The 113442-nt window shown below is 70.2% G+C and carries 95 protein-coding genes, 11 tRNA genes and 1 other RNA gene (2 of these 107 only partly in view); 44 read left to right on the top strand and 63 right to left on the bottom strand.

What is annotated here, in order from left to right; all coding sequences use genetic code 11:
- The 16 genes from K8640_RS32535 to K8640_RS32460 all read right to left on the bottom strand — a co-directional run.
- Positions 1 to 731 carry the 5' portion of a winged helix DNA-binding domain-containing protein gene (locus K8640_RS32535; protein ID WP_223750613.1) on the bottom strand. The gene continues 556 nt to the left of window position 1, outside the view, so only the first 731 of its 1287 coding nucleotides appear in the window; the start codon lies at positions 729 to 731; the stop codon falls past the left edge of the window.
- 110 nt (positions 732 to 841) lie between these two features.
- Positions 842 to 2269 (bottom strand): DUF2914 domain-containing protein, encoded by a 1428-nt coding sequence (locus tag K8640_RS32530; protein ID WP_223750612.1) that lies wholly within the window; start codon positions 2267 to 2269, stop codon positions 842 to 844.
- Positions 2270 to 2348: 79 nt separating this feature from the next.
- On the bottom strand, positions 2349 to 2669 hold the full coding sequence (gene grxD / locus K8640_RS32525) for a Grx4 family monothiol glutaredoxin (RefSeq protein ID WP_223750611.1): 321 nt from the start codon (positions 2667 to 2669) through the stop codon (positions 2349 to 2351).
- Positions 2670 to 2680: 11 nt separating this feature from the next.
- Positions 2681 to 2938 (bottom strand): BolA family protein, encoded by a 258-nt coding sequence (locus tag K8640_RS32520; RefSeq protein ID WP_141326072.1) that lies wholly within the window; start codon positions 2936 to 2938, stop codon positions 2681 to 2683.
- On the bottom strand, positions 2938 to 3483 hold the full coding sequence (locus K8640_RS32515; protein WP_223750610.1) for a YqgE/AlgH family protein: 546 nt from the start codon (positions 3481 to 3483) through the stop codon (positions 2938 to 2940). The genes K8640_RS32520 and K8640_RS32515 overlap by 1 nt, the downstream gene beginning before the upstream one ends.
- A gap of 77 nt (positions 3484 to 3560) precedes the next feature.
- Positions 3561 to 4022 (bottom strand): response regulator, encoded by a 462-nt coding sequence (locus K8640_RS32510; RefSeq protein ID WP_046712197.1) that lies wholly within the window; start codon positions 4020 to 4022, stop codon positions 3561 to 3563.
- Between the two features lie 93 nt (positions 4023 to 4115).
- On the bottom strand, positions 4116 to 4928 hold the full coding sequence (locus tag K8640_RS32505; protein ID WP_223750609.1) for an ABC transporter permease subunit: 813 nt from the start codon (positions 4926 to 4928) through the stop codon (positions 4116 to 4118).
- A 118-nt stretch (positions 4929 to 5046) separates the two neighbouring features.
- Positions 5047 to 5931 carry an ABC transporter permease subunit gene (locus K8640_RS32500; RefSeq protein ID WP_223750608.1) on the bottom strand — a complete coding sequence of 295 codons (885 nt, stop codon included), beginning with the start codon at positions 5929 to 5931 and terminating at the stop codon, positions 5047 to 5049.
- Positions 5928 to 7514, bottom strand: coding sequence for a peptide ABC transporter substrate-binding protein (locus K8640_RS32495; protein ID WP_223750645.1), 1587 nt, complete (start codon positions 7512 to 7514; stop codon positions 5928 to 5930). Before K8640_RS32495 ends, K8640_RS32500 begins: the two co-directional genes overlap by 4 nt.
- Positions 7515 to 7795: 281 nt before the next feature.
- Positions 7796 to 10252 carry an endopeptidase La gene (lon, locus tag K8640_RS32490; protein WP_223750607.1) on the bottom strand — a complete coding sequence of 819 codons (2457 nt, stop codon included), beginning with the start codon at positions 10250 to 10252 and terminating at the stop codon, positions 7796 to 7798.
- A gap of 198 nt (positions 10253 to 10450) precedes the next feature.
- On the bottom strand, positions 10451 to 12520 hold the full coding sequence (locus K8640_RS32485) for a prolyl oligopeptidase family protein (RefSeq protein ID WP_223750606.1): 2070 nt from the start codon (positions 12518 to 12520) through the stop codon (positions 10451 to 10453).
- Between the two features lie 291 nt (positions 12521 to 12811).
- Complete coding sequence (clpX, locus tag K8640_RS32480; RefSeq protein WP_046712193.1) at positions 12812 to 14095, bottom strand: ATP-dependent Clp protease ATP-binding subunit ClpX; 1284 nt, start codon at positions 14093 to 14095, stop codon at positions 12812 to 12814.
- Between the two features lie 213 nt (positions 14096 to 14308).
- Complete coding sequence (clpP, locus tag K8640_RS32475) at positions 14309 to 14929, bottom strand: ATP-dependent Clp endopeptidase proteolytic subunit ClpP (RefSeq protein ID WP_046712192.1); 621 nt, start codon at positions 14927 to 14929, stop codon at positions 14309 to 14311.
- A 53-nt stretch (positions 14930 to 14982) separates the two neighbouring features.
- On the bottom strand, positions 14983 to 16260 hold the full coding sequence (gene tig / locus K8640_RS32470) for a trigger factor (protein ID WP_223750605.1): 1278 nt from the start codon (positions 16258 to 16260) through the stop codon (positions 14983 to 14985).
- Positions 16261 to 16361: 101 nt separating this feature from the next.
- Positions 16362 to 16443 (bottom strand) — tRNA-Leu (locus K8640_RS32465).
- Positions 16444 to 16559: 116 nt separating this feature from the next.
- Positions 16560 to 16632 (bottom strand) — tRNA-Lys (locus K8640_RS32460).
- Between the two features lie 381 nt (positions 16633 to 17013).
- On the opposite strand from K8640_RS32460, the gene bet reads away from it, so the two are divergent.
- Positions 17014 to 18108, top strand: a complete 1095-nt coding sequence (bet, locus tag K8640_RS32455) for a phage recombination protein Bet (protein WP_370640423.1) — start codon at positions 17014 to 17016, stop codon at positions 18106 to 18108.
- A 111-nt stretch (positions 18109 to 18219) separates the two neighbouring features.
- Here the strand turns inward: bet and K8640_RS32450 are convergent.
- The 13 genes from K8640_RS32450 to K8640_RS32390 all read right to left on the bottom strand — a co-directional run bounded on the left by K8640_RS32450 (position 18220) and on the right by K8640_RS32390 (position 25850).
- A tRNA-Arg gene (locus tag K8640_RS32450) sits at positions 18220 to 18293 on the bottom strand.
- Between the two features lie 25 nt (positions 18294 to 18318).
- Positions 18319 to 18392: transfer RNA gene (locus K8640_RS32445), tRNA-His, on the bottom strand.
- A gap of 86 nt (positions 18393 to 18478) precedes the next feature.
- Positions 18479 to 18555 (bottom strand) — tRNA-Arg (locus K8640_RS32440).
- 39 nt (positions 18556 to 18594) lie between these two features.
- A tRNA-Pro gene (locus tag K8640_RS32435) sits at positions 18595 to 18668 on the bottom strand.
- Between the two features lie 70 nt (positions 18669 to 18738).
- Positions 18739 to 19344 (bottom strand): XTP/dITP diphosphatase, encoded by a 606-nt coding sequence (locus tag K8640_RS32430; protein WP_223750604.1) that lies wholly within the window; start codon positions 19342 to 19344, stop codon positions 18739 to 18741.
- Complete coding sequence (gene rph / locus K8640_RS32425; protein ID WP_074957947.1) at positions 19341 to 20054, bottom strand: ribonuclease PH; 714 nt, start codon at positions 20052 to 20054, stop codon at positions 19341 to 19343. Before rph ends, K8640_RS32430 begins: the two co-directional genes overlap by 4 nt.
- A gap of 87 nt (positions 20055 to 20141) precedes the next feature.
- The gene (locus K8640_RS32420; protein ID WP_223750603.1) at positions 20142 to 20951 is read right to left on the bottom strand and encodes an N-acetylmuramoyl-L-alanine amidase; all 810 of its coding nucleotides are present in this window, start codon (positions 20949 to 20951) and stop codon (positions 20142 to 20144) included.
- Between the two features lie 61 nt (positions 20952 to 21012).
- Positions 21013 to 22053: a selenide, water dikinase SelD gene (gene selD / locus K8640_RS32415; RefSeq protein ID WP_255316201.1), complete on the bottom strand. Its 1041-nt coding sequence runs from the start codon at positions 22051 to 22053 to the stop codon at positions 21013 to 21015.
- A 78-nt stretch (positions 22054 to 22131) separates the two neighbouring features.
- Positions 22132 to 23067, bottom strand: a complete 936-nt coding sequence (locus tag K8640_RS32410; RefSeq protein ID WP_141326091.1) for a DUF4388 domain-containing protein — start codon at positions 23065 to 23067, stop codon at positions 22132 to 22134.
- A gap of 5 nt (positions 23068 to 23072) precedes the next feature.
- Positions 23073 to 23795, bottom strand: coding sequence for a lipopolysaccharide assembly protein LapB (locus tag K8640_RS32405; RefSeq protein WP_046712186.1), 723 nt, complete (start codon positions 23793 to 23795; stop codon positions 23073 to 23075).
- Positions 23796 to 23837: 42 nt separating this feature from the next.
- Positions 23838 to 24542, bottom strand: a complete 705-nt coding sequence (locus K8640_RS32400) for a hypothetical protein (protein WP_223750602.1) — start codon at positions 24540 to 24542, stop codon at positions 23838 to 23840.
- A gap of 17 nt (positions 24543 to 24559) precedes the next feature.
- Positions 24560 to 25336 carry an outer membrane protein assembly factor BamD gene (locus tag K8640_RS32395; RefSeq protein WP_223750601.1) on the bottom strand — a complete coding sequence of 259 codons (777 nt, stop codon included), beginning with the start codon at positions 25334 to 25336 and terminating at the stop codon, positions 24560 to 24562.
- 10 nt (positions 25337 to 25346) lie between these two features.
- On the bottom strand, positions 25347 to 25850 hold the full coding sequence (locus tag K8640_RS32390) for a regulatory protein RecX (protein WP_223750600.1): 504 nt from the start codon (positions 25848 to 25850) through the stop codon (positions 25347 to 25349).
- A gap of 34 nt (positions 25851 to 25884) precedes the next feature.
- Here K8640_RS32390 and K8640_RS32385 point away from each other — a divergent pair, with 34 nt between their 5' ends.
- Positions 25885 to 26622, top strand: coding sequence for a hypothetical protein (locus K8640_RS32385; protein ID WP_223750599.1), 738 nt, complete (start codon positions 25885 to 25887; stop codon positions 26620 to 26622).
- A gap of 506 nt (positions 26623 to 27128) precedes the next feature.
- Here K8640_RS32385 and K8640_RS32380 read toward each other — a convergent pair.
- The 4 genes from K8640_RS32380 to K8640_RS32365 all read right to left on the bottom strand — a co-directional run bounded on the left by K8640_RS32380 (position 27129) and on the right by K8640_RS32365 (position 31765).
- Positions 27129 to 28511, bottom strand: coding sequence for a type IV pilus twitching motility protein PilT (locus K8640_RS32380; RefSeq protein WP_223750598.1), 1383 nt, complete (start codon positions 28509 to 28511; stop codon positions 27129 to 27131).
- Positions 28512 to 28645: 134 nt separating this feature from the next.
- Positions 28646 to 29047: a 30S ribosomal protein S9 gene (gene rpsI, locus K8640_RS32375; protein WP_046712181.1), complete on the bottom strand. Its 402-nt coding sequence runs from the start codon at positions 29045 to 29047 to the stop codon at positions 28646 to 28648.
- Between the two features lie 14 nt (positions 29048 to 29061).
- Entirely contained in the window at positions 29062 to 29508 is a 447-nt protein-coding gene (gene rplM / locus K8640_RS32370) for a 50S ribosomal protein L13 (protein ID WP_141326090.1), read from the bottom strand.
- 181 nt (positions 29509 to 29689) lie between these two features.
- The gene (locus tag K8640_RS32365; RefSeq protein WP_223750597.1) at positions 29690 to 31765 is read right to left on the bottom strand and encodes an ATP-dependent helicase; all 2076 of its coding nucleotides are present in this window, start codon (positions 31763 to 31765) and stop codon (positions 29690 to 29692) included.
- A gap of 34 nt (positions 31766 to 31799) precedes the next feature.
- Here K8640_RS32365 and K8640_RS32360 point away from each other — a divergent pair, with 34 nt between their 5' ends.
- Positions 31800 to 32363: a hypothetical protein gene (locus K8640_RS32360; RefSeq protein WP_370640422.1), complete on the top strand. Its 564-nt coding sequence runs from the start codon at positions 31800 to 31802 to the stop codon at positions 32361 to 32363.
- Positions 32364 to 32392: 29 nt separating this feature from the next.
- Complete coding sequence (locus K8640_RS32355; protein WP_194869545.1) at positions 32393 to 32890, top strand: caib/baif family protein; 498 nt, start codon at positions 32393 to 32395, stop codon at positions 32888 to 32890.
- Positions 32891 to 32921: 31 nt separating this feature from the next.
- Here K8640_RS32355 and K8640_RS32350 read toward each other — a convergent pair whose 3' ends face one another.
- Together K8640_RS32350 and K8640_RS32345 are read right to left on the bottom strand one after the other, a co-directional pair.
- Positions 32922 to 34109 (bottom strand): class I SAM-dependent rRNA methyltransferase, encoded by a 1188-nt coding sequence (locus K8640_RS32350; RefSeq protein WP_223750596.1) that lies wholly within the window; start codon positions 34107 to 34109, stop codon positions 32922 to 32924.
- Between the two features lie 5 nt (positions 34110 to 34114).
- Positions 34115 to 35332, bottom strand: coding sequence for a metallopeptidase family protein (locus K8640_RS32345; protein ID WP_255653639.1), 1218 nt, complete (start codon positions 35330 to 35332; stop codon positions 34115 to 34117).
- Positions 35333 to 35767: 435 nt separating this feature from the next.
- On the opposite strand from K8640_RS32345, the gene K8640_RS32340 reads away from it, so the two are divergent.
- The gene (locus K8640_RS32340; RefSeq protein WP_223750594.1) at positions 35768 to 36355 is read left to right on the top strand and encodes a nucleoside triphosphate pyrophosphatase; all 588 of its coding nucleotides are present in this window, start codon (positions 35768 to 35770) and stop codon (positions 36353 to 36355) included.
- A gap of 2 nt (positions 36356 to 36357) precedes the next feature.
- On the opposite strand, the gene K8640_RS32335 is transcribed toward K8640_RS32340, so the two are convergent.
- On the bottom strand, positions 36358 to 37320 hold the full coding sequence (locus K8640_RS32335) for a hypothetical protein (RefSeq protein WP_223750593.1): 963 nt from the start codon (positions 37318 to 37320) through the stop codon (positions 36358 to 36360).
- A 12-nt stretch (positions 37321 to 37332) separates the two neighbouring features.
- Positions 37333 to 38409 (bottom strand): zinc ribbon domain-containing protein, encoded by a 1077-nt coding sequence (locus K8640_RS32330; protein WP_223750592.1) that lies wholly within the window; start codon positions 38407 to 38409, stop codon positions 37333 to 37335.
- Between the two features lie 406 nt (positions 38410 to 38815).
- Here K8640_RS32330 and K8640_RS32325 point away from each other — a divergent pair, with 406 nt between their 5' ends.
- Positions 38816 to 39058, top strand: coding sequence for a hypothetical protein (locus tag K8640_RS32325; protein ID WP_141333144.1), 243 nt, complete (start codon positions 38816 to 38818; stop codon positions 39056 to 39058).
- A gap of 80 nt (positions 39059 to 39138) precedes the next feature.
- Here the strand turns inward: K8640_RS32325 and K8640_RS32320 are convergent, their stop codons facing one another.
- Both K8640_RS32320 and K8640_RS32315 read right to left on the bottom strand, forming a co-directional pair.
- Positions 39139 to 39393, bottom strand: coding sequence for a hypothetical protein (locus K8640_RS32320; RefSeq protein ID WP_223750591.1), 255 nt, complete (start codon positions 39391 to 39393; stop codon positions 39139 to 39141).
- A gap of 219 nt (positions 39394 to 39612) precedes the next feature.
- Positions 39613 to 41124: a hypothetical protein gene (locus K8640_RS32315; protein WP_223750590.1), complete on the bottom strand. Its 1512-nt coding sequence runs from the start codon at positions 41122 to 41124 to the stop codon at positions 39613 to 39615.
- Positions 41125 to 41244: 120 nt separating this feature from the next.
- Here K8640_RS32315 and K8640_RS32310 point away from each other — a divergent pair, with 120 nt between their 5' ends.
- Entirely contained in the window at positions 41245 to 42042 is a 798-nt protein-coding gene (locus tag K8640_RS32310) for a TatD family hydrolase (RefSeq protein WP_223750589.1), read from the top strand.
- Positions 42043 to 42070: 28 nt separating this feature from the next.
- Positions 42071 to 42970, top strand: a complete 900-nt coding sequence (locus K8640_RS32305; protein ID WP_223750588.1) for a ThiF family adenylyltransferase — start codon at positions 42071 to 42073, stop codon at positions 42968 to 42970.
- Positions 42971 to 42974: 4 nt separating this feature from the next.
- Here K8640_RS32305 and K8640_RS32300 read toward each other — a convergent pair whose 3' ends face one another.
- The gene (locus K8640_RS32300) at positions 42975 to 43961 is read right to left on the bottom strand and encodes a PD-(D/E)XK nuclease family protein (RefSeq protein WP_223750587.1); all 987 of its coding nucleotides are present in this window, start codon (positions 43959 to 43961) and stop codon (positions 42975 to 42977) included.
- A gap of 142 nt (positions 43962 to 44103) precedes the next feature.
- Here K8640_RS32300 and K8640_RS32295 point away from each other — a divergent pair, with 142 nt between their 5' ends.
- The 3 genes from K8640_RS32295 (at position 44104) to K8640_RS32285 (ending at position 46828) form a co-directional block, all read left to right on the top strand.
- Entirely contained in the window at positions 44104 to 44895 is a 792-nt protein-coding gene (locus tag K8640_RS32295; protein WP_255653638.1) for an SDR family oxidoreductase, read from the top strand.
- Between the two features lie 350 nt (positions 44896 to 45245).
- Positions 45246 to 46454, top strand: a complete 1209-nt coding sequence (gene mutY / locus K8640_RS32290; RefSeq protein WP_223750585.1) for an A/G-specific adenine glycosylase — start codon at positions 45246 to 45248, stop codon at positions 46452 to 46454.
- A 155-nt stretch (positions 46455 to 46609) separates the two neighbouring features.
- Positions 46610 to 46828 carry a DUF2934 domain-containing protein gene (locus K8640_RS32285; RefSeq protein ID WP_223750584.1) on the top strand — a complete coding sequence of 73 codons (219 nt, stop codon included), beginning with the start codon at positions 46610 to 46612 and terminating at the stop codon, positions 46826 to 46828.
- A gap of 39 nt (positions 46829 to 46867) precedes the next feature.
- Here the strand turns inward: K8640_RS32285 and K8640_RS32280 are convergent, their stop codons facing one another.
- From K8640_RS32280 to K8640_RS32270, 3 genes are all read right to left on the bottom strand, one after another.
- The gene (locus tag K8640_RS32280) at positions 46868 to 47959 is read right to left on the bottom strand and encodes a hypothetical protein (protein WP_223750583.1); all 1092 of its coding nucleotides are present in this window, start codon (positions 47957 to 47959) and stop codon (positions 46868 to 46870) included.
- Between the two features lie 92 nt (positions 47960 to 48051).
- Positions 48052 to 51567, bottom strand: coding sequence for a methionine synthase (gene metH / locus K8640_RS32275; protein ID WP_223750582.1), 3516 nt, complete (start codon positions 51565 to 51567; stop codon positions 48052 to 48054).
- Positions 51564 to 52460 carry a metalloregulator ArsR/SmtB family transcription factor gene (locus tag K8640_RS32270; protein WP_141331342.1) on the bottom strand — a complete coding sequence of 299 codons (897 nt, stop codon included), beginning with the start codon at positions 52458 to 52460 and terminating at the stop codon, positions 51564 to 51566. Before K8640_RS32270 ends, metH begins: the two co-directional genes overlap by 4 nt.
- A 93-nt stretch (positions 52461 to 52553) precedes the next feature.
- On the opposite strand from K8640_RS32270, the gene K8640_RS32265 reads away from it, so the two are divergent.
- Complete coding sequence (locus K8640_RS32265) at positions 52554 to 53432, top strand: patatin-like phospholipase family protein (protein ID WP_082165584.1); 879 nt, start codon at positions 52554 to 52556, stop codon at positions 53430 to 53432.
- Positions 53433 to 53510: 78 nt separating this feature from the next.
- Here the strand turns inward: K8640_RS32265 and K8640_RS32260 are convergent, their stop codons facing one another.
- On the bottom strand, positions 53511 to 54887 hold the full coding sequence (locus K8640_RS32260; protein WP_223750581.1) for a sigma 54-interacting transcriptional regulator: 1377 nt from the start codon (positions 54885 to 54887) through the stop codon (positions 53511 to 53513).
- A 209-nt stretch (positions 54888 to 55096) separates the two neighbouring features.
- Between K8640_RS32260 and K8640_RS43315 the strand changes: the two genes are divergently transcribed.
- Complete coding sequence (locus K8640_RS43315; RefSeq protein WP_223750580.1) at positions 55097 to 56350, top strand: ADYC domain-containing protein; 1254 nt, start codon at positions 55097 to 55099, stop codon at positions 56348 to 56350.
- A 193-nt stretch (positions 56351 to 56543) separates the two neighbouring features.
- Here the strand turns inward: K8640_RS43315 and K8640_RS32250 are convergent, their stop codons facing one another.
- Complete coding sequence (locus K8640_RS32250; RefSeq protein WP_223750579.1) at positions 56544 to 59756, bottom strand: protein kinase domain-containing protein; 3213 nt, start codon at positions 59754 to 59756, stop codon at positions 56544 to 56546.
- A 246-nt stretch (positions 59757 to 60002) separates the two neighbouring features.
- On the opposite strand from K8640_RS32250, the gene K8640_RS32245 reads away from it, so the two are divergent.
- The gene (locus K8640_RS32245) at positions 60003 to 60602 is read left to right on the top strand and encodes a hypothetical protein (RefSeq protein ID WP_223750578.1); all 600 of its coding nucleotides are present in this window, start codon (positions 60003 to 60005) and stop codon (positions 60600 to 60602) included.
- 62 nt (positions 60603 to 60664) lie between these two features.
- Here the strand turns inward: K8640_RS32245 and K8640_RS32240 are convergent, their stop codons facing one another.
- The 3 genes from K8640_RS32240 to K8640_RS32230 form a co-directional block, all read right to left on the bottom strand.
- Complete coding sequence (locus K8640_RS32240) at positions 60665 to 61108, bottom strand: CoA-binding protein (RefSeq protein ID WP_141331334.1); 444 nt, start codon at positions 61106 to 61108, stop codon at positions 60665 to 60667.
- Positions 61105 to 62004 carry a hypothetical protein gene (locus K8640_RS32235; protein WP_223750577.1) on the bottom strand — a complete coding sequence of 300 codons (900 nt, stop codon included), beginning with the start codon at positions 62002 to 62004 and terminating at the stop codon, positions 61105 to 61107. The genes K8640_RS32240 and K8640_RS32235 overlap by 4 nt, the downstream gene beginning before the upstream one ends.
- Positions 62005 to 62069: 65 nt before the next feature.
- A complete protein-coding gene (locus K8640_RS32230; protein WP_223750576.1) occupies positions 62070 to 62387 on the bottom strand; it encodes a DUF2795 domain-containing protein in 318 nt (105 codons plus the stop codon).
- 194 nt (positions 62388 to 62581) lie between these two features.
- Here K8640_RS32230 and K8640_RS32225 point away from each other — a divergent pair, with 194 nt between their 5' ends.
- Genes K8640_RS32225 through K8640_RS32210 form a run of 4 tightly spaced genes read left to right on the top strand, consistent with a single transcriptional unit; the run spans position 62582 to position 65958 of the window.
- Positions 62582 to 64159 carry a YiiX/YebB-like N1pC/P60 family cysteine hydrolase gene (locus tag K8640_RS32225; protein ID WP_223750575.1) on the top strand — a complete coding sequence of 526 codons (1578 nt, stop codon included), beginning with the start codon at positions 62582 to 62584 and terminating at the stop codon, positions 64157 to 64159.
- Positions 64160 to 64166: 7 nt separating this feature from the next.
- Positions 64167 to 64442 carry a hypothetical protein gene (locus K8640_RS32220; protein WP_046712155.1) on the top strand — a complete coding sequence of 92 codons (276 nt, stop codon included), beginning with the start codon at positions 64167 to 64169 and terminating at the stop codon, positions 64440 to 64442.
- Positions 64443 to 64502: 60 nt separating this feature from the next.
- Positions 64503 to 65351 (top strand): SirB1 family protein, encoded by an 849-nt coding sequence (locus tag K8640_RS32215; RefSeq protein WP_223750574.1) that lies wholly within the window; start codon positions 64503 to 64505, stop codon positions 65349 to 65351.
- Positions 65352 to 65397: 46 nt separating this feature from the next.
- Positions 65398 to 65958: an NUDIX hydrolase gene (locus K8640_RS32210; protein ID WP_223750573.1), complete on the top strand. Its 561-nt coding sequence runs from the start codon at positions 65398 to 65400 to the stop codon at positions 65956 to 65958.
- Positions 65959 to 65961: 3 nt separating this feature from the next.
- Here K8640_RS32210 and K8640_RS32205 read toward each other — a convergent pair whose 3' ends face one another.
- The 4 genes from K8640_RS32205 to trxB all read right to left on the bottom strand — a co-directional run bounded on the left by K8640_RS32205 (position 65962) and on the right by trxB (position 69466).
- A complete protein-coding gene (locus K8640_RS32205) occupies positions 65962 to 66219 on the bottom strand; it encodes a hypothetical protein (RefSeq protein WP_223750572.1) in 258 nt (85 codons plus the stop codon).
- A gap of 487 nt (positions 66220 to 66706) precedes the next feature.
- On the bottom strand, positions 66707 to 67195 hold the full coding sequence (moaC, locus tag K8640_RS32200) for a cyclic pyranopterin monophosphate synthase MoaC (protein ID WP_223750571.1): 489 nt from the start codon (positions 67193 to 67195) through the stop codon (positions 66707 to 66709).
- Positions 67192 to 68376, bottom strand: coding sequence for a PLP-dependent aspartate aminotransferase family protein (locus tag K8640_RS32195; RefSeq protein WP_223750570.1), 1185 nt, complete (start codon positions 68374 to 68376; stop codon positions 67192 to 67194). The genes moaC and K8640_RS32195 overlap by 4 nt, the downstream gene beginning before the upstream one ends.
- A 124-nt stretch (positions 68377 to 68500) precedes the next feature.
- Positions 68501 to 69466 carry a thioredoxin-disulfide reductase gene (gene trxB / locus K8640_RS32190; RefSeq protein WP_141328451.1) on the bottom strand — a complete coding sequence of 322 codons (966 nt, stop codon included), beginning with the start codon at positions 69464 to 69466 and terminating at the stop codon, positions 68501 to 68503.
- A gap of 79 nt (positions 69467 to 69545) precedes the next feature.
- On the opposite strand from trxB, the gene K8640_RS32185 reads away from it, so the two are divergent.
- The 4 genes from K8640_RS32185 to K8640_RS32170 all read left to right on the top strand — a co-directional run bounded on the left by K8640_RS32185 (position 69546) and on the right by K8640_RS32170 (position 73331).
- The gene (locus K8640_RS32185; protein WP_223750569.1) at positions 69546 to 70004 is read left to right on the top strand and encodes a cyclic nucleotide-binding domain-containing protein; all 459 of its coding nucleotides are present in this window, start codon (positions 69546 to 69548) and stop codon (positions 70002 to 70004) included.
- 183 nt (positions 70005 to 70187) lie between these two features.
- Positions 70188 to 70955, top strand: a complete 768-nt coding sequence (gene radC / locus K8640_RS32180; RefSeq protein WP_223750568.1) for a DNA repair protein RadC — start codon at positions 70188 to 70190, stop codon at positions 70953 to 70955.
- Positions 70955 to 71200, top strand: a complete 246-nt coding sequence (locus K8640_RS32175; protein ID WP_046712148.1) for a hypothetical protein — start codon at positions 70955 to 70957, stop codon at positions 71198 to 71200. Before radC ends, K8640_RS32175 begins: the two co-directional genes overlap by 1 nt.
- A 40-nt stretch (positions 71201 to 71240) precedes the next feature.
- Positions 71241 to 73331, top strand: a complete 2091-nt coding sequence (locus K8640_RS32170; protein ID WP_223750567.1) for an ATP-dependent DNA helicase RecQ — start codon at positions 71241 to 71243, stop codon at positions 73329 to 73331.
- A 16-nt stretch (positions 73332 to 73347) separates the two neighbouring features.
- On the opposite strand, the gene K8640_RS32165 is transcribed toward K8640_RS32170, so the two are convergent.
- On the bottom strand, positions 73348 to 73668 hold the full coding sequence (locus K8640_RS32165) for a hypothetical protein (RefSeq protein ID WP_223750643.1): 321 nt from the start codon (positions 73666 to 73668) through the stop codon (positions 73348 to 73350).
- 52 nt (positions 73669 to 73720) lie between these two features.
- Positions 73721 to 77491: a tetratricopeptide repeat protein gene (locus K8640_RS32160; protein WP_223750566.1), complete on the bottom strand. Its 3771-nt coding sequence runs from the start codon at positions 77489 to 77491 to the stop codon at positions 73721 to 73723.
- Between the two features lie 92 nt (positions 77492 to 77583).
- On the opposite strand from K8640_RS32160, the gene K8640_RS32155 reads away from it, so the two are divergent.
- On the top strand, positions 77584 to 78000 hold the full coding sequence (locus K8640_RS32155; RefSeq protein WP_223750565.1) for a hypothetical protein: 417 nt from the start codon (positions 77584 to 77586) through the stop codon (positions 77998 to 78000).
- 416 nt (positions 78001 to 78416) lie between these two features.
- Here K8640_RS32155 and K8640_RS32150 read toward each other — a convergent pair whose 3' ends face one another.
- Together K8640_RS32150 and K8640_RS32145 are read right to left on the bottom strand one after the other, a co-directional pair.
- Positions 78417 to 79340 (bottom strand): SDR family oxidoreductase, encoded by a 924-nt coding sequence (locus K8640_RS32150; RefSeq protein ID WP_223750564.1) that lies wholly within the window; start codon positions 79338 to 79340, stop codon positions 78417 to 78419.
- Between the two features lie 40 nt (positions 79341 to 79380).
- The gene (locus tag K8640_RS32145; RefSeq protein ID WP_141328441.1) at positions 79381 to 80235 is read right to left on the bottom strand and encodes a lysophospholipid acyltransferase family protein; all 855 of its coding nucleotides are present in this window, start codon (positions 80233 to 80235) and stop codon (positions 79381 to 79383) included.
- A 351-nt stretch (positions 80236 to 80586) separates the two neighbouring features.
- On the opposite strand from K8640_RS32145, the gene K8640_RS32140 reads away from it, so the two are divergent.
- Positions 80587 to 81291 carry a triacylglycerol lipase gene (locus K8640_RS32140; RefSeq protein ID WP_223750563.1) on the top strand — a complete coding sequence of 235 codons (705 nt, stop codon included), beginning with the start codon at positions 80587 to 80589 and terminating at the stop codon, positions 81289 to 81291.
- Between the two features lie 3 nt (positions 81292 to 81294).
- Here the strand turns inward: K8640_RS32140 and K8640_RS32135 are convergent, their stop codons facing one another.
- From K8640_RS32135 to K8640_RS32125, 3 genes are all read right to left on the bottom strand, one after another.
- The gene (locus tag K8640_RS32135; RefSeq protein ID WP_223750562.1) at positions 81295 to 82236 is read right to left on the bottom strand and encodes a polysaccharide deacetylase family protein; all 942 of its coding nucleotides are present in this window, start codon (positions 82234 to 82236) and stop codon (positions 81295 to 81297) included.
- Positions 82237 to 82256: 20 nt separating this feature from the next.
- Complete coding sequence (locus tag K8640_RS32130) at positions 82257 to 82967, bottom strand: glycosyltransferase family 2 protein (protein WP_141328445.1); 711 nt, start codon at positions 82965 to 82967, stop codon at positions 82257 to 82259.
- A 90-nt stretch (positions 82968 to 83057) separates the two neighbouring features.
- Complete coding sequence (locus K8640_RS32125; protein WP_223750561.1) at positions 83058 to 84371, bottom strand: NAD(P)/FAD-dependent oxidoreductase; 1314 nt, start codon at positions 84369 to 84371, stop codon at positions 83058 to 83060.
- Positions 84372 to 84573: 202 nt separating this feature from the next.
- Between K8640_RS32125 and K8640_RS32120 the strand changes: the two genes are divergently transcribed.
- The 9 genes from K8640_RS32120 to ffs all read left to right on the top strand — a co-directional run bounded on the left by K8640_RS32120 (position 84574) and on the right by ffs (position 91839).
- On the top strand, positions 84574 to 89178 hold the full coding sequence (locus K8640_RS32120; protein WP_223750560.1) for a tetratricopeptide repeat protein: 4605 nt from the start codon (positions 84574 to 84576) through the stop codon (positions 89176 to 89178).
- Positions 89179 to 89314: 136 nt separating this feature from the next.
- Positions 89315 to 90595 carry a serine--tRNA ligase gene (gene serS, locus K8640_RS32115; RefSeq protein ID WP_223750642.1) on the top strand — a complete coding sequence of 427 codons (1281 nt, stop codon included), beginning with the start codon at positions 89315 to 89317 and terminating at the stop codon, positions 90593 to 90595.
- Positions 90596 to 90709: 114 nt separating this feature from the next.
- Positions 90710 to 90796 (top strand) — tRNA-Ser (locus K8640_RS32110).
- Positions 90797 to 90838: 42 nt separating this feature from the next.
- Positions 90839 to 90928, top strand: a tRNA-Ser gene (locus K8640_RS32105).
- 30 nt (positions 90929 to 90958) lie between these two features.
- Positions 90959 to 91032: transfer RNA gene (locus K8640_RS32100), tRNA-Arg, on the top strand.
- Positions 91033 to 91055: 23 nt separating this feature from the next.
- Positions 91056 to 91523, top strand: coding sequence for a tRNA adenosine(34) deaminase TadA (tadA, locus tag K8640_RS32095; protein ID WP_223750559.1), 468 nt, complete (start codon positions 91056 to 91058; stop codon positions 91521 to 91523).
- A 6-nt stretch (positions 91524 to 91529) separates the two neighbouring features.
- Positions 91530 to 91616, top strand: a tRNA-Ser gene (locus tag K8640_RS32090).
- Between the two features lie 13 nt (positions 91617 to 91629).
- Positions 91630 to 91716: transfer RNA gene (locus tag K8640_RS32085), tRNA-Ser, on the top strand.
- 30 nt (positions 91717 to 91746) lie between these two features.
- Positions 91747 to 91839: signal recognition particle sRNA small type (gene ffs / locus K8640_RS32080), an RNA gene on the top strand.
- Between the two features lie 97 nt (positions 91840 to 91936).
- Here ffs and K8640_RS32075 read toward each other — a convergent pair.
- Entirely contained in the window at positions 91937 to 93388 is a 1452-nt protein-coding gene (locus K8640_RS32075; RefSeq protein ID WP_223750558.1) for a glycosyltransferase family 39 protein, read from the bottom strand.
- 109 nt (positions 93389 to 93497) lie between these two features.
- Between K8640_RS32075 and K8640_RS32070 the strand changes: the two genes are divergently transcribed.
- From K8640_RS32070 to recR, 5 genes are all read left to right on the top strand, one after another.
- Positions 93498 to 95036: an NAD(P)/FAD-dependent oxidoreductase gene (locus tag K8640_RS32070; protein WP_223750557.1), complete on the top strand. Its 1539-nt coding sequence runs from the start codon at positions 93498 to 93500 to the stop codon at positions 95034 to 95036.
- Positions 95037 to 95091: 55 nt separating this feature from the next.
- Positions 95092 to 96297, top strand: a complete 1206-nt coding sequence (gene dnaX, locus K8640_RS32065; protein WP_141333166.1) for a DNA polymerase III subunit gamma/tau — start codon at positions 95092 to 95094, stop codon at positions 96295 to 96297.
- A gap of 892 nt (positions 96298 to 97189) precedes the next feature.
- The gene (locus K8640_RS32060) at positions 97190 to 98185 is read left to right on the top strand and encodes a DNA polymerase III subunit gamma/tau (protein ID WP_223750556.1); all 996 of its coding nucleotides are present in this window, start codon (positions 97190 to 97192) and stop codon (positions 98183 to 98185) included.
- A 60-nt stretch (positions 98186 to 98245) separates the two neighbouring features.
- The gene (locus tag K8640_RS32055; protein WP_046712137.1) at positions 98246 to 98563 is read left to right on the top strand and encodes a YbaB/EbfC family nucleoid-associated protein; all 318 of its coding nucleotides are present in this window, start codon (positions 98246 to 98248) and stop codon (positions 98561 to 98563) included.
- Between the two features lie 6 nt (positions 98564 to 98569).
- Positions 98570 to 99163, top strand: a complete 594-nt coding sequence (recR, locus tag K8640_RS32050; protein ID WP_046712136.1) for a recombination mediator RecR — start codon at positions 98570 to 98572, stop codon at positions 99161 to 99163.
- 43 nt (positions 99164 to 99206) lie between these two features.
- On the opposite strand, the gene K8640_RS32045 is transcribed toward recR, so the two are convergent.
- From K8640_RS32045 to K8640_RS32035, 3 genes are read right to left on the bottom strand one after another with little or no spacing between them, the layout of a single operon-like run.
- On the bottom strand, positions 99207 to 101093 hold the full coding sequence (locus K8640_RS32045; protein ID WP_223750555.1) for a protein kinase domain-containing protein: 1887 nt from the start codon (positions 101091 to 101093) through the stop codon (positions 99207 to 99209).
- A gap of 2 nt (positions 101094 to 101095) precedes the next feature.
- Positions 101096 to 103072: a FecR family protein gene (locus K8640_RS32040; RefSeq protein WP_223750554.1), complete on the bottom strand. Its 1977-nt coding sequence runs from the start codon at positions 103070 to 103072 to the stop codon at positions 101096 to 101098.
- Positions 103069 to 104574 carry a carboxypeptidase regulatory-like domain-containing protein gene (locus K8640_RS32035; protein WP_223750641.1) on the bottom strand — a complete coding sequence of 502 codons (1506 nt, stop codon included), beginning with the start codon at positions 104572 to 104574 and terminating at the stop codon, positions 103069 to 103071. The genes K8640_RS32040 and K8640_RS32035 overlap by 4 nt, the downstream gene beginning before the upstream one ends.
- Before the next feature lie 351 nt (positions 104575 to 104925).
- Here K8640_RS32035 and mglB point away from each other — a divergent pair, with 351 nt between their 5' ends.
- The 6 genes from mglB to K8640_RS32005 form a co-directional block, all read left to right on the top strand.
- Positions 104926 to 105405 carry a gliding-motility regulator GTPase-activating protein MglB gene (gene mglB / locus K8640_RS32030; protein ID WP_002637270.1) on the top strand — a complete coding sequence of 160 codons (480 nt, stop codon included), beginning with the start codon at positions 104926 to 104928 and terminating at the stop codon, positions 105403 to 105405.
- A gap of 11 nt (positions 105406 to 105416) precedes the next feature.
- A complete protein-coding gene (gene mglA / locus K8640_RS32025) occupies positions 105417 to 106004 on the top strand; it encodes a gliding-motility regulator Ras-like GTPase MglA (protein WP_046712132.1) in 588 nt (195 codons plus the stop codon).
- Positions 106005 to 106119: 115 nt separating this feature from the next.
- Positions 106120 to 106848 carry a dihydrolipoamide acetyltransferase gene (locus K8640_RS32020; protein ID WP_324289058.1) on the top strand — a complete coding sequence of 243 codons (729 nt, stop codon included), beginning with the start codon at positions 106120 to 106122 and terminating at the stop codon, positions 106846 to 106848.
- 16 nt (positions 106849 to 106864) lie between these two features.
- On the top strand, positions 106865 to 109276 hold the full coding sequence (locus tag K8640_RS32015) for a tetratricopeptide repeat protein (RefSeq protein WP_223750552.1): 2412 nt from the start codon (positions 106865 to 106867) through the stop codon (positions 109274 to 109276).
- The gene (locus K8640_RS32010; protein ID WP_223750551.1) at positions 109276 to 112662 is read left to right on the top strand and encodes a tetratricopeptide repeat protein; all 3387 of its coding nucleotides are present in this window, start codon (positions 109276 to 109278) and stop codon (positions 112660 to 112662) included. Before K8640_RS32015 ends, K8640_RS32010 begins: the two co-directional genes overlap by 1 nt.
- On the top strand, positions 112659 to 113442 hold the 5' portion of the coding sequence (locus K8640_RS32005; protein ID WP_223750550.1) for a tetratricopeptide repeat protein. 698 nt of this gene lie beyond the right edge of the window; only the first 784 of its 1482 coding nucleotides appear in the window; the start codon lies at positions 112659 to 112661; its stop codon lies beyond the right edge, outside the window. The genes K8640_RS32010 and K8640_RS32005 overlap by 4 nt, the downstream gene beginning before the upstream one ends.

Here is a 113442-nt window from a genome sequence, read left to right as displayed (position 1 = left end):
GGAGTGAACGTCACCTCTCCGCCCACGCCCCAGGTGCCGAACGGAGGCACCGTGACGAGCGACTCGGCGACCCGCACCACGAACGCCAGCGACTGCGCATCCCGCTCCGGCCAGCGAGCCTGGAGACGCCGCCCCAGTTCCACCGAGCTCAGGGGCTCACGCGAGAGGAGCCGACGTCCCTCGGCGAGCAGCGCATCCATGTCCAGCCCCGCGAGCTCTCGCGGATACGCGCTGTGATTGAACATCCGGTCCAACACGGGCTGGAGCGCGGGGCGCAGCGACTGGTAGTCCCGCGCGGTGACCAGGTGCTGCGTGGAGCGCAGCAGCGTCGCCCGAACCACTTCCCGTTGCTCGTAGCGTCGGGTGAGGTCCTCGAGCTGGAAGTCCTCCATCCGCGTCCACAGGCCCAGATACGGCGCGTTGCCAGCCTGGGCCTGGAGCCCCACCAGGTGCTCGAGAACATGGGGCACGGACTCACGGGTCCGTCGCAGCAGGAACTGGCGCGCGAGCAGCGCCCGGTTCAGCTCACGCTTCGTCAATACGGGCGTCAGCGCCGCCTTCGCACCGCTCCGCGTCGCGGAGGAGGAACGCTTGCGAGGTGTCGTCACGGCGGCCTCCTGGGCCCCCCGAAGCACCGAGCCCCGCCGGGGACGCGCCCCGTCTCCCTTCGAGCGTTGCGCGTCCACGGGCACGAAGGGAAACGGCAGGAACATCAGGGGAATGGGAATCATGGGGCGTGGGTCCTCGCGAGTCCGGGACAGCTCGACGGCTTCGTGAGACGCACCATGACGACCGGGCGTGACAGCTATATGTCAGGTATGTAGGCCCCCGGACACACGCCTCAAGGCGTCGGAGCGGGAGCCACCTGAGGAGGCACCTCGTCGGCCGGAGCCGGGGCCGCCCCGGGCACCGTCCCACCCGAGGGCGCGGCCGGCGTCTTCCGCGTCTTCTCCCACTCCTCGGTGGACAGCGGGAGGACCTCTTTCAGCGTGGAGTACTTCACCTCCAGCTCACGCGGGTCCGTGCGCGTGTCCGCCCCCGCGGAGAAGGACAGGCGATTGATTTCGTGCCCGTCCTCCGTCTCCAGCACCACCCGCCAGTTGCCGGGCTTCAGGTTGGAGGTCGTCGCATAGTAGCGATAGCCGCCATCCGTCCCGTTGCTGCTGACGTTGGCGACGAAGCCGCTGCCGTTCGTCGTCCACCCCTTCTCCGGGTGGTCGTAGTACCAGCGCACGCGCACCTTGTAGGGCGCGAAGTTCTTCGGCGCGAAGATGCGGAAGAAGTAATACGGCTTGTCGCCGGGGCGGATGACGAAGTCCGGACCGAACCACGTCCACGGCTTGTACCAGACCGAGTCATCCACCGAGGTCAGCTGGTACACGCCCGGGCTGACGCGCTTCACGTCGTGGAAGATGCCCGAGTACTGCACCGCCAGCGGGATGGGCGGGATGATGCCCACCAGGTAGCAGGCCAGCAGCGCCGCCTGCACCCCGAAGCCCGGCACCGCCACGTTGCGCACCAGGTACTGCATGTCCGGACGCCAGCGCGCCATCAGCCGCATCAGCCCGTACATGCTCGCGCAGCCCAGCGTCACCGACAGCAGGAAGACCCAGAAGCCGATGCGCCCGATGAGCACGGGCAGCAGGCACGCGAAGTACATCGTCACGCACAGGCTCAGCAGCGAGACGCGCACCACCGGGCCCATCTTGCGGAACAGCGGCAGCTCGTTGGCCACCAGCAGCGCGAACATGCCGACGACGAAGAGGTAGGGCGTGAAGCCCGACGTGCTCTTGAACAAGAGCAGCATGAAGACGCTGAGCAGGCTGCCGAAGAAGAAGTGGATGGCGTCCTCGCGCCAGCGCCACACCTTCTCCAACAGCTTCGGCGGCTCCGTGCCCTCCGGGTAGCGCTGCTCGAGCAGGAGCAGCGTCGCCAGGATGACCAGGTACCCGAAGCTCTGCACCAGCGTCAGCTTGTCGTCGATGCGGCTGAGCGAGACGATGTCGTAGAGGAAGCCGCCGAAGAAGAACGCGGCCATCTCCCACTTCTCGTGCCGCGTGCGGAACGCCTGCACCTTCTCCATCAGCGTGGGCGTCTTCGCCGTGGCCACCAGGTCATCGGGGTCCACCGCGACGGGCACGACGACACCCGGGGCGGCCTCCGTCACGACGACGTTCGCGGGGACGACGGCCTCCGGCGTCGGGGCACCCGACGGCTCGGAGGTCTCTTCGTTCTTCTGGGAGGTGTTGGGCGGAGTAGCGGTGACCACGGTGTTTCCTCGCGGTAGCGGCCGCCCATTCTAGCCGCTTCGAGGGGAGCGGGTCTCCCCTCCCCCCGAGGCCCCCGGCTCAGGCCGGGGACTTGCCCGCGACCAGGTCCGCCAGCTCGCCGCTCTCGGCCAGGCCCGACAGGATGTCGACGCCGCCGACGAACTGCCCCTTGATGAAGATCTGCGGAATGGTGGGCCAGTTCGTGTAGTCCTTGATGCCCTGGCGCACCTCCGGGTCCGCCAGCACGTCCACCGTGAAGACCTCACCGTGGGGCTGCAGCAGCTGCAGCGCCCGCGCGGAGAAGCCGCACTGGGGGAACAGGGCGTTGCCCTTCATGAAGAGGACGATGGGGTGCGACTGGGTGATCTGGTCGAACCGGGCCTTGAGGTCGGGGTTCATGGGGTGTCTCCTTAGCGGTTCCCGAGCTTCTTCCACTGCTCGGGTGAATAGGTCTTGAGCGCGAGCGCGTGCAGCTCGCCCGACTTGAGCCACTGCTGGAGCGGCGCATACACGAGCTGGTGCTGCTGCACCATCATCTTGCCAGCGAAGTCCGGGCTGACGACGCGGGCCTCGAAGTGGTCCCCCGTCCCGGTGGTGTCATGCACCTCCACCTCGGAGCCCGGCAGGGCCTCCAGGATGCGGCTGCGGACGAATTCTGCGTCGAGCATCAGTTCATTCCCCTTCCCATCACCAGCATGGCCGGGTCCACGCCCATGCCACGCAACGTGGTCTCCCACAACTTGCCGGGCTCCAGGCCCAGCACCGCCTCGCTCGAGGCCTCCGTGAAGAGCCACGAGCCGGCGGCGATCTCACTCTCCAACTGCTTGGGTCCCCAGCCCGCATACCCCAGGCAGAAGCGCAGCCGGGGCGCGCTTCGCTCCAGGAGCGGCCCCAGCGCGTCCAGCGTCACGCTGAGGAACAGGCCCGGCAGGACGGAGTGCTTCTCCAGCACCCCGCCATCGTCGTGCAGCACGAAGCCACGCTGGGGCTCCACCGGCCCCCCCAGGTACACGGGGTGGGTGGAGCGGTCCTCGTGGATGTCGAGCTTCTGACCGCGGGCCAGCTCGCCCAGCGTCAAGGGCGCGCCCCGGTTGACGACGAGCCCCATGGAGCCGGACTCACCGTGTTCGATCATCAAGACGACCGAGCGGTAGAAGTTCGGGTCCCCGAGCTGAGGCATGGCCAGCAGGAAGCCGGGAGCGAGGTTCTTCACGAGACGAGCATCAACCGTTCGAGCGAGCGGTGCAACCGGCAACCGCCCTGGGAAGACGGGTGCCGGGCGCCCCTCGCTCAGTGCCAGCTGGTGTGCTTCGACTGGAGCGCCTCGGACAGGCGCTCGGGGTTGAGCGGCTTGCCGATGAACAGGTCCGCGCCCAGGCCCTTGCACTTGCGCGCCATGGCGGAGTCGCTCATCGCGCTCACGCCGATGAGCACGGCCTGGGGGAAGCGCTCGCGGAGCCGTGACATCAGCGTGGCGCCGCTGCGGCCAGGGAGGAACACGTCGACGATGGCCGCGTCCATGCGCTTGTTGCGCACGGCGAACTCCGCCTCCTCGGCGCTGCCCACGGGCAGGGGCTCGTAGCCCCAGCCGGCCAGCATCTCCACGAGGATTTCGCGGTGGGACGGGTCGTCCTCCACGACGAGCACCGCGCTGCGCACGGGCTCCACCTTCAGCTCGTCACTGCGCTCGGTGCGCTCCTTCGCGTCGGGGCCGAGCACGGGGATCAACTCTTCAGTGGTGGGCAGGGACATGAGGGCACCGGTTGGGCAAAAGGTTTCCGTGTGATGGGAACCCACATGTCCTCGGTGGGAATTCCAAGCGGACACGCCCACGGCGCCTGCTCTTCAGGAGGCCTTGCGAGGGCCCGCCGAGAGCGCCTGGGAGGCGAGCGACGCGCCGAGCACCAGCATCACCAACAGCGCCCAGGCGGGGAGCACCACGCGCGCGCCGCCCTCGTAGATGAGGGCGGCGTAGCTGGTGCCCAGGTAGCGGCCCAGGGACATCGGCTCCATGCGAGCGATGCCGAAGAAGCTGACGGTGGATTCGGTGAGGATGGCGGTGGGCAGGCGGCTCAGGAACACGGCGAGCGCGAAGGGCCGGAGCGCGGGCCACAGGTGGACACGCAGGACATGAGCGCCGCCACCACCGAGCGCGCGCGCCGCGGCGACGTACTCCTGTCCCTCCAGCGTGGCCAGCCGGTTGCGGAACATCCGCGCGGGCCCGGCCCACCCCACCAGCGCGAGCGACATGACCATCAATCCGAAGGGCCCCAGTCCACCGCCGAGCCCCGCGTCCGCGAGCGACTGGCCGGCGAGCTGGAGCACCATCACCACGAGCACATCGGGCAGCGCGAAGACCGCGTCCACGCCGCGCAGGAGGACCTGTTCCCACGCGCCGCCGAGAAGCCGCGCCACCGCGGCGACGACGAGGCCGATGAGCGTGGAGAGCCCTCCGGCGCACAGGCCCACGGCCAGGGAGACCCAGAGGCCGCCGAAGGCCAGCTCGCACACGGTGCGGTCCGGACGCGTCGGGTCCACGCCCAGAGGACACGTGTTCGCGAGCACGTCCGGGAACAGCCGTCCGGCGACGAGGCTGAGGACGCCGAGCCCGACGAGGAGCACGAGTCCGACGCGGGCGCGCGCGGGGATGCGGTTCATGCGCGGGCCTCACGAGAGAACCTGTCGCCAGACAGACGAAGCACGCCCGTCAGGTCGCACGGCGCGAAATCACAAAGGGCGGGACCGTGCGAGGTGAGCTGAGTCGCGAGCCTCGGGCTCATGCGCGGGCCTCACGAGAACGCGGGTCCACGACGTAGCGGGCCACCTCCACCACGAGGCTCACGACGACGAGCAGCGAGGCGAAGGTGGTGGTCGCCACGACGACGACGGCGACCTGCTTGTTGAGCACGGCGAGCACGTAGAGCTGTCCGAAGTAAGGCAGGCCCAACACGCGCTCCGCCGCGAACGAGCCGGCGAGCAGCGCCGTGGCCACGGGCCCCACGGCATCGAGCAGCGAGGGCAGCACATTGGGGAGCACATGACGGCGCAGCACCGTGCCCGGCGACAGGCCCTTGCCCAGCGCGGTGCGCACATAGTCGCGCGACAGCTCCGTCTCCAGCGAGTCCCCCACCAGCGTGCCCAGGAAGATGCCCGGCCAGATGGACGTGACGAGCGCCGCGCACAGCTCCGGCAGCATGTGCCCGCGCTCGACCACCGCGGGCGCGAGCAACAGCGCGGGGATGAACACGGGGGTACCGAAGGCCAGCGCCGGCACGACGTCACCCAGGGCGGACCACCGACCTCGTCGCCAACGGGTGCGAATGAGCGCGAAGCTCAGCGCCCATGTCAGGGCCAGGGGAAGCGCGAGCATCCCCACGCCGACGCTGCCCGACAGCTTGCGCGCCAGCTCGTCGCCCGTGATGCCCTGTGCGCTCGTGCCAAGTCGCTCGCCGCGCCACAGCTTCTCCCAAGGGCGCAGGAAGCCGAGCGGCTCACCGAGGCCAAGGTCCCGGCGATACGACGCCATCAACTCCGGAGACGCCTGCCGCTTCGCATCGCTCTCCGCGGTGAGCGGCAACATGGCCATGAGGAAGTACGAGGCCACCGCGACCACGGGCACCAACACGAGCTGCCGCGCGAGCTTCTGGAGCACGGCCATCATCGCGCCACCTCGGTCTGCTCCGGAGTGGGCGCGGTCCTGCGCAGCGTGCGCAGGGCCAGGAAGTTGAACGGGTCCACATCCAGGCCACGCAGCGTGTCACGCGCCCGAAAGTAGCGGTCCGGGTGGTACAGCGGCGCAATCACCGCCTGCTCCCCCACCAGCACCTCCTGCGCCTGCACATACATCGTCCGCGCACGCGCCTCGTCCGCCTCGCCGTCCCCGGCCTCCAGCAGTCGCTCGAAGCGCGCCATGGGCTCGCCACCGCCCTGCGTCTCCCAGCCCGTCTGGTGATTGCCCGAGCGCTCGAAGAGCGTGAAGAACGTGTTCGGGTGCGCGTAGTCCCCGCCCAACCGCCGCAGGTACAAGTCATACGCGCGAGGCCCCTTGGCCGTGCGCCGCGAAATCTCCGCCGTGAAGTCGGACCTCGCCTCCAGCTCCACCTTCACGCCCACCCGAGCCAGCTGCGCCGCCACGCGCTCGGCGATGGCCACCTCCGGCACGAAGTTGTCCCCCGAGCGGTACACCAGCCTCAACGGCCGCTCCAACCCGGCCACCGGCGCCAGCTCCGCCTTCGCGCGCTCGGGCTCGTAGTGCGGCAGCCGCAACGCCTCCTCGGCCGACGCAGCCCCCGGCAGCTCCGGAGGCAGCAACACATGCGAGGGCCGCGCGGCCGGCAGCAACCCGACCATCAACGCCTCGCGGTCCAACGCCCGTGACAGCGCACGCCGGACCTCCGGCCTGTCCAACGGCGCGCGCTCCGTGTTGAACGCCAGGTAGTACGTCGACAACAGCGGTTCGCGCTGCAGGTCCTCGGGCCGCTTCACCCGCAGCGCCGCCGCGCTGTCCACGAAGACGAAGTCCACCCGGCCCCGCTCATACAGCGCCGGTCCAATCTCCGACTTCATCAACGTGATGACGGGCACGGGCACCTCGCCCGGAGCCATGGGCGGAGGGAACGCCGAGCGCGGGTTGTAGACCAACCGCACCCGCTCCCCTGCCCTGTCCCAGCTCTCCACCCGATAAGGCCCCAAGGCCAGCGGCCGACCGTCACGAGGCCTGTCGAAGTAATCACGGACCTCCTCATCCGAGCGCCCGTCCAGGTCCGCGGAGGGCGCCGGGTAGAAGATGTAGACGTTCGCGATGCGCGCCAGGAAGTAGCTGCGCGGATGCGCCAGCGTCACCCGGAGCGTCCGAGCGTCCACCGCCTCCACGCCCACGCGCTCCAGCGCCGCGCGGATGTCCGCCTCGGGCGCCATGCGGTCCTGCAGCGCCAGCACCTCCGACGCGCCCTCCAGGTCCGCCATCTCCCCGCGCTCACGTCCGCGCAGCGCGCGCCGCCACCCCACCACGAAGTCCCGCGCCACGAGCGGCGAGCCATCCGACCACCGCACATCTCCACGCAGGTGGAAGACGTAGACCTCACGCCCCTGCTCGTCGCGAGAGCGCTCCCACCGCTCCGCCAACCCCGGCCGCACCGAGTGGTCCGCGCCCAGCAGCGTCAGCCCCTTCTGCGTCGCGAGCATCACCGGGTAGTTCGCCCAGCTCTCGGGGTCCGAATGGCTCCAATCCAGCGTGGTGGGCATCGCGGGCACCACCACCTTGACGCCCGACTCCGGCTGGAAGCCGCACGGCCCGCAGGCCCCGGTCACCCAGGCCAGCAACAGACACCACCAGGCGAGTCGAGCGCGAGGAGCCACCGGGCCACGTTGTACCCCGAAGCCAGGGACGCCCGGCAACAGAAGCCAGACGCCCCGTCTGCCCGCTGGAAAAGAGAGAAGCCAGGAGCCCGGCGACCTCGTGGGTCGACGGACGTCCTGGCTTCGAGCACTTCAAGGAGGACCGAAGTCCTCTCCTGTCAGAGCCGTTACGCCGGAGCCGAGGCCGGAGCCGACGGGGCCTCGGCCGCCGTGGGGCTCTTGAGCCCATCCGTGCTCGGCTTGCCGCGGCCGAACTCCTCGGGCTTCTCCAGCACCAGCGCCTCGCGCAGCACGTCGTCCACGAACTCCACCGGGACGATGCGCAGCTGCTTGCGAATCTTCAGCGGGATGTCCTTCAGGTCCTTCTTGTTCGCCTTCGGGATGAGGACCGTCTTGATGCCCGCGCGGTGCGCGGCCAGCGTCTTCTCCTTCAGGCCGCCGATGGGCAGCACCCGCCCACGCAGCGTGATTTCACCCGTCATCGCCACATCCCGACGGATGAGGACGCGCGTGAGCGCGCTCACCAGCGCCGTGCAGATGGTGACGCCCGCGGAGGGGCCATCCTTGGGAATCGCGCCCTCGGGCAGGTGCACGTGGATGTCGTAGTTCTCGAACACCTTGCGGTCGATGCCGAAGCGGTCCGCCCGGCTGCGCACGTACGACATGGCCGCCTGCGCGGACTCCTGCATCACCTCGCCCAGCTTGCCGGTGATGATGAGCTTGCCCTTGCCCGGCATCACGGTGGCCTCGGTGGTGAGGATCTCTCCTCCCAGCTCCGTCCACGCCAGACCCGTGACGATGCCCACCTGGTCCTCGCGCTCCGCCACGCCGTAGCGGTAGCGCGGCGTGCCCAGGAACTTCATCGCCGTCTTGCGGTCCACCTCGATGTCCCGCTTGCCGTTCTTCAGCACGTCGCGGGCAATCTTGCGGAACACGCCGCCAATCTCACGCTCGAGCGAACGAACGCCGGACTCGCGCGTGTAGCGGTGGATGATGGTCCGCAGCGCCTCGTGGCTGAAGTCCACCTTCACGTCCGTCAGCCCGTTGGCCTCCTGCTCCTTCGGGATGAGGTAGCGCCGGGCGATGGAGAGCTTCTCCGGCTCGGTGTACCCCGCGATGCGAATCACCTCCATGCGGTCCTGCAGCGGACCGGGGATGTTGTGCATCGTGTTCGCGGTGCAGATGAACATCACCTTGGACAAATCGTAGTCGAGGTCCAGGTAGTGGTCGTTGAAGTTGTGGTTCTGCTCGGGGTCCAGCACCTCCAGCAGCGCCGCGCTCGGGTCGCCTCGGAAGTCCGTGGACATCTTGTCGATTTCGTCGAGCAGGAAGACCGGGTTGTTGCTGCCCGCCTTCTTCAGCGACTGGATGAGCTTGCCCGGCATCGCGCCGATGTACGTGCGCCGGTGGCCGCGAATCTCCGCCTCGTCACGCACGCCGCCCAGGGACAGGCGCACGAACTTGCGGCCCGTGGCCCGCGCAATCGAACGCGCCAGCGACGTCTTGCCCACGCCCGGAGGTCCCACGAAGCACAGCACGGGGCCCTTGAGCTTCTTCACCAGCTGCTGCACGGCCAGGTACTCGAGGATGCGCTCCTTCGGCTTCTTCAAGCCGTAGTGGTCCTCGTTGAGCACCGTCTCCGCTTCCGTCACGTCCAGCCGGTCCTGGGTCTCGTCGTACCAGGGCAGGCTGATGATCCAGTCGATGTAGTTGCGGACGACCGTGGCCTCGGCGCTCATCGGGCTCATCATCCGGAGCTTCTTGAGCTCCTTCTTGACCTTGAGCGTGGCCTCCTTGCTCATCCGCTTGTTCTTCAGCTTCTCTTCAATCTCCTGGATCTCGTTCTTGAACTCGTCGCGCTCACCCAGCTCCTTCTGAATGGCCTGCATCTGCTCATTCAGGTAGTACTCCTTCTGGGTCTTCTCCATCTGCTTCTTGACGCGGGTGCGGATCTTCTTCTCCACCTGGAGAATCTCGATCTCCCCCTGCATCAGCTCGTAGAGCTTCTCCAGCCGCTTCGCGGGAGACTCGGTCTCGAGCAGCGCCTGCTTGTCGTTCAGCTTCAGCGACAGGTGCGCGACGATGGTGTCCGCGAGCCGCGCCGGGTCATCGATGCTGGCCACCTGCATCAGCATCTCGGGTGGAATCCGCTTGTTGAGCTTGACGAAGGCCTCGAACACGGAGTGCACGGAGCGCACGAGCGCCTCCAGCTCCACGCTCTTCTCCGTCTGCTCCTCCACCTCCTCCACCTCCACCATGAAGAAGGCGTCGTTCGGGTGGAACTTCTTCACCTTCGCGCGCTTCACCCCTTCCACCAGCACCTTCACGGTGCCGTCCGGCAGGGGCAGCAGCTGGATGACGTGCCCCATGGTGCCGAAGTGGAAGATGTCGTCGGGAGAGGGGTCGTTCGTCTTGGCCTTCTTCTGGGCGGCCAGCAGGATGACGGCCTTGTCGTCCGGCCCCTTGTGAGCCATCGCGTCCTTCAACGCGGCGATGGACTTCTCCCGGCCGACGAACAGCGGAACCACCATGTGCGGGAACACGATGATGTCCCGAAGGGGCAAGAGCGGGACGGTGAGTCCCCGCTTCTGGGCTTCCTTCTTGTCGTCACGTCCGAAGAACATGTATCCGCCACCTGCTGGCCTACCGGGAGGGTAGGCCCCTGAAGAGTTGCCCGGTTGCTCGTCCGGCGAGCGCACACCCGGGGTGAAGCACGTCTATAACACGTCGGTTTCAGGCGCCGTTCCCCGCCTCAAGATTGGGGAACCACCTGCTGCCATCAAGGGAACACCCGAAGCTTCCTCGGACGTCCCCTCCCTGTGTCAGCGACCCTGCGCTGCCTCCCCACCCTGTAGCCCACCAACCTCCAACGCCTCGAAAAGGAACGCATACAGGTCCGCGCTGGATTCAATGCTCTTGGCCACCTGGTCCGCGCCACTGTGTCCTGCGTTCATTTCGATGCGCAGCAGCGCCTTGGCCTGGTTGCCCGCCGCCTGCTGCACCGCGGCCACGAACTTGCGAGCGTGCATCGGGTCCACCCGGTCATCGTGGTCCGCGGACATCATGAGCAGCGCCGGGTAGGCCACGCCCGGCTTGACGTGGTGGTAGGGCGAGTAGGCGTGCAGCACCTGGAAGTCCTCGGGCTTCTCCGCCGTCCCGTACTCGGGAATCCACGTCCGGCCGCTCCCGAAGAGGTGGTAGCGCACCATGTCCAGCAGGGGCACCTGGCACACCACCGCCCCGTACAGCTCCGGGCGCTGAGTCATGGCCGCCCCCACCAGGAGCCCGCCGTTGCTGCCGCCCTGGATGGCCAGCTTCTTGGGCTGGGTGTACTTCTCCCGGACCAGGTACTCGGCGGCGGCGTGGAAGTCGTCGAAGACGTTCTGCTTCTTCGCCATGCGGCCCGCCTCGTGCCACTCGGCGCCGTACTCGCCCCCACCCCGCAGGTTGGCCACCGCGTAGACGCCGCCGGCGTCCAGCCAGGGCAGGATGCTGCCGCGGAAGGTGGCCTCCATGTTCACGTTGAAGCCGCCGTACCCGTAGAGCAGCGTGGGCGCGGTGCCGTCGCGCTTCAGGCCCTTCTTGTGCACCAGGAACATGGGCACGCGGGTGCCGTCCTTGGAGGGGTAGAAGACCTGGTCCACCGTGTAGGCCGCCGGGTCCATGGGCACTTCCACCTGCGCCCACAGCGAGGACTCCCCCGTCTTCACGGACGTCTTGTAGACGCGCCGGGGCGTGGTGAAGGACGTGAAGACGAAGTACGCCTCGTCCTGGTCCTCCAGGCCCGTCAGGTTGGAGGCCGCGCCCACGCCGGGCAGCGCCACCTCGCGCACGGGCTTGCCCTGCAGGGTGGCCACGCGCACCAGCGTCGTCGCGTCCTTCATGTACTCCAGCGCCAGGTGCTCGCCGACGATGTTCACCGTCTGGAGCGCGGCCACCGGGTCCTGCGGAACGATTTCCTTCCACTGCGCGCGCGCGGGCTTCGCCGGGTCCACCTCGAAGACGCGCTGGCGCGGGGCGCCCTCGTCCGTGGTGACGTAGAAGCGGCCCTTCCACGCCTGCACGTTGTACTTGGCGCCCTTGCCCTTCACGAGCAGGCGGAAGTCCTTCTCCCCCGGCCGCTTCCAGTAGATGTCGTTTTCGATCCAGCCCCGCAGGATGGAGACGAACAGGAACTGGCCGTCCCGGCTCAGGTCCCCCTGCAGGAAGGTGGACGGGTCTCCGGTGCGCGGGTGGATCTCCGCGTCCTTGGAGGGCGCGTCGCCCAGCTTGTGGAAGCGCAAGCTGGTGTAGCCCGGGCGCGCGTCCACGGGGATGGAGGGGTCGGTGGGCAGCCACTCGTAATAGAAGCCCTTGCCGTCCGGCGTCCACTTGGGCTGCGCGTACTTGGCGCCCTCGATGACGTCCACCTTGGACCACTCACCCGAGTCCACGTCCACCACGTGCAGCACGGCCTCGTCGGCCGCGTTGGGCTTCTGCGCGAAGACCAGCTTCTTGCCGTCCCACGACGGCGACCACGTGCCCAGGGACACCGAGCCGTCCTGGCTCCAGCCGTTCGGGTCCAGGAGCACCTTCTCCTGCCCCTTCTCGCCGTCGCGCCAGTAGAGGACCGCCTTCTCCTTGTCCTTGTGCGTGCGCACGTAGAAGTAGCGGCCCGCGCGGCGCGCCGGCATGGAGATGGAGTCCACGTAGAACAGCTCGCGGAAGCGCTTCGCCAGCGCGTCACGCACGGGCGACTTCGCCAGCGCCTCGCGCGTCAGCACGTCCTGCGCCTTCATCCACGCCTGGACCTCGGGCGCCTTCTCATCCTCCAGCCAGCGGTAGGCGTCCGGCACCTGCACCCCGTGCAGCGTGTCCACCACCGCGTCCACCCGAGTCGCCGGGTAAGCCATGCGCGCGTGTTCCTCCTGGGCCGGCGCCTCCACGGGCACCTCCCGTTTCGCCGGCGTCGAGCCAGCACAGGCAACGAGCATCAACAAGGCAGGCACGGGGAGCTGTCTCATGGAGCCAGCACATACAGAAACGCCCCCGCCCGTCCCACAAAAACCGTGGGCGACAGGCCGGCGCCACCCCGCCAGCCCTGAACGCAAGGAGCGCGTCGGAGCCGTTGCAGGGCCCTTGACGCGCTCCGTCACATCCCAGGGGCCGCCCACACCGGAGGGCGGCCCGTCAGAGTCCGCGACTTACGCGGATTCCTTCTTCGGCTCGGCGGGCTCCTTCTCCGCCGCGGCGTGGAGCACGACGGGCTCGCTCTTCTTGAGGATGACCTCCTCGGAGATGAGCACCTCGCGGACCGTCTTGCGGGACGGGATTTCGTACATCACGTCCAGCATGGCCGACTCGAGGATGGAGCGCAGGCCGCGGGCGCCCGCCTTGCGGCGGATGGCCTCGCTGGCGATGGCCTTGAGCGCGCCGTCGGTGAACTTCAGCGCCACGCCGTCCAGCTCGAAGAGCTTCTTGTACTGCTTGGTGAGCGCGTTCTTCGGCTGGTTGAGGATGTTGATGAGCGCGGGCTCATCCAGCTCCTCCAGCGCGGTGATGATGGGCAGGCGGCCGATGAACTCCGGAATCATGCCGAACTTGAGCAGGTCCTCCGGCTCCACGTGCTTGAGCAGCTCCGACAGGTTGCGCTGCTTCTTCGACTGGATGTCCGCGCCGAAGCCCAGGCTGCGCCCGCCCAGGCGCCGCTCGATGACCTGATCCAGGCCGCCGAACGCGCCGCCGCAGATGAACAGGATGTTGGTGGTGTCCACCTGCAGGAACTCCTGCTGCGGGTGCTTGCGGCCCCCCTTGGGCGGAACGTTGGCCACCGTACCTTCGATGATCTTCAACAGCGCCTGCTGGACGCCCTCGCCGCTGACGTCGCGGGTGATGGAGGGGTTCTCCGACTTGCGGGCGATCTTGTCGATTTCGTCGATGTAGACGATGCCGCGCTGGGCCCGCTCGATGTCGTGGTCGGCGGCCTGCAGCAGGTTGACGATGATGTTCTCCACGTCCTCGCCCACGTAGCCGGCCTCGGTGAGGCACGTGGCGTCCGCGATGGTGAAGGGGACGTTGAGGATGCGCGCCAGCGTCTGGGCCAGCAGCGTCTTGCCGCTGCCCGTCGGACCGAGCAGGAGGATGTTGCTCTTCTGGAGCTCCACGTCCTCGAGCGCGACCTTGGACTCGATGCGCTTGTAGTGGTTGTGCACGGCCACCGACAGCGTCTTCTTCGCGCGCTCCTGGCCGATGACGTACTCGTCGAGCACGGCCTTGATTTCGGAGGGCCGCGGGATGCGCAGCTTGGTGTCCTTGGTCTCCTCGCGGTCGATCTCCTCCGCGATGATGTCGTTGCACAGCCCGATGCACTCGTCGCAGATGTAGACCGTCGGCCCCGCGATGAGCTTCTTCACCTCCTTCTGCGACTTGCCGCAGAAGGAGCAGCAGAGGGTCTGGTTGTCTCGCTTCTCCACGTTCTTGCCCGCCATGAAATCCCTCGCTGCGCCTGTAAAGCCGCCCGCCCCGAGCGCCACCCGCCTCGGCTCCAGGCCAATCTAGTCAGCCCCCATCAGGGACGTCCACGCGCCTTCCCTGTACTTAACAGGGGGAGTGGGTCGGCGCAGAAAGCAGAAAGCCGGAGGCGCGGGGGCGAATTCCCGCGGCTCCGGCCACCGGCCGAGGCGTCGAGCCCCGGCAAACGTCTACTTCTTCTCGTCCTTGCCCAGGCCCACCACCTTGCGGGGGTTCTGGATTTCATCCACGATTCCGTAGGCCTTCGCCTCCGTGGCGCCCATGAAGTAGTCGCGGTCGGTGTCCTTCTCCACGCGCTCGATGGACTGCCCGGTGTGCTTGACGATGAGCTCGTTGAGCTTCGCCTTCATCCGCAGGATTTCGCGGGCCTGGATCTCGATGTCCGTCGCCTGGCCCCGCACCCCACCCAGCGGCTGGTGGATCATGATGCGGCTGGACGGCAGGGCGTAGCGCTTGCCCTTCGTCCCGGCGAGCAGCAGCACGGCCCCCATCGACGCCGCCTGCCCCACGCAGATGGTGGAGACCGGCGGCTTGACGTACTGCATCGTGTCGTAGATGGCCATGCCCGCCGTGACGGAGCCGCCCGGCGAGTTGATGTAGATGTTGATGTCCTTGTCCGGGTCCTCGGACTCGAGGAACAGCAGCTGGGCGACGATGACGTTGGCCACGTCATCGTCGATCTCCGTGCCCAGCATGATGATGCGGTCCTTCAGGAGCCGGCTGTAGATGTCGTACGAGCGCTCACCGCGGTGCGTCTGCTCGATGACGTAGGGAACGGGCATGAAGGGCATGGCGACCTCGGGAGAAGACTCGAAGGGACGGCTCGACGAAGACGAACCTCAGGTCAGGAATACTTCGCCCGGCCCTTCAGGAATTCAATCGTCTTTTCCTCGCGCAGTCGCAGAGACAACCCGAGCCGCTCGTCCGCGCCCTTGAAGTAGCGCTTCACGGCCTCCACGGGCTGGCCCGCCTCCACCGCGAGCTGCTCGATGCGCGCGTCCACGTCCGCGTCGCTCGCCTGGATGCCCTCCTTGAGGGCGATGGACTCCAGCAGCAGCGTCCCCTTCACCTCCTGGGTCGCCTTCTCGCGCATCTCCTCGCGCAGGCGGTTGAAGTCCAGGTTCAGACGGCTGGGGTCCACGCCCGAGCGCTGCAGTTGCTGCAGGGCGCCGCGGAGCATGGAGTCCATGGCGCGCTCCACCATGGCGCGGGGGACCTCGAAGGGGTTGCGCTCCACGAGGCCCTTCATCACCGCCTCGCGGTCGTCGTTGTCCGCTTGCGAACGGCGCGCGCGCTCCATGTCGGCGCGCAGCTTGCCGCGCAGCTCCTCGAGCGTCTGCGCGATGCCCGTCTCCTTCGCCAGGTCGTCGTTGAGCTCGGGGGAGATCTCCTTCTTGAGCTCCTTGAGGGTGACGTGGAAGCGGCCCGTCTTCCCCCGCACCTCCTCCACCCGGTAGTCGGCGGGGAAGGCGTAGTCGATGTCCTTGGACTCGCCCACCTTCACGCCCTCGAGCGCGGCGATCTTCGACTCGACCAGCTCACCGGGCTGCACCTGGACGGTGATGCCCTCGGCCTTGCTGCCGGCGAACGGCTGGCCGTCCACGGTGGCGTCGTAGTCCACCGTCGCGTAGTCACCGGAGGCCGCCGAGTCGCGGTCCGTCACGGGCTCCAGCCGGCTCAGCGACTGGCGCATGCGGCCGAGCTGCTCGTCGATCTGCTCGTCGGTGACGGCGGTGTCCGCCTTGGTCAGCGGCAGCTCCGCGTACTCCTTCGCCTCGACCTTGGGCTTGACCTCCACCCGGGCCTCGAAGCTGAAGGGAGCGTTGGCCTTGAGACCCTGGTTGGTCACCTGCGGGCTCGCCACCACCTCCACGTTGTGCTCGCGCACCGCGTCCAGGTAGGCCGTCTGCACCACGCGCTGGATGACCTCGTCCTCGACCTGGTCCTTGAAGCGCTGCTCGAGGATGCGGCGGGGGACCTTGCCCTGTCGGAAGCCCGGCAACCGCACCTGCTGGCCAAGCCTGGAGTAAGCGCGGTTCAGCTCTTCCGCCACCCGGGCGGACTCGACCTCGATGGAGAGCTTCTTCTCGATGGGAGAGAGCTCTTCGACCTGGACCTTCATACGGGCCTCGCTCGCCGCCTTCTCGGACAGTCGTCCCGAGCGGCGCCGGTTAAGTGGGACGTGCGCCTTTAGGGGATAGGCACGAACGGGTCAACGCGAAATGGGCGAGGAGGGACTCGAACCCTCACACCTTGCGGTACCAGATCCTAAGTCTGGTGCGTCTACCAGTTTCGCCACCCGCCCGGATGCGCCGCGTGCCTTGTGCCGTACATACCGCGAAACGTCCGCCGCGCGTCACCCGACGGATGCGTGCTGCGGAAAAACAAACGGGGTCTCTCCATCGCTGGAGAGACCCCGTATGAGAGCGGAGGGAATCGAACCCACAACCTATGGATTAAGAGTCCATTGCTCTGCCAATTGAGCTACGCTCCCGGCACTGCGCTTGGCCCGTCGGCTGCGTGACGTCCAAGTGGCGGCGGTAATTACAGAAGGCCGCCCGCGCTGTCAAAAGTATTTTCGTCTCCCCTGCATTCCCCACGCACGGCATCTCCCACGAGGACGCGCAGTCCGGGATGGGACGCCACGCCGCCCGCTGGACGGGCTGGCGCCGGGGACGGCCGGATTCCGAATGAAACAGAGCCACGGGCCCACTGTTGAACGTGGCCACGGCGACCCGTGTGTCCGGAGTGCTCGGAGACACGGGGCTCGCACGCGCCCCCATTCCGGGACTCTGAGCACGTGAACCGCCGAGGCACAGGCGGGCGGACGGAGGTCGTCCGCCCTTTTCGCGCAGGACGTATGCAGGAGACGACAGTGACGGAAGCCAACATCCCCCCCAAGGTGGAAGACACCGGCTCGGCGCTCGGCGGCTGGAGCCGGGAGCGCATGGAGTTGATTCGGCGCACCATCTGCCCCCGGGGCATCAGCGAGGACGAGTTCGCCCTCTTCATCGAGCAGTGCAAGCGCAGCGGGTTGGATCCGCTGCTCAAGGAAGCCTTCTGCGTCGCGCGGAGGCAGAACATCGGCAACCGGGAGCGCCCCAACTGGGTGACGAAGTACGAGTTCCAGCCCTCCGAGGCCGGGATGCTCGCCCGCGCGGAGCGCTTCCCGGACTTCAAGGGCATCCAGGCGAGCGCCGTGTTCGCCGAGGACGACATCGTGGTGGACCAGGGTCGAGGCGAGGTGGTGCACCGCTTCAACCCGGCCAAGCGCAAGGGCGCGCTGGTGGGCGCCTGGTCGCGGGTGGTGCGCGACGGGAAGCTGCCCGTGGTGGTGTGGCTGGACTTCAGCGGCTACGTCCAGCAGACGCCGCTGTGGGCCAAGATTCCCACGACGATGATCGAGAAGTGCGCCCGGGTGGCGGCCCTGCGCAAGGCGTACCCGGAGGCCTTCGGCGGACTGTACGTCCGGGAGGAGATGCCGGCGGAGGACTTCGATTCGGCCTCGGCCCACCCCGAGCCTGTCCCCGCGGGCGGCGCCTACGAGGTGCTGGGCGCCAGGACGGGACCGGTGAAGGCGTCCTTCCCCACCCCGCTGGCCACCGCGCCCACGAAGGAGGAGAAGGCGGTCCCCGCGAAGCTGGACGTGGATCTCCCGCTGGCCCCGCTCCCCGCGAAGGAAGTGGAGGCGACGAAGGAGGACGTGCAGCCCACCGTGGCGCCCACGCGTCCGAAGGCGAGCGCCGTGCTGGTGGCGTTCGGTCCGTACAAGGGCAAGACGGCCTCGGAGCTCTCGGACGAGGAGCTCAGCGAGACCATCGAGCTGGCGAACGAGAAGCTGATGGAGCAACCCCGCGCGCGCTGGGCCAAGGCGATGCGGGAGAACCTGCTCGCGCTGGAGGCGGAGACGGAGCTGCGCTGCCGCGTCCCGTCCACGGCGGACAAGAGCAACGGTGCGTCCCACGCCTGATGCGCTGAAGTGAGGACTGCCTCCGTCGGACGTCTTCCGGCGGGGGCCCTCTTCGCGGCGCCACTCGGGACTCCCACGAAGGAGTCGGGGCCTGCCTAAAGAGGAGAGGAGCGCGCTCGGAGGGACTTGAACCCCCAACCCCCGGGTTCGAAGCCCGGTGCTCTATCCAGTTGAGCTACGAGCGCAACCTACGAACAGGGGAAGAAGGTGGGCGGCCAACCGGGGTCGAACCGGCAACCTCTGGAGTCACAGTCCAGCGCTCTAACCAGTTGAGCTATGGCCGCCGTTACCGCTACGGCGTTTGAAGCGGGGGCTTCCCTACCGTGGAAAGCCGGGCCAGTTCAAGGCCCAAATGTGACGACAGCCAGGTTGGCGCCCCAAGCAGGACTCGAACCTGCGACCCCCGACTTAGAAGGTCGGTGCTCTATCCAGCTGAGCTATTGGAGCTGGGCCGGGCTACCTGCATCCACTCCCTACTTGAAAAAATCGGGGCGAGAGGATTCGAACCTCCGACCCCCTGCGCCCAAGGCAGGTGCGCTACCAGGCTGCGCTACGCCCCGAAAAGTAGAGTCCGGCATTGTTGAACCATCGCGGACGGACGCGCAAGGCCCACGTGCCTGACCTCGCCATTCACGCACGCGCGGCGAGCGAGAGCAGCTTCGGCTTCATCTTCCGGAAGGCCGCGCCCCGGTGGGAGATGCCGGACTTCTCCTCGGCGGTGAGCTCCGCGAGCGACCGGCCACTGTCCAGAAGGATGAAGACCGGGTCGTACCCGAAGCCGTGCTCACCTTTCGGCGCGTGGCCGATCCGCCCCTCACACCGCCCCTCCTCCACGTGCGTGCGCCCATCCGGCCACGCCAGCGCCAGCGCGCAGCGGAACGACGCCGTGCGCTTCTCGTCGGGCACGCCGCGCAGCTCCGAGAGGAGCTTCTCGTAGCGGGCCTTGTCGTCGCCGGGCGCGTAGCGGGCGGACAGCACCCCGGGCTGGCCGTCGAGCGCGTCCACGCACAGCCCCGAGTCATCCGCGAGCGCCGGCAGGCCCGTGGCCCGCGCGTACTCCACCGCCTTCTTCACCGCGTTGGCCTCGAAGGTGTCGCCGTCCTCCTCCGGCTCCGGCACCGGCGGCAGGTCCGCGAGCGACACCACCTCCACCGAGTCCCCCACCAGCTGGCGCAGCTCGCGCAGCTTCCCCTTGTTGGTGGTGGCGAAGAGCAGCTTCGGCGAGGGCGTGCTCATTCGAGCGCCTTGGCCTGCGCGGCCACGAGCTGATGGATGGCGGCAAGTCCCCCGTCGAGCATCGCGTCCAGCGTCTTGCGGTCGAACAGCTGGTGCTCGGCGGTGCCCTGCACCTCCACCATGCGCCCATCTCCCGTGGCCACGATGTTGAGGTCCACGTCCGCCTTGGAGTCCTCCTCGTAGTCCAGGTCCACGCGCACCTCCCCGTTGACCACGCCCACGGACACCGCGGCCATGGGGGTCAGCTTGGGCTGCTTGGTGAGCGTGCCCTGCTTCTGCAGCGAGCGCAGCGCGAGCACCACCGCCACGTACGCGCCCGTAATCGACGCCGTGCGCGTGCCGCCGTCCGCCTGGAGCACGTCACAATCCAGCGTGAGGGTGCGCGGGCCCAGCGTGGACAGGTCCACCGCCGCGCGCAGGGAGCGGCCGATGAGGCGCTGGATCTCCATGGTGCGGCCGGTCTGCTTGCCCTTGGCCGCCTCGCGCTGGTTTCGCGTGTGCGTGGCGCGCGGGAGCATGCCGTACTCGGCCGTCACCCAGCCGGTCCCCTTCCCCATCAGGTGCGGGGGCACGCGCTCCTCGGTGGAGCAGGTGATGAGCACCTTGGTGTTGCCGAACTCCACCTGCACGGAGCCTTCCGCGTAGCGGGACACTCCGGGGGTGAGGATGACGGGGCGAAGGTCCAGTGCACCACGTTGGAAGGAACGCACGGCGAGCTCCTGGGTAGGGAATGAGCGCGTCCCTTCTCTACCAGAGCCACGTGGCCCGCGTGTCGTCCGAGTCGGCCCGGTGTCCACTCAGGGCGTCTGCGAGCCCGCCACCTGGGCCGGCCGGGCCGCGTCCCTGCGCCGCGTGTCCTTCAGGAAGGCGAGCACGCCCTCGCTGATGGCCTCGGCCAGCTTCTCCTGGTAGTCCGCCCGCCCCAGCTTCAGGCCCTCCTCGGGATGGGAGATGTAGCCCACCTCCACGAGCACCGCCGGGCACTCCACGCCGGAGAGCACGAAGAAGGGCGCCTGCTGCACGCCCCGGTCCGCCGCCCGCGTGCGCGCCACGAGCCGGGGGTGGATGGCGTAGGCCAGCCGGGACGAGTCCGAGTGCGCCTCCGTGCGCACCAGGTCATCGAGGATGAGCGCCAGCGTCGAGTCGCCGCGCGCCGCCCGCGACATGGGCGCCTCCGAGTTCTCCCGGTCCGCCACCGCGAGCGCCGCTTCACCGGAGGCGCTGGCCGACAGGAAGTACGTCTCCACGCCCTCGGTGCGTGCCCTCATGCGGGGCGTGGGCATGGAGTTCGCGTGGATGGAGATGAAGAGGTCGGCGCCGTGGTCGTTCGTCATCTCCACGCGCTCGGTGAGGCTCACCAGCGCGTCGCGCTCGCGCGTCAGGTACACCTCGCCGCCGGCCGCCTCCAGCCTGGAGCGCAGGCGGTGGGCAATCTGCAGCGCCACCTCCTTCTCGCGCAGCGCGCCGGGCCCCTTGGCGCCTTCCTTCACGCCGCCGTGGCCCGGGTCGATGACGATGCGCGCGGGGCGCTCGCCGGCTCCCGCCGTGACGGGAACCCAGCAGATGCATGCGAGGAGGAGCAGCAGGGAGCGGGAGGACGACTTCATGCCGGAGGGGGATGCTAGCGGAGCCCCACCCCGGGCGCGAAATCCCCGCCCGGCGCCCGGTTCAGCCGATGACGTCGATGCCCGGACGGCCCGCGCGGACCTCGCCCAGCAGCGCCGCGTCCACCCCGGCCCTGTCCAGGGCCCTGAGCGCCTTGACCGCGTCCTTCGCCGGCACGCAGGCCAACAGTCCGCCATTGGTCTGCGCGTCCGCGAGCACCCACTGGATGGCCTCGGGGAGCCCCTTGGGGAAGCGGACCTTCTTCTGCACGTGCTCCAGGTTCGACTTCGTCCCGCCCGGCACCACGCCCGCCTCGGCCAGCGAGGGCACCTCGGCGATGAGCGGCACGCGCTCCAAATCCAGCGCCGCGCGCGTCTTCGCGGCCGTCATCATCTCCAGCAGGTGGCCCAACAGGCCGTAGCCCGTCACGTCCGTCAGGGCGTTCACCTTGAACCGGCCCGAGGCGAAGACCTCGCCCGCGGCGCGGTTGAGCGTGGTCATCACGCCGATGACGTTCTTCTGCAGTTGCTTGGAGGCCACGCCCCGCTTGATGGCGGTGGTGGCGATGCCCGTGCCCAGGGGCTTGGTGAGCAGCAGCAGGTCCCCCGGCTTCGCGCCCGCGTTGGTGAGCACCTTCTTGGGGTGCACCACGCCGGTGACGGCCAGGCCGTACTTCGGCTCGGGGTCTCGGATGCTGTGGCCGCCGAGGATGGGGATGCCCGCCTCCTCCACCTTGGACTGGCCGCCCTCGAGGATGCGCGCCAGCACGGACTTGGGCAGCTCGTCCGGGAAGCCGACGAGGTTGAGCGCGAACAGCGGCTTCGCCCCCATGGCCCAGATGTCCGACATCGCGTTCGCCGCGGCGATGGCGCCGAACTGGAACGGGTCGTCCACCACGGGCGGGAAGAAGTCCACCGTCTCCACCACGGCGAGGCCGGGCGAGAGGCGGTAGACGGCCGCGTCGTCATTCGTGTTGAAGCCCACCAGCGCCTGCGGGGGGCGGGAGGACTTGAGCCCTCCCAAGAGCTGGGCCAGGTCCCCGGCCCGCAGCTTCGCCGCGCAACCCGCGCAGTGACTCAGCTCGGTGAGGCGCAGGCGCTTCACCGACTTCGCGTCCGCCACGGCGACATCCCTTCAGATGGAGCCCGCCCTCCCACGAGGAGAGCGGGCTTCGTGTGCGACCTAGATGATGCGGACGTACTCGCGCTTGAGCAGGTGCACCAGGCCCTCGGCGGTGACGACGTCATCCGCGTCCGCCCGGTCCAGCACCCCCGCCAGCGTGCCCTGGTTGAGCACCAGCTGGAGCACGTCCAGCAGCTCCGGCGTCAGCTCCTTGAGCGGCGGCACCAGCGGCACCGACAGCTGGAGCATGGCCTCCGGGGGCGGCAGGCTCGGCTGCAGCCGCTTGAGCTCGTCGAGCTGACGGAGCGCGTCCATCAGCAGCGCCTCGGTGGACGAGTCCAGCTCCACCATGAACTCCTGGCTGTCCGCCGGCCGCAGCTCGAAGTCACCCGACTCCCAGGTGATGATGCGGTTGAAGCTCTTCTGCGGCCCCAGGTTGTGGTTCTCGTTGATGACCGCGTAGTACACGCGGCCCTGGCGCAGGTAGATCTTCCCCTCTTGCGTGCTGTTGACCACCAGCACGCCGTTCTTCTTGGAGGTGTGGAAGAGCTGGAGCAGGTCCGGCAGGGGGATTTCTTCAATCTTCCCCGTCATGGAGCTGCCCTTGGTGGTGGTCCGCGCGGCCTGGGCGGCGGCGGCCTCCTCCAGCTTCAGCTTGGCCGTGCTCTCGTCCACGTTGGCGCCGTCGGCGCCCTGGTGCACGAGCTTGAGGATGGAGGTGCCGATGAGGATGCGGTCCCCCTCCTTGAGCCCCGCCTGCTTCACCTTCTCGCCGTTGACGAAGGTGCCGTTGGTGGAGCCCAGGTCCTCGATGGTGATCTTCCCGTTGGAGAAGCTGATCTTCGCGTGCTTGCGCGAGACCATGTCCTCCACGAGCACCATGTCCAGCTCGCTGGAGCGGCCGATGACGATCTGCTTCTCCGCCTTCAGGGGGAACTCTCCGCCCTGGTACTTCCCGGAGATGAACTTCAGGGCATAGGTCTTCGAGATATCCATGGTCATCAACCCGCCTGCTCCACCTTGCCGGGGTCCTTCACCAGGTTGAGGTACATCTGCGCGCTCTTGTTGTCGGGGCTGCGCGCCAGCACGTCCTCCCACACCTGCACCGCCTCCGCCCTGCGCCCGGCGGAATACAGCGCCACCCCGTACTGGATACGGCCGGGGATGTAGGACGGGTTCTGCGCGATGACCTGTTCGTACTCGGCGATGGCCGCCGCGTTGTCCCCCGCGTCACGCAGGGCATTGCCCAGCTTCAGGCGGATGTCCACGAACTGCGGGCACAGGCCGAGCGCGCGCCGGTACTCCTCGATGGCGCGCTGCCATGCGCCACTGGAGGCGAATACGTCGCCAATCTCGCCGTACATGTTGGCGATCTTCTTCTCGACGTAGGGGTCCAGCTCCCCGGGGCCCGTCTTCTGCCGGGACAAGGCGGCCTGGTAGACCTCCTTCGCCTCGGCGTACTTGCCCATGTCGTTGTAGATGACCGCGAGATTGAGCGCCGCTTCGGTGTACGCCGGATTCAGGTTCAGCGCGGACTCGAACGCCCGCTGGGCCCGGGCGAACTGGCCCTGGTCGTGGTAGATGATGCCGAGCATGTTGAACACGTCCGCGAACGTCGGATTCTGCTCGACGATCTTCGCGAGGTACTGCTCGGCCTGGGCGTACTGCTTCTTCTCGAAGTAGCCGCGCCCGAGGGTCAGTAGCTGCTTGAGGGGCTCTTCCATGACTCCGGCCCGTCCTCGGGCCCTGCCTCCGACGCGGCTAGCCTACATGAGCCCGGGCGAAAACAAGAATTCATCACCGTGAAGCGTGAGCGACAGCGACCGTTGGCCCCGGGTGTCCACCGGCCTCGACGGGAGGGAGCCCTGCAACCGCCAGTGCTCCGTCACGACTGCTTGCTCCCGCTCCAACCGGATGTACCACGCCTCCGCCCGATACAAGCGCCCTCGCAACATCTTCAGTTCATCCCACTCGGCGCCCCCCACTCCGGGATTCCCCGGAACAGAGAGCCGAGCCAGGCCTTCCGCGTCCGCGGCCTCCAGCGCGCGGCGCCGCGCCTCCAGTGCGGTGACGACGGCCACCAGTCGGGGGGAGGTGTTCTTCTCCGGCACCCAATCGCCCCCGCGTCGCACGAAGGGCACCTTCTCCACGCCCGCGGTGCCCACGCGGGTGGGGCCCAGGGTGCCGTTGAAGTCGAGCGTGGCGTGGGCCTCGGCGCGCTGGCCTCCGGGCTCCACCGTCACGGTGATGCGGGCGAAGTGGAGCTCCTGGGAGACCAGGGGCGCGTCCGCGAGGGGGATGGGCAGGGAAAACCCATAGGCCTCGGTGTGCTTCAGGGCGGTGATGATCTCCGCCTCGGGGCCCGCGGCGAAGCCCAGGAGCCGGGGGATGAGCACCGCGCAGGCGGCGAGCACCGCCAGTCCGGCGATGACCAGGCCCCCCAGCCGGCTCCACTCCTCGGTGGACCTCACGCGGCCTGCCGGGGACCTCACGTGCCCAGCATCTGCTGGGCCTTCTGGGCGGCGGGCGTCCCCGGCAGGCGGCGCAGCACCTGGCGCAGGGTCTCCTCGGCGCGCTTGGGGTCGTTGAGCTTCACGTAGGCCTCGTGCAGGTCGAAGAGGGCCTCCTCCTCGTACGGCGTGCCGGGGTACTTCGTGAGCAGCGACTCCAGGCGCTGGGCCACCGCCTTCCAGCGCTCGCGCTTCGTGTAGAAGCGGGCCACGTACAGCTCGTGCTCGGCCAGGCGCTTGCGCGCGTCGTCCGCGTGCCGCCTGGCCTCGGGGACGTACTGAGAATCCGGGTACTGGCGGAGGAACTCCTCCATGGTGGAGAGCGCGGCGCGAATCTCGCCCTGGTCCTTCTCCTTGGAGGGCGGCAGCGCGAAGAAGTCGGACGGGTAGTCCTCCACGTGGGTGAGCGCCGAGCGGAACGCGGCGTAGTCGACCTTGGCGTGCGTGGGGTGGAGCTTGATGAAGGCCTGGTACTGGTCCCGGGCCTCGGCGAAGGCCTCGCGGGCGAAGTCCAGGTCGGCCAGGCGCAGCTCCGCCTCGCGGGCGGCCTCCTGGTACGGGTACTTGACCCGGACGTACTCGAAGTACTTCTGGGACTTGAAGAAGTCCTTGTTCTCGAGCGCCTCGCTGCCGAGCCGGAGGTTCTCCTCCGCGTCAGCGGCGTAGTCGGGGTCTCCCCCCTGGGAGCCGGAGAGGGTGGAGCAACCCGAGGCGAACAAGAGGACGACGGTCAGGAAGGCGACGACGGAACGCATCGGCGGCACGCTATTCGTCCGGCCCCGAGGGGTCCAGTGAAGGTTCGCCGAGCAGTTGCTGGATGACGTCCTCGGAGAATCCCCGCCCGGACAACAGCCGCGCGGCGCGGGCCCAGGCCTTCTCGTCGAGCGGCCGGGCCGCCAGCCCCCGCTTCTCCAGGACGGCGCGCGCGGCGGCCGTGGCGTCGAAGTCCACCGCGTCCGTGGCGGACGCCAGCGCGCCCTGGGCCGCGTCCTCGGACAGGCCGTGGGCTTGCAGCTTCTGGAGGACGGAGGCGGGGCCCTTGCCCGAGCGCAGGAGGGAGGCGGCGCGCGCTTCTCCGAAGCGGGTGTCGTCCAGGTAGCCCCAGCCCTGGAGGCGGGCGAGCGCGGCGTCGCGGACGCAGGGGGCGAAGCCCTTCTTCTCCAGGGCCTGGAGCAGTTCCTGGCGCGTGCGGGCGCGGATGCCCAGCAGCTTGAGTCCCGCATCCGTGGCGCGCTGGACGGCCTCGGGGCCTTCATCCTCCGGGAGCATGGCGGGATACGTAGCATGTGGTAACAGGCGCGGCATGCATCCAGTCCTTGCCCGCTACCTCACCGCCGATGTCGCGAAGGAGACGCTCCGCAAGCAGCAGGCGGGGGGCGCCCTCGACCCGGAGGAGCAGTTCTTCGCCGAGGCCGCCAAGGCGCACCCGCGCCAGGCCGCCATCCTGATGGACGTGGGTGGCCGCGTCCTGTCCTCGGACGCCCAGGCGGCGCTGGTGCTGCTGGCGGCGCACGCGTCGGCGCGCGCGATTCAGGAAGACGCGGAGCTGACCGAGGCCACGAAGAAGGCGCGTGAGGCGCTGGCCGAGGAGGGCGCGAGCGAGGAGGAGACGGACGCGTTCATCGCCTCCATCCTCCTGGAGGAGGCGTTCGGCTACGAGCAGGACGTGGACAGCTTCGACCGCGAGTACGTGAAGGAGTCCCTGGGCGAGGTGCCCGCGCTGGCCGCGCTGACGAAGGAGGCGGTGGACGCGCTGTTCGTCGGCTTCGTGAAGGCCTCGAAGGACGACGCCGAGCGCAAGGTGCGCGAGGTCATGGCGAGGGCGCTGTTCGACATCGCCTGGGCGGAGGGCCCCGCGCCCATCAACCCCGAGCACATCGAGGCCCTGCTGGACGCGCAGGTCGCCGACAAGCCCGAGGAGGAGCAGGAGGAGAAGGTGCACGCCACCGCCCACCTGCTCCAGGCGCTGGCGAAGGAGGGCCTCATGGGCCCGCTGCGCCTGTCGCGCCTGAGGGCCATGCTGGGCGAGGAAGACGCGTAGTCCCCCCTGTGACGCGGCGGTGGGCCCTCGCGGCCCGCCGCTCGAAGTGGCTGATGCCAGGTCGTGCGAATCGGATGGACGGGAGGATGACTCCCCTTCCCCGTCACGAGCCTGAGCGATGCCCCTGGACGCAGCCCGCTGAGCGAGACGCGCCCCCTCTCGCAGGTCGCGTCACACAGGTGGGCGACGGCACGGAGCCGTCTCGCCTCACGGGGATCTCCCGACAGACGAGGCAGAGCACCGGGGCTGGGCCGTTCGCGGCGACCCGCTCTCATGGCCCCTCAACGCTTCGGGGAAGCACCGAGGCCGGGCGTTCGCGGCCTCGCCGCCACTCAGTGGCATCAAACGAAGCACCGAGGCCGGGCGTTCGCGGCCTCGCGCCACTCAGTGGCATCAAACGAAGCACCGAGGCCAAGCGTTCGCGGCCTCGCGCCACTCAGTGGCATCAAACGGAGCACCGAGGCCAGACCGCGCGCGGCGGTCTCGACCCACGGTGCCCCTTCGACTCAGAAGCGTTCGATCTGGAAGTCGTCGTCCCCACCCGCCGCCGGAGCGGGCGCGGGGGCCGGCGCGGGAGGACGGGCCGCCGGCGGAGGCGCGGCCGGACGCATGGCCTGCGCGGGTGCGGGCGGACGCGCGACGTTCGGCGCGGCGGGCGTGGCGGGACGCGCGACCTGGACCGGCGCCGGCGTGGGCGGCGCGGCGGGAGGCTGTGCCGCCCCCACGGGCGCGCCCTTCTGCGCGAAGGCGGCCGAGCCCGGAATCGGACGGGCCTCGCCCGGCTTCGCATCGAAGCTGTCCCACTTGGAGTCGGACGTGCCGCTGATGCCGGAGAAGCGCAGCGCGAAGTCGTCCGGGTTGGACGCCTGACGGTGGGCCTCGTCGTAGGTGACCAGCCCCTGGCGCACCAGGCTCATCAGCGACTGGTCGAAGGTCTGCATCCCGTAGGAGTCCGTGCCCTGCGCAATCGCGTCGTGGATCTCCTTCGTGCGGTCCTTGTCCTCGATGAGCTCGCGCACGCGCGCGGTGACGCGCAGCACCTCCACCGCGGCCACGCGGCCCTTGCCGTCCGCGCGCGGCACCAGTCGCTGGCTGACCACGCCCTTGAGCACCGAGGCCAGCTGGATGCGCACCTGCTTCTGCTGGTGCGGCGGGAAGGCGGAGACGATGCGGTTGACCGTCTCCGTCGCGTCCAGCGTGTGCAGCGTGGACATGACCAGGTGGCCCGTCTCCGCCGCGTGCAGCGCCGTCTCGATGGTCTCGTGGTCTCGCATCTCGCCCACGAGGATGACGTCCGGGTCCTGCCGCAGCGCGCTCTTGAGCGCCTGCGCGAAGCTCATCGTGTCCACGCCCACCTCGCGCTGGTTCACGATGGAGCGCTTGTCGCGAATGAGGAACTCGATGGGGTCCTCAATCGTCATGATGTGGCTGGTCTCGTTGGAGTTGATGTGGTCGATCATCGCCGCCAACGTGGTCGACTTGCCGGAGCCCGTCGTGCCCGTCACCAGGATGAGACCGCGCTCCTCGCCACAAATCTTCGCCAGCACCTGCGGCAACAGCAGGTCCTGCATCGTCATCACCTTGAACGGGATGACTCGCAGCACCGCGCCCACGGTGCCGCGCTGCTGGAAGACATTCACGCGGAAGCGGCCCAGGCCCGGGACTCCGTACGCCAGGTCCACCTCGTTGCTCGCCTTGAACTTCTCCTTCTGGAACTCGTTCATGATGCCGAACGCCATCCGCGCCACCTCCTCGGGCGGAAGACGACGGCCGTCCTTCAACGGCACCAACGAGCCATCCACCCGGAACATGGGCGGCAGACCGGCCTTGAGATGAATGTCGGAGGCACCGCCGCGCAGGGCGATCTGGAGGATCTCATTGAGTTCCATGGGCGTCGCGGATGGTAGCAGACGCTCCCGCGCCCGCGCGACACACCGTGGAGTGAGTCCCCGAAAACACCACGGCGGAGACCCTCGTGAGAGAGCCTCCGCCGCGGAGGACAGCGAGCGACCAACCTGAACGGTTAGCGCTTGGAGAACTGGAACCGGCGACGCGCGCCCGGCTGACCGTACTTCTTGCGCTCGACCGCGCGAGCATCACGCGTGAGGAAGCCGGCCTTCTTCAGCGCCGGACGGAACTCCGGGTTGAAGGCGCACAGGGCGCGGGCGATGCCGTGACGGATGGCGCCGGCCTGGCCGGAGAGACCGCCGCCGCGAACGTTCACGGTGACGTCGAGCTTCCCCTTCTGCTCGAGGATCTCGAGGGGCTGGTTGAGCACCATCTTCGAGGTCTCGCGACCGAAGTAGTCGTTGATCTCACGACCGTTGATGGTGACCTGACCCGTGCCGGGACGCAGCCAGACGCGAGCGGTGGCCTCCTTGCGGCGGCCGGTGGCGTAGAAACCGAGCTCTTGGTGGATGGGCATGGACGTTGTCTCCCTTACGCCTCAACCGAGTACGCAGCCGGCTTCTGGGCGGCGTGGGGGTGGGTATCACCCGCGTAGACCTTCAGCTTCGTCATCATCTGCCGACCCAGCGCGTTGCGGGGCAGCATGCGGCGGACCGCGTTGATGATGATGTCCTCGGGGTGGCGCTGGCGGAGCTTCTCCAGGTTGGTGATCTTCAGGGCGCCCGGGAAACCCGCGTGCGGGTGCCGGTAGTACATCTTGTCCTTCTCCTTCGTCCCCGTCACCTTCACCTTGTCGGCGTTGATGACGATGACGTGGTCGCCCGTGTCGATGGACGGCGTGTAGATGGCCTTGTGCTTGCCCTTGAGCAAGGTGGCAATCTGGCTCGCCGCGCGGCCCAGCACCTTGTCGGACACGTCGATGACGTGCCACTGGCGCTTGATGTCCCCAGCCTTCGCGCTGTAGGTCTTCTGCGACATTTCGTGCACTCCAGACTTCTCGCGGTCGCCAGGTGCATGCCGGGGACCGCATCTCGTGCGGAACCAACCACAGGTCCTCCACGAAACATCCGCAGAGGCCCGGAAAGGCCGACCCTCCTAGCGGTCATGGAGGATCAAGTCAAGGTTGGCGGGGGCCCCTGAGCCACGGAAGGCTCTTTTCCTACCCCGCCCTACCCCCAGGAGGCACGCCCCCACCCCCTGGAGTCCCCGGCTGGGGCTTCTTGAAGCGCTCCTTGAGGTTGGCGAAGAAGTTCTTCTCCTCCGTCGTCGGCGGGCCCTGACGCGGCGCATCAGGCGTGACGTGCTCGATGACGTCCTCGGGCAGGTCCTCCAGGAAGCGGGAGGGGGTCCGGGGGACCTCCTTGCCGCGCTTCACGCGGGTGACGGCGCGGGTGAGGTAGAGCAGCTCCTTGGCGCGGGTGATGCCCACGTAGCAGAGCCGGCGCTCCTCCTCGAGGTTCTGGGCCTCGCCCTGCATGCCGCCGTGGGGCATCAGGTCCTCCTCCATCCCGATGAAGAAGACGAGCCGGTACTCCAGGCCCTTGGAGGAGTGGATGGTCATCAGGGTGACGCGGCGGTTGCTGCCCGGGACGTCCTCGTCGTCCTCCTGCTTGTTGTCCAGGCTCAGCCGGTTCAGGTAGGTGAGCAGGCTGGCCTTGGGGCCCTCGCGCTTCTCGAAGCGCTCCAGGGAGTCGATGACGCCGTCCACGCCCTTGAGCTTCTTGTCCGCGCTGGTGGCGCTGGTGGCGTGCGCGCGCGTGGCGTCCCGGAAGCCGATCTCCTCCAGGAGCTTGCGCGTGGCCACGGCCAGCTGCCCGTGCTCGTACGCCGCGCGGTAGCGCTCGATGAGGTCCACGAACTCGTGCACCTTGGCGCCCGCGCCCGGGGGCAGATCGTCGTACTCGGACGCCTTGCGCATCACCGTCCACAGCGTGACGCCCTCCGCGCGCGAGTGCGCGTGCAGCCGCTCCACCGTCACGTCGCCGATGCCGCGCGACGGGACGTTGATGATTCGCATGAGCGAGATTTCATCCAGCCGGTTCACGATGACCTTGAAGTACGCGATGACGTCCTTCACCTCGCGCCGGTCGAAGAACTCGCTGCCGCCCACCACCTCGTAGGCGATGTTCTTCTCGCGCAGCATCTCCTCGATGGGGTGCGACTGGCCGTTGGTCCGGTAGAGCACCGCGATGTCGTCCGCGGGGATGCCCAGCGAGATGTGCTTCTGGATTTCGTGCGCGACGAAGCGGGCCTCCTCCTCGTCATTGGGGCACGCCACCACCTTCACCTTGGGGCCCCCCTTGCGGTCGGTCCACATCTGCTTGGCCTTGCGCTCGGGGTTCTTGGCGATGACGGCGTTGGCCGCGTCCAGCACCATCTGCACGGAGCGGTAGTTCTGCTCCAGGCGCACCTCCTTCCCGCCCGGGAAGAAGTGGTCGAAGTGGAGGATGTTGCGCACCTCCGCGCCGCGCCACGAGTAGATGCACTGGTCGTCGTCCCCCACCGCGCACACGTTCTTGGACTGCCCCGCCATCAGCTTGAGCAGCTCCAGCTGGGCCAGGTTCGTGTCCTGGAACTCGTCCACCAGCAGGTAGCGGAAGCGGTGCGTGTACTTGAGGTACAGGTCCGAGTGCTCACGCAAGAGGCGCGTGGGGAGGATGAGCAGGTCGTCGAAGTCCACCGAGCCCTGCGCCTTCAGCGCCAGCTGGTAGTCCGGGTAGACCATGTGGGTGATGAGGTCGTAGTCGTCGCCGATGCCCTCGGGCTTGGGCTCGGGCGCCTGGCCGGAGTTCTTCGCCTTGGAGATGAGCCCCAGCACCTTGCGCGCGTCGAAGGCGCGGTCGTCGATGCGGTGCTCGCGCATGGCGCGGCGGATGATGGCCAGCTGGTCGCCCATGTCCGCGATGGCGAACTTCCTGGGCCAACCCAGCCGGTGGATGTCCTCGCGGAGCATCTCCGCGCCGAAGGCGTGGAAGGTGCACACGAGCACGCCCTGGGCGCGGGGCCCGGCCATGTGGACCAGGCGCTCCTTCATCTCCGAGGCCGCCTTGTTGGTGAAGGTGACGGCCAGGATGTTGCGAGCCAGGATGTGGTCTGGCCGCTCGTTGAGCAGGTGGACGATGCGGTGGGTGATGACGCGGGTCTTCCCGCTCCCAGCACCCGCGAGGACCAGCAAGGGCCCCTGGAGGGTGACCACGGCCTCGCGCTGAGGAGGATTGAGCTTCGAGAGGTCCATTGCGCGCGGGGCGGGGATACCTTTTGATTCGGCCGTGCGCGACAACTTTCTCCCAGGCCTCACCCTCCTCCTGCTCGCGCTCGCCCCGGGTGTCGGGTGCACGAAAGCGGAGGGAACCTCCGACGAGGTGACGGCCTCCATCCCCGCCGCCAGTGCGCCCTGCGTGTACTTCAAGACGCTGGCACCGTTCCTGCCGGAGGAGCTGGAGGGCTTCACCGTCGCGCGCACCCAGGGCTCCACCGGCAAGTACGGCGAGGTGTCCGTGTCGGAAGCGGAGCGGCTGTTCACCCGAGGTGAGGGCCGCGAGGTGAAGGTGCGCATCGTGGACACCACGATGGGACAGAAGATTGGGCAGGCCATCCGGGACGCGGCCGAGCGGGCCAAGGACCGGCCGGCGAGCGACCCGGCGGCGCCCATCCACTGGAAGGACGCGGTGGGCTTCGTGAGGTACGACGCGGAGGAGGCGCTGGCGGAGGCGAACCTGTTGGTGGGAGATCGCTTCGTGGTGGCCGTCACCAGCCGGGGCTTTCCGGGCACGGTGGAGGTGCGGCGGGTGGCGCGAGGAATCGACCTGGCCGGGCTGGCCCGGCTTCAGTGAAGTCCGACAATGGGCAAGGAGTGTCCCGGGTGGTGAAGGAGAAAGGTACGCGGTCCGAAGCAGGAGACCTGCTCGCCGCGGAGAAGGCGGCGCGGGAGGTCGTGGCCTCGCTCGGCAAGAGGGAGTTTTTGGACCAGCTCCAGAAGCTCACCAAGAGCTACGCGTCGGACCCGGGCAACCCGGGCTCCTACGCGTGCGAGGGCTGTCAGCGCTGCGCCAACTGCATGTTCTGCAAGGACTGCGACAGCTGCTTCCAGTGCACGCACTGCACCCGGTGCGAGCTGTGCAACAACTGCTCGCACTGCGTGGAGTGCAAGAGCTGTCATGCGTGCGCCTACTGCCTGCAGAGCGAGAACTGCACCACCAGCGCCTACCTGGTGATGTGCCGCAACCTGCAGGACTGCAACTACTGCTTCGGGTGCGTGGGCCTGGCGAAGAAGGACTTCCACATCCTCAACGTCCCCTTCCCCCGGACCGAGTACTTCAAGGTCGTGGGCAAGCTGCGCAAGGAGCTGGGGCTGCCGTAGTGCCCCTCGCGCGGGTCCGGCCCGGCCCGCGTCAGAGCGCCCGGACGTAGAGCGCCTTGAGGTACTCCGTCTCCGGCAGACCCGCGAGCACGGGGTGGTCCAGGCCCGCGCCCCGGCGCTCGAGAATCTGCACCGGGCGCTTCGCGTCCGCGGCGGCGCCCAGCAGCATCTCCTCGAAGCCCGCGCGGTCCAGCTTGCCCGAGCACGAGCAGGTGACGAGCACACCGTCCGGCTTCAGGCACCGCAGCGCGCGCAGGTTCAGCTCGTGGTACGCGCGCAGCGCGGTCTCCAGGCCCTCGCGGCGCTTGGCGAGCCCCGGCGGGTCCAGCACGATAAAGTCGAAGCGGCGGCTCTGCGAGTCGAAGCGCTTGAGCACGTCGAAGGCGTTCGCGTGCTCCACGGTGACGTTGGTCCGGTTGTTGGCGCGGGCGTTGTCGCCGATGCGCGCGGCGGCCTTCTCGTCCTGCTCCACCGCGATGACGGACGTGCAGCTGCGGGCCAGGGAGAGCGCGAAGCCGCCGTGGTAGCTGAACAGGTCCAGCGCCTCGCCGCGCGCCAGCTCTCCGGCGCGCAGGTGGTTGTCCACCTGGTCCAGGAACGCACCCGTCTTCATGTCGCCCATCAGGTCCACGTCGAAGCGGTTGTCGCCCTCGTGGTACGTGAAGCGCGACTCGCCCTGGCCGTGCAGCAAGCGCGTCTCGCGCGGCAGGCCCTCGAAGTCGCGGCCGGAGGCGTCGTCGCGGCACACCACGTGGGTGGCGCCGGTGAGCTCCACCAGCATCTTCGCCAGCGACTCCTTGCGCGCGTCCATGCCCTCGGAGAGCGTCTGGAGGGTGAGGCCCTTGCCGTAGCGGTCCACGAAGAGGCCCGGCAGCAGGTCCGCCTCGCCGTGCACCAGGCGCAGGCCGTCACGCTTGGACAGCGAGGACCTGCGCGCGAGCGCGGCCTCCAGGCGCTTGCGGAAGAAGGCGTCGTTCACCTGCAGCTCGCGCGGGGGCGTGCGCGTCAGCAGGCGCAGCGCCAGCGGGGAGCGCCGCGCGTAGAGGGCCTGGCCGATGGGGTTGCCCTGGGAGTCCACCACCATCACCACCGCGCCGGGGCCCGTCACGTCGGGCGGGGCGGCCAGCTCGGTGCGGTACAGCCAGGGGTTTCCCGCGCGCAGGGACTTCGCGCCCTTGGGAGTAGTACGTGCAACGGGAAGCGTCGGGGGGATGGCCATTCGCGTCACTCCAGGCCGCGCGCGGCCAGTTCCTCATCGTCCTCCCCGCGCAGATGCCCGATTTCGTGGAGCAATGTCACGCGAATCTGTTCGCGCAGCTCCGCCGGGGTGCGCACGGCTCGTGCCAGGTTGCGCCGGTACAGCACCACCGAGCGGCAGGGCGACTCCACTCCGTCGCAGGGCGCGCCCAGGGGCGGCCCCCGGAACAGGCCGAGAATCGTGGGCGACAGGGGCGGCTGGTTGGCGAGCAGGTCCACCTCGGCGGGCAGCTCCTCCGCGGTGACGGGGATGCCCTCCAGGTCACTGCGCATGTCCGCGGGCAGCTCGGAGACGGCGCGGGCCACGTCCACGCGGAAGGTGTCCTCGGTGGGCAGGGGCGGCGCCGGGAAGTCGTCGGGAGCCAGCGCTCGCGCCTTGTCGAAGTGCGTCTGCGCCTGCTTCCACTTCCCTTCCCGCTCCAGCAACAGGCCCAGGTGCTGGTGCGCGTGCGCGGCGCGCTCCGCGTCGTCGACGAGCCCCTGGAAGGCTCGCTTCGCCTCGGAGAAGCGGCACAGCTCGAAGAGGGCCAGGGCCCGCTCGTAGAGGGCCTCTCGGCTGCCCGGCTCTCGCGCCAGGACGATGGCGGCTCGGGCGAGGGCCTCCTCCGCCTGGCCCAGGTCGTTGAAGGCCATGGCCGACACCAGCGCCAGGTGCGGGATGAGCTCCGGGGGCGTGCCGGGCTGGGACAGGCCGCGCTCGGCGTAGAGCGTGCCCAGCTCGTCGCGCTCGCGCGTGGAGGTCATCTGCACCGCGTACAGGTGGGCCGCGCCGAGCAGCGCGTCCGCGTCCCCAGGGTCGATGGCAAGCGCCCGGGCGAAGGCGAGCTGCGCGTCCGACTCGCGCCCCAGGGCGGCCAGCGCGACGCCGCGCTCGGCGTGGGCCGAGGCCAGGTCCGGCTCCAGGGCCGCCGCCTGCGCCGCGCAGGACAGCGCCTCCTCGAAGCGTCCCGAGTCGTAGTAGCCGCGCGCCGCGTCCAGCGGAGAGCCGCCTCGGGCCTGGCAGACCGCGAGCGGCTGCACCGGGCGCGGCGTGTCGCGGGGCTCGTCCGAGGGCGCGGCACTGGCTGGGGAGGCCTTCACCGCCGACACCTCGGGCGTTCCGGCGTCTCCCGGTTCCGGGGCCGAGGCGTTCCGCTTGCAGGCGGTGAGGAAGAGGCAGAGGGCGAGCAGACCGCGCCGCGACATGGGCCGCCACGCTACGGCATCACCCCAGGGGCCGGGAAGCAGGGACGTGCATGCTCGCTCGGCGGGCGGCGGCGCTCCCTCCCGCAGGCACCAGGGTGACGCCCCATGAGCCGCTGCGTCTGGCCCTCACCTCAAGTGCCCGTCGCGGGATGTCGGCGGCGCTTCCTGCCTCGGGTTCATGCGGCGTCGCTGCACGCCTCGGGACACCAGGGTGATGCCCCATGCGCCGCTGCGTCTGGCCCTCACCTTGAGTGCCCGTCGCGGGATGTCGGCGGCGCTCCCCTCCTCGGGTTCATCACGTTGGCGACTCATCAGCCTCTGGATTCGGGCCTCCACCTCCCGCGCCCGCCACTCGCTGATGAATGGGCTCGGCGTGCCCTGTTCTCTCGGCGGACGGCGGCGCGGTCCATCTCGGTGCACTAGGGTGGCGCCCCCATGAGACCCTTGATTCTGGCCTCCACCTCCAGTGCCCGCCGCGCGCTGATGGATGGGCTCGGCCTGCCCTACCGCGCCGTGAGCCCGGGCGTCGACGAGACGGTGGCCGCCCACCTTTCGGCCCGCGACGCCGTCCGGGAGCTGGCGGCTCGCAAGGCTCGCGCCGTGCACGCACGACACCCCGACGCGTGGGTGCTCGGCGCGGACCAACTGGTCGAGGTGGCCGGACAGACACTCACCAAGCCCGTGGACCGCGACGCGGCGAGAGGCCAGCTCCAGAAGCTGCTGGGCCACACCCACGACATCCACACCGGCGTGTGCCTGGTGGACCCGGGCGGCTCCATCGACGAGGCCGTGGAGACCGCGCGCCTGACGTTCCACGACGTCACTCCGGATGAACTGGAGCGCTACCTCGACCTGAACGAGTGGGAAGGCTGCTGCGGCAGCTACCGCGTGGAGGGCGCGGGACAGGCGCTGCTGGCGCGGCTCGACGGAGACCGCGCCAACGTGCAGGGCCTGCCCATGGTGACGGTGGTGCGACTGCTGCGACAGGCCGGCTTCACCTTCTTCGAGCGCGGCCAGCCCTAGCCTCACCCCGCGGTGGACAGCTCCGCGAGAATCTCCTGGTACGCCGCGCGGGCCTTGTCCGCCTGGTCCGCCTTGAAGCTGGCCGCGGCCACCACGGGATGCCCACCGCCCCCATACCGGCCGGCGATGGCGGACAGGTCATGCTGGCGCAGCTCCGGCTTCCACGGGTTGGAGCCGAGCGACACCTTCGCGCGCGACGTCCCCCGCCCCACCCACAGCGTGTAGCGCGCGTCCGGATGGAGCGCGTACGCGATGAACTTGTTGAGGCTGTCCACGCCCTCGTCCACCAGGTCGAAGAAGACGACGCCGCGCTCGTAGCGGGCCCGCGAGCGCACCAGCTCGATGTTCGACTGGTGGCGCGCGAGCAGCGGCGCCAGCGGCCCCGCGATGAGCGGCGAGGCGGCGATGTCCGCGAGCGACTCCGACTGCATGCGGCGGATGACCTCGGGGATGAGCGCCGGGTCCTTGTTCGCCTCCAGCACCGTCATGATGCGCAGCGCGGGCTCCTCCAACGCCACCGCCATCTGCGGCGAGGGGAACTGCGCCCCGTCGATGAGCTCCGCCCAGTGGATGAGGTCCGAGAGCGCGGACGCGTCCCAGCCGAAGCGCTCGCGCGCCACGTCCGCCAGGTACTTCGTGCAACTCTTGCGGTGCGCGTCGTGGAATTTGCGCCCGCTCGAGTCCGCGCGGAAGTGCGCCTCGTCCCCGGGCTGCTGGAACGCGGAGGCATGGTGGTCGAACCACCACGTCAGCCGCGCGTCCTGGCTGTAGCGGAAGTCGACGATGACGTTCTCCTCGCCCGTGAAGACGGCCGGGTCGATGCCCTCCGCGCCCGGCTTGTGGTTCAGCCCCTGGTAGCGGAACGCCGCGTCCGCGCGGACGCGCTCCCGGTAGAAGCGGGTGAACACCGCGGCGCTCGCGGCGCCGTCGAAGCAGTTGTCGTGGAACAGGACCTGGACGTTCATGGCGGCGCCCGTTTACTGCAACGCGAGCCCCTCGCCCACCGCGGCGAAGGACTCCTGCCCGCCCGTGTCGCCCGGCTGTGCGTCACCCGACCCGGCGGCCACCACCGCGAGCCCCACCAGTCGACCATCCGGCAGCAGCCCGCAGCCCAGCGTGCCCCGCGCCCCCGCCGACGTGCTCAGCGTGTACAGCTTCGAGCGCGACCCCAGCGCCGCGGGCGACGCCGTGCGCGCCTCCTCGCCGGTGCCCACCGCGCTCAAGAGCCCCTGGCAGCCCGCCTCCAGCTTCACGCCCGTGGAGCGCTCCACCCAGAGGAAGCCGTAGCGCCCGCGCGCCATGTCGCCAAAGCCCACGCCGCTGCCGTGCAGCGTCGCCGCGGGCAGCGGCAGGTGCGCGGAGAGCTGCTCACGCGTCAGCCGCTCCCACCCCACCGGCAGCTCCAGCCGATACCCCAGCTCGCTGCCCACCAGCAGCTGCCGCACGCCCCCGCCTCCCAGAGACGCCCCCGTGCCCGGCAGCGCCAGGAGCACGGCCGAGGCCAGCGCCGTGGCGAGCCCCAACCCCAGGCCCCCGTAACGCCGCGCGGGCCCGGGCTCCCCCACCACCAGGAACAACGCCACCAGGCCCAGCGCGAAGTAGGCCACGTGCACGGGGGCCGTCGGCGCTCCGCGCGCGAGCCACGCCGTGGCGACCAGTTGCACCGTCAAGCCCGTCTGGGCGATGCCCTTCACCGGCCCCCGGTTGAGCACCAGCACCAGCGCGAGCACCAGGTCCAACGCCACCAACCCGTACGTCCACGCCGGGTCCTGCAGCGAGCCCAGCACCCCACCGGCCCGCAGGAACCACGCGGCCGCGCCCGCCCCCAGCACCGCCGCCACCGGGCCCGGATGCGCGGAGACGGCGCTCGTCACCAGGTCGCCACCGAAGACGGTGGCCTCGTCGTCCACCGCGTCCCCCAGCCGATCCAGCCGCGTGCGGCCGACCTTCTTGTAGGACTGCAGGTGGTCGAAGGGCTCACCACACGCGGGACAGGCCGAGGCGCCCCGGGGAATGGGGCTGTGACCGCAGCTCGGGCAGAGGGTCTGAGGCATGGCCCGCGTATACCGCACCGAACACTCCGCCCACGAGGGCGCGACGCCCATGTCAGCCCGCACCCCCAACTGCCAATTTTTGGACCAAATCGACGGGGCGCCAGCGACACCCGGGTCATTCAAGACCGAGCACACTCGCAGTGTTCGCGGCTTGTAGTGAACTCTCGACTCTTGAACGAAACGTCGAGATTGCGGGGCTGGATGAACGAATCAACTCGACAGAACGAGGAACCCTTCCGGGGTTGCGGTGCTCTGCGTGAGGTGGTGAACCAGGAACCCCGCTCCGTGACAGGGAAAACCCTTAGTACGCGTTACCCGTCAGGTGAGCGTCCGGCTGGCACCTCGTCTGCATATGTCAGACCCCAGGTGTACTCACCCGCGCAGCAACGCGAGGTGGGAGGAGCACATGGCCAAGACGACGACACGCAAGAGCGTCACGGTGCGCCGACAAGGGCGACGGGTGATGCCAGCACTGCGGCGGACGGCTCAGCGGGCCCGGGTGGCCGCCGAGAAGGCCCACCTCACCGTGGGGGAGGTCATCGCCGCCGCCTTCGACACGGCGGGCGGTGAGCTCGGTGAGGCGCTGGCGGTGATGACGTCACCGCAGATGACGCGGGCCCTGGGGCGCCGCATCGTCGTGGTGGGCTGAAACCCTCCGCTTTTTTCAGCGGAGGAACGACCGGTGGCCCGCACCGTGGCTCTGGAGCCTCGGCCACCCGGGCCCCGGGTTCACTCCCCGGCCAGGAGCACGCCGGTGGTGTAGTGCCGCTGGGTGGGCTCACCCGCCAGCGCGCGAGCGAAGTCCTCGGCATTGTTGGGGTGCACCAGGAAGGTGCCCGCGCGCGTCTGGAGGCGCACAGGCGCCATGTCCGGGTGCGGGTCCGCGGACACGGTTCCGCCGCCGCCCACGTCCACCGGCGGGCTCGGGAGCGTCGCGCACCCGGCGAACAGCAGGACTCCCAACATCACGTGAAGCATCTTCATCCGCGTCCTCCGGGACAGAGGCCACCAGGCCCGTCAGCCGGGCCCCTCTATTCCGGGGGCCCCCGGACAGGCAAGGCCCGATGCGTCGCGCGCGGAGGACGGCAGGCCGGGAGCGTGGACATGTCCAGCGCAACGCCGGGCGGACACACCGGTCGTCGCGGTCACCCAGGCGAGGAGCACTCAGCCACTCCCCGCCCGGGAGTCACGCCCCCTGGAGGTTCAGCGAGGCTGCCAGCGGGGACGGTGGTCGTCGCTGTCGCCCGTCTGCAGCGTGAAGCCCGCCTTCGGGTGGATGATGGCCGCGCCCTCCTGCGCGCCCGTCACCGGGTCGATGCGCTGCACGTGCAACTGCCCCGCCTTGATGAACGCGACGAAGCGGCCATCCGGCGAGAACGACGGCAGCGTGCCGTCATCCACGAGCCGCACCTCGGTGCCCGTGGCGGAGCCGTCCTGCGGGTTGATGGCGCGCAGGAAGATGACGTTGCCCGAGCGGTCCTGGCACGGCGACACCGCGCCGCCGCACAGCACGGCGCCGCCCGACGTGGGCCGGTAGTAGTACGCGCGCACGTACGCGGCCCAGGTGCCATCCGGCGCCCAGATGGGGCTCGCGATGAAGGAGTCCACGGTGCCGTCGGTGGACGCCTCGGTGGACACGTCCGCGACCAGCTGGGGCGCGCCGCCGCCCGTCACGTCGATGTTGTAGAGCCGGACCAGCGGCGTGGGCGTGGTGTCCCCCTCGAAGGTCACCAGCTCGTTGTTCGGGTTGGCCAGGAACAGCAGCTGGTCGTTCACGCGGTTGTAGTGCGCCTGCTCCGCCGTCACCCCGGCGTTGGCCAGCGGCGTCGGCGCGGTGCCCCCACCGCTCGAGGTGAACAGGCCCTCGCCGTTCACGTTGAAGACGAACGTCGTCCCGTCACGCGACCAGTCCGGGAACGCGCCCGTCGTCGTCGCCTGCACCACGCCCCCGGCGCCGCCCGGCGTCACCGCCGAGATGCCGGAGCGCTGGCTGCCGTTCTGCCGCACCCACGCGATGGCGGTGCCCGGCTCCCACTCCATCGAGCGGAAAGCCTCCGTGTTGCCCGTGCCGCCATCGGCGACCACCACGCCCTGGCCCTCGACGAGGGGGACCTCGCGCACGGTGAGCTCACCGGCGCTCTTCTCCGTCGCGGTGTCCACCGCGCCCTGCGCGAACGAGAGGTGCGTACCGCCCGGGCCCCACCGCGGATAGCGGCTGTCCGTGCCCGCCGCGCTCAGCGACGTCATGCCCGGCGTGTCGTAGCGCATCACCAGCGCCGCGGAGACTCCGGCATCGTCCCGCCCCGTCACCGCGACATGCATCGCCTGGCAGGTGAGCGGAGCGCCCTCGCAGCGAAGGCCCGGACCGCAGTCCCCGGACGCCGTGCAGGCATCCCCCTTCGCGCCGGTGCCCTGGCCACCACCGTCGGGCGTGCCCGCGTCGTCATCCGTGCCCGCGTCGGGCATCCCCGCGTCCGGCACTCCCGCATCGGGGACACCCGCGTCGTCGTCCCCACCACCGGCGTCCGGCTCGGGGGTGGGCGTCTGGATGGGGCGCTGCTCGCACTCGTTGTCGCCGGTGCAGACCCACTCCTGGCCCTCGGCGGGCTGCCCCTTGTCACTGCGACAGTCGAACTGGTCCACACATTCGTCACCACACCCCGTCGACAGAACCCACAGCGCGCAGCACAGCGCGCCGACGATTCGCTTGTCCATTCAGCCCCTCCAAGTGAGTGAAGGGCGTATAGCCTCGCTCCAAAGGGACGGAATGGTTCGCGAGGGCGGGTTGCAGTGAGCATGTTCCTGAATGAACGGCGATTCACTCCGGCGTGATGAATGATCGACACCCACTGCCATCTCGATGCGACGCGATTCGATGAGGACAGGACGCTCGTGCTGGAGCGCGCCTGGGCCGCGGGGCTGCAAGGCATCCTCGTCCCCGGTGTCGGTCCCCACGACTGGGAGCCCCTGCTGGAGCTGTCGCGCGCGGAGCCGCGCCTCCAGGTGGGCCTGGGCATCCATCCCCAACTGCTGCCGGACATGACACCCGCGGAGGACGACGCGGCGCTGGAGCTGCTCGACGCGCTCTTGTCCAAGGGCGGCGCCATCGCCGTGGGCGAGTGTGGACTCGACGGTCCATCCCTGCCCGGCGCGCCGCTCGAGCGGCAGCTGTCCGTGCTGCGGCGGCACCTGGCGCTCGCGCGCAAGCACCAGCTGCCGGTGTTGATGCACTGCCACCGGCTCCACCCGGCCCTCATCGAGCTGTTCAAGCAGGAGGCGCTGCCCGAGGCGGGCGTGCTCATGCACAGCTACAGCGGCGGCGTGGAGCTGGCGCGCTTCTATCTCCAGAAGGGCTGCCACTTCTCCTTCGCCGGCCCGGTGACGTGGGCCGAGGCGCGCAAGCCCCTGGACGCGCTGCGCGCCATCCCGCTGGACCGGCTGATGGCGGAGACGGACGCGCCGGACCAGGCCCCCACCCCTCACCGGGGCGGCCGCTCCGAGCCGGCCTACCTGCCCCACATCCTGGAGGGGATGGCCCGCGTGCGGGGTGAGCCCCTGGACGAGGTCGCCCAGCGGACGACCGAGAATGCCCGGCGCCTGTTCCGGGAAGGTTTTCCCCCCGCTTCGCGGTAGGCGAGCGGTCGCGTTATAGAGGACCCCCATGAACCCGCAGCCCCCACCGCCCGCCCCTCCCCAGCCTGAGACTCCGCCCGCCACGACGGCCACGCCGAACGCGGCGACAGGCTCGCTCGCCCGGCCGTTCAAGTTCAAGCTGTCGCGCCGCTTCGACCGCACCGGGCGCCTGCTGGGGGACAACGCCATGGAGCGGCTCGCCAACGCGCGCGTGGTGGTGTTCGGCCTGGGCGGCGTGGGCAGCTACGCGGCCGAGGGCCTGGTGCGCAGCGGCATCGGCCACCTGACGCTGGTGGACCACGACGACGTCTGCGTCACCAACACCAACCGCCAGCTCCACGCGACGGTGAAGGGCGTGGGCAAGTCGAAGGCGGAGCTGATGGCGCAGCGCTGCCGCGAAATCAACCCGGAGGCCCGGGTGGAGGCGGTGCGCGAGTTCTACCGCGAAGAGGTCGCCGAGCAGATGCTGCCCGCCGGCCAGTACGACTTCGTGGTGGACGCCATCGACAACGTGAAGGCGAAGCTGCACCTGCTGCATCGGTGCGTGTCGCTGGGCATCCCCGTGGTCAGCTCCATGGGCGCCGCCGCGCGCCTGGACCCGACGGCCATCCGCGTGGAGGACCTGTCCGAGACGCACATGGACCCGTTCGCCAAGGACATCCGCAAGCTGCTCAAGCGCAAGTACGGCGTGGAGACCGAGCGGCACACGGGCATCACCGCCGTGTACTCCATCGAGGCGCGCCGCATGCCGGTGGCCCTCAACTACGACGACGCGACGGACGGGTTCCTGTGTGTCTGCCCGCAGGACAACGAGTTCCACACGTGTGACCACCGCACGCAGATCGACGGCAGCGTGTCCTTCGTCACCTCGTGCTTCGGGATGAACGCCGCCGGCGTCGTGGTGCGAAGGCTCGCCTCCACGCGCTGACGGCTCAGGCCACCTGCTGGGGCTGCGACGCTCGCGCCTGCTGCTCGGCGAGCGCCTCGGCCTCTCGGCCACAGGGCCTGCGGAACACGCAGCGCGTGCAGGGCGTCAGCGTCTCCGACCGGGGGAACGCGTCCGCGTCCAGCGGCGTGTTCGTGACAGGGTCCTTCAGCAGCGCGCGCATCTTCGCCACGCTCGTCTCGAAGTGCCGGTGGAAGGACTCCATGGCGCCCAGGTCCACCTGGACGTCCTGCTCCTTGCCCTCGTTGAGGTACACGAGCGACGCGCGCACCTTCTCCACCGGGAAGCGGTAGCGCTGGGACACGTACAGCGCGTAGCCGAGCACCTGCTCGTCGTAGCCGTCGCGAGACTTGCCCGTCTTCCAGTCCACGACGACGGGCGCGCCGTCCTGGTCCACGAAGGCGAAGTCGGGGATGGCGAAGACCTTGAGGCCGCCGAGCGTGAAGTGGGCGAAGTCGAAGCCCGCGTCCACCTCCAGCCACTGCTCGGGCTTGAGGCTCTTGGCGAGCAGCGGCCAGCGCGAGTTGAAGAACCACGCGAGCGCCACGCGCACCGTCTCCCAGTTCTGCTTCCAGGCCTCGTCGGGGAGCGCCTCGGCGTACTCGTGCTCCACGAGGCCGGTGAACTGCTTGCGGTACTTCTGCGTCCAGTACGCCTTGCCGCGCGAGTGGCGATAGTCGTCCTGCATCAGCTTGCGCGCGCGGGCCTCCACGACGGCGGGGTCCACCACGCGGCCGGCGCGCCAGTCCAGCAGCACGTCCTTGATGCTCTCGTGCACGACGCTGCCCGCCCAACTGAAGCGGTTGGCCAGCTTCTTGAGCACGTACAGCTCCCGCACGTCCTTCGGCGCGTCCGGCTCCCAGCCGCCCCAGGAGCGGTAGTAGTAGAAGTAGTAGGAGCGCAGGCACTCGGAGAACTTCTCGTGGCGGCTCTTGGACCAGGAGAAGTCGTTGTGGAGGGGTGGGCGCCGCATCGAGGCGGCGCATCCTAGGCGTTCGCTCGCTCCGCCAGAAGGGGAACAGGCAGGGAAACGAGCCCTGGGGGTGGGTTGAATGACAGTCCGGGTGGGGAACCCTGGGAGTATGGTCCGCGCCACCATGAAGAGCCGACCCCTGATGGAGCGAGTCGTCCTGATCACAGGCGCTTCCAGCGGCATCGGCCGCGCGGCGGCCCGGGCCTACGCGGAGGCGGGCGCCCACGTGGTGCTCGCCGCCCGGCGGCTGGAGCGGCTGGAAGACGCGGCCCGTGAAGCGGAATCACTGGGGGTCCGGGCACTGGCGGTGCGGTGCGACGTGACTCGTGGCGAGGACGTGGGGCGGCTCATGGCCCAGGTCCGCGCGGACTTCGGTGGGCTGGACGTGCTGGTGAACAACGCGGGCCAGGGGTTGTACGGACCGCTGGAGGCCATCAGCGAGGAGCAGCTGCGGCAGGTGTTCGAGCTGAACGTGTTCGCGCTGTGGCGGGTGACGCGGGCGGCGCTGCCGCTGCTGCGCGGGCGGCGCGGGGCGCACGTGGTGAACGTCAGCTCGGTGCTGGGGCATCGGGGGCTGCCGCTGCTCGGCGGGTATTGCGCGTCGAAGGCGGCGGTGAACGCGATGACGGAGTCCTTGCGCACGGAGCTGGCCACCGAGGGCATCGGCGTGCGGCTGGTGTCACCGGGCCTCACCGAGAGCGAGTTCCGGGACCACCGGCTGAACGCCCAGGGCTGGGCGCAGGACGCGATTCCGCTGAAGGCCATGTCCTCCGAGGAGGTGGCGCGGGCCATGGTGAAGGCGAGCGTGCGCGGACGACGCGACACCATCCTCACCCTCCCCGGCCGCGCCATGGTACTGGCGAACCGGCTCGCGCCCGGCTTGTTCGACCGGGTCGCCCACCGCATGGCCAACCCGGTGAAGAAGGACGCATGAGCCCCCGCAGTCGCCCCGCGAAGCCCGCTGTCTCGTCGGACACGCCGCCTGTCTCTCGCGAACAAAACGCCAAGACATCCTCAGGCAAGAAGCCGGAGACTGGCGACGTGCCCCGACCTCGCCGCGGACGTCCGCCGAGCGGCAAGGCCGAGCCCCTGCCCTCGCGTGATGAGCCGACGCTCGCGGACGCGAAGGCACGCAAGGCGTCCACCGGCTCGCTGTTCGATTCCTCCGGGTCACGCGCGGACGTGGAGGTGGTTGCGGAGGGTGTCGCGCCGCGCAAGGACGCGGTAAGCACACCTTCGACACCACCGAAGGCGCGACGCGGCCGTCCTCCTCGCACCGTGGGAATGGACACGGAGGGCGCCTCGCCGCGCGCGGACACGGCAAGCACACCCTCGACACCTCCGAAGGCGCGACGCGGCCGTCCTCCTGGCACCGCGACCACGTCGACGCGCGTCCCCACGGTGACACCGGGCGCCGCGCACCTGGCCAGCATCCGCGGGCCGCTGCTCGCCTGGTACGACCGCAACAAGCGCGACCTGCCGTGGCGCCGCACGAAGGACCCGTACGCCATCTGGCTGAGCGAGGTCATGCTCCAGCAGACGCAGGTGTCCACCGTCATCCCCTACTGGGAGCGGTTCCTGAAGCGCTTCCCCACCGCGCTCGCGCTCGCCTCCGCGCCACTCGATGACGTGCTCGCCGGATGGAAGGGCCTGGGCTACTACACGCGCGCTCGCAACCTGCACCGCGCCGCCCAGGACATCGTCTCGCGCTTCGGTGGCGCCCTGCCCTCCACCGCGGAGCAGTTGCTCTCGCTGCCCGGCTTCGGCCGCTACACCGCGGGCGCCGTGGCCTCCATCGCGTTCGGTGAGGAAGCCCCGCTCGTCGATGGCAACGTCGCCCGCGTGCTGTCCCGGCTCTTCGAGGTCGAGGGCCTGCCCGGAGACCGCGAGCGCGAGGCCACGCTGTGGGAGCTCGCGGGCCTGCTCGTGAAGGGCGAGCGCCCCGGCGACTTCAACCAGTCCCTCATGGAGCACGGCGCCACCACCTGCCGCCCGGAGAACCCGCTCTGCCTGCTGTGCCCCGTGCGCGAGGGCTGTGTCGCCTTCAAGAAGGGCCGCGTCGCCGAGCTGCCTCCCGCCAAGGTGCGCGCCGCGCCGAAGAAGCTGACCCTGGCCCTGGCCGTGTGGGCCCACGCGGACACGCTGCTGTTCGCGCGCCGCGCGGACTCGGGCCTCTTCGGAGGGCTGTGGGAGCTCCCCGCCGCCGAGGTCGACGAGGACGCCACCGTGGAGGAGACCACGCTGCGCCTCACCGCCGCGCTCGGCACGGGCGTGAAGCTGGAGTCCCTCCTGGGCACGGTGAAGCGGCAGCTCACCCACCGCGACCTCACGCTGCGCCTGTACCGCGTGTCCGGCCCCAAGCGCCCCACCCACTCCGCCGCCTTCCAGGAGCTGCGCTGGTGCACACCCGCCGAGGCCGCGACGCTCGGCATGAGCACCGCGATGCAGCGCGCCCTGGACACCGTGGTGGGCACGCAAGCGGAGGGCCGCTGACTGCTCCGGTCGCCGCCCAGCTCGCCCGCGGCTGTCCTCCCGACGACACGCCCCGGGACGTCGTGTTGCTTCGACAACCCCCGCCAGGTCGGGTCGCTTTCGCGCGTCACGCACGCGACTCAAGCTTCGCGCGCCCTTTCACCGGAGGCGTCCCGATGGCTCGAAACAACGCTCCCAAGTCGACCCCGCACACGAAGCCCCAGCACGCGGAACACGCGCATGAGCCGCAGGGCGCTCACGCGCGCTCCGACATCTCCCACGAGCAGATTGCCCGGCGCGCCTACGAAATCTACATGGCCCGCGGAGGCAAGCCCGGCAACCACGAGCAGGACTGGCAACAAGCCGAGCGAGAGCTGAAGCTCGGCCGTCAGTAGCGGTCCGCCACCTGGGCCCGTGTCCACACCGGGCCCACGTCAGTGAGGCGGCGGCGAGTGCAGCACGGGGCGCTCGGCCTCGAGCGCGCCTCGCAACCTGCGCTGCGCCACCTTCAGCTCCGAGAGGATGCGCTCCGCGTCCTGCACCGAGCGCATCGCCAGGCCGCACGCCGGCGTCAGCAGCACCGTGGACACGGCCCGGGGGAACGAGAAGCCTCGCGGCAGCGCGGCCTTCAGCGAGGCCTCCACCGAGTCCGCCAGCTCCGTCACCTCGTACGTCGACGCGAGGTCCGTGGGGATGATGCCCAGGCTCAGCGTCGCGCCCGAGTGCAGGTAGCGCTCCAGCGCGTCCTTCTCCTCCAGCATCGCGTCGAGCGACAGCCGCACGTCCAACGACAACAGGTCCGCCTGCGCGTCCAGCAGCGCGCTCCAGTCCGTGTTGCCGCAGCAGTGCAGGCCCACCAGCGCGCCCTCCCGCTGGAGCGCGACAATCAGGAGCCGCAGCTCCTGCACCGCCAGCAGGTGCCGCGGATTGACGCGCTGGAACGCATACAGGCCCGGCTCGTCGAGGAAGAACAGGGGCGTGGTGCCCGCGCGCCGCAGCGCCTTCACCATGGCCAGGGAGCGCGCCAGCACCAGCCGGTAGATGGCCTGGTCCAGCCCCGGCACCTCCAGCGCGGACAGCCCCGAGTCCGTCCTCGCCACCGAGCGCACCGTGAAGGGCCCGGCGAGCTGCGCCTTCGCGAAGGCCAGCTTGCGGTGCTCCACCTCCCACAGGAACGGCCGCCACGCACGGCACGCCTCAGGGGAGGGCTCGTACGCCTCCAGCGCCCCGGCCGCGAGCGCGGACTCCAGCTTCGCCTCGAACTGGGCGCGCCCCGCCTCCCAGGCCTGGAGGTCCACCGTGCACAGGCCCTCGTCGTCGAAGCGCAGCCCGGGAAGCCCCTCCAGCGCCGCGGGAATCATCAGCTCGGAGGGCTTGCCCACCGGCAGCTGCGGCAGGAAGGGGATGTCCATCGACAAGGCGACCTGGAGCCCCAGCTCCACCTGCGTGTGGGGCAGGCTCCCGATGCCCGTGGTGGCACAGGCGGGCAGCAACTGGACGGCTCGACGGATGTTCGGCGCGCTCATAGGCGCGGGAGTCTAACCGCTCCCCTTCCCCACGGCGCGCTTCGGTGGCCCCGGGCGGGTCCCCAGAGCCCCCGGGGGCCCGTGCGTCCGAATCAGGACACCGAGAAGTACGAGGCCTGGGGATGGTGGAAGACGATGGCGGAGACCGAGGCCTCGGGCTCCATCATGCAGCCGTCGGTGAGCTGCACCCCAATCTCCTCCGGCCGCAGCGCCTCGAAGAGCTTCGACTGGTCCTCCAGCCGGGGGCACGCGGGGTAGCCGAACGAGTAGCGCTTGCCCGCGTACTCCGCCCGGAAGCGCTCCAGCATCGTCATGTCCGGCTTGTCCGGGGTGCCCCACATGCTGCGCAGCTGCGTGTGCAAGAGCTCCGCGTAGCCCTCCGCCGTCTCCAGCGCGAGCGCCTGCACCGCGTGCATCTTCAGGAACTCGCCCCTGGCCTTGAGGCCCTCGGACAGCTCGCGGATGCCCGAGCCCGCCGTCACCACGAACATGGCCACGTTGTCGGTGGGCACGCCGCGCTCCAGCGGCCGCAGGTAGTCGGCCAGGCACAGGCCCCCGTCGCGGTCCTGCCGGGGGAAGTCGAAGCTCGCCGCCTCGCGGCCCGTCGTCCCGTCGAACAGCACCACGCGGTTGCCGTCGCTGCCCGCCTTGAAGAACTGGAACACCGCGCGCGCCTGCATGAGGCCGCCGCGCAGCATGCCCTTGAGCTCCTCCACCGCCTCCTTCAGCGCCAGCGCCTTGCGCCCCTCCTCCGTCTTCGCCAGCTCCGCCTCGGCCGGAGTCCCCAGCGCGCGCGACGACGTGCGCAGGCCCAGGTGCCGTCCGTACAGCATCACCGGGTTGATGAACTTCCAGATGTGGTCCAGCGGCGTGTTCGTCAGCACGTGCCGCTCGAAGTCCGGCGCGGGCGGCACCGTCTCCAGCACCCGAATCTCCGCGCTGCGCCCGCGCGCCACCACCGCCTCCACGCGGGGACGCTCCTTGACCTCCTGGGCCAGCTTCACGCGGCGCTCGGCCAGCTCCCCGCGAAGCCGCTCGTGCGACGTCGGGTCGACGATCTGCTTGGCCAGGTCCAGGCCGCTCATCGCGTCCTGCGCGTAGGCCACGGTGCCGCCGCCGTACGCCGGGGCGATGTTGCGGTCCACGAAGTTGCGGCTGAGCGCGGCGCCGCCCACCAGGATGGGCACCTCCACGCCCGCGCGCTTCAGGTCCTCCGCCGTGGCCACCATCTGGTGCGCGCTCTTCACGAGCAGGCCCGACAGCCCGAGGATGTCCGGCTGGTGCTCGCGCACCGCCTGCACCAGCTGCTCGGGCGGCACCTTGATGCCCAGGTTCACCACGTGGAAGCCGTTGTTGGCGAGGATGATCTCCACCAGGTTCTTGCCGATGTCGTGGACGTCGCCCTTCACCGTGGCCAGCACCACCTTGCCGCGCATGGCCGCCTTGGCGGAGCTCATGTGCGGCTCCAGGAAGCCCACCGCGGCCTTCATCGACTCGGCGCTCTGGAGCACCTCGGCGACGATGAGCTCGTTGGCGCCGAAGAGCCGACCCACCTCGTCCATGCCCTTCATCAGCGGGCCGTTGATGATGTCCAGCGGCGCGTACTTCTTGAGCGCCTCCTCCAGGTCCGCGAAGAGGCCGTCGCGCGAGCCCTCGATGATGTAGCGCTGCAGCCGCTCCTCCAGCGGCAGCGTGCTCACCGCCACCTTGACGGCCTTGCGCTCGCGGAAGTGCGCGGCGAACGGCGTGACGGGGTCCGGTCCCCGGTTGTAGAGCAGGTCCTCCGCCAGCGTGCGCTCCTCCTCGGGCAGCGACGCGTAGCGCTCCAGCTTCTCGGAGTTGACCAGCGCCATGTCCAGGCCCGCCTGGACGCAGTGGTACAGGAAGACGGAGTTGAGCACCTCGCGGCCCGCCGTGGGCAGGCCGAAGGACACGTTGGAGATGCCCAGCACGGTGCGGCACTGCGGGAAGCGCTGCTTGATGAGGCGCACGCCCTCCACCGTCTCCACGCCGCTGCCCGTGTACTGCGCGTCACCCGAGGCGCACGGGAAGACGAGCGGGTCGAAGTAGAGGTCCTCGGCGCGCATGCCGTACTTCTTCGTGAGCAGCTCGAACGAGCGCTCCGCCACGGCGAGCTTCCGCTCGCGCGTCACGGCCATGCCCACCTCGTCGATGCAGCCCACCACCAGCGCCGCGCCGAAGCGCCGGGCAAGCGGCACCACCTTCTCGAAGCGCTCCTCCCCGTCCTCCAGGTTGACGGAGTTGATGATGGCCTTGCCCTGGCTGTACGTCAGCGCCATCTCCAGGACGCGCTCGTCCGTGGAGTCGATCATCAAGGGCACGCGCACCTTCTTGACGACCACCTCCAGGAACTGGCGCATGTCCTCCAGCTCGTCGCGGTCCGGGTTGGCCAGGCAGATGTCGATGACCTGCGCGCCGCGCTTCACCTGCGCGCGCGCAATCTCTGACGCGTCCTCCACCTGCCCCGCGACGATGAGCTCCTTGAACTTCTTGCTGCCGATGACGTTGGTGCGCTCACCGACGATGACCGGGCGCACGTCGTCCGTCACCTCCAGGTAGTCCACGCCCGACAGCGTCGAGCGGGGCTTGGGCACCTTCGTGCGCGGCTTGAGGCCCTTCACCGCCTGGGACACCGCGCGGATGTGCGCCTCCGTGGTGCCGCAACAGCCGCCCACCACGTTGAGCCAGCCCTGCTCACAGAAGCGCGTGAGCGAGCGGGCAATCATGTCCGGCGTCTCCAGGTAGTGGCCGTTCTCGTCCGGCAGGCCCGCGTTGGGCACGCACGACACCGGGAACGGGCTCAGCTCCGACAGGGAGCGCAGGTGGTCCGTCATGAAGTCCGGACCCGTGGCGCAGTTGAGCCCCAGGTAGAGCAGCTCCCAGTGCTCCAGCGACGCCGCCAGGCTCTCCACGCTCTGGCCCGCGAGCATGGTGCCCATGGGCTCAATCGTGCCCGACACCGCCACCGGCAGCGCGTAGCCCAGCTTCTGGAACGCCCGGTCGATGCCCAGGAGCGCCGCCTTGATGTTGCGCGTGTCCTGGCACGTCTCCACCAGCAGGTAGTCGGAGCCGCCCAGCGCGAGCCCCTCCGCCTGCACGGCGAAGTTGTCCACCAGCTCCTCGAAGGTGATGCCGCCGGTGACGCTGATGGCCTTGGTGGTGGGGCCCACCGAGCCGGCCACCCAGCGGATGCGGCCGTCCTTCGCCTCGGCGGCCTCGGCGGCCTCGCGGGCGAGCCTGGCGGAGGCCTGGTTGATCTCGAGCGCCTTGTGCCCCAGGCCGAACTCGTTGAGCACCAGCGGCGTGCCACCGAAGCTGTCCGTCTCCGTCACGTCCGCGCCCGCGGCGAAGTAGCGCGCGTGGATGTCGCGGATGAGCTCCGGCCGGGTGAGGACCAGGTTCTCGTTGCAGCCCTCGAACTCGGCGCCGCCGAAGTCCGCGGCCTTGAGGTCATGCTGTTGCAACAGCGTCCCCATGGCGCCATCCAGCACCAGCACGCGCTCACGCATGGCGGAGCGCAGGGCCTCCACGCGGCGGCCATGCTCTCCAGGAGGGGGAGGAAGGACGGTGGGCGTCGGGCTCGTCATGATGGCTTCACTCCTGTCAGCAGAAAGACTCGAAAGGGGCTGGCACCGTCGCGGGCGTGCGACTCGCGGGTGAGCTGCGCGAACCCCTGCTCGCGCAAGCTGGCCTCGAGCTGTGACGGCTCGAAGCCCAGGTGGCGGTGGCCCAGCCGGTCCACCACCCAGCGTTCGTCATGCGGCATCAGCTCCAGCACCACCAGCCGGCCGCCCGGCTTGAGCAGGCGCGCGGCCTCGGCCAGCACCGCCGCCGGCTCCTCCACGTGGTGCAGGCTCTGTGAAATCACCACCAGGTCCAGCTGGCCCGATTTCAACGACAGCCGGTGCAGGTCTTCGCAGAGGAAGCTCACGTTGGTGAGGCCCTCGCCCGCCGCGCGCTCCCGCGCCTGCTCCAGCGCGACGGCGTTCTGGTCGATGGCCCACACGTGCCGGGCCCACCGGCCCAGCGCCACGCTCAACACGCCCGTCCCACAGCCGAAGTCCGCGACGTCCAGCGGCGGCAGGAGCGACGCCAGCGCGCCCGCCCACAGGAACCACGACTGGCCCGGCTCCAGGAGCCGCTCGTTGAGGGCCTGCCGGTCCGCGCGGGCGCGCAACAGGTCCTTGAGCCGCGCCGAGTCCCCCGCCGCGTCCTCCGCCTCGCGCGCCAGCCGGATGAGCGGCCAGCGGGAGTCCTCACCGCCCAGCGCCAGCGAGTAGTAGCTGAAGCCCGCCTGCCGCTCCTCGCGGATGAGCCCCAGCCCCTTGAGCTTGCCCAGGTGATGGGACACCGAGGACTGCGCCACCCCCACCAGCGACACCAGCTCCGTCACGTTCAGCGGAGCCTCCGACACCAGTCGGAGGATGCGCAGCCGCGTCGGGTCGCCGAGCGCCCGGAAGGATTGGGACAGAGCTTCCATATCGCTGCATCAACATACGTCGATGCCGGACTGGAGGCCAGCGGACTTTCGACGCACCGCGTGCTTCCCGGCGGACAGTGGTAGATGTGGGACATGGCATCTCCCAACCTGCAGCAGTTGCTCGAGGGCAAGCGGTTCGGCCTGGTCCTCTCGGCGGGCTACTTCGGCTTCTACGGGCACGCTGGCTTCCTCAAGGGGCTGGCGAGCACGGGGCTCAAGCCCTCGGCCTACGCGGGTACGTCCGCGGGCGGCATGGTGGCGGCGTACGCGGCGGCGGGGATGCCGGTGCACGCGATTGAAGAGCTGGTGCTGCGCCAGACGCGCGCGAACTTCTGGGACCCGGACCCGATTGGCGCCGTGTTGAACGCGGACGCCGCGGGCCATGGGCTCACGGGCCTGCTCAAGGGCGAGCGCTTCCGGCGGCTGCTGGAGGACACGCTGGGCGCGCCGACGTTCGAGGACCTGCCGCATCCGCTGCTGCTGGTGGGCGCGAACCTCACGCTGGGCACGCACGACGTCTTCACCACGGGGGAGCTGGCGCCGCGCGTCCACGCCACCTGCGCCTATCCCGGCCTGTTCCGCGCGGTGCCGCTGGATGGGAACCTGTATTGGGACGGAGGCCTGGTGGACAAGGCGCCCGCGCTGTCGCTGCATGACAGCGCCGCCGGGAAGGACCTGGACGCCATCCTCGTGCACTTCCTGCCGAGCAAGACGCGCAAGGTGGTGGGTGGGCCCATGGCGTATGCGCAGGGACTGGCGGCGGGCTCCGCGGCGCTGAGGAGGGATCACTTCCGGCTCCAGCTGACCGTGCTGGAGGGACGCGGCATCCCCGTCTACGTCGTCGTGTCCAACCTGCCGCCCGTGACGCCCACGACGATGGAGCGCGGGTTCGATGCGCTGGACCAGGCGCGCCTGGCCGCCGCGGTGGCCTTGTCCCGTCCGCCCGTGCCCTTCGGGCAGGCGCAGTGGTGAGCTGAGGCTCCGCGCCCGGCCTCTCGACACGCGCGGCCTCGCCCATCGAGGTGCCGCGCCTCCGACGATGGGGGCACGTCACTTCTCGCCGGGCTCACCGTCCTCTTCGCGCTCGGACGACGGAAGGTCCCAGCGCTCCAGCAGTCGTCGCAACGTCGTGCGGTGCATTCCGAGTTCCCGAGCCGCCGCGCTCACGTTGCCCGAGTGCTTTCGCAGCGCGGCCTCGACCCGGGCGCGCTCCTCGCCCTCCAGCGTCTTCGCCTTCGCGGAGAGTTCGCGCGCCGCGGGGCCCGCCTCGCCGTCACCGAAGGCCGTCCCCGCGCCCGAGCCCAGGTGCGCAGCGGAGACGCGTCGCGAGCCCTCCGCCAACGCCTTCTGGACGGCACCACGGACTTCGACGAGCAGCTCGCGCACGTTGCCCGGCCAGGGCCTGAGCAGACACGCCTCCAGCAATGAGACGTGAGTTCCCATGTCGGGCTCGACACGGTGGACCTGCTCCTGGAGGAGCAACGTGAGTTCCTCCGGGCGCTCCCGCAGCGGAGGGAGCACCACCTCCGGTCTGCCGATGCGGAAGTACAGGTCCTCGCGCAGGCGCCCCTTCGCGACGAGCGCTCGCAGCGACTGATGACTCGCGGAGCAGACCCGCACGTCGACCTTGGCGGGCCTCGCGGCGCCGAGCGCGAGCACCTCCCCTGTCTCGAGCACGCGCAGCAGCTTCGCCTGGACCGCGAGGTCCAGCTCCACCACCTCGTCGAGGAACAGCGTGCCGCCGTCCGCGCTCTGCAGATAGCCCTGCGCGTCCGCCTCCGCGCCCGAGTACGCGCCGCGCCTGGCGCCGAACAACAGTCGCTCGGCGAGCGCCTGGGGGATGGCCGCGCAGTTGACCGCGATGAAGGGCCCCGTGCTCCTGGGGCCCGACGAGTGGAAGGCCCGCGCGACGCCCTCCTTGCCCGTGCCGCTCTCACCGTGGAGGTGCAGGGAGGTGCCGAGCCGCGCTGTTCGCGACACCTCGTCCAACACGGCGCGGAAGGAAGGGCCTCGCAGGAAGCCGTCGATGCGCTCGACACCGAGTCGCTCCAGTGGACCGACGTCCGCGCTGGGGACGAACAGCGAGGTGCCCATGCGGATGACCCGCCGCGCTTCCCGGGGCGCGCCGACGGGCAGCCGCTCACCGTCCACGAAGGTGCCGTTCTGACTGCCCAGGTCCGTCACCCAGAAGCGCTGACCGTCGAAGCGGATGCGCGCGTGCCTGCGGGACATCCTCGGGTCCTCGGTCTCACCCAACGAGGGCGTGCCCCGTCCGACCTCCAGGCTCTCGCCTCTCAGCGGTAGCGCCACCGCCAGGGCGGCTCCCGCGCCGTACACCCCCACCAACCCCGGCGTCCGCGCGCGCGCAAAGTCCCCCGCCTCCAGGGAGCCCTCGCTCGGTCCGAGCGTCGACACGTCCCGCGCCATGCCTTCGTCCCTCTCCCAGGGCGCACCGCGTTGGCACAGCCCCTCGTGCCAACCACGCTAGCGCAAGTGTGTCAGCGCTGCTGATGGCACCGGGCTACCGCTCACGAGCACCCGTGGCACGAAGCTGGCTATGAAGTCGTCGAGGACAGGCCGCTCCGGGTCTGTCCTCGCCACCATCCATGAGGGGGAAGTCATCCGTGAAGGCATTCGTGCGAGTCCGTCCTGGCGTGTCACCGAAGCGGCCACTGTGGGCCGTGGGGCTTCACTGCGCGCTCCTGCTCCTGCTGGCGAGCGGCGCCAGTGGCTGCTGCAAGTACATGGGGCGCTCGTGCCCGTCGAAGGGTCCGAGCAAGGACGACACCCTGCCCCACAAGGACTGCGCGCGGGAGAACTGCGAGACGCCCCCGTACGAGGGGCGGCTCATCTCCGATGACTGCCCCTCCGGCCAGTGCGACCCGGAGAGCCCCAACGGCCTGGGCATCTACAACCTCGAGGGCCACAGCCACTGCCTGGCCATCTCCACCAAGGACCGCTACTGCCCGGAGACGTTCCTGAACACGGCGGACGGCATCGCGCTGCGCCTGCGTGACGCGAATGTCGGCGCGCAGGTCATCATGGCCGACGTCGTCGACGCCCGACTGCTCGACGAAGCGATGAGCGCCTCCGAGCCGGTGAAGGTGCTCGAGATTCAAGGCGGGACGGGACAGCTCCGCTTCAAGGGAGTCCACGTGGGCCGTTCCACGGGGCCCTTCGCCATCGAGGGCGGTGAGCTCCCCAGGCTCATCCTCGCGTTGAGCGTGAAGGACCCGTACGAGGAGCCCCGTCGCTACCAGGTGAGGTTCCGTCCCCTGACCCACGCCTCGATGCCGCGCGGCGCGGTGCCCAAGTACGTGATGGAGTACCAGGAGGGTGAGTGGAGGCCGAGCATGTCCTGGGTCAATCCCTGCTCGGGCGTGACGGACGTCCCGGCCCGGCCGGACGCCTCGATGGCCGTGCTGCCCGACTTCGCCGTCGACAGTCTCACCGCGGGCGTCAGCCACCAACCGAGGTCCGTCACCCTCGCCTGTGACAAGGGCGCCATCGCGACCTGCCTCGACTGGGGCTACACGCCCTGGGACAAGCACGGGCGACCCGACGCGAACCGCGCGTACCTCTACGCCTCCTGTCTCCAGGCGAAGCGCGCCGCGTACTTCGTCCGGTTCAACAACCTCAAGAGCTACACCGCCAACAACACGCTCATCCGCCGGCGCGACGAGTTCGCGGTCGGCCTGGAGCAGAGCAGCAACCTGGAGACCCTGCCCCGCCTGGAGGCCCTGTGGAGCCCGCGTGGCGCGGAGTGCATCATCCCGGAGAACTTCCGTCGCCCCGAGCTCGTCGACCCCAGGTGGGTCGGCCTGCTGCCCCGCTGCGAGCCCGTCCACTGGACGCAATGGGGCAAGCTCGCCACCGCGCCCGCGCGCTGACACGGGCCTGCGCATCGCGGCACCTGCGCGTGCCCGATGAGCTGGCCCCGTGGGTCTCGAGACGACTCCGTGGAGTAAGGCACAGCGTCCCGCGTGCTGAGGTCCTTGCTCGGAGCTCAGCACGCCCAGTTCGCGCAATGGCAGTGGCTCAACCCGGCGTGACGAGGTCCGCGCTCAGCGCAACGGCGACGGCTCAGCGTCCCGCGTGATGCGGTCCGCGCTCGGACGTGAGCACGCCCAGCTCCCGCAGCGGCTGGGCATATTCCTCGCGGAGGAAGACATCGAGCGCCAAGGCCCGCTCCAACGACGCGCGGGCCTGCGCTCTCAGCGGTTCGCGCTCCGCCGAGGTCGCGCCCTGTGAGCGCGCGAGCAAGAGGGCGCCTCGAACCGCATGAGCAGCCGCGAGCCGGGGATTGAGCCCGAGCGCCAGATCGGCCTGCGCCAGCCCTTCGGTGAGGAGCGATGACGTCTGTGCCTCCGACGCCATCCACCAGCTCGCGCGCGCCAGCTCCAGGTGGGCCTCGTCGTAGGGATAGAGCTTCACGGCCCGTCGAGCCTCATCGAGCGCCTCGCCCACCCATCGCCGCGCCGAGCGTCCGCGCAGGCGCTCCCACGAGGCCCGAGTCAGCGACAACCGCGCTCCCAGGACACGGCAGTCCGCGCACGAGGCGTCTCCCGGATAGGGCACGGTGAGGGCTCGCCGCGCGGACTCCAGTGAAGCGGTGGGGTCCACCCCCGAGCGCACCGCGTGCTCCGCCGCGAGCAGGTGCACCGACGCGCCCAGGAAGTGCGTCCTTCCCGCCGTGGGGTTGAGTTCGAGCGAGCGCGCGACATGCGCCAGCGCCCCCGCGAGCAAGGTCCCCGGCTCGCCGCCCGTGCGCGACACATGGCGCGCCTGGGTCAGCTCCGCGAGCCCCAACTGCGTGAGCACCGGCGCATACCGCGCATCCAGCGCGAGCGCCCGTGCCCCCGCGGAGCGAGCCTGCTCGACATCGGCCGAGGGGACCCTCCCGAGGGAGAGCTCATATTGCGCCAACGAGTTGTGCACCTCCACGAGGTTGGCGTGCGCGAAGAGGTACTTCGGGTCCACACGCGCGGCCTCTCGCAGGTGACGCGCGGCCTCGGCGAACGCGGCGCTCGGGTCCTGGCCATGCTCTCGCAACCACGTCCCTCGCCACCGATGCACGAGGGCCAGGTCATTGAGCGCCCACGGGTAGCGGGGTTGCAGTCGCAGCGCCTTCTCGAACCACGCGACGGCCTCGTCGTAGGCGGGACGCGGGTCCTTCCCCTCGCGCGCATCCTGGAGCCCTCGCATGAAGTGGCTGTAGCCCAGCGTGTCGTGGGCCTGGACGTTCGCGGGGTCCAACGCCACGGCGCGCGCGGCGGTGGTGGTCCAGTCGGAGAGCACGGCCTTCGGGTCCGTGTCGCGCTCCTGGAAGTTCACCAGGCGGTACCAGTTCATCAGCACCCAGGCGCGCTTCGTATGCACCGAGGAGCGTCCGGGCGCGGCCTTCACGGCCCGCTCGCTCGCGACCAGCGCCTGCTCCAACGAGGCCCGACGCGAGCGCCCCTGTCGTTTGTCCAGCTCCGACTGTTGCAGCCAGACCTCGGCCAGCGCCTCGTGCCCACGGGCGTCACTGCGTCCCAGGTCCGTGGCGGCCTCGTAGCGCCGGGCGGACTCTTGGAGCCCCGTGCGCGCAGCGTCGTAGGCCCCGCGCTCCAGCTCGCGCATCGCCCGAGCCAGCGTCACCTCTCCGGAGAGCAGCCGCGTCTCCAGGCTCCACGGCGACTCATCGACGGCACGAGCAACCGTGTCCGCCGCCGTCTCCAGCGAGCCCCGGTAGTACGCGATGAGGCCCTCCAGGTACGTCCCCGACTCCACCTCCCGACTGCGCTCCAGCGACTGCAACGCCGGCACCAGATAGCGAGCCTCCAGCGAGCGCTGACGCTCCGCCACCCACGCCGCGTCGCCACTGCGTCGAGCCGCCTCGAGTTCCTGGTGGTACAGCCCACCGAGCACCCGCCCCAACGCATGATGCAGCTCGGGTGATTCGAGCCCCTTCGCACGCGCGGCCTCCAGTGCCTCGCGCGCGGGCTCCAGCTCGTTCATCGCCAGGTGCCCCAGCCCCAGCGCCTGCTGCACGAGCATCTCGCCCGATGTCCCCAGCCCATGAGGCAGCGAGGCGATGCGGCGCATGTGCTCGCGGACCAGCGCCTCCTCCCGCCCCGTGTCATGCAGGGGCGCCAGGTGCGCGGCGCGAAGAATCCACTCGAGGTCCTTCACCTGCTGCCCGAGTTGCTGCGCGAGCAAAGCACGCGCTCCAGAGCGTTGCTCGACGGCCCGCGCCTCCAACCACGAATGCACGCCGAGCACGGACAGCCCCACGATGCACACGAGGGACACCGCGCTGACGGTGACGAGCGCGCGCTGCGTCTTCCACCGTCGCACCAGCCTCGCCCACGGTCCCGGTCGTCGGCCGAGGATGGGCTCGCCATCGAGGAAGCGCCCCAGGTCCTCCGCCAGCGCTCGCGCCGAGCCATAACGCGCCGCAGGCTCCTTGCTCAGGCACTTGAGGAGCACCGTCTCCAGGTCCACAGGCAGGCCCGGCACCAGCGCTCGCGGTGCACGAACATCCTCATGGAGCACATGGTGCAGCACGCTCGCGGCGGACACGCCATGAAACGGCGCGACACCACAGAGCGCCTCGTAGAGCGTCGCGCCCAGGCCATACACATCCGAGCGCCGGTCCAACGCCCGGACATCTCCCCGAGCCTGCTCCGGCGCCATGTACGCGGGCGTCCCCAGCACCGCGCCGGACTGCGTGAGCCCGCGCTCCAGCCCCGTCTCCTGCGCCAGGCCGAAGTCCATCACCACCGGCAACCAGCGCCCCTCTTCACTCCGCTGCACCAGGATGTTGGAGGGCTTGAGGTCGCGGTGGATGACGCCCAGTCGATGGGCCTCGTGGATGGCCAGGGCCACGTCCCGCAGCACCTGGACCTTGTCCTCCAACGACATGTCCACCGCCGCCACATCCAACCTGCGCCCGGCGACCAGCTGCATCGCGATGAAGTCGCGGCCCGCGACCTGCCCCACCTCGTACACCTTGCAGACGTTGGGATGGTCGATGCGCGCCTGCGCCCGGGCCTCCTGGACCAGTCGCATCGCGCGCGCGGGAGACGTCCCCTTCACGAACTTGAGCGCCACGTCGCGGCCCAGGCGCGCATCCCTCGCGCGATAGACCACGCCCATTCCCCCCTGGCCGAGCAGCGTCAGGTCCGCGAAGCGCTCCCACGCCCCGGGCGGCCCCGCGTCCTCCCAGGGCTCCTCCGGAGCGACGCTGTCTTCCTGGGTGGAGAGCCCCCTGGGCACGCCGGCCCCCTCCCGGCGGTCATCCGCGTCCGACATGCCCGCGACTCTAGCGCGGCGGCTTCTCCTCGGTGAGCCCCTGGCACGACGCCCGCGTGCCACCCGTGCCAACCCCGCGTGTCACCGCACGACGAATCGCGCCCCACTGCCGAGCACCCTCCTCGGAGAAGCCCGTGCAAGCACGCGGGCACGAGCGGTGCACAAGGCCCCCACGCGACACGCCGGGCAACCCACGTGTCACCGCACCGCGAGCGGTGCGTCCCACCGATATCCGAAAGGCACCCCGTGAAGACTCACGTCACCGTCGCTTCCCTCTCCCTCATGTTCGGCCTCGTCGGCTGCGGCCCCGAGGTGGAGGTGGACTCCACGCAGGCCCCCACCACGCAGGAGCCCGTCAGCGCGCCCGCGACCGAGGAGCTCGACACCGCGACCCAGGCCATCAACCCCGGCTGCAGGGACCCACAGGTCTACTGGCCCTACGGCGTCATCAACTCCAACGGGACGGTCAACAACGGCTGGGCGGGCAACCTCATCCAGAGCTCGGAAGACCGCGTGTTCTTCTCGTACAGCGGCGCGGGGGTGGCCCCCTCCAACGTCGTGCGCATCACCCTCACCGCCGCCGCGAACATCACCTGGTGGAAGGGCATCGAGGTCTTCCGCCCGGACGGCTCGCGCCACCCCAGCGTGCTCGAGACGCACAACTCCGGCCGCGGTCCCTACACGATGGACATCGTCGTCAACAACACCGACTCGCCGAACCTGTGGGCCATCAAGTTCCTCAAGGGCAAGCTGTTCGGCATCCACACCGGCATGTACTGCCTGGAGGACCTGTCGGCCTGGCGCGGCCGCAACCTGTACTTCACGTGGACCTATGACGCGTCCTGAGCCCTGACGTCGGGCGTGCTTCGTCGGGCCCCCGCACACGAGGCCCGACGGAGCGCGGCGGCTCAGCGTCCGCCGTAGCGGCGGTGGTCCACCATGAGGCAGCGGTCCTGCACCACCTGGATGCCCGCCTCCGCGAGCTTGCGCGCCGCCGCGTCGTTGCGGATGCCGGACTGGAACCACACCGCCTTCGGCTTCTTGGCGATGATGTCGTCCACGTGCGCGTCGATGTCCTGGGGCCTGCGGAACACGTCCACCAGGTCCACCTCGCCCGGCACGTCCGCGAGCTTGCGGAACACGGGCTTGCCGAGGATGTGCGTCACGTCCGGGTAGTAGACGGGCACGGGCACCACCTCCACGCCCGCGCGCGCCAGGTAGTCCGGCACGTAGAAGGCCGGCTGTCCCGACTGCTGCTCCGTCTTGATGCCCAGCACCGCCACGCGCCTGGCACCCTTCACCACGCGCTCCACACCCGCTTCGTCCTCGACGAGGTTGTCTTCCCAGCTCATGGCGTCTCCTCCTGAAGGGCCTGCGCTCGCGACTGCATCGTCACCGTCCACGCCGCCGGGCCCACCCGGGCCTTCACCGTGAGCTCGCGGCTCACCGGCACGAAGCGCCCGTAGGCCACCACCTGCTCGCCCTCGCACGTCACGCCCGCCGTCAGCTCCGGGCGCCCCGCCGCCACCCACGCGTCCGTCAGCTCCCGCGGCGCGTCCTCCGGCACCGAGTCCAGGCACTTGAGGCTCAGCACCACCGCGTCGCCGTACTCCGTGTCCCGCGTCCCCTGCAGCGTGCGCTCCAGCACATACGCCACCTGCGTGTCGCCCATGGGCAGCGTGTCCACCGCCCACGTGCGTTGACCCTCCGACAGATGCCGCTGGAACAGGCCGCCGAACTTCGCCTCCCACTCGCGCCGCGTGCGCGTCTCCAGGGCCTCCGGCGCCAGGAAGCGCTCCAGCGCCTTCGCGTCCGCGCCCGCGGGCACCGACTGCCGCAAGGCCTCGCTCGCGGACTCCGGTGACACCAGCTTCACGAACGCGCCGTCCGCCGCCAGCTGCAGCCGGAGCGCGAAGCGCAGCAGCACGTCATCCACCCAGCCCTCCACCGCCACGCCCGCGCGCGTGCGCCGCGCCCGCGTCACGGACTGGGTCAGCAGCCAGCCGCCCTCGGAGGTGGCGAAGCGGGACTCGGTGGTCAGCTCCGCCTCCTCACGCAGCACCTGTCCGTCCTGCTCCACCGCGCGGCTGGCCTGCTGGGATTCGGTGAGCACGCGCCCCACGGGCGGCTGGAAACCCAGGCGCACCCGAGGCGTCACCGAGGGGACGGGCACCCTCAAGGGCGGCGGCTTCCGACAACCGGACGAGAGCAACAGCACGAGACAGCTCAGCAGGAGACCTGGACGCATGCGCCCGCGAACGCTGGCAGAAACGGCCAGCGCCCGCGAGCGCTTCTTCCCAGGGATGTCGCCCCTCAGGGGTGACGCGAGCTGCCGTCGGGCGCGTTCTCCACCAGGTCCCGACCGATGTTGCGCCGGTCCCTGTTCGCGCCGTCGTCGTCCTGCAGCCCGCCTCGGGCGAACCGCCGCGCGGCCTCCGCCAGGTCCCGCATCACGTCCTCGCGCGACGCGTACTCCGTGCGAGGCAGGCACTTGAGGACGTTGATGACGTTGACGGGGGCCTCGCTGTCCTCGGCGGCCTCGACCAGGTCATCCCTCGTCGTGGGGTAGTCCACCGAGTCCAGGTGGGGGGTGATGGAGAGCCCGGGGTCTTCCGCGGTTCCGAATGCCATCTGCCGCTGCCTTTCTGCCCGGCCAGCCCGGTCCGGACGTGAGTCACTTGAGTCCCAGGAACCTGGGGACGAAACCCACGCCGGACCACCCGGCCGTCCCCCTCCCCTCCCCTGGGCAGCCAGGGGACCAGCCGCCCCGGCAGCTCCCGAGGTAGAGTCCCGCCGCCGCCCTGTCTCCGCCGGAGCCCCACCCCATGCCCGCCGCCTCCCTGCTGCTCGCCTGGCTCACCGTCGCCAGTCCGCCTCCCCAGGCGCCCGCCGCCCCTCCCAAGAGCGTCTATGCGCTCGAGGACGACGCCTTCGTGGCCCAGGCCCAGGAGGACCTGCGCCAGCTGGAGCGCTATGCCCAGGGCCTCAGGCGGCTGTCGGAGGAGGTGAAGACGTCGCGCGCGCTGTATCTGCAGAAGCAGAGCGAGCCGTACACGCCGGACCAGAAGCAGCGCCTGCTCACCACGTGGGCCGCCTTCTTCGACTACTTCGTCTCCACCGAGGTCATCCGTCAGCGCTACTGGGACTTCGTGAAGGAGCCCTTGCTCACCCAGCCGAAGAAGCACGCCTGGGGCTTCCTGCTCACCCACGGCGCGCTCACCACGGAGCTGGCCCACGGCCTGACGTTCGCGGAGCTCACCGGAGGCCGCAAGCAGCTGGAGGTGCTCCTGGACGAGCCCGCCCCCGAGTACGGCCTGCCCGCGCGCGCCTTCGCCCGCTTCAAGGAGAAGGTCATCCACGTGGGCACCACCACCCAGCTGCTCACCGGGGACGGCTACAAGCAGCAGCTGCGGCCCCTGCTGGTGAAGGCCGGCGCGCTGGATGCGCCGCGCGTCCCGTGGGTGATGCAGGAGATGAAGCTCAACAGCGAGGTGGCCAAGGGGCTGCTCATCAAGCGCGGCCCCGTGCTCTTCGCCAAGGCCGCCACGGACCTCACCCAGGACAGCGCCCAGCGCGCCTTCTTCCCCGTGCAGCGCGCGGTGGCCGAGTGGATGGGCGACACGCGCGTGCACCGCTCCGGCCAGCCGCTCATCTCCCGCGCGCAGGTGCAGGCGTTGCTCGAGCGCATGGAGCCCGGTGACATCCTGGTGGCCCGCCAGAACTGGTACCTCTCCAACATCGGCCTGCCGGGCTTCTGGCCGCACGCGGAGCTGTACGTGGGTACCCAGCAGGAGCTGGCCGCCTACTTCGACGAGGACAAGGACGTGAAGGCCTGGCTCGCGACGCTCGAGGGCAAGCCCCAGAGCTTCACCGGCCACCTGGCCACGGCCTTCCCCACGAAGTGGGCCGCGTACAACCAGACCGACACGCATGGAGATGCCCTGCGCATCATCGAGTCCATCAGCGAGGGCGTCAGCTTCACCGGCCCCGAGCACGGCATGCGCGTGGACTACCTGGGAGTCATGCGCCCCCGGCTGACGCGCGTGGACAAGGCGCGCGCAATCCTCCGGGCCTTCGGCTACCAGGGCCGCCCCTACGACTTCGACTTCGACTTCTTCTCCGACCAGACGCTGGTGTGCACGGAGCTGGTGTGGAAGTCCTACGCGCCCTCGAAGGAGCTGCGGGGGCTCTCCATCCCCCTGGTCGACGTCGTCGGCCGGCGCACCCTGCCCGCCAACGAGCTGGTCCGCCTGTTCGACGCCGAGTTCGGCCGGGAGGACCGCCAGCTGGACTTCGTCGCCTTCCTGGACGGCCGGGAGGGCGAGGGGCTCGCGAAAGAGGCGGACGCGGCGGCTTTCCGTTACAGCTACCGCCGCGCCAAGTGGGACATCGCCCAGGAGTAGACACGCAATGAAGGAAGACGTGGCCCAGGACATGCTGGAGCTGTCCGCCCAGCTCTTCGAGCGGATGATTTCCCAACAGCAGGCGAAGGTGTTGCGCCTGGCCCGCGAGGCCGTCCCCAACATCACCCCCGAGGAGCTCCGCAATCCCCACGACTTCCCCCAACTCAAGGAACACCCGACTTTCGAGTTCGAGGACGGAATCCTGGCGGGGTTGATTTCGGCCCAGATGGGGCTGCGCGCCGAAATCAAGGGGAGGCTGCCCTATGCGCCGCCCACCTTCTGACGCTCGGCCGCCTGCCTTTGCTGTCGGGCTCGTCGTGGGTTAGTGGTTGCCGCCGTGAGCATGACCACAGGATTCAGCCCGCCGCTGGCCCGGGAACGGTTGGTGTCGGCGCTGGCCGCGGAGCCTCCCCGCCTGGACCTGGCGGCGCTGGCGATTGCCACACTGGACAGGCCGGAGCTGGACGCGCCGGCGTGTCTGCACATGCTGGACGTGCTCGCCTGCCGGGTGCAGGTGGAGGCGGAGCGGCTCCACGACAAGGGCGAGGCGCTGGCCCCGCTGCGGGCGCTGCGTCACGTGCTGTCGGACATCGAGGGCTTCCGGGGCAACGAGGACAACTACCACTCGCCGGAGAACAGCTTCCTGGACCAGGTGCTGGAGCGGAAGCTGGGCCTGCCGATAACGCTGTCGGTGGTGTACCTGGAGGTGGCGCGGCGGGCGGGAATCCCGCTGTACGGGGTGCCCTTCCCCGGCCACTTCCTGGTGGCGCACGACGCGGGGGACCACAAGCTGGTGATGGACCCGTTCCACCAGGGGGACATCCTCACGGAGCACGGCTGCGAGGAGCTGCTCAAGCGCGTGGCCCCGCAGCTCAAGTTCGACCGGTCCATGCTGGCGCCCGCGCCGGTGGAGCTGATTGCGTACCGGATGCTGTCGAACCTGCGGCGGGTGTACCTGGGCCGCGAGGACCGCGAGCGCGGGCTGGCGGTGGTGGACCTGTTGTTGCTCCTGGCGCCGGACCATCCGGGGGAGCTGCGCACGCGCGCGGCGCTGCTGGCGAACCTGGGCGCGTACCGGGCGGCGCTGCGCGACGTGGAGCGCTGCCTGGAGCTGTCCCCCGAGGCACCGGACCGTGAGCGGCTGGAGCTGACGGCCCAGGAGCTGCGCGAGCGCGCGGCCCTGCTCAACTGATTCCGAGGGGGCCCACCGCTGTCGCGGGCCCCGCAAGCGAGTGCCCATGTCCCGGACGGTGAAGCCCTGGCTGCGACTGCGCCAGGGGATGGAGCATGACTACCAGGTGCTGACGGTGCGCGAGGACCAGTGGGCGGACCCTCGCACGAACCTGGAGCACCCCCGGGTGCGGGTGGACTGCGCGGACTGGGTGAACGTCATCGCGGTGACGCCGGCCGACGAGCTGGTGCTGGTGCGGCAGTTCCGCTTCGGCACGGGCGCGGACACGCTGGAGGTGCCCGGCGGCATGGTGGACGAGGGCGAGGACCCCGCCGCCGCCGCCGCGCGCGAGCTGGAGGAGGAGACCGGGTACGTGGCGGGCCGTGTGATTCCGCTCGGCTGGGTGCACCCGAATCCCGCGCTGCAGGATAACCGGTGCTTCAGCTTCCTGGCGCTGGATTGCGTGAAGGTGCATGCGGGGCAGCAGGACGAAGGCGAGGACATCGCGGTGGAGCTGCACCCGCGCGCGGATGCGCCCAGGCTCATCCTGGAGGGACGCATCACCCACTCGTTGGTGGTGGGCGCGTTCTTCCTGGAGCGGCTCCGCGCGGAGGCGAAGACGCCGTAGGGCTCATCGACGCTCGCAGCCGCAGCCGCAGGCGTCGAAGAACGGCGTCTCCCCAGGGGCGCAGACGAAGAGCATGTGGCGGCAGTCCGTCGGGTCCTTGGAGAGGGAGCGCCGGTCCGCGCTCGCGCCGCAGCGCGCGTGGGACTCCTCGGCCACCAGTGTCCGAGGCATCTCCGAGGAGCCCTCGCCCGCGCTGCAGCCGACGCCGAACACGGCCGCGAGCAGGGCCAGGGCGGAGCGGGTCGTCCTGTCGTTCAGCACCCTTCCAACCTCCTCCCTGGCCGAGGACACCCTCGGGCGTACATGGCCCACTCAACATGGGAGTCCCCTCCGACAAGGGGGAGCCCCGAAGGGCACGGGTTCAGGATGTGACGTGTGGGGGCGCACAGTCGCGACGTCCCGCAGCGGACAGTGGCTTGCCCGCACGGGAGCGTGGGCGAATGACGCGGTCTGACCATGCATGCGCGAGCTCGCGGCGATACCGGTGAACGGCTCGGGTGCGGTCTCCGAAGTGGACCTGCCGCGAGAGGGGGGCGTCAGGGACATGCGCTCCCTTGGGCCCCTTGCGCCGCGAGGGCCGACGGGCTGACGCCTCTTCGCGGGCGCCGCGAAACGGGCCCCGATGCGGTGGGAACGCTTCGCATGCTCGCGCCCCCTCTTTTCGAGAGAGACGACCGTCCGACCAGCGGAGGGCGAGCCGATCTTCTTCATCGGCTCGAGCCCGCCGCTGGGAAGCAGCGACGAGCGCCTACCGCCCGGAGCGCTTTCGGGCGGTACGCGAAGACGCGGTGGTCTTCTTCACCGGCTCGCGCTCCCATGTCCCCGAGCGGCCGCCGGACTTGTGCTCCAATTGCACCGCGTCCAGCACCATGCCCCGGTCCGAGCTCTTGCACATGTCATAGACGGTGAGCGCCGCCGCGCACGCGGCCGTGAGCGCCTCCATCTCCACGCCCGTGCGGTCCACGGTGCGCACCGTCACGCGGACGGTGAGCCCCTCGACCACGGGCTGGAGCGTCACCTCGACACCGGACAGCGCGATGGGATGGCACAGCGGGATGAAGTCCGGGGTGCGCTTGGCGGCCATGATGCCCGCGAGCCTCGCCGCCGCGAGCACGTCCCCCTTCTCCATCTTCCCCGCGAGGATGCGCTCGCGCGTCTCGGCCTGCATGCGCAGAAGCCCCGTCGCCACCGCCACCCGCTCCGTCTTCGGCTTCGCGCCGACGTCCACCATCTTCATCGCGCCACCCCACGGGCCACGGCCTGGAGCAGGTCGTCCACCACGTCGTCCGGGTCCTCCAGTCCCACGGAGACCCGGATGAGGCTCTCGCGGATTCCCGCCGCCTCGCGCTCCTCGGGCGTGAAGCGCCGCGCGCTCGCGCTGGCCGCGTGCATCACCAGCGTGCAGACATCCCCCAGCGAGGGCCCGGGCCGCCCCACCTTCAGCGCCTCCAGGAAGCGCATGGCCTCCGGTCGCCCCGCGCCCCGAATCTCGAACGACACCATGGGCCCGCCATCCTTCAACAGCTCGCGCGCCACCGCGTGGTCCGGGTGCGTGGGCAGCCCCGGGTAGATGACGCGCTCGAGCAGCGGCGACTCCGACAGTCGCCTCGCCACATGGGCCGCGTGCTCCGCATGCGCCTTCATCCGCACCGGCAACGTGCGCAGCCCGCGCAGCGTCAGCCACGCCTCGAACGGCCCCAGCACATCGCCCGCGAGGATGCGCGCGGCGCGCAGCACGTCGATGCGCTCACGCGAGCCGCTCACCGTGCCGCCCAGCGCGTCGCTGTGCCCGTTGAGCCACTTGCTGGTGGACTGCACCGCGTAGTCCGCGCCCAGCTCCAGCGCGCGCTGCCCCATGGGTGAAGGGAACGTCGCGTCCACCGCGAACGCCGCGCCCACGTCGTGGCTCGCCTTGGCGAGGACGCGCAGGTCCGCCACGCGCAGGAGCGGATTGGTGATGCTCTCCGCCAGCACCAGCCGGGGACGGAGCTCCCGGATGCGCGCCGGAGCGTCCGCGTCCGTCAGCTTCAGCGCGTGCAGCTCCACGCCCAGCGCCGCGCACAGCTTCTTGTAGAGCGCACGCGTGACGCCGTAGCCGTCGGCCGGCATCACCAACCTGTCCCCGGGACGCAAGCCCTGCGCCTCGAAGAGCGAGCGCAGCGCGGCCATGCCGCTGGCGTAGGCCACACAGGACTCGGCGCCCTCGAGCGCCGCCACCGCCTCCTCCAGCAGCGTCGTGTTGGGCGCGCTGATGCGGGCATATGCGTAGTCCTTGCCGTCGAGCGCGCCGTCCAGGTCGTCACTGCTGTCGAACCAGCTCACCGCCGCCACGGAGATGGGCGGCGAGACGGGCACCGCCTTGCTCCCCGTCAGCCGCGTCCCGGCGTGCACCGCCAGCGTCTTCTGCTTCGTGCTCATGAGAGAGGGTCCTCGGGTCCGTTCCCGGGCGCATGTGTCCCGGCTCGACGCGAAAAAGGCCGGCCCGCTCGTGTTCGGAGCGGACCGGCCTGGAGCATGCGTCACGCGGCGCTGCGCGGGCTAGCTACTCGCCGTGCTCGATGAGCCAGCGCTCGGCGTCGATGGCCGCCATGCAGCCGGTGCCCGCCGCCGTGATGGCCTGCCGGTAGTAGCTGTCCTGCACGTCACCACAAGCGAAGACGCCGGGGATGTTCGTGCGGGTGCTGCCCGGCACCGTCTTGAGGTAGCCGCCCTGGTGCGTCTCCAGGATGCCCTGGAACAGCTCCGTGTTCGGCGTGTGGCCGATGGCGACGAACAGGCCCGTCGCCTTGAGCAGCTGGCTGTCGCCCGTCTTGAGGTTGCGCACCACGGCGCCGGACATCCCCTTCGCGTCGCCCTGGACCTCCTCCACCGCGGAGTTCCACAGGAAGGAGATCTTCGGGTTGTTGAGCGCGCGCTCCTGCATCACCTTGGACGCGCGCAGCGAGTCGCGCCGGTGGATGAGGGTGACGTGCTTGACGATCTTCGCCAGGTACGTGGCCTCCTCCATCGCCGTGTCGCCTCCGCCGACGACGAGGACCTCCTGGTTCTTGAAGAACGCGCCGTCACACGTGGCGCACGCGGACACGCCGCGGTTCTTGTACGTGTCCTCACCCTTGACGCCCAGCCACTTGGCCGTGGCGCCGGTGGAGATGATGACCGTCTCCGAGCGCACGCGCAGGCCGCTCTCACTCTCCAGCAGGAACGGGCGCGAGCTGAAGTCCACCTTCACCACGTTCTCCATGTGGATGACGGTCCCGAAGCGCTCCGCCTGCTTCTGGAAGCGCTCCATCAGCTCCGGGCCGGTGATGGCCTCCGGGAAGCCCGGGTAGTTCTCCACGTCCGTGGTCACCATGAGCTGCCCGCCCGGCACGCGCTGGGGGTGCTCCAGCGTGGGCCCACCGGCGAACACCACGGGCTCCAGGTTGGCACGCGCGGCATAGATGGCCGCGGTGTAGCCCGCCGGCCCCGAGCCGATGATGGTCACCTTGTTGATCTTCTCCTCCGCCACGGGTGGCTCCTTCCCTCTTGTCTCGTTGAGGCCGCGAAGGTACCAGAGGCCCTCGGGCGCGTGATACGAAGCTGGCCTCATGGATGCCGAGCTCCTCAAGAAGGTTGCGCTGTTCGAGGGTTTGACCCAGGGCCAGCTCGCCAAGGTGGCTCAACTCGGCCAGACCAGGGACTACCCTGCGGGCGCCTTCCTCTTCCGCGAGGGGGAGTCCGGCCAGGAGATGTTCGTCATCTCCCGGGGCAAGGTCCGCATCTCCAAGTCCGTGCCGGGCATCGGCGAGGAGGCGCTCGCCATCCTGGAGCCCGGCCAGTACTTCGGTGAGATGGCGGTAATCGAGGACTCGCCCCGCTCCGCCGACGCCATCGCCCACATCAGCTGCGCGGTGTGGGTCATCGAGCGCTCCAAGCTGGACCAGCTCATGTTCACCGACAAGGACCTGGCGTACGTCCTGCTGTGGACGTTCGTCCGGACGCTGAGCGAGCGACTTCGCGAGACGAACGACAAGATCAAATCGTTCTTCGCCATCTCCCGCTTCTGAGACAAAGCCTGGACACGGGCGCTCGTCGGGCAGCAGGCCCATGGCGGGGCGGTGACAGTCCGCCGGACGGGCCGCTGTCGCGCGGGTCGGGATGGGTAGGCACCGCACGCTCCAGGTAGAGACAGCGGGCACACGCCTTGCTCAATCGCCGCGCCGGTGAAGGTGGGCGGGACGGGGTGGCGGATGGGCGAGGCGTGGGCGGCGGACGAGGTGGTCGAGGAGTCGAGGGGCGCGCGAAAGGGAGTGGACGCCGAGTCCTCCCGGGAGCGGCTCTTCCGGTTGGGAGCGCGGGCACTCACGGACCCGGAGCTTCTGTGCGTGGCATGGGGCGTGGCCTCGGGCTCGCGCGGCGCGATGGAGGCGGCCCTCGCGGTGTTGAAGCGCTGCGGGGGGCTCAAGGCGCTGTTGCAGGCGGAGCCTGTGGAGCTGGCCCACGTGCCGGGCCTGGGGCCACGGCGGACGGCGCAGGTGCTCGCGGCGCTGGAGCTGGGAAGGCGCGCGCAGCGGACGCCGGAGCGCAGGCCCCGGCTGCGCTCTCCCCGGGAGATCCACACGTACCTGACACCGGGCCTCACGGGGTTGAGGCGCGAGGTCTTCCACGTGCTGTGCTTCAACACGCGCAACGTGCTGGTGCACGACGCGCGGGTGGCGGAGGGCACCATGAACACGTGCCCGGTGGACCCGCGGGAGGTGTTCGCCGCGGCGCTCGTGTCGCGGGCGACGGCCATCGTCCTGGCGCACAACCACCCTTCGGGAGACCCGGAGCCCAGCGTCCAGGACGTGGCGCTGACGCGGCACCTGGTGGCCGGCGCGAGGTTGCTCAACGTGAAGGTGCTGGACCACCTGGTGGTGGGCGACGGCGGCTTCGTGTCGATGTTGGAGCGAGGCCTGCTCCCGGACGGGGAGTGGGAGGCGAAGCGGGAATGGAACGCGGCGGGAGGACGTGGGTGATGGCGGGATGTCTGGTGGGGCTGGTGCAGGTGGAGCTGCTCGAGGACACGCGGGCGCAGGTGGTGCGGCTGGAGGGCGGCCGGGCCTGCGTGGTGGAGCGGGCAGCGCTCCCGGCGGACGCGCGCGAGGGGGACGTGGTGGTGGACGGCCGCGTGGAGCCGGAGGCCACGGCGCTGAGGGTGTTGGAGGTGGCGCGGAGGAGGGCCCGCCTGGCCGTCCCCGTGCCGCCGGGGCTGGAGCTGTGAGGGGTGGCGGGGTGTGGTTTGCGTTGACGGCTGGACCAGGATGGTGGACATGCGAGCGATGTCGGTGGCCCTGCCCTACTTCGAAGAAGCCCAGCAGGGCCTGGTGCGCCACTTCGGCCTGACGCAGTTCCGTCCGGGACAGGCGGAGGTCATCTCCACCGTGTTGTCCGGGCGCAACACCGTGGTGGTCATGCCCACCGGCGCCGGCAAGAGCCTGTGCTACCAGCTGCCGGCCACGCTGCTGCCGGGGCTGACGCTGGTGGTGTCGCCGCTCATCGCGCTGATGAAGGACCAGGTGGAGCAGCTCACCGCGCGCGGCATCTCCGCCACGTTCATCAACTCGTCGCTGACGGACCTGGAGCGGGCGGAGCGGATGCGCCGGCTGCGCGGCGGCGAGTACAAGCTCCTGTACGTGGCGCCGGAGCGCTTTCGCAGCGCGAGCTTCGTGCAGATGGTCACCGACGTGGGCGTGGACCTGCTCGCCGTGGACGAGGCGCACTGCATCTCCCAGTGGGGCCACGACTTCCGGCCGGACTACGCGCTGCTGGGACAGGTGCGCAAGCGGCTGCGGCCTCCGCGCACCGTGGCGCTCACCGCCACGGCCACGCCGGAGGTGCGCGCGGACATCGTCCGGGTGCTGCTGATGAAGGAGCCCCGCGAGTTCGCCATGGGGTTCGACCGCCCCAACCTCTTCCTCGGTAAGCAGGAGGTGGGCGGGGACACGGACCGGCACGAGGCGTGCGCGCGCCTGGCGGCGCTGGGGGGCAGCGGCATCATCTACTGCTCCACGCGGAGGGCCGCGGAGGGCGTGTTCTCGGAGCTGCACGGGCGCAAGCTCAAGGCGGTGCTGTACCACGCGGGCATGGAGGACGACGCGCGCCGGCGGGCGCAGGACACCTTCATGTCCACCCCGGACGCGGTGGCGGTGGCCACCAACGCGTTCGGCATGGGCATCGACAAGCCGGACATCCGCTTCGTCGCGCACGCCAACATCCCGCGCGCGGTGGAGGCGTACTACCAGGAGATAGGTCGCGCGGGCCGCGACGGTGGGGATGCGCGGGCGGTGCTGCTGTTCAACCACTCGGACGTGTACACCCAGGAGCGGCTCATCCAGGGCAGCCACCCCTCGGAGGCGGTGCTCGCGGACGTGTGGGGCGTGCTCCAGTCGGTGGAGGAGTTCGAGCGGGGCGTGCACGTGCTGGCGGGCATGGTGAACGCCAGCGAGTTCGAGGTGTCGGCGGCGCTGCGCATCTTCGAGCGCGCCGGGAAGCTCGAGCGCGGAGGCCGGGGCGAGGGCGAGCACGGGGTGCTGCTGACGGAGAAGGCCCAGGCCGCGCACCCCCACTCCCCGGACGCGCAGCGGCTGCTCAAGTCGCTCGTGGAGACGTTCCCCATCGGCCGGCAGGCCACCACGGAGCTGACCATCCTCGCGCGCCGCATCGGCCTGTCTGTGGACGAGACGCGCCACGCGCTGGGGCTGTTGGAGAAGGCGGGCGTGGTGCGGGTGCGCAGGCCCTTCTCGGGGCGCTCCATCCGCGCGCTCCTGCGGATGCCCTTCCGGGAGCTGGGCATGGACCTGTCCCACGTGCGCGAGCAGGAGCGGCAGAATCTCCAGTTGCTGCGGCGGATGACGGACTACGCCTACGCGGACCGGGACTCCCGTTGCCGGCGCGGTGCCATCCTCCACTACTTCGGCCAGCAGGACGTGGAGACCTCCTGCGGCAACTGCGACGTGTGCGCGCCCGCGAAGATGCCGGTGCTGCTGTCGGGCGGGCCGTCCGCCTCGCGCGCCCGCGCCGCGGCCGCCGCGCCGCTGGTGACGAACTACAGCGAGCTGGCCTCCACGGAGCTGCGCCGCTGGCGCAAGGAGCTGTCGAAGGATCTGGGCGTCGCGCCCTTCATCATCTTCAACGACGCGACGCTGCTGGGCCTGGCGGCGGCGCTCCCCATCGACCGGGAGGGCTTCCTCACGGTGAAGGGCACGGGGGAGAGCCGCTGGGAGCGCTTCGGGCCCAAGGTGGTGGAGATCTGCCTCATGGCCCGCGCCGCGGGACACGAGCCGCAGGTGGCGCCCATGGCGGCGGCGCGCGCGAAGAAGCCTCGCATCCGTCGCGCGCTGGGCACCGACTGACGGCGGGCCCCTGGGCTCAGGCGCCCCTGGCGCGCCGGGAGAGCAGGTGGCGCAGGGTGCCCATGACGGTGCCCACCACCAGCGCGAGCAGGAAGATGACCGCCACCGTGGTGAGGCCAAAGACCAGGCGGACCGCGTACTCGGGGATGCGCCCGTTGAAGTATGCCGTGCGCAAGGGCTCCATCGCCCCCATCAGCTCCAGGGCCCTGGCGGGCAGCGAGTCCAGCGACAGCGACAGCCGCTGGAGGAAGAGCGAGGGGAAATAGCGCAGCGCCACCTCCACCACGACGCCCACCAACAGGTAGAGCGCCGACAGCAGGAAGGCGTTGCCCCACATGATTCGCAGCAACGGGGACTCGGGCCCCGAGCCGGGGGGAGGATTCCTCACGCTAGCGGGCCGCTTTCTTCTTGAGGGACGGCAGAGCCTTCTTCACGCGGCCCGCATCCTCGCTTCCTCCGGCCAGTCGGAGGAAGGCCTCATAGGACTCCACCGCCCGGGGCAGCTCCGCCGACTCGCGCACCAGCACGTCCGCCAGCGCCAGGTGCGCCAGTCCGTCCGTGGGCTCCAGCTCCACGGCCTTCAAGAGCGACGCCTTGGCCACGGGCTCCTGGCGCTGCTTGAGCGCCACCATGCCCAGCGCCAGGTGCGAGCGGCCCTGGTACGGCGCCAGCCGCACGGCCTCCTCCGCCGCCGTCCGGGCCTCCTTCACCGCGCCGGCCCCGAGCAGCACCCGGGCCATGGTGGCCTGGGCGAAGGCCTTGTCCCAGACGGTGGGCGCGCGCGACGCCAGGTCCTCCAGCGTCCGCGCCGCGGGACGGCCTCCGCTGGGCAGCTGTGCGTAGAGCTCCCCCACCCGGCCGCAGGTGGCATCCGGCCCCTCGCGCCGCGCCGCCGCGAAGGCCGCGTCCGCGTTGTCCGGGTTGCCCTGGCGCAGGAACGCGTGGGCAATCTCGCAGAAGGTGTCCGGGTCCTTCGGGTTCAGCTTGTTGGCGCGCTCCAGCGCGGAGAAGCCGCCCTTCGCGTCGCCCGAGGCGAAGAGGATGGCGGCGCGCAGCCGGTGGGCCTCGGCGTCGTCCGGCGCCAGCTTCGCCGAGCGCCCCACGGCCCCTTCGGCCTCCTTGCGACGCCCGGAGTGGAAGAGCGCCAGCGCGAAGCCCTTGTGCGCCTCCGCGCTGCCCGGGTTGTCGAGCTGCCAGGTCTCGAACTGCTTGAGGGCCTCCGGCGTGCGCCCCAGGGCCAGCAGCGTGCGCCCCAGCGCGTCACGCGCCTCGCCGTGCGAGCCGTTGCGCTCCACCGCCTGCGTCAGCGGCTTGAGCGCCATGTCCGGCAGGCCGCGCGCCAGCATGAGCCGGCCCAGCGAGCACGACGCCTCGTAGTCCCGGGGGTCCTTCTGCGCCTCCTCGAACTGGGACTGCGCCTTGTCGAAGGCGCGCTCACGCCAGTACACCTGCCCCAGCGCCAGTCGCATGTCGTTGCGCGGGCGCTTGCTCGCGGCCAGCGCCTTCTCGAGCAGCTCGCGGGCCTGCGCCGCGTTGCCCTCCGCCGCGTCCGCCAGCGCGAGCAGCGACACGGCCTCCGGCGGGTAGCGCTCGTTCACCCGCGTGCGCGCGAGCTCCGTGCGGGCCCGCTTCCAGTCTCCGAGCCGCGCGTACGCGGTGCCCCGCACCAGCGCCACCCTGCGGCCGCCGTCCGCCTCCAGGCGGGTGAGCACGTCGCGCTCCCTGTCCCGGTCCAGCAGCGTGCGGCCCAGTCCCTCACGGGCCTCGTCGCTCTTGGGTTGCAGCTTCAGCGCCGCCTCGTACGCGGACTGCGCCGCGTCCAGCTTCCCGGCGGCCCGGCTCGCCGCGCCCTGCGCGAGCTGGAAGTCGAAGGCCAGCGGCCCCTGCGTGCCCTTGGCGAGCAGCGCGCGGGCCTCGTCGTGCTTGCCCGCGGCGGACAGGAGCCGGCCGTGCACCAGTTGCTGACGAGCGCCGAGCGCGGCGGGCAGCTCGGGGCTTCCCGCCAGGGGCGCCACGTCCGAAAGCGACGCCTCCAGGTCCTGCTCCAGCGCGAGCCGCGCCTCGGCCTGACCGATGCGCGCCACGGGGTGCTTGGGGGACTTGGTGCGCGCCTTGCCGAACATCTCGATGGCGTGCGGGAAGTCCTCGGAGGCCAGGTAGTAGCCACCCAGCGCCACCAGGGCGCGCACGTTCGACGGCGAGGCCCTCAGCGCGCGGTCGAAGCGCTCCAGCGCCTTCTTCTCGTCCTTGGCGGCCAGCAGCAGGCTGGCGGCCAGCGCGTGGACCTCCGTGCTCTCCTCCGTCGCGGCGAGCAGCGCGCGGCGCGCGGGCTCGCGTCCCCGGTCATCCGCCACGAGGACGTTGGTGGCGAGCGCCAGCCCCGGCGCGGCCTCCTTCACGCCGGGCTTCTCCAGGGCCTCCAGCGCCTTGAGCCGGTCATCCGGGGACAGGCCGTGGTCCGCGAAGAGCAGCGCGTGCGTCCAGGCCTTGAGGGCCCACGCGCGGCTGCTGCTCTCGTCCATGTCCAGCGCCCGGTCCAGTTGCTGCAGCGCCCCGTCCAGCGACGCGCGCGTGTCCTGGGTGATGAGGTCCTCGCTCCTGGCCAGGGCCTCGTTCAGCGTCTGGCCACCCGTGGCCGCGCGGATGCGCACCACGCCGACGATGACGGCGATGACCACCATCAGCAGCGCGGCGGCGCCGGCCACCTTCACGCCGTTGCGCTTGAGGAAGGACGTCTTGGCCGCCTCGCGCGCCAGCTTCTGCCGCAGCTCCTTCTCGTAGGCGGCGGTGAGCGCCTCGGTGTCCTGCTTGGGAGCGCCCGCCTTCGCGCGGCCGGTGGCGTCCGAAGCGTCGGGCAGGTCCTCCAGCAGCGAGCGCTTGGAGCCCGAGCCTCGCGCCTGGGGCTGCGCGCGCGCGACGACGGGCGTGGCGGCGGTGGGCTCGGGCGGAGGCAAATCCCCCAGCAGCCCGCCCGACGCGGCGGGGACCACGGGCTTCGCGGTGGTGAACTCGCTGGAGCGCAGCAGTGCCTGCTCTTCGTCCGACTCGGTCGAGTCGGTGGACGCCGCGGGGACCACCGGCTTCGCGGTGGTGAACTCGCTGGAGCGCAGCAGCGCCTGCTCGCTGGTCTCGTCGGACACCGCGCCCGCTTCAGGGGACGCGCCGGGGCCGCCCTCGAAGGCGGCCGGGTCCAACGCCTGACCATCCTGGGAGGAGCCAGCGTCGGCGCCCTCCCCCGCCGGCGCATTCGCGTCCGGGGAGCGGGCCCCATCCTCCTCGTCGAAGAGGGACAGCTCCAGGCTTGGAAGCGGAGTGCCCGTCGTGGGCCGCAGCACCGGCACCTGCCGGTCGATCAACCCAAGCGAATCAGACAACGGCGCCGAGGCCTCCGCGTCCGACACTTCGCCCGGAGCACCCGCTGGAGCCTGAGCGCCCTCCTCCGTCGAGGGCGCAGCATCTCCGTCCGGAGCCCCCGCCTCCGCCGGGCTCGCGGCCCCACCCGCCGCGGCGGCGCTCGCCAGGTCCGCGGCGGCCCGCGCGCCCGCGCTCTTCGCGGCCCCAGGTCCCGAGGCACTCGCGGCCTTCGCGGCGTCCCCGAGCGCGGCGGCGCGAAGCCTCGCGGCCGCCATCGGAGACGCGGCGGCGTGAGCACTCTCGGCGCTCTCGGGCCTGGCCGCGTCGGGCTCGGCCTCACCCTCTTCGGGCGCGGCCTTCTCCAGCCCCATCAGGTCCGCGAAGACCGGCGCCGGGCCACCGGCCAGGGCCTGCTGCGCCTGCTCCAGCCACAGCTTCACGCGGCCGTCATTGGGCTGCAGCGCCACGGCCTTGCGCAGAATCGGCAGCGCCGAGCGGTACAGCCCGCGCTGGAGCAACACCTCGCCAATCAGGTTGTAGGCGTAGGGGTTGTCCTTCTCGATGGCGATGGCGCGGTCGAACTGCTCCATCGCCTCGGCGGGGCGGCCCAGTTGGATGAGCGCCTTGCCCCAGAGCACCCGGCCCACCGTCGAGGACGGATGGTGCGAGACACCCTGCTCACACACCTCGATGGCGCGCGGCGCGTCCCCCTTTTCCAGCAGGGCCTTGGCCAGTTCGACGAAAACGGAAGAAGTGGGGTCCTGCCGGAGGAGCTGCTCGTAGCGCTCCACCATCGACTTGGCCATGAGGGCTTGCGACTCCGGTGCTCGGGCGGGGGAGCCGGACCATAGCACCCCGCCCTCGTCCGGGGCGGGCGCCGGATGCTACCGTCCCCCTCGTGAATCGCCTGCCTGCCCTTTTCCTCGTCCTGGCCCTGTCCGGGTGCGCAACCGTATCCAAGAAATCCAACCTGGAAGAACTCAAGCCCACGGTGGAGCAGTTCCATCAGGTCATCCGCTGGAAGGACTTCCGCTCCGCGGCCCGCTTCATCGTCCCGGAGAAGCGCAAGGCGTTCACCAAGGCCCGCATCGCGCTCAACGACGAGCGGGACTTGACCATCACCGACTACGAAATCGAGGACGGGCAGCTGTCCGAGGACGGCACGCGGGCCTTCATCCAGAGCCGCATCCAGTGGATGCGCCTGCCCTCCGCGTCCGAGCACGTCTCGGTCGTCACGTCGGAGTTCGTCTACCAGCACGGCACGTGGCTGCTGGAGCGTCAGGACGAGGGGCCGTTCGCGGACGAGCTGCGCTGAAAAAGAAACCGCCCACCGACTCGGGGCCGGCCGAGGCGGTGGGCGTCGGGAACTCCCCAATGGAGTGCCCTACAAGAATCCGCCCATCGGCTCGGGGCCGGCCGAGTCGATGGGCGTCGGGAGCTCCCCCATGGAGCGCCCTGACATGTGAGCGGGGCGACGGTGTGTTGAACAGGCCCGCGTCGCCGCGCGGTGACGCCGGCCACTAGAGCAATGGCGATGCCACGCCCCGCGCACCGGGCAGCCCGCATCGCATCACCTGGAGATTCAAGGGCTTGCGAGGAGGGCGCGCCGACAGTCCTGGGGTGGGGCCGTCGGGGTCCTGACACTCGTGTCAGAGGGTCCAGCCTTCGGCGTCGTGCCAGGCACGACAACCGTGTCAGGGGACCCTCGGACTTTCCTCCGGGGAGTGGTGGCTACTCGCCGTTCACCGCGCGGATGGTCTCGCGCATGGAGTGGCGGGGCTTCCAGTCCACGTCCCGCACCCAGCGGCTGCCGTCCACGGCGCACAGGAACTGGATGTGGTCCAGCTCCGGGGGCGGGAAGTTGGCCAGCCGGTACTTGAAGAGCATGCCCAACAGGGGCCGGGCCACCGGGTGCGGCACGGGGATGGGCGAGTTGCCCAATTCGCGCATCACCGCGGACAGGGGCACCTCGCCCGGGCCCACCACGTTGTAGACGCCCTTGGGCTCCGGCCGGAGCGCGGCCACCATGGCGCGGGCGACGTCCTCCACGTGGATGAGCTGAACCATCGGGTCGAAGCCCGCCATCATCCACGGGTGGCGCAGGCGCAGGTAGTTGGAGGGCGCGTTCTTGATGGTGGGCCCGACGATGTGCACGGGCCGGAGAATCACCGTCTCGATGTGTGGGTGCTTCCAGAAGAAGCCATGCGCGAGCATGTCCACTTCAATCAAGTCCCGCACGCCGGAGAAGCGGCTGGCCGCCATGAGCGGCGCGTCCTCGGTGAGGAAGTTGGAGTTGTCCGGGCTGGGTCCGTAGACGTTGGCCGAGGACAGCACCACCACCTTCTTCACGCCGTACTTCGCGCAGTACTCGAGCAGCCGCGTGGTGCCCACGACGTTGAACGAGTGGTGCTCCTCCTCGCTCATGCGCGGGTCATGCATGATGCCCATGTGGATGACGGCGCGGACCTCGTTCTTGCGGAAGACGTCCTCGGCCTTCTTCTTGCGCAGGTCCAGCTCGTACATCTCCACGTCCTTCGGCCGGCCCACGAAGGGGCGCCGGTCGATGCCGATGATGCGCTCGTGCTTGTGGAGGAGCTTGGCGAGGGTGCGGCCGAGGTTGCCGCTGATGCCCGTGACGACGACGGCCGGTCTCATGGTTGCACTCTCTTGGTCCCGCGACTCCGGGCGTAATCGCTCACCAGAACACCCCGCGGCGCTCCTTGAGGCCCTGGTGGAGCATGGACTGGATGGCCGCCTTCACGGTGCGGACCTTCTTGTCCAGCTCGCTGTCCTCGTCGTCGGGGCGCCCCGAGAAGTGCATCGGGTCCCCGAAGTAGATGCGGTACTTCGTGGGCAGCGGGAAGGGCACGCCCGTGGGGGTGATGGGGAACGACGGGAAGCCCAGCAGCTTCGCCACCGGCTTGAGGTCCATGAGCGCGGGGGCCTGCTCCTCGGCGCCCACGACGGCCACGGGGACGATGGGCGTGCGCGTCTCCAGCGCCAGGCGCATGAAGCCCAGGCCGAACTCCTGGAGCTGGTAGCGCTGGGGCCACAGCTTGTTGATGCCGCGCAGCCCCTCCGGGAAGACGAGGATGGCCTCGTCGGACTCGAGCAGCCGCCGGCAGTTCTCCGGCGTGCCGACAATCTGCCCCATGCGCGCCATGAAGGTGGAGACGTACGGCAGCGAGGGCACCCACTTCTCCACCATGCTGCGCATGGCGCGGGGGGGACTTGCCTCCAGCATCAGCGACACGCCAATCATGGCGCCGTCCAGCGGCAGCTGCCCGGAGTGGTTGGACACCAGCAGCACGCGGCCGGCGGGGACCTTCTCGACGCCGAAGGTCTCCACGCGGAAGTAGTTGCGGTAGAGCCACAGGAAGGGCGCCACGGCGGACAGGCTGAAGTCCAGGTTGTACCCGAAGGGGTCCACCCCGTACTCGTTCTGCGGCCGGGCCAGGGCCTGCATCCGTTCCTTCTGCTCGTCGTTGGCCAGGCGGTCGGTCCAGTCGCGCAGGCCCTTCTTCACTCGGTCGCCGAGTCGCTCCAGCATGGTCCCGGCTCTTTACACCACCGGCCCTTCCACCGGGAGTGGAGAAACCCTCCCCCGCGCCGGGCCCGGGCCCGGGGACGTGGCGTTGGGCTCCGGACAGTCCGTGAAGGGCGGCCATCCCCGGGGATGCCGAGGGGCTGGCGCGACCGGGGTGCGCCTGGGTGTAGGCTCCCGCGGGAGGGGAATGCGCGACGGGCGGGGCCGTTTCGTCGCGTGGACGCCGATGGGGCCCTTCATGGACAGCCGGGAGTGCACTGCGTGACGGGAAGGGTGTGCGCCATCGACTCGCGTGAACGGATGCGCCGGGGGTCCCTTGCGAGCGGGGAGTGACATCGCCATGTCCCGCCCTGCATGCGCGCGATGCTCGTCCTGCTGGCCCTGGCGTGGTTCTGCGAGGGGTGCGCCATGACGGCGTCGTCCCTCGCGGTGTCGCCGCGGCGGGCGCCCGTGGAGCAGCGCGCGCCGGTGTTGCTGGTGCACGGCATCGGAGACGACGCCAGCGCCTTCGACGCCCTGCGCGGCCGGCTGGAGCAGGAGGGCTGGCCGCACGTCCACGCCATCTCCCTGGTCCCCAACAACGGCAGCGAGGGCATCCCCGCGTTGGCGCGGCAGGTGGCGCGGGAGGCCGAGGCGCTGCGTGCGCGCACCGGCGCCCGTCGTGTGGACGTGGTGGGCTTCAGCATGGGCGCGCTGGTCAGCCGCTACTGGGTGCAGCTGTTGGGCGGCAGGCTGGTGGTGCGGCGCTTCATCTCCATCTCCGGGCCTCACGCGGGCACGGGCCTGGCGTTCCTGGGACGCGGCAAGGGCGTGACCCAGATGCGCCCGGGCAGCCGGCTCTTGCGCGCGCTCCAGCAGGACCCGCGCCCCTGGGGCGCCACGGAGGTGCACAGCTTCTGGACGCCCTGGGATTTGACCATCCTCCCCGCCTCCAGCTCGCGGCTGCCCGGCGCCAGCGAGCGAAGGTTCCCCGTGCTGCTGCACCCGTGGATGCTCACGGACCGGCGCGTGCACGACGCGGTGGTGGACGTGCTCGGCTCGCCCGCGGTGGCGCGCTGAGGCTCAGACGCTGGCGGACAGGCGCCTGGCCGCGTCGCGCAGGGTGACGACGTCGCACTCCGAGCGCAGCCAGCCGAAGACTTCGCGCAGCCGCTCCAGCTTCCGCGCCGCTCCGACGCGCAAGTCCCGCTGCTGGCGCACCAGTTCGCCGGGGATGCCGTCCGTCGCGTCGAGCACGTCGACCCCATGCAGCTCGAAGTTGAAGAAGGGGTCGCGTCGGCACGCGCGCCAGGCTCCGCGCAGCGAGCGCAGGGGCAGCGTGGTGGCGAAGGTGCCGATGAACGGGAAGCGCAGCGCGGGCGTCACCGCCATGGGCAGCTCCAGCACGGAGCCTGTGCCACGCCGGTAGGGATTCGCGGGGTCCGGCCGGTACGGCGCGCGCGGCGCGAGCAGCACCCGGGGCGTGTCGAGCACCGAGCGCGAGGGCCGGCCGACCAGGGCCAGCGCCCCCATCACCGCCGCCTTCGCCGCGTAGTACGGCGCGGCCGGGAAGGCGGAGGAGCCGTACTGGTAGCCCAGCGCCTGGGTGGCGGCGTAGAGGTCCGCGTTGAGCGTGTAGCCCGGCGCGCGGAAGCCCACCGGGCGCGTGCCCGTGGCCTGGAGGATGACGTCATCGGCGCGGCGCAGGTCCGCGAGGATGGCGTCCGGTCCCCGGCGCGTGAGCGCGTAGTCGTGGGCGTGGCTGTGGCTCGCCACCTCGATGCCCGCCTCGTGGGCGGCGCGCATGCCGGCGGCGGCGACGGGGTCCGACTCCAGGTCCTCGCCGATGGCGAAGAAGGTGCCGGGCACGCCCAGCGCGTCCCACAGCTCGCGGAAGCGAGGCACCGCCACCTGGTGCACCAGCGAGCGGGCGCGCGCGTCCAGGAGCGACTCCGGCAGCCCGTGGATGCGGCAGTAGTGCGGCAGCGAGTCCAGGTCGACGGAGATGGACGCAATCCTCGTCACGGCGCGCCCCCTGCTTCGCGTCAGGTGCCGCGCACGCGGATGACGTAGAACAGCTTGCCCACGTTCTTGAGCACGTTGGGCACGCGCTTGAAGAGGTGGATGGACGGCTGGCGCTTCTCGTGGAGCTGGATGGGGATCTCCATCACCTTCAGCCCCTCGCGCCACGCGCGGATGACGAACTCGCTGGCGAACACGTCCATGTCCACCACGCACTTCTGGATGACGGGCAGGAGCGCCTCGCGGCGGAAGGCCTTGAGGCCGTGCGTGTCCGTGCCCTGGAAGCCCAGCGTCACCTTGAGCAGCTTGTTGTGCACCCGCGTGGCCGCGCGGCGGATGAGCGGGCGCTGGTCGCTGGCGCCCTTGGCCGCCTTGGAGCCCACCACCATGTCCGCCTCACCCCGCTCCAGCCGCGGCAGCGCCGCGTCGTAGAAGGTGACGTCGCACAGGTCGATCTCGTCGCAGATGACGTACGTGCCCCGGGCCATGAGGATGCCGGCCTTGAGGGCGACGCCGTAGTTGGGACGCTCGGAGTGGAACCAGCGCATCCGAGGGTGCTTCGCGCACAGCGCGTCGAGGATGCTCGTGGTGGCATCCTTCGAGCCGTTCTCCGCGAAGATGATTTCGTAGTCGAGCCCACGCGCATCCAGCCCCTGGCGCAACTCCTCCGCCGCCGAGGCGATGATGGACTCCTCGTTGTAGACCGGGATGACGACGGACAGGTGCGGTGCCATGGAATCACGTCCGGACGAGCGACAGTCCGGTCCGCCTAGCATGCCGCGCGGCACCCGTCGACAAGATGCGTCGGAAGTCGCAGACGTCCGTCAGCCGTTCAGCGTCCGGGCACAGGCCCGCCCGCCGAGGATGGCATCCTCCATGGACGAGTACTCCCACTGCCCGTAGCGCCCCGCCGTCTGGATGCCGGCGTGCTCCAGGAAACGGAGGATTTCCGCCTTCGCTGGACCGTAGGCCTCGTCGTAGAGGACATACGCGTGGGGAATCTCCCGCGCGTGGGCGAAGAGGACGTCGTCCGCGGAGTGGATCATCTGGGAGCGCAGCAGGTCCTGCACCGCGTACTGCTCGGCGGTGGCCGGGGCCAGCTCTCCGTGGTGGCTGTACTCCACGTAGAAGGTGGACGTGTCCCTGGGCGCCAGCGCGTCGTAGACGGCCGACGGCGAGCCGATGCGGTACGTGTGGAACTCCGGCTCCGGCAGGTAGATCCAATGCCAGGGCTGGCGGTTGGGCCCGCGCGCGGCCACGGCGACGTAGGTGACGGTGGTGGCGCGAAGGCGCTTCGCCGCGGCGACCACCTCGTCGGGCACGCCCGAGGCCCCTTGCGCGAGCAGCCGCACCAGCCCCGGCAGGGACACGGAGGACACGAGGCCCGAGTACGACAGCGTCCGGCCGTCGTTCAGCACCACCCTGCGCGCCTTCCAGTCGATGGAGGTGGGCTCGGTGTTCAGGCTCAGCTCGCCACCCTTCAGGTCGCGCAGCATGGCGCGCGCCAGGCTCTCGATGCCGCCCTCGCGCGGGTAGAGGAAGGACGCGTTGTAGCCCACCGCGTCGCTGCCGGCGCCCAGCGCCCCGTCCACCACCTCTTTGAGCGAGGGGCGCGGCACGAAGCGGCCCACCCAGGCGGCGGACATCTCACGCGGGTGCACCGTCCAGAGCTTCTGGTTGTAGGGCACCATGAAGTTCTTCGCGAAGCCCTCGCCCATGTAGCGGAGGATGAACTCCTCGAAGTCGCGGGGCTCGCGCTCGCGCAGGGCGCGGCCCTTCTCGCCGTAGATGGCGTCCACGTAGCCGATGAGGTTCTCGGAGACGACCTCGGGCGGCAGCCCGTGCGTGTTCACCTGGTACGGGAAGCGGGTGAAGACGCCGCGCGTGAAGATGCCCGCCTTGCGCTGGATGCGGACCATCTGCCCCGGCAGCCACCGCGTGTTGACGAGCTCCTGGATTTCAGGGTCGCGCAGGTGGAGCCAATGGCCGGTGGGGTCGAAATAACACCCGTCGATGACCTCGGTCTTGATGAGCCCGCCGACGCGCTCGGACTTCTCGATGAGGCGCCAGGGCTTCTGGAGGAAGTGGGCGGTGGACAGGCCCGCGAGCCCCGCTCCGAGGATGACGATGGGTTCCATGGCGGGTCGGTCCTACCACCTCCTCCCGGTGAGGGGGGAGCCGAACGCGCGGTGGGCGGAAACGCGGAGCCGACGGGGCCCTCGGATGCTCGCCTGGGGAGGCGGGGGCGGAACAACGCCCCCAGTGCGGGCTTGCGCGTTCTTTCCGGGCTGGAAACGCCTCTGCTACCCTGCGCCGCGCCGGTCCTGTCGAAGGAACCCCATGAAAGTCTCCTGCCCGTCTTGCCAGACGAATTACAACATCGATGACAAGCGGATCCCCCCGGGTGGCGCGAAGCTCAAATGCGCCCGGTGCCAGACCACCTTCCCCATCAAAGCCGAGGCCGTGAGCGCTCCGGCGCCCGCCGCCGCCATTCCCCTCCCGGGACAGGCCAGCGCGCCCGCCGCCATTCCCCTCCCCGGCGCCGCGCCATCCGGCACCATGGGGGCGAGCGCCGAGGCCATTCCGCTCCCCGGCGCCGCGCCCCAGTCGGGCGGCTTCGGCTACGACGCCGGCGCCATTCCGCTGCCCGGCAGCGCCCCTCAGGCGGATGCCTTCGGCGGCGGCGCGATTCCGCTGCCCGGCGCCGCTCCCTCGGGTGCCATCGCCATGGGTGCGGGTCCCGAGGCCATTCCACTCCCCGGCGCCGCGCCCCAGGCAGCCCCCTACGGCTACGACGCGGGGGCCATTCCGCTCCCCGGCGCCGCGCCCCAGGCGGACGCCTTCGGCTACGACGCCGGCGCCATTCCGCTGCCCGGCAGCGCCCCTCAGGCCGCCCCCTACGGCTACGACGCGGGCGCGATTCCGCTGCCCGGCGCCGCGCCCCAGGACGCCTTCGGTGACAACGCCGGCGCCATCCCGCTGCCCGGCGCCGCCTCGGCCGTTGACGCCATCCCCCTGCCCGGCGCCGCGCCCCAGGCGGATGCGTTCGGCACGGGCTTCGACGACGCGGAGCCTCCTGCGCGCCAGGACCGCGACGTGACGCGTGTCGTGGCCATTCCGATGCCCAACGCCGCGTTCCCGGAGCAGGCCGCCCCGCCCGCCCGGGCCAACGGCACGCGCGACTTCGACTTCTCCGATGACGCGCTGGCGCCGCCCGTGGACCTGGACCCGTCCTCGTCCTTCAGCCAGCCCGACACGCTCGGCACCGCGCGCGACTTCGACTTCTCCGACGACTCGCTGCCCGTCCCCGCGCAGCCCCAGCCGGAGGCGGACCCGTTCGCCTTCGACGTCGAGTCGCCGAGCGGCGAGGCCACCGCCTTCGCCCTGCCCCCGACGCCCGCGCCCGGACACGCCAGCGCCCCCGTCGAGGCGAACCCGTTCGCGCTGCCGCCTCCGCCCGCGTACTCGCAGCCGCCCGTCAACGACGACCCGTTCGCGCTGCCCCCGCCCCCCGCGTACGCACAGGCCCCCGTCAACGACGACCCGTTCGCGCTGCCCCCGCCTCCCGCGTACTCGCAGCCGACCGTGAGCGACGACCCGTTCGCGCTGCCTCCGCCTCCCGCGTACTCGCAGCCGCCCGTCGACGCGGATCCGTTCGCGATGCCCCCGCCTGCCGACGGTGGCCCTTCGTTCGACTTCGCCGAGCTGCCGATGCCCGCGGATCCGTTCGCGGCCGCGCCACCGGTGGCCTCGCCCGGACTGGACTTCTCGGATTTGCCGTCCCCCGCCGCGCCCGCGATGGACTTCGCCGACCTGCCGGCCCCCGCCGCGCCGCCGCAGGACCTGTCGTTCGACTTCGCCGCGCCCTCCGCGCCCGCGCCGATGCCGGACTTCAGCCTCGACTTCGCCGAGCCCCCGCCCCAGGCCGCGCCCCCGCCGCCCGCGCCCTTCAACCCCGCGGTGGACTTCGGCGACGTGGACTTCGGCTCGCCCCCGCCCTCGGCGTCGCCCGGCATCCCGGACTCGCTCGAGTTCGACCCCACCGCGCGCCCCGCGGATGACCTGGAGGCGGACCTGTCGGATCCGCTGCCTCCGCCGCCCAACGCCGGCCCCGCCGACGGCCTGGAGATGTTGTCGTTCATCGACGACGCCGCCGGCCGCGACGCGGGCGCCCAGGCGGGCGCGAAGGTGCGCCGCTTCCACGTGCGCCGCCGCTCGGGCAAGGTGTTCGGCCCGTTCGACGAGGGCGTCGTCGTGAAGATGCTCGAGGATGGCCAGCTGCTCGGCAACGAGGACGTCTCGCTCGACTCCGAGTCCTGGTCCGCCATCGGCACCATCCCCACCTTCGCCGCCGCCATCCAGCGGCTGATGGAGGGCCCGGCCAAGGTGGTGGCGGCCGCGCCCGTCGCCGCCGCGTCGGACTCGCCCAGCGCCCCCGCCTCGGACGCCAACGGCCAGCAGGCGAACATGCGCCGGCTGGAGCAGCTCTACGAGGGCCGCATGGCGGCCGTCTCCGTGGTGGACCGCAGCGGCGCCAACGAGAAGCTCAAGAAGCGCGTCCCCATGTTCATCGCCGCCGGCGTCGGCGTGGTGCTGCTGGGCATCGGCGTGGGCACCGAGTTCGGCACGCGCTACGGCGCCTTCGGCCGCCGGGCCCTGTTCCCCGCGCGTGTCTCGGACGGCTCGCCCCAGGCGCAGCTGGTGAGCCAGGCCCAGCAGGCCCTGCTCCAGGACACCTTCGCCAGCTACAAGCAGGCCCACACGCTCTCCGCCCAGGCGCTCCAGGAGAAGGAGTACCCGGCGGTGCGCTCGCTGTGGTGCCAGTCCGTCTACTACCTGCAGCGCAAGTACGCCGCCGCGGACGCGTCCGACATGGCCCGCTGCCGCGACGGCATGGCGGACATCGAGCTGCTCGGTGAGAAGGACGTCGACTTCATCAAGGTGACGGCCTCGCTCGCGCTCACCTCGCGGCAGGCGGACGCCGCGCTGGCGCCGCTCCTGGACGCGTACTCGCGGGAGGGCAACCAGGGCGACCTGGAGCTGGCCTTCCTCGTGGCCGAGGCCCAGACGATGAAGCGCGACTTCAACGGCGCCATCGAGACGCTGAAGAAGGTACTCGCCGCCGACGGCAAGTCCGCCAAGGCCCACCACGCGCTGGGCAACCTGCACCAGGCCGCCGGCCGCGCCGACGAGGCCGCCGCCGCCTACGCCGCCGCGCTCGAGGCGGACCGCAAGCACGCCTCGTCCGCCGTGGAGCTCGCCGCCGTGCAGCTCCTGGTGCGCAAGGACGCGGAGAAGGGCGCCCAGTCCGTCGACGAGGCCCTGGCCGAGGACGTCCAGTCCGCGCTGGGCCCGGCGGAGCTCGCCCGCGCCCGGGGCCTCAAGGGCGTGGCGCTCTTCCATCAGCACAAGCCCAAGGAGGCCGAGGCCGAGCTGAAGTCCGCGATGGAGAAGGACCCGCAGTCCGACTTCCTCAAGGCCCAGCTGGCCCACGTGCTGCGCGCCCAGCGCAACTACGAGGGCGCCCTGCCCCTCTACACGGCGCTCGCGTCGGAGGAAGGCGACAACCTGGAGTACGCCGACGGCCACATCACCTCGCTGGTGATGACCGGCAAGATGCAGGCGGCGCTGGACGCCGTGCAGAAGGCCAGCCAGCGCTTCCCCAACGAGGCGCGCATCGCGTACCTCTACGGCCGCATCGAGGACGCGCTGGACAAGCTCTCCGAGGCGGAGGGCCACTACAAGCGCGCCATCGCCGCGGACGCCAACCTGGTGGAGGCGAACCTCTACCTGGGCCGCTTCTACCTGCGTCAGCGCCGCAACGCGGAGGCCCGCACCCAGCTGGAGCAGGCCGCCACCAAGGCCCCGGACCTGGCCGGCGTGCGCGCGGGTCTGGGCGAGCTGGCCCTGGCGGAGAACAACGCCCTGTTGGGCCAGCAGGAGTTCGAGCGCGCCGTGCAACTGGACCCCAACCTCGCCGACGCCCACCTGGGCCTGTCGCGCGTGGCGCTGCTCAACGGTGACCTGGAGAAGGCCCAGACGGAGGCCAACCGCGCCCTGGAGCTGGACCCGCACCTGTTGAAGGACGGCCGGCTGCAGCGCGGACTCGTGCTGTGGCGGCTGGGCAAGCTCGACGAGGCCGTGGCGGAGCTGGAGAAGGCCAAGGGCGAGGACCCGCGCTCCACCACCATCCCCATCACCCTGGGCGCGGTGCTGCTGGAGCGGGGCGATTTGCCCGGCGCGGAGAGCAACCTGGGCCTGGCGCTCAGCAACGAGCCCTCCAACCACGAGGCGCTCTACTACCTGGCCCTGGTGAAGGCGAAGCGGCTGGAGTTCACCCAGGCCATGGACGCCATGCGCAAGGCCGTGGAGCGCGCCCCCAAGCGCCCCGACTACCACTACGCCTACGGCGTCATCCTGCGCGACGCCAAGCAGCTCCCCGACGCCATCCGTGAGTGGAACACCGCCGTGGAGCTGGACCCGGCCAACGCCGACGCGCACGAGGCCCTGGGCCACGCCCACCTGGAGAACAGCGAGTTCGACGAGGCCATCGAGTCCTTCGAGGCCAGCCTCAAGTCGGACCCGCGCCGCACCCGCGTGCTCGGCTCCATCGGTGACGCCTACTTCAACGCCGCCCGCTGGAACGACGCCATCAAGCGCTACCAGACGGCGCTCAAGGCGGACACCAAGCTCACGTACGTCTATTACAAGGTCGCCCGCGCCTTCACCGAGCAGACCCAGCACGCCAAGGCCATCGACTGGTACCGCAAGGCCGCCGACGCCGAGCCGGAGAACGCGATGACCTACTACTACCTGGGCTTCGCCTATAAGGAGAAGAACAAGCGCAAGGAAGCCGTCCAGGCCTTCAAGGACTACCTGGTGAAGAAGCCGGACGCGACCGACAAGAAGGACATCGAGGAAGAGATCTACGACCTGCAGAACTAGCGGGCAGCAGACAGCCGGCCGTCCTCACGGGGATGGCCGGCGTCAGGCACCTGTCGCCCGGGGCGTCCGCCCTTGAGCACCCCGGGCGCGAGGAACCTTGCTGACGCCCACCAAGGGTGACTACAAGGCGTCCCCCATGCTGGACCTCCGGTACGTTGCGCAGAACTTCGATGCGGTCGTCGCTCGCCTGAAGACGCGGGGCGGCAACCTGGACCTCGGCCCCTTCCAGCGCCTCTTCTCCGAGCGCGGCGAGCTGTACCGCGCCACGGAGTCCCTCGCCGCGCGCCGTAACGCCGCCAACGAGGAGATGAAGAAGAAGGCGAAGGAGGACCCCCAGGCGCTGGACGCGCTGCGCGGCGACCTCCGCGCCGTCTCCCAGGAGATCAAGGAGAAGGACAGCCGCCTCAAGGAGGTGGAGGAGGAGATCAACCGCATCCTCCTGCTCATCCCCAACCTCCCCCACGAGTCGGTGCCCGTGGGTGAGAGCGCGGACCAGAACGTCCAGGTGAAGAGCTGGGGTGAGAAGCCCAACCTGCCCTTCACGCCCAAGCAGCACTTCGAGCTGGGCGAGAAGCTGGGCATGCTCGACTTCGAGCGCGCCGCGAAGGTGTCCGGCAGCCGCTTCACCTTCTACAAGGGCGCGCTGGCCAGGCTGGAGCGGGCGCTCGTCACGTTCATGATCGATGTGCACACCCAGAAGGGTTACACGGAGCTGCTCCCGCCCTACCTGGTGCTGCGCGAGACGATGATGGGGACGGGCCAGCTGCCCAAGTTCGAGGACGACGCCTTCAAAACGCTGGGCGACCCCGAGCGCTTCCTCATCCCCACGTCGGAAGTGCCCGTCACCAACTACCACGCGGACGAAATCCTCGAGGGCGAGTCGATGCCCATCCGCTACTGCGCCTTCAGCCCGTGCTTCCGCGCGGAGGCAGGCGCGGCCGGCAAGGACACCCGCGGCCTCATCCGCCAGCACCAGTTCCACAAGGTGGAGATGGTGAAGTTCGCCCAGCCGGACAAGAGCCTGGACGAGCTCGAGGCCATGACGGACGACGCGTGCGACATCCTGCGGCGGCTCGGCCTGCACCACCGGGTGATGCTGCTGTGCACCGGCGACATGGGCTTCTCGGCCCGCAAGACCTACGACATCGAGGTCTGGCTGCCGGGGCAGAACGCCTACCGGGAGATTTCGTCCTGCTCGGACTGCGGCGACTTCCAGGCGCGCCGCGCGAAGATCCGCTTCCGTCCCCAGAAGGGAGACAAGCCCCAGCTCGCTCACACCCTGAACGGCAGTGGCCTGGCCGTGGGCCGCACGTCCATCGCCATCCTGGAGAACTACCAGCGCGACGACGGCACCGTGGGCATCCCGGAGGTCCTCTGGCCGTACATGGGAGGGCTCAAGGAGCTCAAGCCGCTGTAGCGAAGCAGCGTGGCGAAAAGGTGTGATCATCCGCTTGCAACGGGCGAAGAATCAGGTAGAAGGGCGGCCCCACGGTCGACGTCGGTCCGAGGGACACCGCCGGCTGGGTTGTTTGGAGGCGTGGCCGAGCGGTTGAAGGCAGCGGTCTTGAAAACCGCAGAGGGTGCAAGCTCTCCGTAGGTTCGAATCCTACCGCCTCCGAAAATGTTCTTGAGTTTTGCGGTTCTTTGACAGAGAAGAGTTGGAGAGATGGCCGAGAGGCTGAAGGCACAGGTTTGCTAAACCTGCATACTCGAAAGGGTATCGAGGGTTCGAATCCCTCTCTCTCCGCCACTTGTCGTTGTAGCAGCGCGTGAAGATTTTGCTCCCTTAGCTCAGCTGGATAGAGCGTCGGACTACGAATCCGAAGGCCGGAGGTTCGAATCCTCCAGGGAGCGCTCCCTTCTCTCACGCCGTCTCCATGAGTGACGACGAAGCTTTCATGCAGCAGGCGCTCGCGCTCGCGCGGGAAGCCGCGACACTCGGAGAAGTCCCCGTCGGTGCGGTTGCCGTCCATGATGGAAACATCATCGGCACGGGCTTCAACCGCCGCGAAGTGGATCGCAACCCCCTCGCCCATGCGGAAGTCCTCGCACTGGATGCCGCTCGCAGGCATCTCGGGGTCTGGCGGTTGACGGGCGTCACCCTGTACGTGACGTTGGAGCCGTGTGCCATGTGTGCCGGAGCGCTGGTCCAGTCCAGGGTGACTCGCCTCGTGTTTGGCGCCATGGACCCGAAAGCCGGCGCGGTCGGCTCTCTCTACAATCTGGCCGAGGAACCCCGGCACAACCACCGGCTCCAGGTCACTCGTGGTATCCTCGCTCAGGACAGCACGACTCTTCTCAAAACGTTCTTCGGGCGCCTGCGCGCGAAGCGACGCGACAATTGAATACTTGGAGAGCTGGCCGAGTGGTCGAAGGCACCTGACTCGAAATCAGGCATACCGGTAACGGTATCGTAGGTTCGAATCCTACGCTCTCCGCTCCAGACTTTCTGGAGAGGTGGCCGAGCGGTTGAAGGCGCACGCCTGGAACGCGTGTATATCTGAAAGGGTATCGTGGGTTCGAATCCCACCCTCTCCGTTGTTGATACTGCAGTTGATGTCTACAGCCTTTGTGGTCGGGACAACGTGGGGGCGCGAACCCCGCCAGGTCCGGAAGGAAGCAACGGTAGCGTACCACCGCGTGTGTCCCGGCCGTTCTGAAGGGCCAGTCTCCGTTTCGGAGGCTGGCTCTTCGCCTTTGCGGGGTACGGAGTCCGCCCTGGGCCAGAGCACCTGACGGGCGCCCTCCCCTGTCGACCTCAGTCGCGGACGAGCAGCGTCTCGCGGCCGATGCGCTTCTCGATTCGGAAGCCGCCTGCCTGGAGCTCGGGCAGGGCCCGGTCCTCGAAGGAGACGGCACGGTTGAAGGTCCGGTCGTTCAGCCCTCGCTGGAAGGCGTCGTCGCGGGGCCAGTCACAGGTGAGCCAGGGGATGCGCTGGCCCAGGTAGAAGAAGCCGCCGGAGCCCCAGAGCCCCTCGTTGACGATGAGCAGCCCCGTGGCGCCGCCCATCCGTGTCGACGCGACGATGGCTCGGAACTGGTCCGCCCGCAGGTCCTGGGGAGGGAACCAGCGGGCGGAGACGAGCCCCGTCACCAGCGCCATCGCCGTCACGCCCCATCGAGCGGATGCGGGAACGCGCGTGGTGAGGAGGTCCGCGACGACGGGCGCCGCCGCGAGCACGCCCAGCACCAGCGCCGGGTAGAGGAAGCGCTCCTCCTTGTGCGCGGTGACGAGCAGCACGCCCAGGTAGACGGCGGCGCACGTCAGCGGCAGGGACACGCCTCGCCGCCCCGCTCGCAGGCCCAAGGGCACCGCGACCCAGGCCCAACCGGGAACGGCCGTCACCAGGGGGAGCAGGTAGAAGCCGGGAGCCGCCGAGCCGAAGCGGGCCGCGGCCTCGCCCGAGAGGACGTTGAAGCGGACGTAGGTGAAGAACGAGTGGAAGGGGCTGCCCCAGGTGAGGTGGTCCAGGAGTCCCAGGCCCGCCGCGACGACGAGCCCGCCCAGGCAGGTGAAGGCCAGCATCCGCCAGCGCCGGGCCACCAGCAGATAGAGCAGCGCGGTGAGGACACAGATGGCGGACGGGTAGCGCGTCACCACCGCGAGCCCCAGCGCGACGCCACCGAGGAGCCCTGCCCGCGTCTCGCGCTCGCGCCGGTCCAGGGCCTCCATGGCCACCACCAGGAAGGAGGTGGAGATGGACTCCGCCAGGGTGCGGCCCGCGAAGACGAGCACCGGCCCGTAGAGGCCCACCAGCAGGACGGCCAGCCAGCCTCCCGAGACGCCTGTACGCCGGGCGGCGAAGCGGTACGCGGCCCACAGGCTCCACGCATGCAGCGCGAGCTGGGGCAGGGCCGTCATCGCGCGGTAGCCCTGGGGGTCGGTGATGCCCAGCATCCCCGCCAGTTTCAGGAAGCCGGCCAGGACTCCCGGGACAGCCCAGTTACGGATGCCATCGCGCCACTCCCACGCCAGCACGCCGTAGCCATGCACGCGCCAGTACGCGGGCTCCAGCGCCTGGAACACCTCGTCGGGGTGGATGCGGCCCAGTTGGGCCACGGCGATGACAGCGGGCAGGAGTGCCACGACGACGAGGGCCGCCCTCGCGAGGAGGGAGGGGCTCGCCGGAGGATGTGGCCGAGCGACATCCGACGGCAGGGGCTCGGGCGACATGGGCGGGGTGGGCGTCTCGGGCAGGGCGGCGGACACGGGCGCCCGGGACTCTCCCCGGCCCGGCGGCGAGGTGCAAGCCAGCGGACGTTTGTCCCCCAGGGCTCCGCTCGGGTAGGAACGCGGTTCCCTCGAGAAGGAGCAGGCCATGCCGGACGTCATCGTGGTGGGAGCGGGACACAACGGACTCGTGACAGCGGCGATGCTCGCGCGCAGGGGCCTGTCCGTCACCGTCCTGGAGGAGAAGGACGTCATCGGCGGAGCGTGCCGGACGGAGTACCCGTTCAAGAGCGCGCCCGGACTGGGCGTGTCCACGGGCGCGTACCTGCTGGGACTGATGCCGCCGGAACTCCTGCGCGAGCTGGAGCTGGACCTGCCCCTCAAGCGGAGGGACCCGCACTACTTCCTGCCCACCACGGGTGAGCGCTATCTGCTGTTCGGCTCGGACGAGCGCGAGCTGAAGCGCCAGTTCCTCGAGTTCTTCTCGCAGGCGGACTGGGAGGCCAACCAGGCGATGAACGCGGAGCTGGCCGCGCTGCGTGACGACCTGGCGCCCGCGTGGCTCAAGCCGCCGCTGACCCACGAGGAGACCGCCGAGCGCTACATCCGGCCCGCGCTGCGCGAGCACTTCCTCAAGCTGTGTCGGGGCTCGGCGCGCCAGTACCTGGAGCGCTTCGGCTTCAAGTCCGACCTGGTGAAGGCGATGTACGCGGTGACGGACGCCTTCTCCGGACTGGACGGCGGCTATGACACGCCGGGCACGGGGATGAACCTGCTCGTCCACAACATGTGCCGGCTGCCGGGCAGCGGCGGCACGTGGATGATTGTCGGCGGCGGCATGGGCACCGTCACCCAGTCCATCGCCAACGTCGCGCGCAAGCACGGGGCCGTCATCCGCACGGGCGCCAAGGTGACGTCGGTGCGCGTGGACTCGGGCGTGGTGAAGGGTGTGGTGCTGGAGAACGGCGAGGAGCTCCAGGCCTCCGTGGTCGTGTCCAACGGAGACCCGTTCCGCACGCTGAAGCTGGTGGACACCGCGGCACTGCCGGCGGACTACCGCGCGAAGGTGGGCGCGATGGCGGTGCCGGGCACCACGCTCAAGGTGAACCTGTGCCTGAAGGAGCTGCCGAGGTTCACCTGTCTGCCCGAGGACAAGGGCCAGTTCGGCCCCACCATCCACCTGCTGCCGCAGGAGGACGACGTGCTCGGCGCGCTGGAGCGCTCGTACCGCGACACGCAGGCGGGCAGGCTGTCCGACTTCCCCTCCATCGAGTGGTACATCCACACCACCGTGGACCCGTCGCTGCGTGACGCCGAGGGCCGCCACAACTCCGCGCTCTTCGTGGAGTGGGTGCCCTACAAGCTCGAGGGCACGACGTGGGAGAAGGAGGAGTCGCGCTACGTGCAGCAGCTGTTGTCCGTGTGCGACCGCTTCGCGCCGGGGACCAGTGATCTCGTCCAGGAGTACTTCGCCCTCACGCCGCCGAAAATCGAGAGCCACTTCGGAATCACCGGCGGGCACATCCACCATGTGGACAACAAGCTGGGCTTCACCGACAGGCTGCCCTACGAGACGCCGGTGCAGGGGCTCTACTTCTGCAGCGCGGGCTGCCACCCGGCGGGCAGCGTCATCGGCGCGGCGGGGCACAACTCGGCCCAGGTCGTGCTGAAAGCGCTCGGACGCTGAGTCGCAGCGCCTGGAGATGGATCCTTCGCGCCGTCGTGTTTAGATGACTGCCCCCATGAGCTACCTCGTCCTCGCCCGCAAATGGCGTCCGCAGAAGTTCGATGACATGACCGGACAGGAGCACGTCGTCCGGACCATCGCGAACGCCATCAAGATGGACCGGGTGGCGCACGCGTACCTGTTCTGCGGCCCGCGCGGCGTGGGCAAGACGACGGCCGCACGCCTGCTCGCCAAGGCCCTCAACTGTGAGAAGGGCCCCACGGCGACTCCCTGCGGTGAGTGCCGGGCGTGCACGGAGATTGCCGCCGGCACCAGCGTGGACGTGGCGGAGATCGACGGTGCCTCCAACAACGGCGTGGAGAACGTCCGCGAGATTCGCGAGAACGCGAAGTACCTGCCGCAGCGCGACCGGCACAAGATCTACATCATCGACGAGGTCCACATGCTGTCGGGGGCGGCGTTCAACGCGCTGCTCAAGACGCTGGAGGAGCCGCCCGGGCACGTGAAGTTCATCTTCGCGACGACCGAGGCGCACAAGCTCCCGGACACCATCCTGTCGCGCTGCCAGCGCCACAACTTCCGCCGCATCTCCGCGGCGAGGATGCTCCAGCGGCTGCAGGAGATCTGCAAGGCGGAGGGCGCGGGCATCTCGGACCGCTCGCTGTCGCTCGTGGTGCGCCAGTCCGAGGGCGGCATGCGCGACGCGCTCAGCCTGCTGGACCAGGTGCTCGCCTCGTGCGGAGCGAATCCCACGGACGAGGAGGTCGCCGAGGCGCTGGGCGCCATCGACCGGACGATGGTGCAGGACTTCGCCGACGCGCTGGTACACAAGGATGCCAAGCGCGTGCTGGAGCGCGTGGAGGAGGTCTTCAACCGGGGCCTCGATTTGAAGCGCCTCGCGGAGGAACTGGCGATGCAGCTTCGCCACCTCTTCGTCACCAAGACGCTGGGCGAGGCGCCCGCGGAGCTGGCCGAGTCCGAGCAGAAGGCGCTCGTGGCGCTGGCGAAGGACGCGGAGAGCGCGCAGCTCACGCGGCTGTTCGACGTGGTGCATGGCTCCGTCTGGGATGTGTCGCGCGCGGCGCAGCCGAGGCTCGCGCTGGAGATGGCGCTGTTGAAGGCCATCCAGCTGTCGCCCGGAGGGTCGATTCCGGAGCTGCTCGCGAAGGTGGACCGGCTCACGGCTGGACTGCCTCAGTCGGACAAGGCCAATGCTGGAGCGCCAGGAGGTCGCTCCAGCTCCACGAACTTTCGCGCCTGAGCCTCGCCAGGCTCCGCCCCCCGAAGCCGCGCCCGCCCCACGTCCGTGGGAGACGGGTCGAGCCGCGCCTGCGACGGGGCAACAATCCGTCTCGACGCTCGCGCCTGCCGGCACCTCCGGTGGAGCGCCGTCGAGCGATGGCGTTTCCACGGCCATGCCGTCAGCACAGCGGACTTCGAATGGAGGTGCTGACGCCCGCGCGCATGCAGGGGCAGTCAACGGCAGCGCGTCGTCGCCCCATCTGGGTGGCGCAGTCGACGGTGCGCAGGTCGGACCCCATGGCTCCGCGGGTCCATCACGCCTGGGGCTCTCGGCCTCGCCTCAAGGTGGACCATCGGATGCGCCTCGCGCGTCTGTCGGACCAGGCCCGAACGGAGCGATGGGACGTGCGCCGTCGGGCCCGCCCTGGGATGCCGCAGGGGCATCCTCCGTAGAGACCTCCGCCGGGGCACGAGCTCATGTACCGTCGGGCCCGCCCTGGGATGCGCATGGTTCATCGGCAGGACTGCCATCCGGTGGAGCCACAGCGCGTGCGCCATCGGGCCCGCCATGGGATGCGCCAGCCGCCGTCTCCGGACAGCAGCCGACGGGAGACCTCGCCCGCCCAGCGCAAGCGCCTCGCTTCGATGGGACCGCGCCGCTCGACACGCGGGGAGCCCCTCGCGATTCCGGAGCCTCGCGCTACGACGACTCCGACTACATCGCGGAGCCGCCGCCCGACATCGAGCTGCCACGCCACGGTGGCGGAGCATCGGACGAGCCGCCAGCAAACATCACGCTGCCTCGGAACAACGGCCCGACGCGTGAAGCCACGCCCTCCCCTGAGGCCTCGGCTCCGTGGACTCCGCCCGCGACAGTGGGCATCACGCCCCCTGTCCCCAGCGGTCCGGTGATGGCGGGTCTGCCTCCGTCCGCCGCGCGCCCCCTGTCCTTCCTGCGCAACGGCGGCGGCGCCCAAACCGTCTCGGACGCTCCGCCCCCATCGGCGTATCCCGTCGAGAATCCCCTGCCCTCGGGCCCCGTCCTGGACGGCCTGCCCCCGTCCGCCGCGCGGCCCCTGTCCTTCCTGCGCAACGGTCCGCCCGCGCCCACGGCAGCGCCGCCCCCGCAGCAGCCCATCAGTCCCCCCGGCCCGCATGCGGGCGCCACCCCGCTCTCCCGCACCACCGAGCCGGCGCCCACCGTCCGCGTCATCAACGTCCGCAAGCCCGAGCCGCCGCCCGGCCCGCCCGAGCCACCTCCCTACGGCGACAGCGACGAGGAGTCCCGCTTCTATCCAGAAGAGGCCTCTCCGGGCGGCTGCGCCTCCGGCGAGTGCATTCCCGAGCCCGAAGCCCCCACCGCCGCGCCCGAGCCCGAGCCGCCTCCCATGGCCGCCGCGCCCGTCCCCGTGGCACGCGGGCGCGACAACCCCAACCTGCCGCTCATCGAGCGTTGGCGCGCCGCGGTGGAGACCGTGAAGGCGGGCTCCCTGCGCCACGGCACCGCCCTCGCGAACGGCCGGCTCATGTCGATGAAGGCCGGGGAGATCATCCTCGGCTTCCTCCCCTCCGCGGGCCTGCACCGCATGTCGGTGTCCGCCGCCGCGGGCAAGGCCACCATCGACAAGCTCCTGGCCGAGCACTTCGGCCGGCCCGTGAAGCTGTCCTTCCAGGACGTGTCCGCGGACGACTCCCGGGCCGCGCCCAGCCTCGCCGAGCGCGACGCGCAGAGCCGCGCCACCCACGAGAAGAACACAGAGAGCAAGGTGCGCAACCACGCCTCGGTCCGCTCCGTGCTCCTGGTCCTGGGTGGAGAAATCGAGCACATCCAGATCTACGAGCCCGAGCGCCCCTCCGCCGCCTCGGTCGCCGACGCTCCTGTCGAAGCCCCTGACGACAGCGCCTGACAATGGACGCGCGCGACGCTAGGGTGCGCGCCACACTCCACGCCCGTACCGAGGAAGCACATGCCCGGCGTCGACCTGAACTACTTCATCCGGCAGGCGAACAAGCTGACGGAGAAGATCGAAGAGCGCAAGCAGCAGCTGGCCGAGGAGACCGTCGAGGCCAAGGCCGGCGAGGGCCGCGTCACCGTCGTGGCCAACGGCATCCAGGAGATCCGCAGCATCAAGATCGACAAGGAAGCCATCGACCCGAACGACACGTCGATGCTCGAGGACCTCATCACCGCCGCGGTGAACGCCGCCCTGGCGAGCAGCCGTCAGCACATGCAGCGCGAGCTCGCGAAAATCTCCGGCGGCATCAAGATCCCCGGCGTTACCTGATACCGGATGACTCCCGATCCGCTGAACCGCCTCGTCGCCCAGCTCGCGAAGCTGCCAGGCATCGGGGAGAAGACCGCCCAGCGCCTCGCGTTCCACATCCTGCGCTCTCCGGGCGAATACGCCTCCGAGCTGTCGCAGGCCATCCGCGAGGTGAAGGAGAAGGTGCACCTGTGCGTGCGCTGCTTCTCCCTCACGGACACGGAGACCTGCGGCTTCTGCAGGGACCACCGCCGTGATGAGCGGGTGCTGTGCGTCGTGGAGACCTTCGCGGACCTGATGGCGCTCGAGCGCACCCGCGAGTTCAAGGGCCGCTACCACGTGCTGCACGGCGTACTGTCCCCACTCGAGGGCGTGGGTCCGGATCAGCTCCGCATCAAGGAGCTGTTGGAGCGCCTCACCGACAGCCAGGTGGAGGAGCTCATCCTCGCCACCAACCCGGACGTCGAGGGCGAGGCCACCGCGCTCTACCTGACGCGCCTGCTCAAGCCCATGGGCCTGCGCCTCACCCGCATCGCCCAGGGCCTGCCCATGGGCGGTGACCTCGAGTACGCCGACCAGGCCACGCTGGCGAAGGCGCTGTCCGCCCGCCGCGACCTCTAGTCGTACGAGCCGGCGCCGGAAGCTCCCGGCGCCGTGCCACTGCCTACCGCGTCAGTCGCCAGGAGAACGGCACCACCACGTTCACCTCCTCGTCGAGGTGCGCCGGGAAGCGCAGCCGCTCCGCCTGCGCCTGGAGACAGCGGCCCACCCCCGTCTGCGCGAGCGCCCCGCTCACGCCCGCCCGCACCTTCCCCGTCGAGGCGATGGAGAACTCCACCTGCACCTGGCCCTCGCTCGCCGGCAGGTCCGCGCGGTTCTTCTCGAAGCACGTGGTGATGCGCGAGCGCCCCTTCGCCACGACGCGGGAGATGTCATCCACGGTGAGCGACACCTTCTTCTTCGCCGTGCTCTTCACCGACTTGCCCTCCGCCGCCTCCTCCACGGGCGGCGGTGGTGACAACGCGCTCCCCACCGCGCCCGCCTCACCTCCAGTCCCCTGCGCCGCCACACCCTCGGGAGGCTGCGTCCCGACAGGTGGCGGCGACACGGGCGCCACGGCCTGCTGCGCGGGCTCGGCGACTCCTTCCGTCGAGGGAGCAGCGACCGGTGCCTCCACTGGCGGGGGTGCGACAGCAGCGCTGGGAGGAGCCACGACGCCCGCCGACACGGGAGCGACGAGCCGCGCATAGCCCACGATGCCCACGCCCGCGAGCAACAACCCACCCGCGAGCCCGACGACGAGCGGACGCCATCCGCGAGCACGGGGCGCGGCGACGGGCGTCGGCGCCGACTCGGTGGCCGGAGTCTTCGTCGCCGCCGGCACCAGCCCCGAGGACGACGCTGGCGAGCGTGCACTCCAACCGCGCGCCGTGGCCACGTCGGTGGCGCCCGTCGCGGAGGAAGGCCCCCCCACCACGTCCGTCCCCATCTCCACCACGCCCGTCGCCTGCGTCACCACGCCCAGCGCGGCGGAGAGCGAGGACAGCGTGGGGATGCGGGTGCGCTCGGTGAAGCGGTCCTCACCGAAGTGGCTGCGCAGGAACGCGCCGAGCTGCGGCGTGCCCGCGGCGCTCAGGTGCTCTCCGAGGAACGCCTCCAGGTCCTCGGCGAAGGCCTCCGCCGTGGCGTAGCGGTCCTGCGGCAGCGGCGCCATCGCCTTGAGGACGATGGCCTCCAGCTCCGCGGGAAGGTCCGGCCGCAGCTCGCGCGGACGCTTGAACTCGCCGTGCAGGAGCGCGTTGAGGACCGCCAGGTCGTTCTCCCGCGAGAAGGGCCGCACGTGCGTGAGCGCCTCGTACAGGCTGACGCCGAGCGCGAAGATGTCCGCGCGCCGGTCCACCCCCTGCCCCTTGGCCTGCTCCGGCGCCATGTACATGTACTTGCCCTTCACGACGCCGGTGCGCGTGTTGGCGAGCCTCGACTCGGCCTTGGCGATGCCGAAGTCCAGCACCTTCACCTGCCCCTGGTACGTCAGGTACAGGTTCGACGGGGAGATGTCGCGGTGCACGACGTTGAGAGGCTGCCCCAGCTCGTTGCAGAACTCGTGGGCGTAGTGCAGCCCTCGCGCCGAGTCGATGAGCACGCGCAGCACGATGGGGAACGGCAGGTACGCGCGTCGCCGTCCCGCCAGCCGCAGCGTCGTGGAGAAGTCCTCGCCCGCGAGGTACTCCATGCAGATGTAGTAGCAGCCCTCGGTGAAGCCGAGCTCCTGTATCTGCACGATGTTGGGGTGCGACAGCTTCGCGGCCAGCCGCGCCTCGTCCCGGAACATCTCCACGAAGTCGGGGATGTTCGACAGGTGCGGCAGCATCCGCTTGATGACCACGTTGCGCTCGAAGCCGTCGGCGCCGAGCAGCTTGGCGAGGAAGATCTCCGCCATGCCGCCCTCGGCCAGCTTGCGCACGAGGACATAGGGGCCGTACGGGCGAAGCAGCGGCGGAGGAGCCTCCTCGGTGCCGGAGCCGGGCTGTGTCGTCTGGGGGGGAGACATCCTCAGGGCCCTCGCTCTTTCAGGGTGCGCACCGTGTGGACATCCGGAGCACCCGGTCGCGTCATTTTAAACACCAGCAGCGGGGGCGAGCCCACCGGCTCCACCCACGTATCGAACCGATGCTTGCCGTCCAGGCTGGCGGGACGTCCATTGATGGACACGCGCGCGTTCACCGGCGCCACGCCCGTGGCCCTCACCTTCGCCGCGGAGCGTTGCCCCTGGCGCGGCTGCGACACGAGCAGCATCGGCACCGAGTTGTCGTACACCAGCTCCAGCTTGTTCATCCGGCCCCCCTTCAGCTGCTCACCTGACTCGGACAACGGCGTGACGGACCACAGGTAGCTACCCTCGCTCAGCGCGCCCGCATCCAACGCCGCGCGCGCCTCCGTCACCGTGCGCTCCGCCACGGGCTTGTCCAACGCGCCCGCCCGGTACACCGCCACCCGGTAGCGCGCCGCCGACGTCTCCTCCGAATAGGTGAACGTCACGGCCGGCGGTTTGTCCTGGTAGAAGATGGTCGTCTTCTCCAGTCCCTCCGGCACCACGTTGCGCACCCGGTCCAAATCCCGACCGAGCCGCTCCGGCGCGAACACCGCGCTGCCCTTCGCCACCTCCTGACCGTCCTTGCCCTTCACCCGCCAGAAGAGCGTCCCGCGCGCGGGCGCCGGCACGTTGACGAAGGGCTGGAACACCGTGCCCGTCAGCAGGGGCCTGGTGAACTCCGCGTCCGTCGCCACCTCCACCGTCACCTCGCCCTCCTTCTCCCAGCCGAAGGCCACCTCGGGCATGTCCTGGTGGTACACCTCCGCGCCGTCTCCCGCGCCGAGCAGCAGGGGCGCGGGGCCGAGCGACTCGATGCGCGCCTCGCCCGTCTCACCCGAGACGACAGCCCGCTCTCCCGCCCGCAGCGGCTGTCGCGTCTCGCCGCGCACCAGCGTCACCCGCCCCGTCTGCGCGTCCACCAGATAACCCGACCCCGTGCGCCGCACCGCCAGCCGCGATGCGCCGTCCCCCTCCAAGGTAAGCCCCGGCAGCACCACGCGGCTCTCGCGGCCCTGCGCGAGCTGGAGCCCCAGTCGTCCCTGGCGCAGGTCCAGCCGCGCCTCATCACTCGTACCGCCCTGCCCCGCGCCCTCCAGCACCATCTCCGCCGAGGGGCCCAGGGTGAGCTGCGAGGACGAGTTCTTCAGCGCCAGGTCCACCGAGCCGCCCGCGCGCGTGCGCACGCCGTCACCGGGCGCGAGCACCTCGCCGTCCGCGCGCACCGACCTCCAGCGCTTCGCGTCCTTCCCGCGCAGCTCCGCCCGGCCCGAGCCCACCCGCACCGTCACGTCGATGGGCTCCAGCTCCACCCGCCGCGAGCCCTTGAGCCTCAGCTCAGCCCGGCCCGCGGACACCTCCACCGAGTCGCCTTCGGAGGCGCGCAGCTGCTTGCCGTCCTTCGCGACGAACTCGATGGCGCCCAGCTTCACCTCGACGCGGCCAGCGTCCTTCGTCACCTGGACGGAGACCTCGCTGGGCTCGGAGCCCACGCGCGTGAGGCCGAAGGGCGTCAGCAGCGTGAGCGCCACCTTCTTCCCAGCCGGAGCCCCCGCGGGCTTCGCGGGCACGCGCGACAACACGATGCCGCGCTCCACCGTCAGCACCACGCCGCCTGCGTCCTGGCCCACGCCGACGCGCGCGTCCGCGCCCACCTCCACCGAGCGCCCGTCCGGGAAGCTCAGGGTCGCCGCGCCCGACGCCCCCGTCTCCACCGCGTCGCCCGAATACAGCGGGCCCGCCTGCGCGGGGACCTTCTTGCCGCCGCGCTCCACCTGCACGTCGCCGGACAGGCCCTCCAGTCGGGCCAGCTCCACGGCGGGGCCCGAGTCGGGGGCCGCGGCGGACTCGACGGGAGGAGGGGCTGGAGTGGCCGCCTCGTCGTCGCAACCCGACACGACGAGCAGGAGGGCCAGGAGCCAGGGACGCGTGTTGCTCACCGTTTCTGCCTCGGGAAGAGATCGACGTTGAAGATGGCCTGCTCGCCGTCCTTCAAGGTGACGAGCTTCGACTGCGTGAAGAACCCGCGCGCGGAGATGGTGATGCGGTAGGTGCCACCGCGGACCTTGAAGGTGAACGCCCCCTTCGCGTCCGTGCGCGCCTTCACCTTCGCCTGCGGAATCAGGAGCGTGGCGGCGATGGGCTTGCCACCGCGTGCGTTGCGCACCTGGCCGGTGAGCGTCGCGGGCTCGCCCTTGCGCTCGGAGGCGAGCGGCACCGAGAGCGCCGTCTCCTGCCCCGCCACGATGATGGCCGCCTCCTCCGCCGTGCGGTAACCCGAGGACGTCGCCACCACGGCCACGGGGCCCGGCGGCAACTCCTTCACGTGGACCTCACCGCGCAGGTCCGTGCGCGCCTCCACGCCGCCCACCATCAGCCGCACTCCGGGCAGCGGCACGCCATTGCCCGCGCTCACCACCGAAATCTTGAGGCCCCCCGTGGGCGGCGGCAGCTTGCGCGCGCGCACCGCCAGCGCCACGCGGCCACCATCCTCCAACGTGACGCGGCCCTCGGCCGGCGCGTAGCCCTCCGCGCTCACCCGCGCCACGACATCTCCCGGAGGCAGCTCCACGCCCTCCACGTTGCCCTGGGCATCCGCCTCGCGAGGCGCGCCCTCCACGCCATTGGCGACGAGCACCACCTTCGCGGCCGGAAGCGGCGCGCCCGACTCCGCGTCCAGCAACTGGAGCACCAGCGTGCCCATCGGCACCCGAGGCGGCGGCGGTGGCGCTGCCGGAGCGGAGGGCGCGTCGTTCCACGCCAGCTCCAGCGCCGCGCCCACCCGGCGCATCCGCTGCTCGGAGCGCGAGCCGTCCGCGAGCGTCACCGTGTCCTGCACGTGCTGGAAGTCCAGGAGCACCGTCCCGGACCAGCTCCCCCCGCCCGTCAGCGGGAACAACAGCGCGCCGCCCGCCGCGAAGCCCTTGGCCTCCGCCTTCGCGCCCGCCGCGTCCTTGACCGACAGCGACACCGGCACCTCGCCCCGCGCCTCCACCGCCAGCCGGGTGAAGAGCGGCACCCGCACGCTCGCGCTCACCAGGGCCGCGTGCCGCACGCCCCGCGCCAGCACCGGCTCATCCGAGGTGCCGAAGACCGGCAGCTGCGCGTACCCGTAGCCCGCCCCCAGCTCCGCGCGCACCGGCCCCAGGAAGGCCCGGGCCCGGGGCCCCACCGACGCCCGCAGGAGGCTGCCGCCGGTGATCCTCACCGAGTCCTCCTTCAGGTCGAACCCCTCCCGCTGCACCGACGCCCACCCGCCCAGCCACGCGCCCGCCCACGCCGTCCCCATCACCGCCAGATCATTCGGTGTGAAGCCGTCATAGGTGAGCCCGGGCCCTACATCGGCCTGTTGTCCGTTTCGGAGGGCAATGCCGTAGCGAAGGCGCAGCGAGGCTCGCTCGCGCACCTCCTCCGCCCGGACGGACGGAGCGGCGACCAGCACCAACAGCAAGGGCGCCAGACGCGCCAGGATGGGGGCAAGGGGGCGTGGGGGCGTCAAAGCCCGGCGGAGTATAGAGAAACCCGCGAACACCCCCAAACCAGCACCCTCAGTCCACCTGGAAAGGCCCTGGAGGGGCTTGACCAGGGCTCGCCGGGGGTCCGAAGCGGGCGGACAAGCCCGGGACATCCTCGTTCTCACCGCCAGGAACGGATGGCTTCTTGCTGAGGTGGAGGGGCTTTGCTAAGCATCCTCACGGTCGGTAGCGCCTCGTCTAACCTCCGGGATTCACTCCAGAAACAACGGGGTGGCACCGTGAGAGGGACGAGCGAACGCTGAGGAGCGCATACGCCCATGGGCACGCAACTGGTGATGTACGAAGAGGAGTTCACCAAGATCAACGCCGTTTGCGACCGGCTCACCAAGGACGCGAACGCGAAGGTGGTCTTCCTCGTCGACAAGAACGGGCAGCTCATCTCCTCGGCTGGCCAGACGCAGAACATCGACACCACGTCCCTGGCCTCGCTGACGGCCGGCAACGTGGCGGCGATGGGCGGGCTCGCCAAGTTGATCGGTGAGAACGAGTTCCCCAACCAGTTCCACGAAGGGGCCAAGGACTCGCTCTACATGACGATTGTCGGCAGCCGGGTGGTGCTGGTCGTCATCTTCGACAACCGCACGAGCCTGGGCCTCGTCCGCCTGCGCATCAAGAAGGCCAGCGACGAGCTCACGAAGATCTTCGAGAGTCTGGTGAAGAAGACGGACAGCCCGGGTGCCGGGTCGCCGTTCGCCGAGATCTCCGACGACGATATCGACAACCTCTTCAGCGAGTAACCCGGGAAGCCATGTCCTTCATCAACTACTCATCCCGCGAAATCAACTGCAAGATTGTCTATTACGGGCCGGGTCTCTGCGGGAAGACGACCAACCTCCAGTACATCTACAACAAGACGGCGGCCGAGACGAAGGGCAAGCTCATCTCGCTCTCCACCGAGACGGACCGCACGCTCTTCTTCGACTTCCTGCCGCTGTCGCTCGGCGAGATCCGCGGCTTCAAGACGCGCTTCCACCTCTACACGGTGCCCGGTCAGGTGTTCTACGACGCCAGCCGCAAGCTCATCCTGAAGGGTGTCGACGGCGTCGTCTTCGTGGCCGACAGTCAGATCGAGCGCATGGAGGCGAACATGGAGTCGCTCGAGAACCTGCGCATCAACTTGGCCGAGCAGGGCTACGACCTGAACAAGATTCCGTACGTCATCCAGTACAACAAGCGCGACCTGCCCAACGCCGTCACCGTGGATGAGATGCAGAAGGCGCTCAACCCGCGCAACATCCCCAAGTACGAGGCGATCGCGCCGACGGGCGTGGGCGTGTTCGACACGCTCAAGGCGGTGGCGAAGCTGGTGCTCACCGAGCTGAAGAAGGGCGGCTGACGAGGAAGCGGCCGGGCAACCGGCTCCCGTACCGCGGGTGACGAGACGCCCCGCGGTCAAGGGTGTTACAACCTGCTGCCGACGGGCCGGGCCGTCCGCCTCCTGAGGTCGCACAGTGCGTGTCGCAGCCACCCTCCGACTCCTCGCGCTCGTGAGCGCCACCCTCTGTGGGTCGGCGCTCGCGCAGGAGTCGCGCTCTCCCGCCCAGCCGCCAGTCGCCGCCGCCCAGGTCTCCGCGCCCGAGGGTGACAGCACCGCGGACGAGGCCTTCAACGCGCGCGTGAAGACGCTGGAGGAGCAGGTCGTCGACCTGAAGGAGAAGATCTACCGCTCCAAGGCGCGGCTCCTGCTGCTTCAGGAGACGGTGCTCGGCGGTGACGTCACCACGGGCGCGCGAGCGCACATCGTCCACAAGAACGAGATGGGCGGCTCCTTCATCCTGGAGTCGGTGACGTACGCGCTCGACGGCGCGCCCATCTTCACGCAGCTGGACCTGCAGGGCGAGCTGGCCAAGCGCGAGCAGTTCGAGGTCTTCAACGGGCGCATCGTCCCGGGCCAGCACCAGCTCGCGGTGCGACTGGTGTACCGGGGCAACGGCTTCGGCGTGTTCAGCTACGTGGAGGGCTACAAGTTCAAGGTGCAATCCAGCTACACCTTCAACGCGGAGCCGGGGAAGGTGTCCACGGTGCGCGTGGTGGGCTTCGAGCAGGGCGGCGTGACCACGGACCACAAGGACCGGCCCGCGGTGCGCTACGACATCGAGCTGTCGCGCGACGCGGCGCCCCGCATCGACGGCGAAGCGGGGACGACTCCCCCGGCCACCACCTCCACTGAAGCGCGGTAGGGGCACGCCGGTGAACGTGTCGCTTCGCGCACTCGCCCTGGTGCTCGGCCTCGCGGGTGGCGCTGTCGCCCGTGCCGACACGCCCCCTCCCCCGCCGCCCACGGCGCAGCAGTTGGAGCAGCGCCTGACGACGGTGGAGCGCCAGCTCCAGCTCGCCGAGGACAGCCTCCGTCAGGTGGAGACGAAGTACAGCCAGCAGCCGGAGCCCGACGAGGCGCAGGCGCGCGTGCGCCGCTACTCCGACGCGGAGATTCAATACCTCCTGGGCGACTGGACCGCGGCCTCCGTCCACTTCTACGACCTGGTGAGCGACCCGGAGTTCCGGAGCCACCCCCGGTACGCGGACGCGCTCTACTTCCTGGCGGACGCGCTGTACCAGCAGAAGAACGACGTGGGCGCGCGGCTGTACCTGCGCGAGCTGCTGTCGCTGCCCACGCCCTCGCCGCGCCACCGCGACGCGCTCACGCGCTACCTGGCCATCAGCGGCCGGCTGAACCTCTACGACGACGTGGACGCCTACGTGGAGCAGGCGCGCGGCCTGTTCGGCGGACAGCTCCCCGCGGACATCCAGTACGTCTACGCGAAGCGGCTGTTCCGTCGCACGGACCTGGTCCCTTCCGAGCGCATCGCCCACGCGAGGGCCGCCTTCGCGCCCCTGGCCCAGGCCCACGGCGGGCCCTACCAGTTGCAGGCGCGCTACCACATGGCGGTGCTGTCGATGCAGGCGGGTGAGCTGCCCATCGCCATCCTCCAGTTGCAGCAGCTGCTCACGCCGGTGGAGGGCGCGGCCGAGACGACGGCGCCGAAGGCGAAGAACAAGCCCCAGGTCCGCGCCACCGCGGACACGGATACGGAGCGCATCCGTGAGCTGGCGCTGATGTCGCTGGGACGCCTCTTGTACGAGGCGGGCCGCTTCGACGAGGCGCTGGACTGGTACGGCCGGGTGCCGCAGGAGAGCGAGTCGTTCCCGGAGTCGCTCTACGAAATCGCGTGGACGCAGGTGCGCAAGGGCAACCACCAGGAGGCGAAGAACGCCGTCGACATCCTGCTGCTCGTGTCGCCCGACTCCAAGCTCGCGCCCGAGGCGAAGCTGCTGCGCGGCCACCTGCTCCAGAAGCTCAAGCGGTACGAGGAGGCCATCGCGTCGTACGACGAGCTCATCGGCACCTTCCGCCCGGAGCGCGACAAGGTGGACGTGCTCCTGCGCGCCAACCGCGACCCGGTGGCGTACTTCGAGCGGCTCCTGGCGCGCACCGACACCGTGCCGGACGTGCGCACGCTCCTGCCTCCGCTCGCGCTGAAGTACGCGTCGACGGAGCGCGAGGTGAGCAGCGCGATGAAGACGGTGGGCGACATCGACAGTGGGCGGAGGGGCACACTGGAGGCGCGGGAGCTGGCCGCGCGCATCCTCACGGCCCTGGACACGCGCAAGCTGCAGACCTTCCCGGAGCTGCAGGAGGGCTTCACGCTCTCGGACTCGGTGGAGACGGCGAGCATCCAGGTCGAGGCCTCGCTGGTGGAGCTGGAGGGGCTGTCCTTGGAGTCCTCGCTCACCGCCGACGAGCGCGCCCGGCTCGCGCCGCTGCGTCGTGAGCGCGAGGCGCTGGCCGTCCGCTTCGCCTCGATGCCCGCCACGCAGCAGGACCTGGAGGAGCGGCTGCGGCGGATGCAGGCGCGCGTGGACGCGGTGGACCGAGAGGCCTTCCGGCTGGGCGCGGAGGTGCAGGGGCTGCACGCCATCGCCGCGGCGGTGCGCAAGTGGGTGGATGACACGCGGCTGCTCCGGCAGACGCCTCCCGAGGAGGAGCAGGAGTTCCTCGTGCAGCTCCAGGCAGAGGTCCAGACGCTCACGGATTTGCAGGGGGAGCTGGACCGCACGCGCGGGCGGCTCGCCGATGAGCGCAACGGCGCGGCGGCGGCGCTGGCCGGAGAGCAGGCCATCCGCGGCCGGTTCGCGCAGGCGCTGCGCGCTGAGCACGCGGTGCTCGAGGAGGCCGAACGACGACAGGCGCCCTCGGGCCTCATGACTCGCGCACATGCGGTGCGCCAGCGCGGCGAGGCCTTGCGAGGACGTGTCGCCCAGGCCCAGGGTGCGCTGCGCGGACGCGTGGAGCAGAAGGCCACGCGCATCCGGGCGAAGGTGCTGGCCGAGCAGCAGCTGCTCGAGCGCTACGAGGCCGAGGTGGCCGCGGTGGCCGGCAACGCGAAGCAGCTCGTGGGCCGCATCGCGTATGACAGCGTCCGGCGCGTGCGCCGACAGTTCTACGACCTGGTGCTCAAGGCGGACGTGGGTGTGGTGGACGTGGCCTTCACCGAGAAGCAGGACAAGACGACGTCCATCCAGAAGGTCTCCGCGCAGAAGGCCGAGGCCCTGCGCGCGCTCGACGCCGACTTCCGGGACGTGCTGTCGTCGGAGGAGAGCCGGTGATGCGGCGCGTTCTCGCGGTGCTGCTCTCGCTGGCCTCGCTGCCCGCCGCCGCCCAGGCGCCGGAGGCTCCCGCCCAGGCCACGAGCCCCTCCGACACGGAGGCCCCGAGCCCTTCGGGCACGCCCTCGCGCGACTACCTGAATGGGCTGGGTCGCTCGCCGGACGAGGAGCTGCTGCTCCAGGACGTCAGCCGCGCCCTGCGCACGTACGACGAGGAGTCGCGCGAGTTCAGCCGCGACGTCCAGGGGCTGATGGAGCACAAGTACGAGCAGAAGCGGGACTCGCTCGCGTCCTCGTACGAGAAGGTCATCCGCGACTTCGAGGCCCAGGAGCGCAAGGAGCGGATGGAGGCCATCGTCCGCTTCGAGGAGTTCCTGCGCCGCTACCCCAGCGAGCCGCGCTACACGCCCGACGTGATGTTCCGCCTCGCGGAGCTCTATTACGAGCGCTCGCAGGACGAGCATCAGCTGGCGATGAAGGAGTACCGCGACCGGCTGGAGATCCACGACAAGAACCCCGACGGCACGGCGTTCCCCGTGGAGCCGAAGAAGGACTACGCGGACTCCATCGCGCTGTATCGCCGGCTGCTGAAGGAGTACCCGGACTACCGCTTCAACGACGGCGCGTCCTACCTGCTGGGCTACTGCCTGGAGGAACAGGAGCAGGTGGAGGAGAGCTTCCTCGCCTATCAACAGCTCATCGCGCGCTATCCGCGCAGCCGCTTCGCCACCGAGGCGTGGGTGCGCATCGGCGAGTACTGGTTCGAGAACTACAAGGACCCGCAGGCGCTGCCGCGCGCGGCCCAGGCCTTCGAGGCCGCCTCCCGCGACACGCTCCACCCGCTCTACGACAAGGCCCTCTACAAGCTGGGCTGGACGTACTACCGGATGGACCGCTTCGACGAGGGCGTGGAGTCCTTCCTCACGCTGGTGGACTTCTACCAGGCCCAGGCCGTGGCCCAGGGCAACACCGAGGTGGGCGGAGACCTGCGCGACGAGGCCCTGCAGTACGTGGCCATCTCGCTCGCGGACGAGTCGTGGGGCGGCCTGCCTCGCGCGAAGTCGCTGTTCGTCAAGCGCGCCGGGCGTCCGTACGAGGCGGACGTCTACCGTCGCCTCGGGCACGTGTACTTCGACCAGACGAACTACGCGTCCGCCATCGCGGCCTATCGCCAGGTGCTGGAGAAGGAGCCGCTGACGCCCGACGCGCCCGAGCTCCAGCAGCGCATCGTGCAGTCCTACGAGCGCGACCGGATGATGGCGGAGTCCTTCGCCGAGTCGGAGAAGCTGGCCACCCGTTATCAGCCCGGCACCGCGTGGCACGCGAAGAACATGGGCGACCCGGACGCGGTCTCCCGCGCCAACGCGCTCGTCGAGAAGAGCCTCTACACCACCGCCACCTTCCACCATCAGCAGGCGCTGGTGTTCAAGAAGGAGGGCCGCTTCGAGCAGGCCCAGGCGGGCTTCGCCACCGCGGCCCGCTCGTATGGCACGTACCTGGAGCGCTTCCCGCGCAGCAAGAGCGCGGGCGAGATGCGCTTCTATTACGCCGAGTGCCTCTACTTCTCGTTCCAGTTCGCCGAGGCCGCGAAGGCCTACGAGCGCGTGCGAGACACCGGTGAGAGCGTGAAGCACCGCGACGACGCGGCGCACAGCGCGGTGCTCGCGTGGCAGCAGCTCCTCGCCCAGGAGCAGCAGGCCGGCAAGGCGCCGAAGCTGGAGGTACTGCGCTCCAGTGAACGTCCGGAGGGCTCCGCGGTGAAGCCCGCGCCGCTGACGCCCACCGAGGCGAAGCTGGTGTCCGCGTCGGACCGGTACGCCGCGCTGCTGCCTCGCGACGCGAAGGCGCCCGGCATCGCGTACAAGGCCGCGGAGCTGTATTACGCGCACGACGACTTCCCCGAGGCGCGCAAGCGCTTCGAGCGCATCATCCAGACGTGGCCGAAGAACGAGGTGGCCCGCTACGCCACCAACCTCACCGTCGAGTCCTTCCTCATCGACAAGGACTGGCGCAGCGTGGAGGAGGTCAGCGCCCGGCTGGCCGGCAACACGCAGGTCATCGAGCCTTCCAGCGAGCTGCATCAGCAGCTCGTGAAGTTCAAGCTCGCGGGCCGATTCAAGCTGGCGGACCAGCTGCTGGCCGAGGGCAAGTACGAGGAGGCCGCGCGCAAGTACACGCAGCTCGTCGACGAGGCGCCCCGGCACGAGTTCGCCGACAAGGCGCTGAACAACGCGGCCGTCGCGCACGAGAACACACGGCGGTTCGACTCGGCGCTCAAGCTCTACGAGCGCATCTACCGCGAGTACCCGTCCTCTCCGCTCGCGGACGCGGCGCTGTTCCGCGTGGCCGTCAACGCGGAGAAGTCCTACGACTTCGACAAGGCCGTCGTCAGCTACCAGAAGCTGGTGAAGGACTACCCCAAGTCGAAGGACCGCGAGGCGGCGCTCTTCAACACCGCCCGCCTGCTGGAGGGTCAGCAGCGTTATTCCGAGGCCGCGGCCACCTTCATCCGCTACGCGGAGCTGTTCCCCTCCGCCGAGGACGCGCCGAAGAACCAGTACCGCGCCGCCGTCCTGCTGGAGAAGCAGGGGGATGCTCGCGGAGAGGTGCGCGCGCTCCAGGAGTTCGTGCGCAAGTACGCGAACAAGTCCGCGCAGGTGGAGCTGGTGGTGGACGCGCACCGGCGCATGGGTGACGCGCACCAGAAGCTCGGTAACGAGAAGCAGGCGCAGAAGGACTACACCCAGGCGGCGAACGAGTTCGACCGGCGCAAGCTCAAGCCGGACACGCACCCGCTTGCGGCGAACGCGGCGGCGTATGGACGCTTCCAGTTGGCGGAGGCGCAGCTGCGCCAGTTCGACAAGCTGAAGATTGGCGGCTGGGGCAAGACGCTGGTGCGCAGCTTCGCGGTGAAGCGCGCGGGTGTGAAGACGGTGAAGGACGCGTACGCGCGTGTGTATCCGTACAAGCAGCTCGAGTGGTCGCTCGCGGCGGCCTATCGGTCCGGCTACGCGCTGGAGCGCTTCGCGAACACCATCATCGAGACGCCCGTGCCGCCAGACGTGAAGCGGCTGGGTGAAGAGGCGGTGGTGACGTACCAGGACCTGCTCGCGCAGAACACGGCGGAGCTGGAGGACGCCGCGGTGGAGAGCTACGCGGTGGCGCTGGCGGAGGCTCGGAAGAATCGCGTGTCCAACGAGTGGACCCGGCGCACGCTGGAGGCCCTCAACCGCTTCCGTCCGAAGGAGTACCCGGTGCTCAAGGAGCCCAAGCAGGCCCTCGCGTCCGAGGCCACCTATCCGGAAGGGCTCATCGGCCACGTGAGCGGCCCGCCCCGGCCGTCTCCCGAGGACGAGCGCCGCATCACCGGGGGAGCCAAGCCGTGAGCACCACGCCACGCACGCTCGGGGCCTCGGCCCTCACCGCGCTGTTCCTCTCATCGGGGCTGTGGTTGTCCGCGTGCGCCTCCGCACCGGAGACACGTCCCACGCAGGACGCGTCCACGCCCGCGCCCGCGCCCGGGAAGGACACGGCGGCGAAGGCGCCCCCCGTCGTCGAGCCACCTCGCCGCAGCGCGGCCGAGGACTTCGACCAGGCGGTGGCCATCGCGCGGACGGGCGAGCTGACAGCAGCCGAAGCCGCACTGCGCGCCCTGGTGACGCAGGAGCCGAAGCTCGACTACGCGTGGACCAACCTGGGCATCGTCCAGGAGCGCCTGGGCAAGCACGAGGACGCGGAGCGCTCGTACCGCCAGGCCCTCACCCTCGCGCCGGAGCAACAGTCCGCGTGGGACTGCCTGACCCGCCTGTACGGCCGCACGGGCCGCTCGGCGGCGCTGGAGACGGAACTGCGAGGGCTCCTGGAGACGAAGCAGGACTCGGTGACGCTGCGCACGGTGCTGGCCGTCACGCTGCTCCAGCAGAAGAAGCTGGGGCCCGCGGCCACCGAGGCGAAGCGCGCGCTCAAGGGCGACGAGCGACACACGCACGCCATGCAGGTCCTCGCGCAGGTCTACTACCGCGAGGGCAAGCAGGAGCTGGCGCGCATGGTGCTCGAGAACGCGCGCGACATCGCGCCCTCGGACGCCGCCACGCGCAACGCGCTCGGCCTGGTGTACCTGGCGCTGAACGTCAGGCCGCAGGCGCTGGAGGAGTTCAAGGAGGCCG

Origin of the sequence: Myxococcus sp. XM-1-1-1 (assembly GCF_020037095.1) — a bacterium.
Lineage (GTDB): Bacteria > Myxococcota > Myxococcia > Myxococcales > Myxococcaceae > Myxococcus > Myxococcus fulvus.
Note: the sequence above shows the minus strand (reverse complement) of the source record. Positions and strands in the feature narration are given on the sequence as shown.

What these genes read in the sequence shown, in the direction of transcription:
- K8640_RS32285 (WP_223750584.1), top strand. Translation starts at nt 46,610, where the DNA reads ATGGCTCGAAACAACGCTCCCAAGTCGACCCCGCACACGAAGCCCCAG.
- K8640_RS32070 (WP_223750557.1), top strand. Translation starts at nt 93,498, where the DNA reads ATGCCGGACGTCATCGTGGTGGGAGCGGGACACAACGGACTCGTGACA.
- K8640_RS32055 (WP_046712137.1), top strand. Translation starts at nt 98,246, where the DNA reads ATGCCCGGCGTCGACCTGAACTACTTCATCCGGCAGGCGAACAAGCTG.
- K8640_RS32330 (WP_223750592.1), bottom strand. Translation starts at nt 38,409, where the DNA reads ATGCCTCAGACCCTCTGCCCGAGCTGCGGTCACAGCCCCATTCCCCGG.
- tig (WP_223750605.1), bottom strand. Translation starts at nt 16,260, where the DNA reads ATGAAGGTCCAGGTCGAAGAGCTCTCTCCCATCGAGAAGAAGCTCTCC.
- K8640_RS32300 (WP_223750587.1), bottom strand. Translation starts at nt 43,961, where the DNA reads ATGCGGCGCCCACCCCTCCACAACGACTTCTCCTGGTCCAAGAGCCGC.
- K8640_RS32185 (WP_223750569.1), top strand. Translation starts at nt 69,546, where the DNA reads ATGGATGCCGAGCTCCTCAAGAAGGTTGCGCTGTTCGAGGGTTTGACC.
- K8640_RS32510 (WP_046712197.1), bottom strand. Translation starts at nt 4,022, where the DNA reads ATGTCCCTGCCCACCACTGAAGAGTTGATCCCCGTGCTCGGCCCCGAC.
- K8640_RS32210 (WP_223750573.1), top strand. Translation starts at nt 65,398, where the DNA reads ATGTCCCGGACGGTGAAGCCCTGGCTGCGACTGCGCCAGGGGATGGAG.
- K8640_RS32145 (WP_141328441.1), bottom strand. Translation starts at nt 80,235, where the DNA reads ATGCTGGAGCGACTCGGCGACCGAGTGAAGAAGGGCCTGCGCGACTGG.
- K8640_RS32340 (WP_223750594.1), top strand. Translation starts at nt 35,768, where the DNA reads ATGAGACCCTTGATTCTGGCCTCCACCTCCAGTGCCCGCCGCGCGCTG.
- rpsI (WP_046712181.1), bottom strand. Translation starts at nt 29,047, where the DNA reads ATGCCCATCCACCAAGAGCTCGGTTTCTACGCCACCGGCCGCCGCAAG.
- K8640_RS32315 (WP_223750590.1), bottom strand. Translation starts at nt 41,124, where the DNA reads ATGGACAAGCGAATCGTCGGCGCGCTGTGCTGCGCGCTGTGGGTTCTG.
- K8640_RS32140 (WP_223750563.1), top strand. Translation starts at nt 80,587, where the DNA reads ATGCGCGCGATGCTCGTCCTGCTGGCCCTGGCGTGGTTCTGCGAGGGG.
- K8640_RS32380 (WP_223750598.1), bottom strand. Translation starts at nt 28,511, where the DNA reads ATGGAACTCAATGAGATCCTCCAGATCGCCCTGCGCGGCGGTGCCTCC.
- K8640_RS32320 (WP_223750591.1), bottom strand. Translation starts at nt 39,393, where the DNA reads ATGAAGATGCTTCACGTGATGTTGGGAGTCCTGCTGTTCGCCGGGTGC.
- clpP (WP_046712192.1), bottom strand. Translation starts at nt 14,929, where the DNA reads ATGCCCTTCATGCCCGTTCCCTACGTCATCGAGCAGACGCACCGCGGT.
- K8640_RS32310 (WP_223750589.1), top strand. Translation starts at nt 41,245, where the DNA reads ATGATCGACACCCACTGCCATCTCGATGCGACGCGATTCGATGAGGAC.
- K8640_RS32160 (WP_223750566.1), bottom strand. Translation starts at nt 77,491, where the DNA reads ATGGCCAAGTCGATGGTGGAGCGCTACGAGCAGCTCCTCCGGCAGGAC.
- K8640_RS32410 (WP_141326091.1), bottom strand. Translation starts at nt 23,067, where the DNA reads ATGGATATCTCGAAGACCTATGCCCTGAAGTTCATCTCCGGGAAGTAC.
- clpX (WP_046712193.1), bottom strand. Translation starts at nt 14,095, where the DNA reads ATGGCGGGCAAGAACGTGGAGAAGCGAGACAACCAGACCCTCTGCTGC.
- K8640_RS32485 (WP_223750606.1), bottom strand. Translation starts at nt 12,520, where the DNA reads ATGGCTTACCCGGCGACTCGGGTGGACGCGGTGGTGGACACGCTGCAC.
- K8640_RS32215 (WP_223750574.1), top strand. Translation starts at nt 64,503, where the DNA reads ATGACCACAGGATTCAGCCCGCCGCTGGCCCGGGAACGGTTGGTGTCG.
- K8640_RS32385 (WP_223750599.1), top strand. Translation starts at nt 25,885, where the DNA reads ATGCATCCAGTCCTTGCCCGCTACCTCACCGCCGATGTCGCGAAGGAG.
- K8640_RS32045 (WP_223750555.1), bottom strand. Translation starts at nt 101,093, where the DNA reads ATGTCTCCCCCCCAGACGACACAGCCCGGCTCCGGCACCGAGGAGGCT.
- recR (WP_046712136.1), top strand. Translation starts at nt 98,570, where the DNA reads ATGACTCCCGATCCGCTGAACCGCCTCGTCGCCCAGCTCGCGAAGCTG.
- K8640_RS32390 (WP_223750600.1), bottom strand. Translation starts at nt 25,850, where the DNA reads ATGCTCCCGGAGGATGAAGGCCCCGAGGCCGTCCAGCGCGCCACGGAT.
- radC (WP_223750568.1), top strand. Translation starts at nt 70,188, where the DNA reads ATGGGCGAGGCGTGGGCGGCGGACGAGGTGGTCGAGGAGTCGAGGGGC.
- K8640_RS32505 (WP_223750609.1), bottom strand. Translation starts at nt 4,928, where the DNA reads ATGAACCGCATCCCCGCGCGCGCCCGCGTCGGACTCGTGCTCCTCGTC.
- K8640_RS32495 (WP_223750645.1), bottom strand. Translation starts at nt 7,514, where the DNA reads ATGCCCACCACGCTGGATTGGAGCCATTCGGACCCCGAGAGCTGGGCG.
- K8640_RS32235 (WP_223750577.1), bottom strand. Translation starts at nt 62,004, where the DNA reads ATGCGTCCAGGTCTCCTGCTGAGCTGTCTCGTGCTGTTGCTCTCGTCC.
- K8640_RS32195 (WP_223750570.1), bottom strand. Translation starts at nt 68,376, where the DNA reads ATGAGCACGAAGCAGAAGACGCTGGCGGTGCACGCCGGGACGCGGCTG.
- K8640_RS32270 (WP_141331342.1), bottom strand. Translation starts at nt 52,460, where the DNA reads ATGGAAGCTCTGTCCCAATCCTTCCGGGCGCTCGGCGACCCGACGCGG.
- K8640_RS32130 (WP_141328445.1), bottom strand. Translation starts at nt 82,967, where the DNA reads ATGGCACCGCACCTGTCCGTCGTCATCCCGGTCTACAACGAGGAGTCC.
- K8640_RS32325 (WP_141333144.1), top strand. Translation starts at nt 38,816, where the DNA reads ATGGCCAAGACGACGACACGCAAGAGCGTCACGGTGCGCCGACAAGGG.
- K8640_RS32165 (WP_223750643.1), bottom strand. Translation starts at nt 73,668, where the DNA reads ATGTGGGGCAACGCCTTCCTGCTGTCGGCGCTCTACCTGTTGGTGGGC.
- K8640_RS32150 (WP_223750564.1), bottom strand. Translation starts at nt 79,340, where the DNA reads ATGAGACCGGCCGTCGTCGTCACGGGCATCAGCGGCAACCTCGGCCGC.
- mglA (WP_046712132.1), top strand. Translation starts at nt 105,417, where the DNA reads ATGTCCTTCATCAACTACTCATCCCGCGAAATCAACTGCAAGATTGTC.
- metH (WP_223750582.1), bottom strand. Translation starts at nt 51,567, where the DNA reads ATGACGAGCCCGACGCCCACCGTCCTTCCTCCCCCTCCTGGAGAGCAT.
- K8640_RS32280 (WP_223750583.1), bottom strand. Translation starts at nt 47,959, where the DNA reads ATGAGCGCGCCGAACATCCGTCGAGCCGTCCAGTTGCTGCCCGCCTGT.
- K8640_RS32225 (WP_223750575.1), top strand. Translation starts at nt 62,582, where the DNA reads ATGCCCGCCGCCTCCCTGCTGCTCGCCTGGCTCACCGTCGCCAGTCCG.
- K8640_RS32260 (WP_223750581.1), bottom strand. Translation starts at nt 54,887, where the DNA reads ATGGCGCGGGACGTGTCGACGCTCGGACCGAGCGAGGGCTCCCTGGAG.
- K8640_RS32420 (WP_223750603.1), bottom strand. Translation starts at nt 20,951, where the DNA reads ATGAAGTCGTCCTCCCGCTCCCTGCTGCTCCTCCTCGCATGCATCTGC.
- K8640_RS32265 (WP_082165584.1), top strand. Translation starts at nt 52,554, where the DNA reads ATGGCATCTCCCAACCTGCAGCAGTTGCTCGAGGGCAAGCGGTTCGGC.
- K8640_RS32335 (WP_223750593.1), bottom strand. Translation starts at nt 37,320, where the DNA reads ATGAACGTCCAGGTCCTGTTCCACGACAACTGCTTCGACGGCGCCGCG.
- mutY (WP_223750585.1), top strand. Translation starts at nt 45,246, where the DNA reads ATGGACACGGAGGGCGCCTCGCCGCGCGCGGACACGGCAAGCACACCC.
- K8640_RS32405 (WP_046712186.1), bottom strand. Translation starts at nt 23,795, where the DNA reads ATGGAAGAGCCCCTCAAGCAGCTACTGACCCTCGGGCGCGGCTACTTC.
- K8640_RS32240 (WP_141331334.1), bottom strand. Translation starts at nt 61,108, where the DNA reads ATGAGCTGGGAAGACAACCTCGTCGAGGACGAAGCGGGTGTGGAGCGC.
- K8640_RS32120 (WP_223750560.1), top strand. Translation starts at nt 84,574, where the DNA reads ATGAAAGTCTCCTGCCCGTCTTGCCAGACGAATTACAACATCGATGAC.
- K8640_RS32170 (WP_223750567.1), top strand. Translation starts at nt 71,241, where the DNA reads ATGGTGGACATGCGAGCGATGTCGGTGGCCCTGCCCTACTTCGAAGAA.
- K8640_RS32365 (WP_223750597.1), bottom strand. Translation starts at nt 31,765, where the DNA reads ATGGACCTCTCGAAGCTCAATCCTCCTCAGCGCGAGGCCGTGGTCACC.
- K8640_RS32175 (WP_046712148.1), top strand. Translation starts at nt 70,955, where the DNA reads ATGGCGGGATGTCTGGTGGGGCTGGTGCAGGTGGAGCTGCTCGAGGAC.
- grxD (WP_223750611.1), bottom strand. Translation starts at nt 2,669, where the DNA reads ATGAACCCCGACCTCAAGGCCCGGTTCGACCAGATCACCCAGTCGCAC.
- K8640_RS32345 (WP_255653639.1), bottom strand. Translation starts at nt 35,332, where the DNA reads ATGTCGCGGCGCGGTCTGCTCGCCCTCTGCCTCTTCCTCACCGCCTGC.
- mglB (WP_002637270.1), top strand. Translation starts at nt 104,926, where the DNA reads ATGGGCACGCAACTGGTGATGTACGAAGAGGAGTTCACCAAGATCAAC.
- K8640_RS32060 (WP_223750556.1), top strand. Translation starts at nt 97,190, where the DNA reads ATGGCGGGTCTGCCTCCGTCCGCCGCGCGCCCCCTGTCCTTCCTGCGC.
- K8640_RS32430 (WP_223750604.1), bottom strand. Translation starts at nt 19,344, where the DNA reads ATGAGCACGCCCTCGCCGAAGCTGCTCTTCGCCACCACCAACAAGGGG.
- K8640_RS32230 (WP_223750576.1), bottom strand. Translation starts at nt 62,387, where the DNA reads ATGGCATTCGGAACCGCGGAAGACCCCGGGCTCTCCATCACCCCCCAC.
- K8640_RS32500 (WP_223750608.1), bottom strand. Translation starts at nt 5,931, where the DNA reads ATGATGGCCGTGCTCCAGAAGCTCGCGCGGCAGCTCGTGTTGGTGCCC.
- K8640_RS32350 (WP_223750596.1), bottom strand. Translation starts at nt 34,109, where the DNA reads ATGGCCATCCCCCCGACGCTTCCCGTTGCACGTACTACTCCCAAGGGC.
- moaC (WP_223750571.1), bottom strand. Translation starts at nt 67,195, where the DNA reads ATGAAGATGGTGGACGTCGGCGCGAAGCCGAAGACGGAGCGGGTGGCG.
- serS (WP_223750642.1), top strand. Translation starts at nt 89,315, where the DNA reads ATGCTGGACCTCCGGTACGTTGCGCAGAACTTCGATGCGGTCGTCGCT.
- K8640_RS32220 (WP_046712155.1), top strand. Translation starts at nt 64,167, where the DNA reads ATGAAGGAAGACGTGGCCCAGGACATGCTGGAGCTGTCCGCCCAGCTC.
- rplM (WP_141326090.1), bottom strand. Translation starts at nt 29,508, where the DNA reads ATGTCGCAGAAGACCTACAGCGCGAAGGCTGGGGACATCAAGCGCCAG.
- K8640_RS32295 (WP_255653638.1), top strand. Translation starts at nt 44,104, where the DNA reads ATGGAGCGAGTCGTCCTGATCACAGGCGCTTCCAGCGGCATCGGCCGC.
- K8640_RS32395 (WP_223750601.1), bottom strand. Translation starts at nt 25,336, where the DNA reads ATGCGTTCCGTCGTCGCCTTCCTGACCGTCGTCCTCTTGTTCGCCTCG.
- lon (WP_223750607.1), bottom strand. Translation starts at nt 10,252, where the DNA reads ATGTTCTTCGGACGTGACGACAAGAAGGAAGCCCAGAAGCGGGGACTC.
- K8640_RS32010 (WP_223750551.1), top strand. Translation starts at nt 109,276, where the DNA reads ATGCGGCGCGTTCTCGCGGTGCTGCTCTCGCTGGCCTCGCTGCCCGCC.
- dnaX (WP_141333166.1), top strand. Translation starts at nt 95,092, where the DNA reads ATGAGCTACCTCGTCCTCGCCCGCAAATGGCGTCCGCAGAAGTTCGAT.
- K8640_RS32125 (WP_223750561.1), bottom strand. Translation starts at nt 84,371, where the DNA reads ATGGAACCCATCGTCATCCTCGGAGCGGGGCTCGCGGGCCTGTCCACC.
- K8640_RS32305 (WP_223750588.1), top strand. Translation starts at nt 42,071, where the DNA reads ATGAACCCGCAGCCCCCACCGCCCGCCCCTCCCCAGCCTGAGACTCCG.
- K8640_RS32250 (WP_223750579.1), bottom strand. Translation starts at nt 59,756, where the DNA reads ATGTCGGACGCGGATGACCGCCGGGAGGGGGCCGGCGTGCCCAGGGGG.
- K8640_RS32520 (WP_141326072.1), bottom strand. Translation starts at nt 2,938, where the DNA reads ATGCTCGACGCAGAATTCGTCCGCAGCCGCATCCTGGAGGCCCTGCCG.
- tadA (WP_223750559.1), top strand. Translation starts at nt 91,056, where the DNA reads ATGAGTGACGACGAAGCTTTCATGCAGCAGGCGCTCGCGCTCGCGCGG.